The sequence below is a fragment of the Acidithiobacillus sp. IBUN Pt1247-S3 genome (assembly GCF_041146875.1).
In the GTDB taxonomy this organism is placed as follows: Bacteria; Pseudomonadota; Gammaproteobacteria; order Acidithiobacillales; family Acidithiobacillaceae; genus Igneacidithiobacillus.
Genome location: NZ_JBFRXP010000001.1, coordinates 97,152 through 209,553, shown reverse-complemented (window position 1 = coordinate 209,553; position 112,402 = coordinate 97,152). Strand labels below are relative to the sequence as shown.

The window sequence follows — 112,402 nt, the reverse complement described above, 5'->3', positions numbered from 1 at the left end:
TAGACAAGCGCCGGGGGTATTCGCTCTCTATCGGCGCGGTATCGGGAGCGCGAAATGAAACTACCTGCCTTGCAACGGCGTACGCTGGCGCTGCTTGCGGTCATCGTTCTACTGCTGTTGCTGCTCGGGTATGTGGCGCTGCGCTCGGGGCCGCTGGCGCCGGTGACGGTGACCGTAGCGACCGTTCAGAAACAGGCTCTTAAACCTTCACTATTCGGCATTGGCACAATACAGGCGCGCTACACCTATCAGATCGGCCCCACCGCGGCCGGACGGCTCAAGCACCTGGACGTGCATGTGGGCGACACGGTGAAGGCCGGACAGGTAATCGGCGAGATGGACCCGGTGGATCTGGACCAGCGCATCACCGCGCAGCAGGCCACCATCCAAGCCGGCACGGCGAGCGTACGCCAGGCCGAGGCCAAGCGCGTCTATGCGCAGACACAGGCGCAGCGATACGCGCAGCTGCTGGCCGTGCACAGTACCAGTGAGGAAACGCTGGCCAGCAAACGGCAGGATCTGGCGGTGGCTGACGGGGCGCTCGCGGCGGCACGCGACGATCTCGCGCGTCAGCGTGCCGACTTGCAAGCATTGCGCGCACAGAACACCAACCTGCACTTGATCGCGCCGGTGGACGGTCTAGTTGCTGCACGCTACATCGATCCCGGCAGTACCGTGCTGGCCGGTGAGGCCGTGGTGGAGGTAATTAATCCGAACAGCCTTTGGGTCGATACCCGCTTCGACCAGATTTCCGCCACCGGCCTGGCGGCCGGGCTACCGGCGCATATCGTGTTGCGTTCGCGCCAGGATCAGACCCTACCGGGTCGGGTGTTGCGCGTCGATCCGCTGGCCGACGCGGTGACCGAAGAGACCCTGGCCAAGATGGTGTTCGACAAACTGCCCACGCCGCTGCCGCCGGTCGGTGAACTGGCCGAGGTGACGGTCGAACTGCCCGCACTGCCCGCCGCGCCGGTGATCCCCAATGCCGCGCTGCGCGAAGTGGACAGCCAGCGCGGGGTGTGGACGCTGAACGCCGACAAGCTGGCTTTCGTTTCCGTAGTGCTGGGGCGCTCCGACCTGCACGGCCATGTGCAAGTGCTGCAGGGCCTGAAGGCTGGTGACCACGTCGTGGTCTACAGCGAAAAGGCCTTGCACCGTGGCAGCAACATCCATGTCGTCGACCACATCCCCGGAGTGGCGCAATGATCAGCCTGGCCGGGCGCGATATCCTGCATGCCTGGGGCAAGTTCATTTTCACCGGCATCGGGCTGGGCCTGCTCATCGGCGTGACCCTGACCATGGCCGGCGTGTATCGCGGCATGGTGGCCGATGGCAAGGCGCTGCTGGACAACAGCGGCGCCGACCTCTGGGTGGTGCAGAAAAACACCCTCGGCCCCTACGCCGAATCGTCCAGCGTGTACGACGACCTCTGGCGCAGCATCCGCGCCATGCCGGGCGTGGCCGCGGCGGCCAACGTCACGTACCTGACCATGCAGGTCGGCCGCGGCAGCGAAGACGTGCGCGCCACGGTAGTGGGCATCACCGCGGGCGAACCGGGCACCCCGGGCTGGCCGCCGTATCTGGTGGCGGGGCGGCAGATCACCCGCGGCCACTACGAAGCGGTGGCCGATCTCGCCAGCGGCTTCAAGCTCGGCGATCACATCAAGATCCGCCGCAACCTCTACACCGTGGTCGGGCTGACGCGGCGCATGGTGTCCTCCAGCGGCGACCCGATGATCTACATCCCGCTCAAGGACGCGCAGGAAGCCCAGTTCCTCAAGGACAACGACGCCATCCTGATGCAGCGCCGGCGCACCGAGGCCAACCCGATGTTCAACCGCCCCGGCGTGCCCGGCCTGCTCGACGCCGTGATCGCCTCGCAGACCAGCAACAGCTACGTCAACGCCATCCTGGTGCGCATCCAGCCCGGCTACACGGCAGACGAGGTGGCCGCGCCGATCCGCCGCTGGCAACGGCTGACCGTCTACACCCGCGCGCAGATGGAGGGCATTCTGATCGGCAAGGTCATCTCCACCTCGGCCAAGCAGATCGGCCTGTTCCTGCTGATCCTCGCCGTGGTCAGCGCGGCCATCGTCGCCTTCATCATCTACACCCTCACGCTGGACAAGATCCGCGAAATCGCCGTGCTCAAACTCATCGGCACGCGCAACCGCACCATTGCCGCCATGATCCTGCAGCAGGCGCTGGCGCTGGGGCTGATCGGCTTCGCGGTGGGCAAGATCACCGCCACCTTTGCTGCGCCGCTGTTTCCCAAATACGTGCTGCTGATGCCGCAGGATTCGGTGGCTGGCTTTGGCGCCCTGATGCTGATCTGCGCGCTGGCCAGCCTGGTCGCCATTCGCATGGCACTCAAGGTCGATCCGGCCGAAGCCATCGGAGGTTGATCATGGCCGGCAAAGGTATCCGCATCGAAGGATTGAAAAAGCGTTACGGCAGCGGCGACACCGCCGTCGATGCGCTCAAGGGCGTGGATATGCGCGTGGACCCGGGCGAGGTGGTCGGGCTGATCGGGCCCTCCGGCTCGGGTAAAAGCACGCTGCTCAAGTGCCTGGGTGCGGTGATCGACCCGAGTGCCGGACGCATGACCTTGGGCGACGAGCTGATCTACGACCAAGCCTGGAAGGTGCGCGACCTGCGCGCCCTGCGCCGCGACAAGATCGGCTTCGTGTTCCAGGCGCCGTATCTGATTCCGTTCCTCGACGTGACCGACAACGTCGCTCTGCTGCCCATGCTCGCCGGCCGGGCCAACGCCGAGGCCCGCCAGCGCGCACTCGATCTGCTCACCGCGCTGGACGTGCAGCACCGCGCGCGGGCCATGCCTTCGCAGTTGTCGGGCGGCGAACAGCAGCGTGTGGCTATCGCCCGCGGCCTGGTCAACCACCCGCCGGTGATCCTTGCCGACGAACCCACCGCGCCGCTGGACTCCGAGCGCGCGCTGGCCGTCATCCGCATCCTCAACGACATGGCAAAGAAATACCAGACCGCGATCATCGTCGTCACCCACGACGAAAAAATCATCCCGACTTTCAAGCGCATCTATCACATCCGCGATGGTGTGACCCACGAAGAAGCGGGCGAAGGCCGCGGCTTTGCCTGAATCCACAGAGGAAATCCGATGAACAAGCTGCTCCAGGCTGGCGCTCCCGATCACGAAGGTGCATGACCATGCAAACCCGCACGCAGAATTTCGCTCATCGTCTGCTTGGGGCCAGCGGTGCCCTGCTGCTGGTCGCCTTGGCTGGCTGTGCCGGCGGGCCAGACTTCAAGGCCCCGGCCGCCCCCAGGGTGACGGCATACACCGCTACACCGCTTGTTGCGCAAAGCGCCTCGGCACCCGTCAGCCAAGGCGAGACGCAGCGTATCGTCGCTGGGACGAATATCGATGCGCAGTGGTGGCGATCTTTCGAATCGCCCAAGCTCGACGCGCTGATCGACCAGGCACTGCAAGACAACCCCACCCTCACCGCCGCTCGTGCCACGTTGAACCAGGCGCAGGAACTCTATGCCGCACAGGCCGGTTCGACACGCTATCCCCAAGTGGATGCCGGGCTTACCGGCGAACGACAGCGCTTCAACCCCGGGGTTTTGGGACAAACGGCGGCCGCACGTGCCTTCACACTCTACAACGCCAGCGTGGGCGTGCGTTACAACCTGGACCTCGCCGGCGGCAACCGTCGCGCGTTGGAGGCCTTGGCCGCCCGGGCCGACTACCGCCGCTACGAACTGGAAGCCGCGCGCTTGACCCTGATTGGCAATATCGCTACCGCCGTGATTACGCAGGCAAAGCTCGCGGCGCAGATCGAGGCCAGCACCGCTATTCTGCGTGCCCAGGAGAAACAGCTCGAACTCGCCCGCAGCCGCGTACGCCTCGGCCAGGCATCGCCAGACGAAGTGCTGTCCCTCACCACCCAGGCCGAGCAAACGCGCGCCGAGTTACCGGCGTACCGAAAACAGTTACAGCAGATCGAGCACCTGCTCGCCACCCTCGCCGGACGCGCGCCGGGAGCGGGTGGCATCCCCGCATTCACCTTGGCGGACTTCACCCTACCCAAGGACTTGCCGCTGGTGGTGCCCTCACAGCTGGTGCGCCGTCGTCCAGATATCCGGGCCTCCGAGGCCCTGTTACAAGCTGCCAATGCTGATTATGGTGTGGCCGTGGCCAAGCTCTATCCGCAACTCAACCTCAGCGCCAACCTCGGCAGCCAAGCCCTCAGTAATGCTGCACTGTTCAGTCCTGCTTCGCTAGTATGGAGCCTAATTGGACAACTGACACAACCGCTATTCAATCCGGGCCTGCCCGCGGAAAAGCGTGCGGCATTGGCAGCTTTCGACGCTGCCGCTGCCAACTATCATGGCGTAGTGCTGGATGCCTTGCGCAACGTCGCCGATGCGCTGCGCGCGGTAGATGAGGACGCACAAACCTTATCCGCACTCGCCACCGCCGATGCCGCCGCGCAGGGGTCCCTGCGCTCTGTTGAGCGACAATACCAGTTTGGTGCAGCCAGCTACCTGCAAGTGCTGATTGCCCAGCAGCAGGCACAACGGACCCGTTTGGCACTGGCCGCCGCGCAGGCGCAACGACTAGTAGACAGTGTCGCGCTGATGCAAGCGATCGGCGGATAAGATGGTTTCTGTGCTAGGGTAACTTTGCCATGCCGATATCTACCCCCTCCCTCGAACTGTTGGAAACCTTTTGGGCCGTGGCCGAAAGCGGCAGCGTCAGCGCGGCTGCCCGTCTGCTACATCGTAGTCAACCGGCCATCAGCGAGCGTCTGCAACGCCTGAACGACATCGTCGGTGAGGCGCTGTACGTTCCCAATGGTCGTGGCATACGTCTGACGGCAGCCGGAGAGGCATATTTGACTCCCGCACGGCGCCTGCTGGAGCTCAAAAACGAGGTCTCCGACATGCTCTATCGGCGCTCCCATTTGCAAGAGGGTGTGCTGAAAATCGCCGCCACCAATACGATTGCCAACTATTTTCTGCCCCAACACCTGGTCGAATTTCGCCAGGTCTATCCCGAGGTGGAGATCATCATGAAGGGTGGGGTCAGTGACTGGTCGCAAACTGCGCTGCTCGATTGGGATCTGCTTTTCATCGAGGAAGGCAGCGAGGATGTCAGCCTCCCCCGCTATTATCGTAAGTACCCGTGGTTACAGGATGAAATACTCACCATCTTTCCCAACGATCACCCCCTGGCGAGCCAACCCGATATCACGATTGCCGATTTGTTGGCCTTTCCCATGGTGTGGCGCGAGTCGCAATCGGGGGTGCGGGCACGGGTATTACAGGAGTTTACGCGGCAGGGGCTGAGTGTACCCATTCGCATTGAGGTCAATGGCGTCGAGGCCATGGGCAACGCGGTAGCTGCGGGGCTCGGTATTGGTTTCATTGCGAGTACTGCCTTGCGGTACCGCTCGGATTGGGAGTTCTGTACGCGCCGCCTCCCCGCCCCGCAAGGGATTCATTGGACGCTATATCTCGCGGTTCCCGAGGCTCCTTACCGCTCCTATACCCTGACGAGATTTTTACAGCACATTGGCCTAGAACAGGTTGCGGATGTCTGATCGCGACCAGACTTTTTTAGACCTGTTGGCGGAATTGCGTACCTGCCAAGTATGCGCCGAAAAGCTGCCGCAGGCACCACGGCCGGTCTTGCAGATCCACCCCCAAGCGAAAATCCTGATTGCGGCGCAGGCGCCTGGGCGTCGCGCCCATGCCAGTGGCCTGCCTTTTGATGACCTGAGTGGCGATCGCCTACGCGATTGGCTCGGTGTCAGTCGGGCACAATTTTACGATCCGCAGATCTTTGCGCTGGTACCGATGGGCTTTTGTTATCCCGGCAAGGGACGATCTGGCGATCTTCCGCCGCGGTCAGAGTGCGCCCCACGCTGGCGCAACTCTTTGCTCAGTCATCTGCTGCAGGTGGAGCTAACCCTGGTGATCGGCCAATACGCGCGCCAGTATCATTTGCCGACAAGTCAGGGTTCCTTGCAGGAACTGGTACGTAATTGGCGTGACTATGCTCCCGCACTCATTCCCCTGCCGCATCCCAGCCCCCGCAACACCCTCTGGTTACGCCGCAATCCCTGGTTTGTGGAAGAAGTGCTCCCAGCCCTGCGCGAGCGTGTGGCAGCGATTCTGCCTTCTGATTTTTCTTGACCAAGATCAAGGAAAATCTCACCGAGTAGGCCTATGGTTGCCTCGTGGTTTTCTTACTGAGCCAAGGAGCAGCAGATGAGCATCGACATGGACTTGATCAAGAGTAGCGGCAAGGCGGTACAAGATCTGGGAGTGCAGGTTGCCGCACATTTCTATGACACAATGTTTCAGCATTTTCCCGAAGTGCGCAAAATGTTTCCCGGCGATATGAGTGAGCAACGAGTGCGCCTCTTCAATTCCGTCATCCTGATTGCCTCGAATATCGACAACACGGATATGCTAGTCCCCTATTTGCAGGAACTGGGGGTTGGGCACATCAAATACGACACCCGTCCAGAACACTATCCCATTGTCGGCAAAAGCCTGCTGCTGACCCTGAAGCACTTTCTCGGACCGGCATGGACCGCGGAAATGGCCGAGTCCTGGATCGAAGCCTACAACCTTGCCTCGACGGTATGTATCCAGGCGGCCTGTGATGCCATGGCAGTAGATCGCTACAAGCCTCTGACCCTCGACGACGTACCCCCGGTGGCGGCCTAAACCCTGCGGCCCTGGTGCTTCGCCGGGGCCATCTGCCCGGAGGACGAAATGGATTATCAAATTACGCTGGAACCGTCCGGCCAGAGCTTGCGAGTGCGCAGCAATCAAAGCATTGTCGAGGCCGCTCTCGAACAAGGAATTGCTATCCATCATGGTTGTGGTAACGGCTCCTGTGGTGACTGCAAGGGTACGGTGCTGGCAGGAGATTTCGAGCAACTGCCGTTTATGCCGCTATTACTTACCCCGGACGAGCGTAGCGCAGGCAAAGTGATTTTGTGCAAACTGCAACCGCGCAGCGATATGCAGATTCGGGCACAGATTGACACACCAGAACTGTGGGAAGGGCAAATCCATGCCTTGACCCAGCTGGCACCCTCGGTGATGGAAATCCGCCTGCAAATGGATCGAGACTATCCTTATCGCAGTGGTCAATATGCGCGTATTGTCGTTCCTGAACACGCAGATACCTGGCGCTCCTACTCCATGGCGCGTCCGCCGCAACATGATCACAGTGTGATTTTCCACGTCCGTGCGGTTCCCGGCGGCAGTTTCAGCGATTGGTTGTTTCACCGCGCAAAGATCGGCGACAAACTACAACTCTCTGCCGCACAAGGCGATTTTCGCCTGCGCCAAGACAATGAGCGCCCCATTCTTTGTGTTGCCGCCGGCACTGGCCTAGCGCCCATCGAGGCCATCGTGCAGGAAAGTCTGGATCTAGGCTGGCAGCGGCCCATTACCATATTTTTTGGGGCGCGCAAACGGCAGGATTTTTATCATCTGGAATTATTGCAGGAGTGGGGACAGCGCTACCCACATTTTCGTGTCATACCGACCCTGTCCGATGTGGAAGACCACGAATGGGACGGCGCACGTCGTCTGTTGCCCACTGTTGCGCAAATGGGCAATTGGCAAGGCCATGAGGCCTACCTCTGTGGTAGTCCCGGCATGATCGAGGCGGCCATTGATTTGCTTTTATCCCATGGGCTGCCGAGTTCGCAAATCCATTTCGACAGCTTTACACCCAATGGCTGAGGAGATTCCCCATGAAAGTACAACTGTTGGTTTCCAAATGGTGCCCCACCTGTCCGCAAGCCGAAACCATCTGGCAAGAGGCCGTAGAAAAGCGATCAGCAGAATTGGCGATTCTCGATGTGGCGGACAAGGCTGGGCGGGAAATCGTCAGTCGCCTGCGCATTCGTACCGTACCCGCTATCGTCATTGACGGCGGGTTAAAAACCGTTGGCGTACAACCGTTAAGCGATGTCTTGAAGCTGCTTGACAGTGTTTCGGGAGGAGAAAAATGACGCATGCCATACAGGACATCATGCAGCATGATCACGAACGCTTGGATAAGCTATTGGCAGAAACAGAAATAGCCGTAGAAAAAGGTCATTGGCAGGAAGCAGAAACCCTGTTCCAAGGCTTTCGCAAAGGTATCGTTGGCGCCCATATGACGATAGAAGAATATCTGTTGTTTCCCGCCTTTGAACGTTGGTCTCAAGACGAACAGCATCCGTTAACCGCCCTGTTACGCAAGGGACACCAGGATCTGCGGGTATTTTTCGCGGAAATAGAAGACAGTTTACAGCAACACGATACAGAAGAATTCGCCGACCTTCTCAGCACGGTACAAATCATTCTGAAACAACATGACGCCAAAGAAGAGAGCGAACTCTATCCCTATCTTGACGAAGCGCTACCGGGACAAGGCGATTTCGTTCGTCAGAAAATCGCAGCAGCACAGGAGTAAACACAAATGAGTGAATATCGCGGCTGTGAGCTTCCCGAGGATTTGTTTTATGACCTGGACTATATATGGGTTCGCCCTGAGGATGACGGGCTTTTCACCATTGGTGTGACCGACCCTGCACAAACCATGTCGGGCCGGCTACAAAAAGCGCGCATCAAAAAAGTGGGAACGCACCTGGAGGCCGGCCGTCATGTGGCAACATTGGAAAGTGGAAAATGGGCGGGAGGGGTCCCGGTGCCGTTCGCTGGTGAGGTCGTGGCGCGCAATGAGTTGCTTCTGGACGATCCGCACCTGATCAATATTGATCCCTACGGGGATGCCTGGATTACCCGCTTGCGTGCCGACAATCTCGGCGAGGCTTTGGCAAACTTACATACCGGAGACGAGGCGCTTACGGCGCTGCGCGCCTGGATCGAGCGCTATGATGTACAATGTATGAGGTGTTCCGAATAAGAGGGATAGCAAATGCTGCGTTTACTTCGTGAGCCTGCCCCTTCCTTTGCCAATCCCATAGCGCTCTTGCAAGCCTGTCATGAGCGTATTCTCCAACATTGCCAACTACTCGAACGGTTGAACACTCGTCTGAAAGATCAGGGCGTGGACTCCGACTTGCAACAAGCCGCAGAAAGGGTATATCGCTATTTCACCCTCTCCGGGCCAGCACACCACGCCGACGAGGAAAAACAATTATTTCCTTGGCTCCTGGCACACAAAGATCTTCCAACTGCCACGCGCGCGATTATTGCGGAACTCATGCAACAGCATTCATTACTGGATGCCTTTTGGGAGCCATTGGCAAGCGATTTAATCCAAATCCGCCAAGATATTTTTGCCGAAAATACTCTGCACATGCAGCCTTTTATTGATCTCAGCAGACGGCATGTACGGCTGGAAAACGAGAAAGTATTTTCCGTTGCGGCAGAACTGCTAGACACTGTGACGGCAACGGCATTAGGTGCGGCCATGGCCGAGCGGCGGCGTACAGAAAACAGATAAGGAGAGGGAAAAAGCATGCAAATCATAACCTGGCGCGTCTATGAGCACCCTTTCCCTGATGGTTATCGCGTTTTGGCAGAGCGCCTGTGGCCGCGCGGGGTTCGCAAAAGCGACCTAGGCCTGGATGCCTGGCCCAAGGAGCTCGCGCCATCTACCAAACTGCGCCAATGGTTTGGGCATGACCCCGCACGCTGGGGGGAATTTCAGGAACGCTACCGAAAAGAGTTGCAGGTGCACGAGGCAGTAGCTCGCAGTCTACTGGAGTCCGCTGGCAAGCGCGATCTGCTACTTCTCTACGCCGCGCATGACACGGAACACAACGCCGCCTTAGTATTGCAAGGATTCTTGGTCGCGCTGCAGAATTCCTCATCTGGTACCATTTGACTCTGTAGGCTCGACCGCATGTCTTTGACCCTACCAATCTCTTTAGCCGCCCGGAACCAGCCCGATTTTTGCGCTGTTCTCGCCGACGAATTGCGTGCTCAGGACGCCCTCTTCTGGCCGCTGCAACGCGCTATGGAACATGGCAGTCATGCCCTGGTGGAAAGCGCCAGCATCATGTTGTTGCGCGAGTGGGAAAACGATGGAAGTCTGCATCTTGTGCTTGGCGTAAGCTGCGCAAGCATCATTCCCGGCTGTGCCTGCGAGGCCGATCCCACCCCCATGAGTGAGGTAGCGGAATATGCCTGGCTGCAGCTTTGTATTGACTGTGCTTCGGCAAGCGCGGTGATAAGCGAGTGCGAGGAAGCGATCTAATCACGCTGCAGCAGTCAGCCGCGAGTAACGCATGAATCTTGCTTGTAACGAACTGACAATGACGTCCTCGCTTCGGCTCTGCGGAAGCGAGGTTTTCTTTTTCAGGATTTCGAGGACCGTGGAATGAAAACCGATGCCGAACTCTCGCTGGGCTATGTCGCCCTTGTCGATAGCGCTCCCCTGATCGTAGCGCAGGAACTGGGCTTTTTCGCCCGCGAAGGATTGCAGGTACGCTTGCAGCGCGAGCCATCCTGGGCCAGTTTGCGCGATCATCTGCTTTTTGGTGACCTGGTTGCCGCTCACGCGCTGGCACCACTGCCGATGGCGGCCACTCTCGGCATCGCCTCGCCAAAAATCCCGGTCATTACAGGTCTGGTCCTCTCGCTCAATGGAAATACGATTACCGTCAGCAGACGCCTGTATGAATTGCTGCTGGAGGCGGGTAGCAGCGTGCAGGATGGCCCGATGGCCATGGGCAACGCGTTGTGCAAACTCGTGCGCGGCAACCCTTCTCTATTGCCACTACGATTTGCAGTGGTATCGCCGGTATCCAACCACCACTATCAGTTGCGCCACTGGCTGCAGGCGGCAGGACTGGACCTGCACAGCGAAGTGGAAATTGGTGTGGTACCTCCGCGCTACATGGTTGATGCCTTGCGCAAGGACGAAATCGATGCCTTTTGCGTGGGCGAACCCTGGGGCAGCCTGGCTGCCATGGAGGGAGTCGGACAACCCATCGTTAGCAGTTATTCATTGTGGAACAACGTAATGGAGAAAGTTCTTGCGGTTCGCGAGGATTGGGCAACGCGCGAACCGGAGCCGCATCAGGCCTTGCTCCGCGCCTTGATTGCCGCTGGCCGCTGGCTGGATGTCCCAGCGCAGCGCCAGCATGCCGCCCCGTGGATTGCGAAGGCCATCGAGGTCCCCGAAACCGCCGTTGCCGCAGCCTTGCGGGGTGCCGTACCTGGCATGGCAGAGCAGCCGGATGGGCACGTCTTCCATCGCTATGCAGCGCAATATCCCTGGCAGGAACACGGACTCTGGCTGGCGGAGCAAATGCAGCTTTCTGGCCAATGGCCAGCAACGATATCGGCTAAATCCGTGGTGGCGCGCGTATATCGCGGCGACTTGTATCGTCAGGCCGCAGCAGCGATGGATGCCCCCATTCCCGTCGATGAACAGTCCGGTTTGGGGGCACATACGGCTCCCTGGAAAATGACGGGAGAGCTACGCGATATCCCGATGGGCGCGACGCAAATATTTGATGCCAGCCAACCGCAGCCGGGTAGCTGAAACAAGGCAATGACCCATAATGAGGCCCCAAAACAGAGCGTGCGCACTATTGTTGTGCATTTCTTGCGTTTCTGTTTTCACTGCAAAAGTCTGACCCTGTGCGTTACAACTCATTATTTTTTAATAGACTTGTTGCTAAGTTATCGGGAACATTCATGATGGCATGAGTTCTGCTTTACATCATTCGAGCATCACTCAACGCTGAGTGATGACACGGAACGATGGCGTTCCTGGCCGGCAACGGTCAGGAACGCCTTTTTGTTTTTCGACTGCCTGAGGACTTTGTCATGCAATCCCTGCTCTCCCAACTGCGTGCAGGAAATTGGCGCGCCTTGCTCGCCAGCTTCCTCTATTTTGATACCGGCTTTACGGTGTGGTTGCTGTACGGCCCCTTGGCGCCCTATATGATTCATAGCCTGCATATCTCGGCCATGCAGCAAGGGTATTTGGTAGCCGTTCCTGTGCTCGCGGCCGCGATCTTGCGTATTGGCTTCGGCAATCTGTATCAAGCCGTTAACGGTCGCTGGCTAGCTTTGATTGGTGTGGCACTGTCAGCGATTCCGCCTCTGGTTTTATCCCTCTACCCCGGCGTACTCAGTTATGACGCCTTGATCTTCCTGGGCGTGCTGCTGGGCGTTGGTGGTGCCAGCTTTGCCGTAGCCTTGCCCATGGCAGGCAGTAATTACCCGCCCAAAATCCAGGGTACGGTTCTGGGCATTGCGGCAGCTGGCAACATTGGTGCTGTGCTCGACGGATTCCTCTTTCCACCATTGGCCGGCCAGTTCGGCTGGACACACGCCACGGCTGCGGTTCTTCCCCTGCTGGGCTTGGCGGCCGTTACCCTGTGGTTCTGGGGCAAGGATTGTGCTCCAAAAACGGGAAAAGTGGCTCCGGCGGCCTGGGGTTGGGGACTGACCCTCGTCGGCTTGGCCTTTTTGGCGGTTGCTACTCCGCGCGGCTGGCTGGGCCTGCACGGCAAGGCGGCACTGTTACTGTTGCCAATCTACGGGGTCATCCTGTCGCTGGTATTTCTGCCGCGCCGGTACTTTCCGGTTTTCCGTGAGCGTGATACCTGGGCATTGATTTTGGTCTATGCCATAACCTTTGGTGGCTTTGTCGGGATGTCTGCCTTTGTCAGCCTGCTACTGGTAACCCTCTATCATCTACCGAAAGTAGATGCCGGCATGTTGATGGGCCTTTTTGCCTTTACTGGCGCGATTCTTCGGCCGTTTGGTGGGCTCATCGCCGATCGAATTTCTGGTGCGATCGCTTTGCGCTATTTCCTTGCGGGAATCTGCCTCATCGATGCCAGCTTTGCCCTGTGGACACCCACCTTAGCAGTCAGTATTGCATTGTTGTTAATACTCTACGCATCCTTTGGCCTGGGCAACGGCGCCACCTTTCAGCTCGTTCCCCTGCGTTGGGCAGAAAAGACGGGGTTGATGACCGGCATTATTGGTGCAGCCGGTGGCGTGGGTGGATTCTATCTGCCGGTGATTCTGGGCATCGCTAAAGAACAGACGGGAAGTTACCACTGGGGCTTTGGCATCTTTGCTGGGCTCAGCGCTACCGCCTTGCTGATGGTTTTCGCCCTGCGCCGCCAGTGGCTAACCTGGTCTAAAGCCAGCCCCGCCCACAGTCATACGCTTCATTCTCAAGACCTCAAGGCGTCCGCCGTTACGGATTGAAACTCCCTTACCGTCCTCTCGCAGCGGCGCATGCGCCGCTGTCAGGCCCTTCTTGTCTCTGGAGTCATTATGACCACTTTTCGCCGCTCCATTATTACTGCCGCTATTTTATCCACCATTGCCCTACCGCAAAGCAGTGCCTGGGCCGACCCCATCGCCAATGCCATCAGTGGTGGCAACGTCAGCCTGAACTTTCGTCCGCGCTATGAATTCATGTCGCAAAATGGTAAACGCGACGCCAACGCCTTCACCGTGCAAACTTTATTGGGGTTGGCGAGCAAGCCTATCGCGGGCTTTAGCGCCAATCTGCAATTCATCGACGTGGCGGGTATCCTCAATAATTACAACAGTCTGAGGAATAGCAAAACGTCGTATTCGGTGATTCCCGACCCGGAAGAAGCCAACATCAATCAAGCCTACCTGCAATACCAAGGCTTGAGCGGGTTGCAGGTACGCGCCGGACGCCAAGAGATCAATCTCGATGATGAACGCTTTGTCGGTGCTGTCGGTTTTCGTCAAACACCGCAGAGCTTTGATGCTATCTCCATCCAGGAAAACCCTAGCGCCACCCTCGGCGCCTACGCTGCATACATTTGGCGCATCAAAAACATCCTCAATGAAAATGTGCCCAGCAAGACCTTCTTGGGTGAAGTCCATTGGCAGCCCTCGCCGATGTTCCATGCCCAAGCCTTTGGCTACTGGTACGGAAATCAGGCCAAAAGCGCAATTCCCGGAGCGGCTGCCTGTTTTCTGGCCGGCAACGCCCAGGTCTGTAATAGCCAAACCCTTGGGTTACGCATGCAGGGGGCCATTCCCGTCGCTGACAAAATTCAGGTTCCTTATGATTTCACCTATGCGAAACAGCTCCCCTATGATGCGGGTAGCTCCCTCATCAACGCCCAGTATTATCACCTGAGCAGTGGTGTGCGTTGGTCTGGGGTTGGCTTATTGGCCAACTACATGGTGATGAGCAGCAACCGGAATGGCAGTTATGGATTTCAGACGCCACTGGCCACCAAACATGCCTTCAATGGTTGGGCGGAGCTGTTTCTGACTACGCCGGTATATGGCTTGCGTAGTCTCTATTTCACTCTGGAAGGCAAGCTGTATGGGACTGCCTTGCAGGCGACTTACTACGATTTTCATAGCGCCTACCAAAGCGAGAGCTATGGCCACGAAGTGGACCTCTCCGCCATTCATCATTTCTCGCGACACTGGACCGCAGGGGTGCAATACGCCGATTACGTGCACAGTCACTATGGCGTAAACACCGAAGGCGCCTGGATTTTTGTGAATGCGGCGTTTTGAGGCTTAAGGGTCTGAAATCCCGCGACAGTATGGGCTGACCCGGACTTGCACCGGAACTGAACGACGAGTTTTTCGAGAGGGCTGGAGAGTATGTCGGCGATAGGCTTGTCCGCCGTAGCCGTCCAGCGGGCGGCCGCAAAACGGCTACAACCATTCGCTTCGACGACGAAATAATCCATCGGCGGGGGCAGCGTTCCAGCGCTCAGCATGGCGCGTATGGCGTCGGCGGTCTGCACGACGAGTTCGCGCAGTGCGGGCGTGATGACTTCGCGCCGCCGGTGGCTGCTGGCGTGGTAGATGGCGCCAAGCGGCACAGGACGCCCGAGCATGTCTTCCAGGCACATGGCCTGGGCGGCGAGCTGGATGTCGTCATGTGTTTTCTGGCGTTTGCGGCCATGCTTGAATTCCACCGGGAAGACCGTGCCATCGGGATGGAACTCCACCAGGTCGGCCTTGCCTATTAAACCCCATCGCTCTGACCATAGCGGAAGCGCACGCTCCACGCGTACCCCAGACCGAATTTCATATCCTGGTTGGTCAACCAGACGATACACCGCTTGCCCGCGTGCAGTGTGAAGGTTGTCAGCGAAGAATTGTTCTAGATGAATCAAGCCACATTGGCGGGGGCAATAGGCCCAGTGTTGGAGAGCCGAGAGAGGGATAGGATCACTCTGGCTCTCGCCCATTTTTAACCTAACAATTGCTTGAGCAAAGCATCTCGGGTTATGCCGTGATGTGCGGCGACACTGTCGAGGATGGAAGCCAAAGTTCCAATCCGCAGTGGGTCGTGTTTGGGAATGGTAACATGATGTTCCCCTCTAACTTGACTAGTGAGCCTAATATGGCTGCCCGTCTGCCTGTTGGCAGTATACTCGAACAGTCCTAACCGCTTAATCAACTCGTTTCCAGATAAATCACGTGGAATCCTCATGCCGCGATGACATCCTCGCGAGTAATGTGCAAGCGGATGAGGCTGGGCCTGTCATCTGGATCAAAGTGGCAATGTACGGCGTCGCGTACTTGCGCATGTAAGGCTTCCATGTCGTCGGCCTCCGTAAAAATGTCTACCCCCATGGCACGGGCAATAAAGCCGCCCTCAGGAGCTTCTTCCACGACAAAGTGAATCTCGCTCATTTAGTGCACCTCCTTATTCCAGTCTCATTACTGTAACACCCACCGGCAGGTTTTCCTCATTCAGGAACACTTCGTAGTCTGCAAAGGAGCGAGGAGCACCAACATTCTGTTTGCATGTTACTTTTATACACTCGAACAATGAATGCGCTGGCGCATTGCCCAGCTCGGAGTCGTACTTGAACACGTAGAGACCGCGGGTGGCCATTTCGCCGCGCGAAGCCGAGCGGTCGTGTTCGAACATCTGGCCGCGCACCTGGCCGCAGTTCACGCCAGTGGACATCACGGCACCGAAGGTGCGCACGTCGAAGAAGTTCTGGCACATCCAGTCGCGTGCCTTGTTGACGTCGTCACCGCTGCCCTTGCGTTTTTTGCCTTTGGCAGACTTCTTTTCGTCTGTGGCTTCAGTGGCTTCGTCGTCTGCGGGCGCATCAAGTTTCAGCGCGCTGTAGGCGCGCTGGTGTTGCAGGTTGAGGATGGCTTTCTCGCGCACATAGATTTCACGACGCTTCTCGCCGGGCTGCGGGTCGCGTGGCTCCTGGTCCTGCGTCATCGCGACGAAGTTGCGCACCTTGCGCTTGAGCGCCACATCGGTGACGAGACCGTGGCCGGTTTCGGCGTCCAGACGCGGCAGGTTGCCGGCATCGGGGTCGCCATTGGGGTTGCCGTCCTTCACGTCGAAGAGCAGCACGAAATCGTAACGGTGGTTCAAGCTCATTGGGATTGCTCCTCGTTGTTGGGTTCGGACTTGGTGAAAAACGCCTGACGCTGCTGGTAGTAGCCGAGGGCGAATCGGGCTTGGTCGGGCAGATTTATCTGTATCTCAATTGAGATGCATAGTAAATGACCATACATACTCTAAGTATCGAAAAGCGCACCAAAATAGCGCGTCATGCACCATCCCATGCACCACCACCTAGCAGAATAAAACGGGAGAAAACTCTAACTATCTGTTTTCTCTATACTGACTCATTGGCATGTCAATTGCTTATATAATCTCGAGGCAATCTCCCTGATTGTTGGTGTGTGAAACGGCAAAGGCGTCGTCAGCATTTATGGCTGGCTGCGCCTTTTTTCTTTGGAGAAACGGTACAATGAGCAACAAGGCACGAAAAGCGCGCTTGGTGGTGATCGGCAACGGCATGGCGGGTATCCGCACGGTCGAAGAATTGCTGAAAATGGCTCCGGATCTCTATGAGATCGCGGTCTTTGGCGACGAGCCGCACCCGAATTATAACCGCATTTTGCTCACTCCGGTGCTGGCCGGCGAAATGCGCCTGGAAGAAACCATCCTCAATGATCACGACTGGTATGCCGAACATGGCATTACCCTGCGTACCGGCAGCCCGGTCGTGCAAATCGACCGCGTGCGGCGCCAGGTTATTACGGAGCAGGGTGAGGTAGTGCCCTACGATCGCATCCTGATTGCGACGGGAGCGGCGGCGGCGATAGCGCCGATCCCCGGCAATGATCTTTCTGGGGTCTACAGTTATCGCGACATGCGCGATGTGGAGGCACTGACCCAAGTGAGCGCCAGTGGTGGCGAGGCGGTGATCATCGGTGCCGGCCTGCTGGGGTTAGAGGTGGCGCATGGCCTGAATGCCCGCGGCATGCAGGTGACGGTAGTGCATCGCCGCGCCTGGCCTTTGGACAAGCAATTGGATGCCCGCGGCGGTTCCATGTTGCAGCAGGCGATGGAGGCACGCGGAATCCATTTCCTCATGGAGCGCGAAAGTGCCGCCGTGCTCGGCACGGAGCAAGTCGAGGGCTTGCAGTTTCAGGATGGTAGCAGCGTTCCAGCCCGCATCGTGGTGATGACCATAGGCATTCGCCCACGTACGGCTCTCGCCCAGGCCGCTGGCCTGGCGTGCGAACAAGGCATCTTGGTAAGCGACACCTTACAGACCTACGATCCACGCATCTACGCCGTGGGCGAGTGCGTGCAACATCGCGGCATGACCTATGGGCTGGTAGCACCGCTGTTTGAGCAGGCCAAGGTCGCCGCCAATCATCTAGCCGAGTATGGGCGGATGCGCTACGAGGGTTCGATCACCAGCACCAAATTGAAAGTGACCGGAATCGAATTGTTCTCTGCTGGCGATTTTCAGGGCGGCGCGGATATGGAAGAACTTACCCTGCTCGATGCACACCAGGGCATCTACAAAAAGGTCGTGTTGCAGAATGACAAGATCAAGGGCATTTTGCTGTACGGCGATACCAGCATCGGACCCTGGCTCTTCGAGCATCTGCGCGATGAAAACGATATCAGCTCTGTGCGCGATCACCTGCTCTTTGGCGAAACCCATCTTGGCGATTCCGGACATTCCGGTGCCAATCAAGCCTCGCGTTTGCCGGATAGCGCCGAAATCTGCGGTTGTAACGGCGTAAGCAAGGGGCAAATTGTGCATGCCATTCGCGAAGGGCTCTTTACCCTGGAGGAGGTTCGCAAATGTACCAAGGCGAGCGCCTCTTGTGGCTCCTGCACGGGCCTCGTCGAACAACTCCTGGTCAGCACCCTCGGCGGCGTTTACGACGGGAGCACACGCAAAAAAGCGTTGTGCGGCTGCACGGATTACAGTCATCAAGAAGTACGCGACGCCATTCGCAAAGAAAAACTGCTCTCGGTGCGCGATGCGTTTCGTGCCCTGAGCTGGCGCAATCCCGGTGGCTGTGCCAGTTGTCGGCCTGCGGTCAACTACTATGTGCGCACCGCCTGGCCTGCGGAGGGCAAGGATGACGCCTCCGCACGCTTCATCAACGAGCGCGCGCATGCCAACATCCAAAAGGATGGCACTTATTCCGTCATCCCCCGTATCTACGGCGGCGTAACGACACCAGCGGAGCTGAAGCGCATTGCCGAAGTCGCTGAGCGCCATGCAGTGCCCATGGTCAAGTTCACTGGTGGGCAGCGCCTTGATTTACTCGGCATTCCGAAAGAGAAATTGCCAGCGATATGGGCCGAGCTCGACATGCCCTCCGGGCACGCCTATGGCAAGGCCCTGCGCACGGTAAAGTCCTGTGTGGGACAGGAATTCTGTCGCTTTGGCGTGCAAAACAGCACCCAGCTCGCCATTGATCTGGAAAAAAACCTGGAACGGATGTGGGCGCCACACAAGGTCAAACTCGCTGCCTCTGGCTGCCCACGCAATTGCGCCGAAAGCACCATCAAGGATGTGGGAGTGATCGGCGTCGATTCCGGCTGGGAGATTTACGTAGGCGGTAACGGCGGCATGAAGGTGCGTGCTGCCGATCTGCTGGCCAAGGTACAGACCGACAGCGAAGTCATGCAGATCAGCAAGGCCTTCCTGCAAATGTATCGGGAAGATGCGCAATATCTGGAGCGCACTGCCCCGTGGGTGGAGCGGGTGGGTCTGGAGAAAATCAAGGCACGTGTCATCGACGATTTGGCACAACGGAAGGAACTGGCAGAGCGCCTGGATTTTGCCATCGCGCAGGAAAAAGATCCTTGGGCCGAGGCGGTTTCCGGTCGTCTGGACATCCATGCTGCACCGCTGCGGCGGGTATCGGCCTGAGGAGGACGAAAAATGGAATGGTTTCCTTTGGGTAAGCTGAGCGAAGTGCCCTTGGGTGGTGGCCGTTATGTAGAGACGCCGGCGGGTGAAATCGCCGTACTCTGCAACGAAGAGGGCGAGCTGTTTGCAGTGCGTAATCGCTGTCCACATCGCGGTGGCCCTCTCTCGGAAGGTTTTGTGTCCGGCAAGACCGTGTTCTGCCCGCTGCACAACTGGCAGATCGATCTGGAAAGCGGCGAGGCATTAGCGCCGGACCAAGGCTGCGTGAAGACCTTTCCCCTCAAAACCGAGGGCGAGGAAATCTGGTTGGGACTGCCGGAGACGCAGCCGTGAACGCGGGTACAGCAACCCGGCTGAGCAGGTCGGTCTGCCCCTACTGCGGCACCGGCTGTGGCGTGCTGATCGAGCACGATGGCAAGCAGATTCTGGGGGTGCGCGGCGACCCGGAGCACCCCGCCAATTTTGGCCAATTGTGCAGCAAAGGCATGACGCTGGCACAGACGGTACATGGTCCGGGGCGCGCCGTGGTGCCGCTGCACCGAGTAGCAGATGATGATTGGCTAGAGGCCAGCTGGGACCAAAGCCTGGGGCAGATTGCTACGCGCTGGGCGGAAATCTACCGCGATCGCGGGCCGCAGGCCCTGGCATTTTATGTATCGGGACAATTACCTACCGAAGACTATTATGTTGCCAACAAGCTGGCCAAGGGCTTCCTCGGCACCAATCATATCGACACCAATTCCCGTCTGTGCATGGCCTCGGCCGTAACCGGCTACAAACGCAGCCTGGGCATGGACTCGGTGCCCTGTAGCTACGAAGACCTGGAGTTGACCGACTGCCTGTTCATCGTGGGCGCGAATGTCGCCTATGCCCACCCCATTATTTTTCGCCGCATCGAAGCGGCTAGGGCCAAACGCCCCGACTTGCGCATCATCGTCGTCGATCCCCGGCGCACGGCCACCGCCAGTATTGCCGACCTCTTTTTGCCCATCCTGCCCGGTACAGATGTCGCACTCTTTCATGGCATCTTGCATCTCTTGATTTGGAATGACCGGCTGGATGCCGAATTTATTCAGCAGCACACCCAGGGTTGGCAGGAACTGAAACAGCGGGTGCAGGAATATACCCCCCAGCGCGTGGCAGAGATCTGCCAGATCGCCGAAGCGGATTTGCAACAGGCAGCGGAAATGTTCGCTTCCTCGCCCAGCGTCCTGTCGCTGTGGTGCCAAGGCTTGAACCAGTCGGCACATGGCACGGACAACAACGTAACCCTGATTAACCTGCACTTGGCCACTGGGCAAATTGGCCGTCCGGGTGCCGGTCCTTTCAGCCTTACCGGCCAGCCCAATGCCATGGGCGGGCGCGAAACCGGCGGCATGCCTGCCCTGCTACCCGGCCATCGTGAGGTGGCCAATGCCGAGCACCGCGCGGATATTGCTGACATCTGGGGCATTGATGCCCTGTATCCCCAACCGGGGCTTACCGCTGTACCCATGTACCAGGCCCTGGAGCGTGGCGACCTGGCGGCGATCTGGATCACCTGCACCAATCCGGTGCTGTCCCTGCCCGATCGCCAGCAGATAGAGCGCGCGTTACACAATGCCGAACAGGTCGTTTTGCAGGAGAGCTATCTGGATGGCGAGACGATGCCCTTTGCCGACTGGGTTTTGCCCGCCGCCAGTTGGGGCGAGCGCGAGGCCCTGGTCACCAATTCCGAGCGCCGTGTTTCCCATCTGCAAGCTGCCATTCCCGCACCCGGCTGTGCCCGCCCCGACTGGCAGATTTTTTGTGACTTTGCCCAGGCCCTGGGCGCAGCCCTGGATCGTCTGCAAGTAGCCCTCCCCGACCAACGGGATGTCTCTTGGCAACGGCGCGCGGCGCGGATGTTTTCGTTTGCTGATACCGCGAGTATCTATGCGGAATATCAACGCTGTACCGTCGGGCGCGATCTCGACATCAGCGGTCTGCAACTCGCCACGCTCATCACTCAGGGTCCACAGCAATGGCCCTTTCCTGCCGGGGCAAAAACTGGACAGAAGCGGCTCTATGCCGACGGCGTATTCCCTACCTCCAGTGGTCGTGCCCAATTCCATGCCCCTGCCCACGTTGGGGTGGCAGAGGAAATCGACGCCCGTTACCCCCTGCGCCTGACCACCGGGCGCCTGCGCGACCAGTGGCACAGCATGGCGCGTACCGGCCGTGCGGCGAGCCTTTTTGCCAGTGCCGAAGAGGCCTTCCTACACATTCACCCGCGGGATGCCCGGCAATTTTCGGTAGAAGACGGGGAATTGATACGGGTTGAAAGCCGGCGCGGCGCATCCATATACCGCACGCGCATCGATGACACGTTGCAACGCGGCCTGCTCTTTGCGCCCATGCATTTTGGCCGGCGCCATGCCCCAGCGGCCCTATGTAACACGGTGACCCTGCCGGCAATCGATCCCTATTCCGGCGAACCGGAATTCAAACACGCGGCGGTACGCATCCACGCGATTGCATTACCCTGGGAGGCCGCCGTGCTGCTGGAGGATAGCGCAGGAGAGGCAAGCCGGTTATTGCGCGAACTGGCGCAGGACTTTGCCTATGCCAGCATCACCCCGCTGGTGTCCGCACAACACCCCGCCACGCTTTTGCGCGTAGCAGCCAAACAGGCGCCGGACCCCAGCGTGGCCCAGCGTTGGGACGCAGCACTTTCCCTGCTTGGAGCGGATACCTTGCTCTACGAAGACCCACGCAATGGCTTCAGCAAGCGCCTGCGTATTCATGACGGACGCTTAAACGCATTGCGCCTCTGGGGTGGCCTGCAGACCCTGGACTGGCTGCGCCAGTTAGTCCTGGATGGCACAGAAGTTGAGCCCTTCCGCTTGGCCCTGCTGGCACCACGCGTACCCGCCAATCTGGCGTCCTGGGAACGCTCGCGCGGCATTTGTGCCTGCAAGGGAGTCGATGAAAAGACTATTTTGCACGCCATCGCCAATGGCGCGAGCTCCCTGGAAGGGATCATGCAGGCCTGTGGCGCGGGAACAGAATGTGGCTCTTGCAAGCCAGAAATTCAACAACTACTCCAACACCGATTTGCGGAGGCATCATGAAGCCGTGGAGCCATTACCTTAGCCGCGTCGCCCGCGGTCGTGAGCATGCCGAAGATCTGCATCAGGACGAGGCGAAAGAACTCTTTTCCGCCTGGCTGGCTGGCGAATTGCCAGAACTCTATGCCGGAGCCTTCTGGGTGGCCTATCGCATCAAGGGCGAGAGCCTCGCGGAATTGGAAGGCTTTCACCAAGCTGCTCGCGCGCACATGACACCCATGGCACGGCACAGTCGTGTGCGGCCCGTGGTTTTTGCCAGCTACAACGGCACGCGGCGCCGCGCCAACCTCTTGCCATTGTTAGCGCTGACCCTTACCCGTTGTGGGGTTCCCGTGCTTGTGCATGGACCAGACCTGGATGCTCTCCCCGCGTCGCCCTCGCCAGACCACTCGCCGGAAGACCGCGTGCATAGTGCACAGGTTCTGGAACAATTGGGTCTAGCAACAGCAGCGAGCCTTGCACAAGCGGAGACGCTGTTACAGATGCAAGGCTTGGTCTACCTGCCGTTATCTGCCTGGCAACCGGGATTGGCGCGCATCTTTGCCCTGCGTGGTGTCATGGGAATTCGCTCCAGTGTCCATACCTTGCTGAAAGTATTGCACCCCTTTGCGCTGCAAGAAGCCATCGTCTGTGCGGCCGTTACCCATCCGCCCTATTTACAACGACTACAGGAATTCTTTGTGCACAACGACATCGCGGCGCTGTGCTTTCGCGCGACCGAGGGGGAGCCGTTCGCCAACCCACAACGTCGTCCCGATCTCTTTCAGTGTACCCAGGGCCGCGCAGAGTTATTGCTGGCCAAAGACAGTACGCCGCTGGCACAACTGCCGGAGTTACCGGAAAACACTATCGCCGCCACCAGCGAATTTACTGTCGCTGTGCTCAATGGTCAGCGCGCCCTTCCCCTGCCCATTGCCGAGCAGGCCGCTGCTTTGCTGTGCCTCAGCGGTCGCTGTCCTGACCTTGCCCGTGCCCGCGCACTCTTGCGGCACTCCTTCTCGCGCATTGCTGCCTAAAGGAAAGTCATCATGATTACCCGCCTCTCTGCTCCCCTGGTTTCCCTGGTAGGCGCCGGCCCCGGCGATCCTGATCTGCTGACCCTGCGTGCGGCGCGACGCCTGGATGCCGCAGAGGTCATTTTTTATGATGCCCTGGCCAATCCAGAAATCCTGTCTTTGGCGCCCGCCAGTTGCCAACGCATAGACGTGGGCAAACGTGGCGGCCAGCCCTCCACCTCGCAATTACGCATCCACGAACAGATGATTCGCGCAGCGCAGCGGGGGCTACGGGTAGTCCGACTGAAGGGGGGTGATCCCTTCCTTTTTGGACGCGGCAGTGAGGAATGTCTAGCCCTGCGCGCGGCTGGCATCGATTATGAAATCGTCCCAGGAATCACCAGCGGCATGGGCGCAGCCGCCTATGCGGGCATCCCTCTCACCCATCGGCAGATGAGCCGCTCGGTGCTGTTCTGCACCGGGCAACAGGCGCGCAACTCTGCACCTATCGATTGGATGCGCTATGCCGGGGCAGCCGATACCTTGGTCATTTATATGGGCATAGCCCAGATCGAACAGATTTGTGCCGGCTTACTGGCCGGTGGCATGTCTGCCAGCACCCCCGCAGCCGCTATCCAATGGGCGACCTTAGAGCAGCGCCAGCTACGCAGTACCGTACAGGATTTGCCTGCGGCAATCGCCCAGACGGGTATCGGTAGCCCCGCAATATTGATCATTGGTGCGGTGGTGGAATTGGGAGACATACTCGCTTGGTTACCGACAGCGCCACAAAACAGCCCGGTGATGCAAGCCAGTTGCCCATGACAAGCCCGATGCAGTTACTCCTAGCCCACGGATCGCGTGACCCCGAATGGCGCCAGCCCTTCGAATGGATCGCAGAAGATCTGGGGGCCGCTCATCCCGAGCGCAGCATCGTCCTCTGCTACCTGGAGATGTGGTCACCGAGTCTGCCGGAAGCGATTCGCACGGCCTATGCAGGAGGGGTAAGCAATTTTCAGATCACCCCCCTGTTTTGGAGCCGTGGTCGTCATCTGCGCGATGACGTGCCCAGGATCGTTGAGGAATTATTGAAGGAACTGCCGGCTTGTGCGATCGTCGTCGACCCGCCGGTAGGTGAGTCCGAAATTGTGCATGCTGCTGTGTTACGTCTCCTGGCCTAATCGACGTGTACCGTATCGTTCTCATTGATGACGATGACGCACGTGTAGCCATTCTGCGCGATGCGCTGATTGTCGAGGGGCATAGCGTCCCTGCCATTTTGTCGTGGAAGGCATTGTCCTGGCAACGGGTAGAGGAATGCCGGGCCGAGGTGATCATAGCCGATGCCAGTTCCCCGGAGCGCGACGTTCTGGAACACATCGTCTTTTTGAGCGAGACTCTTGAGCTGCCGGTGGTGGTGCTGGGCGCACCCGAGGACGAAGACACCATGCGCCGTGCCATCCGCGCCGGCGTGGCCGCGTATGTAGCACATGGTATTGCCGCGCGCGACATTGCGCCCATTCTGAAGGTGGCGGCCCTACGCTATGCGGAGTATCGCCAGCTGCGTCAGGAGCTGAGCAGCACCCGCACCGCCCTCAATGAGCGCAAAATCATCGAGCAAGCCAAAGGTATCCTCATGCGCGACTTCCAGATCGATGAGGCCGAGGCGTACAAGCGTTTGCGGCGGCTGGCAATGAATCACGGGAAAAAACTGATTGAACTTGCCCTGATGATTACCCAAATGGAAGATCTCTAATCAGCCATCTCGCGTTAGTAACCCAGAAAAAATCTCCTCATCCAACACCGCAATCCCTAGTTTTTCTGCCTGCGCCAACTTACTACCAGGATTTTCGCCCAGCAACAAATAGTCTGTCTTTTTGGAAACCGACGACATGACCTTGCCGCCGCGTTTCTCGATTTCTGCCTTGGCTTCGTCGCGAGTCCAGTTTTGTAATGTTCCGGTAAGAACAAATTGTTTGCCCGACCAAATTCCCGCTTTCTTTGGCACAGGCTGCGGCCAGTGGATAGCGGCGGCCAGCAAATCGCGGATGACTTCCTGGTTGTGCGCCTGCGCAAAAAAATGCGCCACGGCTTGGGCAACAATTGGCCCAACGTCCGGTACCTGTTGCAATGCTTCTTCATCGGCAGCCATCAGGGCGGTGAGGTCGACAAAATGTTCGGCGAGAGCCTTGGCCGTCGTTTCGCCTACCTGCGGAATACCCAGGGCATAGAGAAAGCGCGGCATCGTCGTATCCTTGGATGCTACCAGTTGCGCCAGCAAATTTTCCGCCGAACGGCGCCCCATGCGCTCCATCTGCGTGAGCGTTTCCCTATCCAAGCGATAGAGATCAGCCACACTCTGGACCAACCCGGAATCGACCAACTGCTGCGCCAGTTTCTCGCCTAGACCCTGAATATCCATGGCCTTGCGCGCGACAAAATGCAGGAGTGCACCCACCCGTTGGGCGGGGCAAAAAAGCCCGCCGGTACAGCGATAGGCGACTTCATCGCCCAAACGTAGCACCTCGGAACCGCAAACCGGACATTGCGTCGGCATTTGCCACTCTGCCGCCTCCGCCGGCCGACGTTCGACTAAAACTTGCACCAGTTCGGGGATCACGTCGCCAGCACGGCGAATAAGCACCGTATCGCCAATGCGTATGTCCTTGCGCCGTACTTCATCCAGGTTATGTAAAGACGCCCGACTGACGACAACGCCGGCCACCCGCACCGGTTCCAGCACCGCCACGGGCGTAACCACCCCAGTGCGGCCCACCGAGGCGAGAATATCGCGTAACACGGTCGTTTCTTCATGTGCCGGGAATTTATAGGCAATAGCCCAGCGCGGCGCGCGCGCGGTAAAGCCCAAGCGTTCGCGCGCAGCGAGATCATCAAGCTTAAAAACCAGCCCATCGATCTCAAAGGCCAACTGCTCGCGCCGGGCGGCCATCTCTTGCTGGTATTCCTCTGCCGCTTGCAGGCTATCTACCGGGCGCAACAAATCCGTCAGCAGGGGAAACCCCCAGTCGTGCAGACGTTGCAGCACGCCAAGGTGGCTATTGCCGAGGCTCTGATTAGCCTCACCCCATCCCCAGGGGAAAAACGCCAGGGGTCGGCGTGCGGTAATACGCGAGTCAAGCTGACGGAGACTGCCAGCCGCAGCATTGCGCGGGTTGGCAAAAGGCGCTTGTCCAGCTTCTTCCCGCTCTTGATTAAGGCGCGCAAACGCCGCCGTCGGGATCACCGCCTCACCGCGAACCTCCAGCAATGCGGGCCAGCCCTCCCCCTGCAAACGCAAGGGCAGATTGCGAATGGTGCGCACATTATGGGTCACGTCTTCACCATGCACGCCGTCACCACGGGTACCAGCTTGCACCAATTCGCCGTCTTCATAGCGCAAATTGAGGGAAAGCCCGTCAAACTTCGGTTCGGCGCTGAGCACGATCTGCTGCTCCTCTCCCAGGCTCTTTTGCAGACGCGTCCACCAGTCGGCAAAACCACCAGCATCAAAAACGTTATCGAGTGACAACATAGGAATACGGTATTCAGTATTGGCAAAAGAAGAGATGGGGGTGGCGCCCACCCGCTGGGTGGGGGAATCCGGGCTTCGCCATTGCGGGTACTGCTCCTCCAATGCACCAAGTTCGCGCAGAAAACTGTCGTACTCGGCATCACTCAGAAAGGGGGCATCATCCTGATAGTAAGCCTGATTAGCGGCGTGCAGACACGCACGCAATTCGTCCATCCGCAAACGGGAAACTTCGTCATCTACCACAGGGGCACTCCCAGGCTAGTTTGTCGCCCTAGTATAGGCGGTGCGTTCCCTCGCGAAAATTCATATGGTCGAAGCCTATACGGAACCTTCCGCCAGGCTTCATAATCCAAGCGTATGAAAAGTTGGGCACTTGTTTTTTCCTTCAGATGCCCACAACATGGAGAGAGCGGTATTTTTCAGGAGTATATTGATGAACTACGACCAAAAGCCCTATCAGTTTCCTGACGGCATGAATCCCTATGGGAATCAGGCGCCCGCCCTCAGTCGTGGCAGCCTCATGGCCAAGACTTACGCCTTACTCGCGGCCACCCTGGGTGTATCGGCCGTTGCTTCCATCTATGGGATGAGCTCGCCCTTTGCCTATCAGCACCCTATCTTGTTGATGATTGGTTCTTTCATCCTGCTCTTTGCCGTGCAATACACTGGCGCACACCGTAGCCCCTTCGCTGTGCCATTGGTTTTTGCCTTTGCCGCAGGCATGGGGATGATGATGGGGCCCGGCATTGCCATGTATCTGCGCATGCCCGACGGCCCATCAATCATTGCCACTGCGCTGGGTACCACGGCGGTGATGTTCGTCGGCCTTTCTGCCTATGCGATGACTACCAAGCGAAATTTCAGCAACATCGGTGGCTTCCTGATGACAGGGCTAATCCTCGCCATTCTGGTGTCGCTACTGAACATGTTCCTGCTGCACATGCCGGCCCTGCAGTTGGCGATTGCCGGGGTAATCGTTATCGTCTTTAGTGGTCTGATCATCTTCGATACCCAGCGCATGGTGCAGGGTGGCATCCAGGAGCCAGTGCTGCTCGTCGTCGGTCTGTACCTCGACATCATCAACCTCTTTATGGCTTTACTCGAGATCTTTGGCGGCACCAGTCGAAGTTAACGCGGTAACACACAACAACGCCCCGATGCTGCGGCTTCGGGGCATTTTTTCGTATCTATCCACACGACGACGAATTTGAAAGACGATTCTGCCCATACCCCAGTCATGCGCCAGTATCTGGCGCTCAAGGCCGAGAACCCCGACGCCCTGCTATTTTTTCGCATGGGCGACTTTTACGAGCTTTTTTATGACGATGCCAGACATGTCGCCGAACTGCTGGGTATTGCCCTTACCACTCGTGGGCAGAGTGCTGGCGAGCCCATCCCAATGGCTGGCGTACCGATCCACAGCGTCGACGGTTACCTAGCTCGCCTGGTGCGTACCGGCCTCAAGGTGGCCATCGCCGAGCAGGTAGGCGATCCCGCGCTCGCCAAGGGGCCAGTGGAACGCTCTATCAGCCGTGTGCTTACTCCGGGTACCTTGGTGGATACCAGCTTGCTGGAACCGGAGCGGGAATCGTTGCTTGCTGCCTTGTGCCCTGGCAGCCAGGATAGCTGGGGATTGGCCCTACTATCTGTCGCCAGCGGCGATCTGCGCGTGCAGGACTTTAGCTCCGTCGCCGCATTAGGCGACCGTCTGCGGCAATTGCAGCCGGCGGAAATCTTGCTGCCCGAAGCGCAAGAGATTCCCGGTGCTCTGCTTTCGGGTCAGTTCCAAAAAATTAGCGCAAAGGCATTCCTGCCCGGCAGTAGCGAGAGGGTCTTGCAACGCTATTTTGGCAATCACCTGGGTAGTTTTGGTGTTGCCGAGCATCCCCTTGGGCTGCGTGCTGCTGCCGCCGTGCTCGACTATGCCGAGTCACGCCTCAAAACATCCCTGGCTCAAGTGCAACGCATTACCCCCGAGCGTCCCACAGAGACCCTGGGGATCAACGCCAGTGCCCTGCGTTCGCTAGAGATTTTGGCAGGCCGCGACAACGATGGACCAAGTCTCTGGAGCCTACTGCAACACTGCCAAACTCCCATGGGCGCACGTCTGTTGCGCCGTTGGCTTTTACGCCCTTTACGCCAGGGAGAAAAATTACTCGCCCGCCATCGGCGGACTACCACGCTGATCGAAGACGCACGCTATCGTGGCATTCAGCAAGCCCTGCACGGCCTTGCCGATGTCGAGCGGGTGCTCACCCGCATTGCCCTGGAACGGGCTAGCCCGCGTGATCTTGGGCAGCTACGAAATTTTCTGCAACGCTTACCGGAGATTCGGGCAGCGATTTACACGGTGGAGGAGCCAGAGAATTCGGAATCTTCCAGCCAGGCAACAGAAGACTTTGCGCAATTGCGGATATTACTGGAGCGCGCCCTGCTGGATGATCTGCCCCTCAGTCAACGCGATGGCGGCTTTCTACGCGATGAATATGACGTGGAACTCGGCTCCCTGCGTCACGCCGAGCAAAATGTCGGCAACGAATTGGCGGCGCTAGAGGCTGCCGAGCGCGAACGCAGCGGTATCCCGCAACTGCGGGTGCAGTTCAATCGCGTGCATGGCTATTTCATCGAAATCCCGCGCAGCTATGACGGCCCAATACCGGACGACTACCACCGCCGACAAAGTACCAAAAGTGCCGAGCGCTACAGCAACGTCACCCTAAAGGAAATTGAAGACCGGGTTTTGTCCGCCGAAAGTCGCGCCCTGGCGCGCGAGAAAGCGCTGTACACCGAGTTGTTGCGCAAGCTAGCGCAAGACATTGCCGGCTTGCAGGAGCTGCTTGCAGAGATCGCTGAGTGGGACCTGCTCGCCAATTTCGCCGAGCGTGCCCAGGCCTTGCGCTGGACTGCACCGAGATTCAGTCACGACGCCGTGCTCGAGATTCAGTCTGGTAGACATCCCATCGTCGAAGCCGAGCTCGGTGCCCACTTCGTCCCCAACAATCTCCGGCTGCACGACGAGCGGCGTATGCTGCTGATTACCGGTCCCAACATGGGGGGTAAATCCACCTACATGCGACAGGTGGCGCTGATCGTCTTGCTTGCGCATATTGGCTGCTGGGTGCCGGCCCAATCGGCGCTGCTCGGCCCGGTAGACCAGATTTTCACGCGCATCGGCGCCGCCGACGACCTTGCGGGCGGGCGCTCGACCTTTATGGTGGAGATGCAAGAGACTGCGGAGATATTGCACCTAGCTACTGCCCAGAGTCTGGTGATTCTCGATGAAATCGGCCGCGGCACCGCCACCTACGACGGTCTAGCCATTGCCTGGGCTACAGCCGAGGAGCTGCTGCGCAAAGGCAGCTATACGCTCTTCGCCACCCACTATTTTGAACTTACCGAGATGCAACACCCGCTGCTCGCCAACGTCCACCTGGATGCCCTGGCGGGCCATGATCAAGTCACCTTTCTCCACCAAATTGAAGAAGGTCCGGCTACCCAAAGCTTTGGGCTGGCCGTCGCCCGCCTGGCCGGCTTGCCCAATCACGTGCTGGCCAGCGCACGGGAACGCTTGTACAGCCTGGAAGATCCAGCACGCTCCAATCCGTTGCCAGAACAAACTCCGACCCAGCAACTCTCCCTCTTTGCCGAGGCACCCCACCCTGCCCTGCGTGCCCTTGCAGAAATTGATCCCGAGGACTGTAGCCCACGTGCCGCGTTGGAGTTACTCTACAAACTTCGTCACCTACTGGATAAGCCTGCGTAAGGCGACAAGCTTGCGGCCTCTTTCGAAACTTTCAGGCTGCGCGTATAGTCTAACGCACAGTAAGGGGGCGACCGGCTTCGACGCAGGTCGCGAAGCCTTCGGTGCATGCAGAGCTGCGATTTGCTCTTAAAACTGGTCGCAGATTCATAATTGCCAACGACAGCAATTACGCCCTCGCTGCTTAAGCAGTGAGCCCTCTGCCCGGGTTTGTTCGTGGACCCGGAGCCGAAAGGCATGCGGAGGGTCATGAAACACGGAATCGCGCTGGATCTGGTCGGTGGGTCCAGTTCTAAAACAAAGCCGAATCGCTGGGAGCGCATCCTGTTTGTCGGAGTCGCTCCGGGTTAAAACCCAATAGACAAACTACGCATGTAGATCCGGTGGTCTAGGTCTTGCGGACGCGGGTTCAATTCCCGCCGCCTCCACCAATACTGAAGCCCCAACTGTTATCAGTTGGGGCTTTTTCTTGTCTGTTTGCGCCAATTCCCGCGTGTTGTTGGGGGCTCCCGGCCATTCCTCGCTCCGACCTCGCTCTCCGAAATTGGGCCTGGCAGGTCGACCCGTTCGCCGAAGGCGTTTCGCGCAATCGACTGTGCGCGACCATGTCCACGGTGTGGTGGTACCACACCAGTGTAAATGGGTGTACTTTTGGTTGCGGCCCAGCAAGGCCATCCCGTTTCGGATATTGCGAATTTTCGTTTGTTTCGTTTATGCTGCCCCCATGACGCTGTTTGAAGCTTCCAGGAGGCTGCCATAACCACTCTCTCTCCCACCCATCCGTTGCCGACGGCCGAAGAAGTTGCCATCGCCCGCGAGAGCGGACGGGCGCTGTCGGCCTACCTGCAGACCCGTGCGGAAACCCAGCAGATCGAGATCCTCGACGACAAGGGTGCGGCCCACCCGGTTCGCGTTCCGGTGTCGGCGCTGCGCCTGCTCGTGGACGTCCTGACCGAAATCGGTGAAGGCAACGCGGTCAGCATCATCCCGATCCACGCCGAACTGACGACTCAGGACGCGGCGGACGTGCTCAACATCTCGCGCCCCTTCCTCGTGCAGTTGCTGGAGCGCGGCGAGATCCCGTTCCACAAGATCGGCACACACCGTCGTGTCCGCTACCAGGATGTGATTGCGTACAAGGAGCGCATCGATGTGGAGCGCAGCAAGGCCCTCGATGCCCTGGCCGAGCAAGGCCAGGCGCTCAAGATGGGGTACGAATGAATGAGCTCGAACTTCACCGTCATCTACGACGCGTGCGTGCTCTACCCGGCCCCGCTGCGCGACTTCCTGATGCGCCTGGCACTGACCGATCTGTACCGGGCGCGCTGGACGGACATGATCCACGACGAGTGGACGCGTAACGTCCTGAAGCAGCGACCAGACCTGAAGGCCGAAGACCTGGAGCGGACGCGGTCGCTGATGAACGCCCACGTCCGCGACAGCCTGGTCACCGGCTTCGAGCACCTGATCCCGGCCGTCGAATTGCCGGATGCCGACGACCGTCATGTAGTGGCCGCTGCCATTCACGGCGGAGCTAGCCTGATCGTGACCTTCAACCTGAAGGATTTCCCGCCGGAGCAGCTCAAACGCTACAACTTGGCTGCCCAGCATCCGGACGACTTCATCTTCGATCTGCTGGATCTGCACGCGGCTCGAGTATGCGAGGCAGCTGCCAACCATCGCCGGTCACTGAAGAACCCGCCCAAGACGGTCGACGAGTACCTGGACACGCTGCTCAAGCAGGGGCTGACGCAGACCGTTGGCCAGCTGCGGGAATGGAAGGTGGCGATCTAACGGACGCGGGTTCAATTCCCGTCGCCTCCACCACACACCAGGGCTCGGATAATCTCCGGGCCCTTTTTTTTCTTGCCCGAAATCTCCGCGTGGCGTGAGTATGGTCAGAGAGATTGATGTGCCGCACCCAGAGTGGTCGGCAGTGCGCCCATCCGGTAGACTTTCAACGATCTTTACCGACTTTGAAATGCACCAACCGAGCGCCAATGCCATGGCTACCGAACCATGGGTTACCGCCGAGGATGTCGCCCAGCACCTGGGCGTGGCTAAGGACACCGTTTACCGCTGGCGCGAGCGCAAGAGCCTGCCCGCACACCGTGTTGGGCGGCTGTGGAAGTTTCAACTGTCCGAGGTGGATGACTGGGTGCGCGCAGGGGGCGCGGATGAAGACAAGATGAATGATTCGACAGGAAAGCAACCATGACCAGCATTCAACAACGCGCCGAACTGCAACGCCGTATTTGGCAAATCGCCAACGATGTACGCGGCGCTGTCGATGGCTGGGACTTCAAGCAATACGTGCTCGGCACCCTGTTCTACCGCTTCATTAGCGAAAACTTTGCGGCCTACATCGCGGGCGGTGACGACAGCATCCGCTATGCCGAACTGTCCGACAGCGTCATCACCCCTGACATCAAAGACGACGCCATCAAAACCAAAGGTTATTTCATCTACCCCAGCCAGGTGTTTTCCAAGGTGGCTGCCAGCGCCAGTACCAACGAAAGCCTGAACACCGATCTGGCTGCCATCTTTGCCGCCATTGAAGCCTCCGCCAACGGCTATGCCTCCGAGCGCGACATCAAAGGCCTGTTTGCCGATTTCGACACCACCAGCAACCGCCTGGGTAACACGGTGAAGGATAAAAACATCCGCCTGGCCGCCGTGCTCAAGGGCGTGGCCGAGCTGAACTTTGCCGACTTTGAAGGCAGCAACATCGACCTGTTTGGCGATGCCTACGAATTCCTCATCTCCAACTACGCCGCCAATGCGGGTAAATCCGGCGGCGAGTTTTTCACCCCGCAGCATGTCTCCAAGCTCATCGCCCAGCTCGCCATGCACAAGCAGACCGGCGTCAACAAGATTTACGACCCCGCCTGCGGCTCCGGCTCGCTGCTGCTACAAGCCAAAAAACACTTCGATGCGCACATCATTGAGGACGGTTTTTTCGGGCAAGAAATCAACCACACCACCTACAACCTGGCGCGGATGAACATGTTCTTGCACAACATCAACTACGACAAGTTCAACGTCCAGCTCGGCAATACGCTGATCGACCCGCATTTTGGCGACGACAAGCCCTTCGATGCCATCGTCTCCAATCCGCCGTACTCGGTGAAGTGGATCGGCTCAGACGACCCCACCCTCATCAACGACGACCGCTTTGCCCCCGCTGGCGTGCTCGCGCCCAAATCCAAGGCCGATTTTGCCTTTGTGCTGCACGCGCTGAGTTACCTCTCCAGCAAGGGCCGCGCCGCCATCGTCTGCTTCCCCGGCATCTTTTATCGCGGCGGTGCCGAACAGAAAATTCGCCAGTATCTGGTGGACAACAACTATGTCGAAAGCGTGATCTCACTCGCCCCCAACCTGTTTTTCGGCACCACCATCGCCGTGAATATACTGGTGCTGTCCAAACACAAAACCGACACCAGCACCCAGTTCATCGACGCCAGCGGCTTGTTCAAGAAAGAAACCAACAACAACGTGCTGCTGGAAGCGCACATCAAAGAGATCATGGCCGTGTTCGACAGCAAGGCCCATATCGAGCACTTTGCCCAGTCCATTGCCTTTGAGAAGGTCGCCGCCAACGACTACAACCTGTCGGTCAGCAGTTACGTCGAAGCCCGCGACACCCGCGAAGTGGTGGACATTGCAAAGCTCAATGCCGAACTGAAAACCTCCGTCGCCAGAATTGACCAGTTGCGTCAAGACATTGATGCCATCGTGGCGGAGATTGAGGGAGGGGATGCATGATTCTGGAAAACAAATTGGGCATCACCGATCAGATCGCATTGGTCAAAACCGAAGAAAAAATCAGCAAAAAAAAGGCCAAGCGGCTTTTTGACTCCGGCGACATTCACCATGTCGCCGTGGGGAAATTCGCTGGCCTCTCCTTTATCCACGCCTATTTGTTTGAAGAAATTTATGGATTCGCTGGACAAATCCGGGAGGTCAATATCGCCAAAAGCGATTTTCGTTTTGCCCCAGTGATGTATCTGGAAGCCTCGCTGAAACATATCGACGCCATGCCGCAAAGCACCTTTGACGAAATCATCGAAAAATATGTCGAGATGAATGTTGCCCACCCCTTTCGTGAAGGCAATGGCCGCGCCACGCGCATCTGGCTGGATGTAATGCTGAAAATAGAAACCCGGCAGGTGGTGGATTGGAACCGCGTCGACAAAGAAGAATACCTGTCCGCCATGCAGCGCAGCACAGTGAAAGACCTGGAAATTAAAGTATTACTAAAGCAAGCCCTCACCGACCAGATTAACAACCGTACCCTGTTCATGAAGGGTATTGATGTCAGCTATTACTTTGAGGGCTATAGCGAATTCAAGACAGAGGAGCTGTAGGCATGAGTAGCGTGAATTTTTTGGAAAAGCTGCTGGATGGGGTTGAGGTGGAGTGGAAGGCGCTGGGGGAAGTTTGTCGCTTTATAAATGGCAGAGCTTATAAGCAGCCAGAGTTACTAAGCCAAGGAAAGTACCCCGTTTTAAGAGTTGACAACTTCTTCACAAACGACAATTGGTATTACTCAAGTCTGGAACTTGACGAAGATAAATACTGCGATAAGGGCGATCTCCTATATGCATGGTCTGCATCATTTGGCCCGCGAATCTGGGGCGGAGATAAAGTCATTTATCACTACCACATTTGGAAGGTGGTTCCTAATGCGGATTTGATTCACAAAAAGTTTCTTTACTATTTGTTGGAGTGGGATACCAAAGCTCTCAAAGAAGAACACGGCACCGGCTCAACAATGATGCATGTCGGTAAAGGCTCAATTGAGAAAAGATTAATCCCCATCCCCTGCCCAGACAACCCCAAAAAATCGCTGGCAATCCAGGCCGAAATCGTCCGCATACTGGACACCTTCACCGAGCTGACCGCCGAGCTGACCGCCCGCAAAAAACAATACAACTACTACCGCGACCAGTTGTTGAGTTTTGATGACGGGGAAGTGGAGTGGAAGGCGCTGGGGGAGGTTGGCGAATTTATTCGCGGAAAGCGCTTTACCAAGGCTGATTATGTGGAGGATGGAATCAGCGTTATCCACTACGGTGAAATTTACACACGATACGGAATTTCAACCTCACATGCGCTATCACAAGTTCGCTCTGAAATGGCTACCTCATTACGCTATGCCGAACCAGGCGACGTTGTAATAACCGATGTCGGTGAAACTGTTGAGGATGTTGGTAAGGCTGTGGCATGGATTGGAAACGAAAAAGTGGCAATTCACGACCACTGCTATGCCTTCCGTCATTCGATGAATCCGAAGTTCGTTTCCTATTGCATGCAAACAGCTTCATTCATTGACGAGAAAGCAAAATATGTCGCCCGAACCAAAGTCAACACGCTGTTGATTAAAGGGTTTTCAAAAATCCGTGTTCCGATACCACCACTTCCAGAACAGGAACGCATCGTCGCTATTCTCGACAAGTTCGACGCGCTCACCCATTCCATTACCGAAGGTTTGCCGCGTGAGATTGAGTTGCGGCAGAGGCAGTATGCTTATTACCGTGATTTGCTGCTGAGTTTCCCAAAACCGGAAGAGATGGCTGCATAGCATGAGCTACAAACCGCCCTTTACGATTACCGCCGACATACTCAATCTTGTCGCTGACATTAGCGAGCAGGTCGCTAGGCTCAATGCCAGTGCGTTAAATGCTTCGCCGCAGTTGCGCAAGCAAAACCGCATCAAAACCATTACCGGTACGCTGGCGATTGAGGGCAATACCTTAACCGAGGAACAGATTACCGCGATTGTGGATGGCAAGCCGGTAATGGGCAGTGTGCGCGAGCTGGCCGAGGTAACAGGCGCGATTGCCGCGTATGAGGCGCTGCCGGATTATCAACCCGCCAACCTTGAGCATTTACTCTCCGCCCACGCTTTGATGATGGCGGATATTTTGGTCAACGCAGGCGAGTTTCGCAGTAAAGCGGTGGGTATTCATAAGGCGGGCGTGGTGCATCATGTCGCGCCACCGGCACACCAGGTCTCGGGCTTGATGGCCAATTTGGCGGATTGGCTGCAACAGGCAAAAGACCATCCGCTGATAAGCAGCAGCGTGTTTCATTATGAGTTTGAGTTTATCCACCCTTTCAGCGATGGCAATGGCCGCATGGGGCGCTTGTGGCAAACATTAATTTTGTCTAAATGGCACCCGTTGTTTCTGTCCCTGCCGCTGGAAAGCGTGATCAAAGATAACCAGCCGCAGTACTATGAAGCGCTGGAGCAGGCCGACCAGCAAGCCGATAGCACGCCATTTATTCACTTCATGTTAGCGGTGATTGCCCAGACGCTGGCACAAAACGCCCCTGTAAGCGCCCTTGCAAACGCCCCTGCAAATCAGATTGTAGACGTGCGTGGGCTTAAAACCCCCGACGCCATTGTGGCGCTGCTCTCAGCCAACCCCGCGCTGACAAGGCAGCAACTGGCCGATGCCATCGGCAAAGACTTGCGCACCATTGGCCGCGCTATGGCCCAGTTACAACAAGCAGGCAAGCTGCAACGAATAGGCTCGGATAAAACCGGACACTGGGAGGTTCGCTCGTGACTGACTACAAAACTATCGCCGAATCCAATAACTTCATCGTTCTCGATAAATACACCCAGGAATGGAAGGTCAGCGAAAGCTATCAGAGCGAATACGACCTGGAGCGAGAATTCATTCAGGATTTGCAAAATCAGGGTTATGAATACCTTCCCAGCCTAAACACGCCGGATGCCTTGCTCGCCAATGTGCGTGTGCAGCTGCAAACGCTCAATGCGGTGCAGTTTCTTGATGGCGAGTGGCTGCGTTTCGTCGAGAATTTTCTCGATAAGCCCAGTGATGGCATCGTCGATAAAACCCGCAAGATTCACGATGACTATATCCACGACTTTGTCTTCGACGACGGGCGCATCCAGAACATCACCCTGCTGGACAAGAAAAACATCGCCCGCAACAAGGTGCAGGTGATCAAGCAGTTTGAGCAAACGGGCAGCCACGCCAATCGTTATGACGTGACGATATTGGTCAATGGCCTGCCGCTGGTGCAGGTGGAGTTGAAAAAGCGCGGGGTGGCGATTCGCGAGGCCTTTAACCAGGTCCACCGTTACAGCAAGGAAAGCTTCAACAGCGAGCATTCTTTGTTCAAGTATTTGCAGCTATTCGTGATCTCCAACGGCACCGATAGCCGCTACTTCGCCAACACCACGCAGCGCAACAAGCACAGCTTCGACTTCACCATGAACTGGGCGAAGGCGGACAACAGCCTAATCAAAGACCTGAAGGACTTCACGGCTACGTTCTTCCAGAAGCACACCCTGCTCAGTGTGCTGTTGCACTACTCGGTGTTTGACATCAGCAACACGCTGCTGGTGATGCGCCCGTACCAGATTGCCGCCACGGAGCGCATTCTGTGGAAGCTCAATAGCGCATACCAGGCCAAGAACTGGAGTGCTACGGAAAGTGGTGGCTTCATCTGGCACACCACCGGCTCGGGCAAGACGCTGACCAGTTTCAAGGCGGCGCGGCTGGCCACCGAACTGGACTTTATCGACAAGGTGTTCTTCGTGGTGGACCGCAAGGATCTGGACTACCAGACCATGAAGGAATACCAGCGCTTTTCACCGGACAGCGTGAATGGTTCAGACAGCACCGCGGGCCTGAAGCGCAATATGGAGAAGGACGACAACAAGATCGTCGTCACCACCATCCAGAAGCTCAACAACCTGATGAAGGGCGAAGCCGACTTGCCGATCTACGGCAAGCAGGTCGTGTTCATTTTTGATGAGTGCCACCGCAGCCAGTTTGGCGAGGCGCAGAAGAACCTGAAGAAGAAGTTCAAGAAGTTCTACCAGTTTGGCTTTACCGGCACGCCGATCTTCCCCGAGAACGCGCTGGGCGCGGACACCACGGCTAGCGTGTTTGGCCGCGAGCTGCATTCGTATGTGATTACCGATGCCATTCGCGATGAAAAAGTGCTGAAGTTCAAGGTGGATTACAACGATGTGCGCCCGCAGTTCAAGGCCATCGAGACGGAGCAGGATGAGAAAAAACTGAGCGCGGCGGAGAACAGGCAGGCTTTGTTGCACCCCGACCGCATCCGCGAGATCACCCAATACATCCTGAACAACTTCCGGCAGAAAACCCATCGCCTGCACGCGGGCAACAAAGGGTTCAACGCCATGTTTGCGGTCAGCAGCGTGGATGCCGCCAAGCTGTATTACGAGTCTTTCCGGGAACTGCAGAAGGGCAGCGACAAGCCGCTGAGGGTGGCCACCATTTTCTCGTTCGCCGCCAACGAAGAGCAGGAGGCTGTCGGCGACATTCAGGACGAAAGTTTTGATGTGTCGGCCATGAACAGCAGCGCCAAAGAGTTTTTGAGCGCGGCCATCACGGACTACAACGCGCTGTTCAAAACCAACTTCAGCGTGGACAGCAATGGCTTCCAGAACTATTACCGCGATCTGGCCAAGCAGGTCAAAGCCAAGGAAATCGACCTGCTGATTGTGGTCGGCATGTTCCTGACCGGCTTTGATGCGCCCACGCTGAACACCTTGTTCGTGGACAAGAATCTGCGTTACCACGGGCTGATGCAGGCCTACTCGCGCACCAACCGCATTTTTGACGCCACCAAAACCTTCGGCAACATCGTCACCTTCCGCGATCTGGAGCAGGCAACCATCGACGCCATCACTCTGTTCGGTGACAAAAACACCAAGAACGTGGTGCTGGAGAAGAGCTACCAGGAGTACATGGAAGGCTTTACCGATGCGGCCACCGGTGAAGCGCGGCGCGGCTTTGTGGAGGTGGTGCGCGAGCTGGAAACACGCTTTCCCGACCCCGCCACGATTGAAAAAGAAACGGATAAAAAAGCCTTCGCCAAGCTGTTTGGCGAATATTTGCGCGTGGAAAACATCCTGCAAAACTATGACGAATTTGCCAGCCTGAAAGCCTTGCAAGCTCTCGATATGGACGACGCTGCAGCGGTAGAGGCGTTCAAGGCCAAGCACTACCTGAGTGATGAAGATCTGACTGCACTGGAAGCCATCACGCTCCCCACCGAGCGAAAAATTCAGGACTATCGTTCCACCTATAACGATGTGCGCGACTGGCTGCGCATTCTGTTGATCGTGGGCGGTCATTCTGCTGATCGTGGGCACCCCCCGAAGAGCGAACTTTCTAGCCGGTGATATTGTACGCCTGAGTGCCCACGATGGGTCAAATTTGGGTGGTCGTGGCGCCCAGGGGTGTAAGTTACCGTTACCGTGTAAATGGTGTAATAGTTACGACGATTCGGATGGCTGGTTTTCGTGACGGTCACGGTGACGGCGCAAAGACTCTCCCTTGAGCTCCAGCCGGTGTGCACTTTGCAGGAGACGGTCGAGGACGGCATCGGCGACGGTGGGCTCGCCGAGATATTCGTGCCAGTGGGACACGGGCAGCTGACTGGTGATCAAGGTGGCGCGCTGGCCGACGCGATCATCGATGATTTCCAACAGATCACGAGCATCTTCCCCACTCATGGGGGCGAGGCCCCAATCGTCGAGCAGTAAGAGATCGACCTTGGCCAGGGTGTTCAGATAGCGGCCGAAGCTCCCGTCACCGTGACGGATACGCAGATCTTCCAGCAGGCGTGGCAAGCGCAGGTAGCGCACACTTAAGCCCTGCCGACAGGCTTGATGACCGAAGGCACAAGCAAGCCAGGTCTTGCCGGTTCCGGTGGCCCCGGTGAGGAGGAGGTTCTGCCCCTGTCGTATCCAAGTATTCTGGATCAGGGCGGCGATGCGCGATCGATCCAGTCCCCGAGAACTGCGGTAGTCGATATCCTCGGCGCAGGCATCGTGCTTGAGGTGGGCAAGTTTCAACAACCGCGTCAGGCGGCGTTGATCCCGGGCACAGAGTTCGCGGTCGAGGAGCAGGCCGAGGCGTTCTTCGAAGGAGAGCTCCTGGTATTGCGGCAGCCGGGTTTGCTCGTCGAGGGCATCGGCCATAGCCTCAAGGTGTAACTGCCGCAGGGTGTTCAGGGTCGGTGATAAGAACATGAGAAACTCCTGGATATTCAATGGTAGTACTGGGAACCACGGATGTTGTCGTGCGCGGGCAGAGAAGCCCTTTTTGCGGTCGATTCCGGGACGTGATCCATGCCCTTTTGTAGAATCGACCGGACACTGCGGGTGGTCGGGGCACCAAGGTGCAAGGCCCGACGACAGGCCGCTTCCAGACGGGGCTTGTCATAGCGACGGGCGAGGTGGAGTAAGCCCAGACAGGAGCGATAGCCCTGCTCGGGGTGCGGCTTGCTCTCCAGCTGCCAGCGCACGACGTCGCGGGTTGCCGGGCCAATGGACAGTGCCCAACTCAGCAGACGCCCCGGGCTCCATTCCCGGTGGCGCTGATGGGCCTTGGGCAGGTGTTCCGTGCAGGTACTGAAGCGGCCCGGCTGCAACCCGCGCAGATGACTGGCCACCCGTTGTTGCTGGTGGAAGATCTCTACCGTTTCTGTACTTATCCGCAAGTCCACCCGTTGCCCGATCAGCCGGTAGGGGACCGAGTAATAGTGCCCCTCGCAGGCGACGTGGTAGTCGATGCTGACCTTGGCCGTCTTCCACGTCGCAAAGACATAGGGTTGTGCTGGCAAGGGCTGCAGTGCCGGTCGGTCCAGCGCCTCGAAGAGGCTCCTGCGGCTGCCAGGCAGACGCTTGAAGGGACGCTGGTTCAGGTCTTCGAGCAGACGATGAATCTCGCGGTTGAGCTCCCGCAGAGAGAAGAACTGGAAGTGCCGCAGGCGCGCGAGAATCCAACGCTCCACCACTTGCACCCCCACCTCGACCTTGGCCTTGTCTTTGGGCTTGTAGGGCCGGGTAGGGAGCACGACCGAGCCATAGTGGGTCGCGAGATCCTGATAGCTGCGGTTGATCTCCGGCTCGTAGCGAGATGCCTTGGTCACGGCCGCCTTGAGGTTGTCGGGGACGAGCAGAACCGGTGCCCCGCCCAGGTAGTTCAGGGCACGAACGTGGGCGCCCAGGAAGTCACCCAGGCTCTGGCTCCAGGTCGCCTCGCAGTAGGTATAGCTGGAAGCCCCCAGCACCGCCACAAAGATCTGTGTCTGACGGATCTCCCCGGTACTCGGATTGATGACCGGCACGGTAGGGCCCGCATAGTCCACGAAGAGCTTCTCCCCGGCGACATGGGTCTGGCGCATGCTGTGTTGGAGACGCTCTCGCCAGCGCCGGTACAGGGTGCAGAACTGCGCATATTGATACACCGGTTGCCCGGCATGCCCCGCGACGTATTCCTCCCAGAGCAGCTGCAGGGTCATGCCCTTGCGCCGCAGCTCCGTGTGCATCTGGGCAAAATCCGGCAAGGCCTTGCCCGATGCCACTGCGGGTTTCCGCTCGGGAAAGAGCCGTCCTTCCAAAGCCGCCTCGCCCTGATCCGCAGGCAGTGGCCAGGACACAGCGGCCTGTTCCGCCCGCTGCAGATATTTGCCGACAGCCCCTTTGGAGAGCCCACAGGCGCGGGCAATTTGCCGCTGACTCAGGCCAGCCGCGTGTAAACGAAGTACCTCCATGATTGCTGTCATCGTCATCCTCGGTGTCGGCATCCTCAATCTCCCGTAAAAAGAGCGCAGGATGCTCGCTAAGCCAATGAATGACCAAAAAGTTCTAAAATCGCCAAGGGAAAAACACGACACCATTCTGGCATCGTGGGCACCCATTCTGAAAACACCGCAAAACTGCCCACGATCAAAACAGAATCAGTGCCCACGATGGCCCAGAATACGCAACTGGCTGCGCCGGGAAAAATCTTCCACCGAGAAGGAAAAATCCACCATCGACTGGGATGACGTGGTCTTTGAGGTGGATCTGCTCAAATCACAGGAAATCAATCTGGATTACATCCTGGAGCTGATCTTTGAGCACAACAAGAAGGTCAAGAGCAAGTCGGAACTGGTGGACGAAGTGCGCCGCGTGATTCGCGGTAGCCTGGGCAACCGCGCCAAAGAGAGCTTGCTGGTGGACTTCATTAATCAGACCGATCTGGACCAGATTGGCGACAAGGCCAGTGTAATTGACGCCTTCTTCACCTTTGCCCAAGCGGAACAGCAGCGCGAGGCGCAAGAGTTGATCAGCGCCGAAAACCTGAATGCAGAGGCCGCGCGGCGCTATATCAGCACCTCACTGAAGCGGGAATTTGCCAGTGATAGTGGTACGGAGCTGAATGCCGTTTTGCCCAAGATGAGCCCGCTGAATCCGCAATACCTGAGCAAAAAGCAAAGCGTGTTCCAGAAAATTGCGGCTTTTGTGGAGAAATTCAAAGGCGTGGGCGGCGTAATATGAGCCAGCGCAAACCACCCCGGCCGCCAAAGAAAGCCGAGGTTTCCCTCGTCCGATCCTCGGCGGCGGAGTACCTGACCTTCATCGCCGCCAGCGGCCAGGGCGGTGTGGAAGCGGTGTACGCCGAAGAGAACGTCTGGATCACCCAGAAGATGATGGGTGTGCTTTACGACGTGAATGTCCGCACGGTGAATGAGTATCTGAAAAAATCTTTGCCGACAGCGAGTTGCAGGAAGATTCAGTTATCCGGAAATTCCGGATAACTGCCTCCGACGGTAACAACTACAACACCCAACACTACAAGCCTGCCAGCCATCATTGCGGTGGGCTACAAGGTCAATTCCGAGCGTGCGGTGCAGTTCCGCAAGTGGGCCACGGGCATCATCGACTTCGTCGACACGGGGCATCCGGCCTTGCTGCGGATGTGGGACAAGCGCCAGCGTGGCTATCGGGCGATGGGGTATCGCGTCGAATCGGGTGCGCCGTCTGTCGGCCGTTTCGAAGGGTGATGTCGGCTGGGCAGGGAGCCGGAACAGGCGGGAGTAGACAATCTATGCCACCCAGTGGCACAATGAAGTTGATGACGCGCGTATTCAAAACTCGCCACTTTCAGCGATGGATGCGCAAGACGGAGCTCACCGATGCCGCCCTGTGCAAGGCCGTTCAGGAGATGGCGGCCGGCCTGATCGACGCTGACCTCGGCGGCAGCGTGGTGAAGAAACGCGTCGGGTTGGCGGGGCGCGGCAAGCGTGGCGGCGTGCGCACGCTGGTCGCCACCAACAAGGGCAACCGTTGGTTCTTCGTGTTCGGCTTTGAGAAGAGCGAGCGGGCGAACGTCAGCGCCGAGGAGCTCGAAGGCTTGCAGAGCCTCGCCGCCGACCTGCTGGCTCGAACAGACCCGCAACTGGATGAAGCCGTTGCCGACGGCGCTTTACAGGAGATTTGCCAATGACCACCAAGACCAAGAGCCGCATCCTCCAAGCCGTTCACGAATCGGCCAGCGATCTGCATCGGCTGGGATTCATCGACAAGCGCAAGATGCAGAAATACGACGCGCTGTGCCTGGAGCCGGTACAGGACTACGACGCCGAAAAGGTCAAGGCACTGCGCGAGCGATTGCACTTGAGTCAGGCCGTGCTGGCCAGCGTGCTGAACACCAGCACGTCCACTGTCCGTAAGTGGGAGGTGGGCGACAAGCGCCCCAGCGGGCCGTCGCAGAAGCTGCTGGACATCCTCGAGCGCAAGGGACTGGAAGCGGTTCTTTGATCCCCCCATTGCCGCTCACGCCCGCTGCATTGCTATTTAAGCGACGGAGACGGAATTGAACCGGCGTCCGTCCGCCACCAATACGGAAGCCCCAACTGTTATCAGTTGAGACTTTTTCTTGCCCGATCGCGCCGTTTCCCGCGTATTTTTGGGGGCTCCCAAGGAGGCCCGAGGACTTCGCGAGCCGCCCGAAGTGGTCATGATCCTGGCCCAGCTCGCGGTGGACATGGCGCGTCAGCGCAAAGGTCTGGGCTAGGCCTTGCTCAAGGATGCGCTGCTGCGCACCGCTCAGGCCGCCGACATCGCCGGCATTCGCCGCCTGCTGGCCCATGCCAAGGATGATGTGGCACGGCAGTGGTACGAATCGTGGGAATTCGAGCCCAGCCCGACTGACCCATACCATCTGTTCCTGATGCTCCAGGACCTCCAGGGCATGTTGCGCTGAGGGTGTTTCAACTTCTCAGAGTCAGAATCGCTCCGGCTGCCCATCCCACAGAGCAGGCGGATCAGATGATGCAAATGGTCGAGACTGGAACCTTCGACATTGCCCACCTTGATCTCTGGCTGCGGCTTTTCGCTACCCCTGCACAGTGATCTTTGCGTCTTACGCGTCCGCCTGTAAACACGATTTTTCGTAGCTGTTGTTGGCAACCGCCAACCAAAGAACCTCATCACCCCGCGAAACCATGTTGCGCTGGTAGAAACCGGGAATCCACAGGATTTCTTCGGCTTCTGTCCATAGGATAGGTACCGTGTCACGCAAAAATGGCGGTACGCCGGCCTCCAGCAGCAATTTTTTCAGCGGACGGTGCTGCCCCGTTGGCGTCCGGTAACGCGCACCGGGCTGGCGCCAGGACCAGCACAAGGTTTGCCCTTGCAGTTCGCCGCCGCCGGCGATGACAGCGCTCTCGTCCAGCCCCTCGGGACGCTGATCTGCACGACCCCAGCGCCAGAGGAAGCCATCGCCATGCCCACCCGGAGGATGCGGCTGCCAGTCCTGACTGGAAATAACGGTATTGGGCAATTCCCCCCAGACCTGCAACTGATCGCCCTGCCGCCAGGCGTAAAGCCCTGGCATTTCCAGGCGTTTCCCCCCCTGCTCTGACGCACAAAGCTGGCGCAGACGCTCCAGGTGATAGCGATCGGGGACATCGATACCTAGAACACGCAACCAACGGCGCAAAAATACCCTCTGTAGCGGGGGATGCAACGCCTGCAGATAACCCACCGATAATCTGCTACCTACCCTGCCTTCTGGCCAGATCTGCCTGAGCTGCTGTGCATACCAGGCATCTTCCACTGCCAACTGATCCGCCACATTGCCCGCACTGCGGGCGATGCTTGCCGATGCCTGCGGCCAGCCGAGTTCATGCAACAGCGGCCAAATGTGCTGGCGCACGCGTGTGCGGGCGTAGCGCATGTCAGCATTAGCCGGATCCTCCAGCCAGACGATGCCGCGTTGCCGCAGATACTCGCGCAACTGCTCCCGCGCCAAGCCCAGAAAAGGCCGCGCCAGGATACCTGCACCCAGAGGCCGCCTTTCCTGCATGGCGGCCAGACCGTCTATTCCCGCCCCACGCAGGAGCTGCAGGATCAACGTTTCTGCTTGGTCATCCTGATGCTGGGCGCTCAGTAGCCAGTCGCCGTCACGCATCTCCGCTGCAAACAGAGCGTAACGGCCCCGCCGGGCGCGATCCTCGGGCCCCTCTCCGCTTTGCTCCGCGGGCAAATCGAGGATCCGACAGGGGTAGCCGTAGCCCGTGGCAAGGGCCACGACCTGTTCCGCCCAGCGCTCACTATCTGGATGCCAGTGATGGTTTACATGGAGAACCTGCACGCGCAGGCCAAGGGTGTACGCGGCGTGCAGCAAGGCAGTGGAGTCGGCGCCACCGCTACAAGCAAGAAAAAAGGTCTGTTCTGGCGACCGTTTCCAGTCGGAAAAAAGCCTTTGCCGTAAGCATGCCTCCGGCTCAGGCAGCGCCCACGACACCATAGTGCATCAGACGCTCATAGCGGTGGCTTAACAGACGTGCGGTTTCCATACCACGCAGTTCCTGCAGATGACGCGCCAGACTCGCAGCCACGTTCTCGTACACGAGCTCTACGTTACGATGGGCACCACCCAGGGGCTCGTCGATCACCTCATCCACCAAGCCCAGTGACTGCAGGCGGCGTGCGGTAATCCCCAGGGTCTCTGCTGCCTCGGAGGCCTTGCCAGCATCTTTCCACAAGATCGAAGCGCAGCCTTCGGGGGAAATGACCGAGTAGACGCTATTTTCCAGCATCAAAAGACGATCCCCCACGCCAATGGCCAGGGCGCCGCCGGACCCGCCCTCGCCAATCACCAAAGAGATGATCGGCACCGCAAGATCGGACATGACCGCAAGATTGCGGGCGATGGCCTCGCTCTGGCCGCGCTCTTCGGCGCCAATGCCAGGATAGGCACCCGGGGTATCGATAAAGGTGAAAACCGGTAGACGAAAGCGTTCTGCCAGACGCAGCAGGCGCAGGGCTTTGCGGTAACCCTCAGGGCGCGGCATACCAAAATTACGCAGAATCTTTTCTTTGGTATCACGCCCTTTTTGTTGGCCGATCCAGAGGATGGCTTGCCCCTGAAAGCGCGCCAGCCCTCCAACGATAGCGGCATCATCAGCATAGGCGCGGTCGCCGGCAAGAACTTCCACGTCGGTGAAGAGTGCGTTGGCATAATCCAGGGTATACGGACGCTGCGGATGACGCGCTACCTGCACCGTCTGCCAGGCACTGAGCTTGCTATAGACCTTTTGCAATTCCTTGCGCGCCTTATTTTCCAAGCGCTTGATGTCATCCTGAATGCCCGGCTGGTTGAGCGCTTTGAGCTCTTCTACCTTGCCCTCCAGCTCGGCAATGGGTTGTTCAAAGTCGAGGTACTGTAGCTTCACTCGTTCTCCTTCTCATGCTGAGCGCTGTCGCCGCTGCCGTTCGTCTTTTAACGAAACCACATTAGCGAGCAGATTCATTGGGGGCGCATATTGCCACTCTTGTTGGCTGGGGTCGAGCAGGGTATCGAGGGCAGCGCGGCATGCGGTACTGGCGGCAATCCCTTGCGGGCAATCCAGAATGGCCCGCGCCTGACCATTGGCAACGCCTAGCTGAATACGTAACAAACAGTCGCCAGGATGCGCTGCCAGCAACTCTTGCAGGTCCTTGGCGCTAGGCTGGGCAGCGCCAATCTGCAGCACGAGTAATCGTGCCAACGCGACCCGCGCCTCCTCCCAACTCAACAAGCGTTGGGCGGTGAGGCGCAAGCCTCCCGAGTAGCTGTCCTCACTTGCATCCGCCAAAATCAGTAGCGGTTGATCGTCCTGGATCTGTCCGGTAAATTGCCGCCAGGTTTCGGCAAAAACCACCGCTTCCGCGCGCCCGGTTTCATCTTCCAGGGTCAAAAACAGCATGCGATCGCCACGCTTGGTGCGCATACTGCGGCGGGCGACAACCATGCCCGCCACAAAAACCTGCTCACCAATGGCAATTTTCGCGATCTCCTGCACGCCCAGCGACTGCAGCTCGGCGCGCGCCACGCGCAAGGGATGGTCACTGAGATAGAAGCCCAGGGTTTCGCGCTCACCGCCCAAATCGTTGTCGCCATCCTCACGAATCGGGCTGAGCGCCGGTGCCGCTCGTTCCTCCGGGCTCTCGTCACCAAAAAGGCTAGATTGTGCACTGGCCGCTTGGCGTTGCTGTTGTTGTGCGGCCTCCAGAAAACTCTCCAACGAAGCGAGCAATTGCGCTCGCGGCACCTGCAAGGCATCCAGCGCACCGGCCTTGATCAAGGCCTCGAGACTACGGCGGTTGACCCGCTGCCCGTCAATGCGACACAAAAAGTCGAAAAAGTCGCGGAATGGGCCATCTGCGGCGCGAGCATCGAGGATCGCCTGTACCGCCGCCCGCCCCAGCCCCTTGATGGCCCCCAGCCCAAAGCGCAATCCCTCTTCTCCCTCCGGCTGAAAAGCAAGCTCACTACGCTGAATACAGGGTGGCAGGATCGCCATCTCCATGCGTCGACATTCGCTGATCATCGCCACTACTTTGTCGGTATGGTCCATGTCGGCAGTGAGCACGGCGGCCATGAAATGACGCGGATAATGAGCTTTCAGGTAGGCGGTCTGGTAGGAAACCAAGGCATAGGCGGCCGAATGCGACTTATTGAAGCCGTATTCCGCAAATTTTTCCATAAGATCGAAGATCGACGTAGCCTGATGCATCTCGATGCCATTTTTGGCCGCCCCAGCAAGGAAAATCTCCCGTTGCTTGGCCATTTCTTCTGGCTTTTTCTTGCCCATGGCGCGACGCAGCAAGTCTGCACCACCGAGGGAGTAGTTAGCCAAGACCTGGGCGCACTGCATGACCTGCTCCTGGTAGACAATTACGCCATAGGTATCTTTCAGGATCGATTCCAGCAAGGGATGCGGATAGACGACCTTCGCCTTGCCATGTTTGCGGGCGATGAAGTCATCGACCATGCCGGACTGCAGCGGACCTGGCCGAAACAGGGCCACCAAGGCGACAATGTCCTCAAAATTATCGGGCTGCAGGCGACGAATGAGATCGCGCATACCCGAAGATTCGAGCTGGAACACCGCCACCGTATCGGTGGACTTGAGCTGTGCGAAAGTGGGGGCGTCGTCGAGGGGTAGTTTGGCAATATCCAACGGCTCTTGCCCCAGCGCCTCGCGCTCGACATTGATGCCGCGCAGGGCAATATCGATGATGGTCAGGGTGCGCAGGCCAAGGAAGTCGAACTTCACCAACCCCATTTTCTCGACATCATCCTTGTCGAGCTGGGTGACATTGCCGCTGCCCTCGGAACCGTCCGTAAAGAGCGGCAAGCGGTCGGCCAGCGGTTCCGGCGAGATCACCACGCCACCAGCGTGGGTAGAGGCATGTCGGGGCAGACCTTCCAGGCGCAGAGCGATGTCGAGCAACTCGCGCACATCGTCTTCTTCCTGCTGCCGTCGTCGCAACTCCTCGGATTCTTCCAGGGCCTTGGCGAGAGTCATACCCAAATCCCCCGGCACCAGCTTGGCCAGTTGGTCGACAAAGCCATAGGGCAGATTGAGCACACGACCCACATCGCGCACTACCGCGCGCGCCTTCATGGTGCCGAAGGTGATGATCTGCCCGACCCGCTCGCGGCCATACTTTTCCGCCACGTATTGAATGACACGGTCACGTTGATCCATGCAGAAATCGACATCGAAGTCGGGCATAGAGACGCGCTCGGGGTTGAGAAAGCGCTCAAAGAGCAGCGCATTGGCGATGGGATCGAGATCAGTAATGCGCAAGGCGTAGGCGACCAGCGAACCAGCGCCGGACCCCCGCCCCGGACCGACAGGTACGCCGTGATCCTTGGCCCACTGGATGAAGTCGGCAACGATGAGAAAATAGCCGGGGAAACCCATCTGCAGGATGACGTCTACTTCGCGCAGTAGTCGCTCACGATAGGGCAAGGTCTTGCTCTCGGAAATCGCCAGGGCCTGGAGACGCTCCGCCAGGCCCTGCTCCGCCGCCTTGCGGAAATAGACCGCAATGGGGCTGCCATCCGGGGTAGGAAAATCGGGCAGGGTGTACTGACCGAGGGTGAGCGCCAAATTGCAGCGTTTGGCAATCTCGACGGTATTCGCACAGGCCTCGGGCAGATCGGCGAAGCGTTCCAGCATTTCCTCTGCCGAAGGCAGACGATGCTCGGGCGTAAAACGCCGAGGTCGGCGCTCATCGTTCAGGGTATAACCAGCGGCGATGCACTGCCGGGCATCAAAGGCGGCGAAGTCATCGGCATCCAAAAAATGGGCATTATTGGTGGCAAGCAACGGCAGCCCGAGCTCTAGCGCCAGGGCAATACTGGCCTCATTCAGTGCGTCTTGCTCGGCCTCGCCGTTGCGTTGGATCTCAATGTAGTAGCTATCGGGAAAGAGCTTCTGGTAGAGCCGGGCCAGCTCGTGCGCGCGTCGTGGGTCGCGCAGAAGGCACTGTCCAATTTCCCCCTGCCCGGCCGCCGAGAGCGCAATCAGACCGTTGCGATCTTCTTCTTCCAGCCAGGCGCGCTGAATCCGTGCCTTGCCATCCTGCAGCCCTTCCAGAAAGGCGCGACTAAGCAAGTGGCTGAGCGCCCGAAAACCTTCACTATTACGACAGAGCAGGATCAGGCTGCTGCCGGCATCAGCGCCCTCCCCCTGCATCCAAAGTTCTGCACCGATGATGGGTTTGATGCCCTGGGCACGCGCCGCATTGTAAAACTTGACCAGGGCGAAGAGATTACCGTGGTCGGTGATGGCCACCGCCGGCATACCCTGCTCGGCGCAGCGCTGCACCAGTTTTTTAACCGGAATGATCCCGTCTTCTAGGGAATATTCCGAGTGTACGTGCAAATGGACAAAGCCCGGCGTCATCTTCCTTCTTCCAGTATCCGTGCCACCGGCGCGAACGTGCGCCGATGCAGCGGCGTCACGCCAAAGCGGCGCAGCGCCGCCAGGTGCGCGGCCGTACCATAGGCCTGATGGCGGGCAAATCCGTAGAGCGGATAGTGCTGATCGAGCAAAGCCATCTCCCGGTCGCGCGCCACCTTGGCGAGGATGCTTGCCGCGGCAATGGCATCCACGCGGTCATCACCCCCTACCATAGCCTCCGCCTGCCACTGCGGCAAGACACGGTTGCCATCCACCACAATGCGCTGGGGGCGCAGCGGTAAGGCGCGAATAGCACGATCCATGGCCTGCAGGGTGGCAGCGAGGATGTTATCGCGTTCGATCTCCCAGGTACTGGCGGAAACCACAACCCAGGCACGTGCTTCGGCGCGAATTCGTGCCGCCAACACTTGCCGCTGCTGCGGCCGCAGTTTTTTCGAATCGCGCAAGCCAGGAATCGGTCGCGCGAGGATCACCGCCGCTACCATCACTGGCCCGGCCAAAGGCCCGCGACCCGCTTCATCTACCCCGGCGACTTCGGGCCCCAGATGTTCGATCATCCCATTGCGCCCAGGAGGGTGCGGCGCAGCGCGCTGGCAATGCTCTCTACATCATCACCTTGCAACAGACCACGCAGAGGCTGCAGTGCCAATTTCTGGTCGGCTACTGGCAAATTTTCCAGCTCCAGCACAAGACGCTCGGGCGTAATTTCTGTCTGCAGCAATTCGGGATAGACGCGCCGCTGCAAGAGGATATTGGGCAGGGCAATGTGCGGTACGCGCACCAGGCGCCTAGCAATGGCAAAGGTGAGCCCCTGCATCGCATAGAGAACGATGGCGGGGCGACCGAGCAAGGCGGTTTCCAGCGTAGCCGTGCCAGACGCGACTAGAACCCGATCGGCGGCGGCGAGCAACTCGGTACTCTGGCCACAGATTTCCTGGATCTGCTCCACCGCCGCACCGACCTCTTCCCGCCACAAGGGGCGCAGCTCCTCGCGCGCCAGGGCGACGGCGATCTGCCACTGTGGATGCGCCTGTTGCCAGAGCAAGGCTGCCTGCGCCATGGGCTTGGCCAAACGCTGTATTTCGCTGCGGCGGCTACCCGGCAGCAGGGCAAGCACCGGTCCCTCTGGCAAAGCCAAGCGCTTGCGGGCTTCGCCCTGCGCTGGTGCTGCTGCCGTCTGGGCGAGCAGTGGATGTGGCAATAGCTGAGCGGGAATCCCTGCCTCTTCATACAAGGGGCGCTCAAAGGGAAAAAGCAAAAATATCTCGTCGATACGCTCGCGAATCTGACGAATGCGTCCCTGCCGCCAGGCCCAGATTTGTGGGCCCACCACGTAGAGAACGCGAATACCGAGACGCCTGGCCTCCCGCGCAACACGCAGATTGAAGGCCGGATGATCGATCAGCAAAACGGCGTCCGGGCGTTCGCGTTGCAGATAGTCGCGGATTTGATGAAACAGGCGGCGCAGACTGCCGTAGTGGCGCAGCACTTCCACCAACCCCATCACCCCCAGCACCTCACCTTCGGCAATATTGCGCACCCCCGCAGCCTGCAGACGACTACTAACCACGCCTTCCCATTGCATCTCGATTCCGGCAGCGCGACAACGCGCTAGAATATCGAGGCCCAGATTTTCCCCTGAGCGCTCGATGGCAATGACAAAGGTTTTGTTCATCCGCCCTGCAGATGCGCGCGAATCACTCCGGCGATACGCTCCACCTGAGCGGAACTCAGCTCGGGGAACATCGGCAGCGACAGCACTCTCTCCTTCAGTCGCTCCGCCACCGGGCAATGGCTGGGTGCGAGGTCGGCAAAGGCCCGCTGCTGGTGACAGGGGATCGGGTAATACACACCGCAGCCAATTTTCTCAGCATGCAAACGCGCACGCAGGGCATCACGCTCATCAATCTGAATCGTGTATTGATGGAAGACATGCTCGGCCCCCGCACGTCGCATCGGGACTTGCAGTGACAAATCCTGCAGGGCGGCATCGTAGAGACCGGCAGCACGTCGTCGACCGGCGTTGTATTCATCCATCTGGCGAAACAGTTTGCGCAGAATCAGCGCCTGAATTTCATCGAGGCGGCTGTTGTAACCCAGCACCTCATGCTCATAGGTCTGCCAGGAACCGTGGTTGCGCAAACCACGCAGGCGCGTGGCCAGCGCTTCATCCTGGGTAAAGACCATACCACCATCCCCTGCACCGCCCAGGTTTTTACTGGGGAAGAAGGAAACACAAGCAAGGCGTCCAAAACTGCCAACACGCTGATCATTGAAGCGAGCGCCGATGGCTTGTGCCATGTCTTCGATCAATGGAATGCCGTGCTGCTCTGCGAGCTGCAGTAGCTCGGGCATGGGCGCGGGCTGGCCATAGAGATGCACTGGGATGATGGCGCGGGTGCGCTTGCTGATCAAAGGCGCGACACTTTCTGCGGTTACGCAGAAGTATTCTGCATCAACATCCGCAAAAACCGGCGTCGCACCAACGTAGCGCACAGCCTCGGCCGTGGCAATAAAAGTAAAAGTGGGGACGATGACCTCATCCCCCGGACCGATATCCAAAGCACGCAACGCCAAGAGCAGGGCATCAGTACCCGAAGCACAGCCCACGCCATGCGCCACCCCAAGATATTCGGAAAGTTCCGCCTCCAGGCTTCGCCCGTGAGCACCAAGAATAAATCCTGCCTGATCAAGGATTTCTCCAACTCCTTCCAAAATCTCCGCACGCAATGGCGCGAAATGGGCGCGTAAATCGACCATGGGGATCTGTTGTTCCATTGCTTATGCTCCCGAGGAGTGCGGATAGTTGGATTCTGACAAAAATGCGCCAACGGACTGGCGTACGGCAAGGGCAGCGGCCAAGGCAGCGCGCCCTTCCTCACCACTACAGAGCACCCTCCCCTGACCGGCAACCGCGGCGAGGAAGGCGGAGATTTCTGCCTCTAGGGCATCACTGGGTTGCAGATCAACTACCTCTTCCTGAACGCCAGGGATTCCCGGCACCTGCCCTGATCCACGCCGATAAAAGGTCAAGCGATTTTGCATGAAATCGACCGAAGCATAACGATCCGGCCAAAAGATCCGCATGCGCCGCACCGCTTCACGTACCACCCGCGAGGCGGCAAGATTCGCCACACTGCCATTGGCCAAGGTGACCCAGGCATTGGCCATGTCCGCTTGGTCCGTCACCGCTGCCACACCCACGGCACGCACTTCTTGCAGCGGCGAGGCACCCAGCATCAGCACCAAATCAAGATCATGGATCATCAAGTCCATGATCACGTCCACATCCAGGGAACGCGGCTTGAATGGCGCAAGGCGCTCGGCCTCGATGTAGCGCGGCGCGGGGAACCCCTGTTCGCGCAGGTGTTGCATGACTACCTGGGCGCGCTCGATCTGCCCCACTGCCAACACTACCCCGTTTGCAATCGCCTGACTTAGCAGGTCGTCAGCCTCCGCCAAAGTAAAGGTAAAAGGCTTTTCCACCAGACAATGTACGCCAAGGGCGATCGCCGCACGCGCTACCGCATGATGGTGCAGCGTTGGCGTGACGATGGAAATTGCATCAACAGTAGTTAGTAATTCTTGCAAATCGTCATAGGCGCGACAGCCAAGCTCCTGTGCCACGCTGCGTGCCCGCTCAGCATTAGCATCATAGACGCCTTGCAATTGCGAAATTCGGGCGTATTTTTGCGCATGAAAGCGCCCCAGATGGCCCACCCCCACAACCCCAGTCCGCAATGCTGTCATGGCCGGGTAATCCCGCGTTTACTGCTGCGAATGAAATCGAGTAGACGTTGTGCTTCGGGCTCGTTGAGGCCCTCGTGCAGCACTTCCTGCATCGCTTCCTCCAGTAATTTCCCGGAGCGGAAGAGCAGGCGGTATACCCGCTTCAGGGTATGGATCTGGTCTTTGGAAAAGCCGCGCCGACTGAGGCCGCGCACATTGATACCGTGCAGTTGGGCATGGTTACCCGCCGCCATCATGTACGGAGGAATATCCAATGGCGCCATGGTGCCACCACCAAGAATGGCGTGGGCGCCCACGCGCGCGAACTGGTGTACCGCCGAAAGCCCGCCGAGTATGGCATCGTCTTCGACGATGACGTGCCCCGCCAACGTGGCGGCATTCGCCATCACCACCCGGTCACCAATCTGGCAATCGTGCGCCACGTGGCAGTAGGCCATGAACAGGTTGTGCGAGCCGATGCGTGTAACTCCGCCGCCCTTCACCGTGCCGCGATTGATGGTAACGAATTCGCGAAAGGTGTTGTCCGCGCCAATCTCGAGGCGGGTATTCTCACCACGATAACCAAGATCTTGTGGAGCAGTACCAATGGAGGCGAACGGAAAAATCTGGCTGCGAGGACCAATCTGCGTTGGCCCCTCCAGTAGGGCATGGGCGCCTACCTGACAGCCCTCGCCGAGTTCTACACCAGCGCCAATAACCGCGAAGGGTCCAATGACACAACCGTCGCCGATCGCCGCTGCGGGGTCGACTGCAGCCCGCGCGTCAATCTGGGCGCTCATGCCTCACGCTCGCGCAAGGTGGCCAACAACAAAGCTGAGGCAACCACCGCGCCGTCTACCGTCGCCGTGGTTTCCATCTGCCACATACCGGCCTTGCGGCGAGTGACCTCGGCGGCCAGAATCAGTTGATCGCCCGGGATCACCGGCTTGCGAAAACGCGCCTTGTCGATACCAGCGAAGTACACCGCTGCGTTTTCGCCGTACTTATCCTCGGATACGAAGGCAAGAATCGCCGCGGCCTGGGCCAGCGACTCGATGATCAAGACCCCCGGCATCACGGGAAAGTCAGGGAAATGACCCTGAAAATGGGGTTCGTTCATGGTCACATTTTTAATCGCGCGCAGACGCTTCCCAGGCTCCATGTCGAGAATACGATCAACTAAAAGGAACGGGTAACGATGCGGTAAACGACGCAGGATCTGATGAATATCAAAACCTTCCATGAACACTCCTAAGTGGAAGAGGAATCGGATGTATTGCCTGTCGTGCCGCGCAAGCGGCGCAGGATACCGTCCAGACGATTGAGTTGTGCAACCGTACGTCGCCAGCGTCGTACTTCTTGTGCGGGAATAACACCAGAATAAACGCCAGCTTGGCGAATGTCATGAGTTATCGCACTTTGACCGGCAATCATAGTGCCATCGGCGATGGTAATATGTCCCGCAAAGCCTACCTGACCACCAATGCGGCAACGTCGACCGATTTTGGTACTGCCGGCAATTCCAGTCTGCCCGGCAATCACGGTATCCGCACCAATTTCAACGTTGTGGCCAATCTGAACCAAGTTGTCAATTTTCACCCCAGCGCCAATGATCGTATCCGCGAGAGCTCCACGGTCGATACAGGTATTGGCGCCAATCTCTACTCCTGTACCGAGGATCACCCGCCCAACCTGCGGGATCTTTTCATATCCTACCCCGGTTTGTGCGAAACCAAAGCCATCGGCACCAATAACGGCGTTACTATGGATAATGCATTGCTCGCCGAGGATCGACCCTGCGAGAATCTTGACCCCCGGATAGAGATGGGAATTGGCGCCAATCTCCACACCCGGACCGATGACCACACCGCTTTCCAACCAAACACCAGCGTGAATCTTCGCCCCGGCACCGATCTGCACAAAGTCCTCGATGCGTGCGCTCGGGTCGACCTGGGCATCTGCGGCGATGCGTGCATCCGGCGAACGCCAGGGCGCCGCCGCTACTTCGGGATACAGCAACTGCATAGCCCGAGCAAAGCTTGCGTAGGGATTGTCTGTCCAAATGGCTGGGCCGCTATACTGCTCCACGTAAGTGGAAGAAATGATTAACGCACCCGCGTGCGTTTGCGACAAGAGCGGCAGATATTTCGCGTCCTGTAAAAAGCTGAGTTCATCCTCTTGCGCAGTCAGCAAAGGCGCAATGGCACGAAACACCAGCGCCGCGTCGCCGCGGAAAGGCAACTGCAGAGCAGCGGCTAACTCCCCCAGCGTGTACTGCACCAATGCCAAAGCACTCATTTTGGCGCCCCGGGCTTCGGCTTCTCCATGGCGGCAACCACCTGTTGGGTGAGATCAATAGCACCATTCACATAGAGCACCGATTTGTCATTTAATATCAGTGTGTAATGCCCTTGTTTGCCAATTCTCGTCACGACCCGAACCAGTCGCGCTTGAATATTTTCAAGCACCTGATTGCGCTCCAAATTGACTTGATCCTGGGCAGATTGCCGCAGTTTTTGCAAATCCATGACCATGCCTTGCAACTGCGCTTCGCGTTTTTGCCGCTCCGCATTATTCAGCTTCGGAAAATCTTCCTCCAGGCTCTTTTGCGCGCCAACAATCTGTTGCTGTTTCTGCTCAATCGCCTTTTCTTTCTCGGCAATCAACTGATTGAGGTTTTTCGCCCCAATCTGGGCTTCGGGCAGCTCCCGCAACGCCTTGTCGAGGTCCACAAAGCCGATTTTTGGGGTATCTGCGAGCGCCCAAGGTACGGTCAGAACACCACAACCGAGGACGAAAATCCACGTTGCCCACCAATGCCGCATCAGAAGGCGTTACCCACGGTAAACTGCAGTGGCTGGGTCAGATCCCCCGGCTTTTTGTCCAACGGTATGGCCAAGGACAGCCGTAGCGGCCCGAGCGGGCTGATCCAGAGCAGGCCAATACCTGCTGTTGTGCGCATCTCGCCAAAACTCGGAAAGTAGTTGTTCGAATAGGTGTAATTTGTGGTACTGCCGGCCACCGGATTGACGCCATACACCCAGCCGCTGGCAACAAAAGCGTTCATGCGGAAGTTCTGGTTATCTTCCAAGCCGGGCAAGGGAAAATACAGATTGGCGTCGAGGAGAAGCTCGCGCGTACCCCCCACTGGATATCCATCTATTTGTGGGCCCAGGGCATAGGTCTGATAGCCCGGCAAGGTCAAGGGACCACCCAGGTAAAAGTTGTTAAAGAAGGGGACAGGCTTACCCGAGAAACTATTGATGAAGCCATAACGTAGCCCCAGGCCGCCCGTCAGCCAGGAAGTGAACGGATGATAGTAATTGCTTTTCACCTCCGCCTTGTACCAGCGCAGGTTGCCGGGCGGCACTGCCGCCTTCAGCGACAAGCTGCTATAAATTCCTTTCGTTGGGAAAATTGGCGAGTTGGTGGTGTTATAAACCAAATCATTGCCGATAGTAACGGAATTCGTCGTGTTCCCGTAATTATTGATATAATTTTGATACAGCGGGATCGGATTACTGGTGTCTAAAGTAATCCGGGTATTCGTGTATCCCAACGACATGTAATCATACACATACTCCATAACCGGAATACCCAGGGTAACGGCTCCGCCCAGATCTACCTCTTGATAGGGTGCCACTGCCAAGGTAGAGAGATTGGTATCATTACGGAAGACGTTGAAGCCGAGGCTGATGCCATCGGGAGTAAAATACGGATCCGTGTAAGACAGGTTAAACGCACTACCCAAACCACCAACATTGGCAGAAAAAGATAGGGCATTACCGGTACCCATAAAATTCTTCTGGGTGATGGAACCGTTAAAGAGAAAGCCCTGGGCATTGGAGTAGCCCACGCCAACACTGAACGAGCCAGTTGGACGTTCGTCTACGGCCACATCCAGATCTAGTTGATCGGGATGCCCCGGCACCGGCACGGTCTTGGTGGTAACATTCTGGTAGAACCCTGTCTGTTCCAAACGCAGTTTCGATCGATCGATCAAGCTGCGATTGTAGAGCGAGCCCTCCATCTGCCGAAATTGGCGTCGTACCACATAATCCATACTACGATTATTGTTACTGATCTCAATGCGGCGAATATAGACCCGATGCTGCGGATCCACCTGAAAATTCAAGGCCACTTCATGGGTCTTGGGGTCGACGGTGGGCACCGGTGTGGTACTCGCGAAGGCGTAGCCATAGTTACCTAATTCATCGGCAATGGCCTTATTCGTTGCCAAAATTTTTGCCTTGGAAAAACGCTCACCGGGATGTATCTCAATGAGTTTTTCCAGCTTTTCTCGTGGCAGAATCAGATCTCCGGTCAGATCCACCTTGCTAACATGATACACATCGCCTTCATGAACATTTACCGTAAGATAAACAAAACGACGGTTTGGGGTGACCTGCACCTGTGTCGATTCTATGGCAAAGTTCAAATAGCCATGATCGAGATAGAAATTAGTGATCTTCTCCAAACTCTTGGAAAATTTTTCCTGCGAGTAACGATCATTTTTGCTGAAGAACGAGAAGGCATCCGGCGCACCAATGGAGAATAGTCCGCGCAGACGCTCTTCGCTGAAGGCATGGTTACCGATGATGTTGACCTGTTTGATGGTCGCCTGCTGTCCCTGCTCCACGTCGATGCGGATAGCAACACGATTGCGCGGCAGTGTCTCGACATGGGGGGTAATTTTGGCATCGTAGTAGCCCATGCCCTCGTACTGCTGTTGCAAACCCTGCACCACTTGGTCGAGGGTCGCCTTGTTGAAGATATGGCGCACCTCCAGCCCAATCCCTTTGAGGGTGGACGCCACCTCATCCTTGGAAAAGGCCTTGATGCCCTTGGTTTCGATACTGGCGATAATGGGACGCTCTTTCACCACCACGACGAGGTCATTTCCAGAGCGGGCGACACTCACATCCTGGAAAAAGCCCGTGGAATAGAGATCCTGCACGGCCTTCTGCGCCATGGCGTCGTCAACCGACTCGCCAATGTGTATCGGCAGATAGTTGTATACCGTACCTGGGGTGATGTGCTGCAACCCCTTGATCTCGATATTCTGCACAGTAAAAGGAGTAAAGGCACATGCCGAGACGAAGCTGGAAGCACAAAACACTGCTGCTGACAGGGTAATAGCCCGGGTGGATCGGGAAGGAAGGCGCATTTTCTTCACGGTTTCAACATTCTCACTGTGTCGTTGTACAAGGCGAGGAATAGAAGCATCAGGATCAGCACTATACCGATCATCTGCGCTTTTTGCATCCACTCGGGAGGCAGCGGGCGCCCACGCAAGAGTTCGGCGATGGCAAAAGCGATGTGACCGCCATCAAAGACCGGGAGTGGGAAGAGATTGATCACCCCCAAGCTCACGCTCAAGAGTGCAAGAAAGCTCAGATAGGGGGCGAAGCCAGCAGCGAAGCTTTGCCCTGCCACTTCGGCAATGCCGATCGGACCACTGATATTGCTTGTCGACACGGTGCCCTGAATCATCCGCCAGATCATCTCCAAAGAGAGGCTGGTGACGGTCCAGGTCTGCTGCGCACCATAGCCCAGCGCGGCAAAAAACCCCCGGCGATGCAGCACAATGAGAGATTTGGGCAAGGGCGCAAGGGTAATCCCCAGATAGCCTTCCGTCTTGCCGTGGGAAAGCACCGTCTGCAAGGCGACCTCGCCACTGCGCACCGTGCCCTGCGGGTCCTGCCACCGGATCGTCACCGGTTTTGCGGGTTCCGCCTCAATGCCCTGCACTACCTCTTGCCAGCTGAAGGTCTTGCGGCCCGCTACCGCAATGATTTTGTCACCCTTTTGCAAACCCAGTCTGGCGGCCGGGCTATGCGGCAAGACCGACCCGACTACCGGCGGCAAATACGGTCCAACCCCCAGAATTTCAGACAAGAATCCTGCGCCCACACTATCTGCAGGCAATTTTTGTAAGGGCAGATTAATATCTCGTGTGTGCCCTGCCAAGTCTTGCACGGTTAGGCGGGCGGCCTGCTCATTCACTGCCGCAGCGAGCAAATGCACGCGCAGATCCTGCCAGTTGTGAACCGCGGCGCCGTTGACCTGGGCAATGCGGTCACCCGTCTGCAGGCGACTGTTCTGCGCGACAAAGGCATGCGGGTCGATACTACCGATGATCGGCGCAATACCGGGAATACCGATGATGCCGACTGCGGCATAAACCAGAATAGCGAGGAGAAAATTTGCTCCCGGTCCGGCCACAGCAATCAGCATCCGTCTGCCTGGCGCGAGAGTATTGAAGGCGCGTCCCCGATCTACCTGCGGCAGGGGTTCTTCGGGGTTTTCTTCCAACATCTTTACATAACCGCCGAAAGGAATTGCCGCCAAGCGAAATTCCGTGGCGTCCTTGCCAAAGCTACGCTGCCAGATTGCGGGCCCGAAACCTACGCTGAAGCGCAGGATGCGTACACCGAGCGCGCGCGCGACAAAGAAATGCCCAGCTTCGTGAAAGGTCACCAATATGCTGATGGCGACGAGAAAGGCGACCAGGGTCGTCAGAATGCCCACAAAATTCCCTTAATTTAGGCTGCACCTGCCAACGGAATTTGCTGCCGCGCCTGCACCCGCGCCTCGGCATCGATGGCCATGACGGCATCGAGGTCTGCGGGTGCAGCCGGCTGGTAGGCGTCAAGGGTAGCGGCTACCACCCGTGCAATATCGGGGAAAGACAACTGCCCATCGAGGAAGGCCTGCACGGCAATCTCGTTGGCGGCATTGAGCACGGCAGTGGCTGCCGAACCACCGGCAATTGCCTGAAAGGCCAAGGCAAGGCAAGGAAAGCGCTGCAAATCCGGTTCTTCAAACTGCAGTGCCGGGCCACGCGCCAGGTCGAGAGAAGAAACACCGCTATCGATACGCTCGGGGTAGGCCAGCGCATGAGCAATCGGCGTGCGCATATCGGGATTACCCAGCTGGGCGAGCACCGATCCATCCAGATACTCGACCATGGAATGAATGATGCTCTGCGGGTGAATGAGTACGCTAATGCGATCGACGCTCAGATCAAACAACCAGCGCGCTTCGATGACCTCCAGGCCCTTATTCATCATGGTCGCAGAGTCTACGGATATTTTGCGCCCCATGACCCAATTGGGATGCGCGCAGGCCTGATCGGGGGTGACCCGTTGCAACTCTTCCACCGGTGTTTGCCGAAACGGGCCACCAGAGGCAGTAAGAATAATACGGCGCACTCCCCGCTCATCACCAAAGCATTGAAAGATGGCGTTGTGCTCACTATCAATAGGGAGCAGCGTCACCTGATGGCGACGTACCTCGCGCATGAACAGCTCGCCCGCCATCACCAGACATTCTTTGTTGGCAAGATAGATCTTTTTGCCGGCACGCACCGCTGCCAAGGTGGGTAATAGTCCTGCCGCGCCGACAATAGCAGCCATCACATCGTCGACACCAGGATAGGTAACGGCTGCCTGCAAGGCCTCGTCACCGCCACTGACCTCGATATCAGGCAGGTCTGCGAGCTTCTCTCGCAGGCTGCGTGCGCTGGCGGAATCGCGCATGACCGCGAGTTTTGGGCGATACTGGCGACACAAAGTGGCCATTTCATCCACACGCTGGTTAGCGGTGAGAACCAACACGTGAAAGCGATCTGGATGCCTGGCCAGTACGTCGAGGGTGCTCTTGCCAATAGAGCCCGTCGCTCCGAGGATGCATATTCCGCGTGTCATAATTTCCCCCAGCAAACCAACAAACTGACAAATATCGGCAGCCCCGCTGTCATCGCATCAATACGATCGAGGATGCCACCATGGCCGGGCAGGAGCTGGCCACTATCTTTTTTTCCGGCAGAGCGCTTGAGCAGGCTCTCGAAGAGATCCCCAAGCACGCCAAAAGCTGCCACCACTAGACCTAAGGCAGCCCCCAGCAATACCGTGCCGAACTGCCAAGACCACAACCATCCGCCCCCCAGTGTGCCTACCAGGACGCCGCCGAGCAAGCCACCCCATAGTCCGGCCCAGGTCTTGCCCGGGCTAAGCTTGGGCACCAAGCGTGCCTTACCAAAGCGTTTTCCTGCCATCATCGCCGCTACGTCGGTCATCACGATGATGGACAGGCCCCAAAGTAACAGGAGCGGATGCCGATTCTGCAAGTAGAAAGCGAACCAAAAAGCGGGCAGAAGCACCGGCCAGGCGCTGCCTTGCAGGAGCCGCCGAGACAACGTAGCGCGTGCCTGCACAAACAGGATCAACATCAGCACGAACAGCCAGAAAGCGATGCAGGCAAACGCAAGATAGGCCGGCCAGAGTCCCGCCGTGGGCCAGAAAATTACTGCAATCAGGTAGGCAGCGACCGAAAGGATGGCCCAAGAGAAGGGCCAGCGCAGGCCCAGCAAATGTGCCCACTCATTGGCTGCAATCGCCAGCAGCAAGACCAGAATGGCCAGAAAAAGCCAAGAATTGCCATAGAATACAAGCGGCACAAAAAATGCCAAGAGGAAAAATGCCGTAATTAGTCGCTGGCGCAAGCATCTTCCTGTACTTGATCACCGGTTCGGCCAAAACGCCGCTGCCGATGGGCAAAAGACTTGAGCGCCAATTCCAGGGCATTGCCATCAAAGTCGGGCCAGAGCGTATCGGTAAAGTAAAACTCGGTGTAGGCCAATTGCCAAACGAGGAAATTGCTGATGCGTTCTTCGCCGCCGGTACGGATCAGTAAATCTGGTGCTGGACTATCGGCCAAACAGAGCTCGGCGCTGATGTCCTCCTCACTGAGAGAATCCAGATCGCGCCCCGCCGCCAGACATTTTGCAATGGCTCGTTTCGCCGCACTGGTGATGTCCCAGCGCCCGCCGTAATTCACCGCCAGATTCAGGGTCAGACGACGATTTTCCGCGGTAAGACTTTCCGCATCCCGAATCAAGGCCTGCAGATCTGGCGCCAAATTGCTCTGGTCACCGATGATGCGTAGACGCACCCCATTTTCATGCAGTTTTTTCGCCTCTCGCCGCAACAGCAGGCGAAAGAGGTTCATCAGCAGACGAACTTCGAGGGGCGGGCGTCGCCAATTTTCGGTGCTGAAGGCAAAGAGGGTGAGGTGGGGAATCTCCCAATCGACACAGCGTTGTACCATCTCGCGCACCACTTCGGCGCCACGGCGATGCCCGGCAACGCGTGGGAGGTGGCGACGATAGGCCCAGCGGCCATTACCGTCCATGATAATGGCAATATGCTGTGGCCGCTTGTTGGCCAAATCTGCTGCTAGGCTTAGGCTCAACTCAGACCTCCATCAGGTCCGATTCTTTCGCCTCGATCACGCCCTCCACCTCATCGATGAAACGGTCGGTGAGCTTCTGAAATTCCTCTTCGGCGCGCCGCTCTTCGTCCTCGGAAACCGCTTTATCTTTCAATAGGTTTTTGATCTGCGTGATCGCGTCACGGCGGATGTTGCGAATGGCAACACGCGCACCCTCGCCCTCCGAGCGCACGATCTTGGCCATCTCCTTGCGTCGCTCCTCGGAAAGAGGTGGCAAGGGCACGCGTACGTTGTCCGACCCGGCGACTGGGTTCAGCCCCAGCCCAGCATCACGAATGGCCTTGTCGATTTTGGGTATCAGATGCTTTTCCCAGGGGGTGACAACGAGGGAACGCGCGTCCGCTACGCTCACCGAGGAAACCTGCGACAAAGGCGTAGGGCTGCCGTAATAATCGACTTCTACTGGGTCTAAGAGACCAGTGTTCGCCCGACCGGTGCGCAAACGCGACAATTCAGACTTGAGCGATTCAATGCTCTTCTTCATCCGCGTTTCGGCGTCTTTCTTGGTTTCGGCAATACTCATGCTACCGCACTCCGTACTGTGGTTCCTTCTTCCTCGCCCTGCAGGACGCGAAGCAAGGCCCCAGCCTTGTTCATGGAAAAGACCACTATGGGCATATCGTTGTCCCGACACAAGGTAATCGCTGTGGCATCCATCACTTGCAGGCCCTGCTCCAGGACTTGATCGAAGCTCAATTCACGATAGCGCATGGCGTCAGGGTTATTTACCGGATCATCGGTATAAATACCATCAACCTTAGTGCCCTTGAGCACCAATTCGGCATTAATCTCGACGGCGCGTAAACTGGCAGCGGTATCGGTAGTGAAGAAGGGATTGCCCGTACCCGCGCCAAAGATCACCACCCGCCCTTTTTCCAGGTGGCGAATGGCCCGCCGGCGAATGTACGGCTCTGCCACCTGTTCGATGTGCAGGGCCGATTGCACACGGGTCGGCAGACCGAGATGCTCAAGGGCGTCTTGCACGGCTAAGGCATTCATCACGGTGGCAAGCATACCCATGTAATCGGCGGTGGCTCGATCCATTCCCTCGGCGGCCTTCGCCATACCGCGGAAGATGTTGCCGCCACCAATGACTACCGCCACCTGTACTCCGGCGTCAGCCACCTCTTTAATTTCGGCAGCCATCCGCTGCACCACCGCACGATCGACACCATACTGCTCATCGCCCATCAGGGCTTCACCACTCAATTTGAGCAGAACCCTTTGGTAACGCAGCGGGGCCTCCATTAGCTGCCCCGGACTTGGGCCATGACCTCGCTGGCAAAATCTGCCGTGGGAGCCTTCTCAATGCCTTCGCCGACTTCGTATCGGACAAATTCCAGCACCGTCGCGTTGCCCGATGCCTTGAGCAGGTCGCCTACGGTCTGGTCGGGATTCTTGACGAAAGGCTGGCCGGTAAAGGCAATTTCGTTGAGGAATTTACTCATCCGCCCGGAAATCATCTTTTCGATGATGTCTCGCGGCTTGCCAGAATCGGCTGCTTGCGCGATGAGAATTTCCTTCTCCTTCTCCACCCGATCTGCAGAAACGTCTTGCGGATTCACTACCTCGGGGCGGGACGCCGCTACGTGCATGGCAAGGTCGCGTCCGAGATCTTCCGAAACCTCACCTCGGACCGCAACGAGCACACCAATGCGGCTGCCGTGCAGGTAAGTTCCCACACGCCCGGCATCGGCGCCCAGGTGCCGCACGCGGCGCAAGGCAATGTTCTCGCCCAGCTTGCTGACCAAGCCCTTGCGAGTCTCTTCGATATCACCGGTAGCCAGATCCTGCAGCGTTGCGGCGTTGGCCAACGCGGCCTCGGCACAGCGCTTGGCGAACGCAACAAAGTCGTCGTTCTTCGCTACGAAATCCGTCTCGCAGTTGAGTTCAACGATCACTGCCTTACGCTGATCGGCGCTGCTCGCGACCATAACCACACCCTCAGCCGCAACCCGGCCCGCCTTTTTGTCGGCCTTGGCCAAACCACGCTTGCGCAAGAGGTCGATAGCACCATCCATATCGCCATTCGCTTCACTGAGCACGGTTTTGCACTCCATCATGCCTGCGCCCGTACGCTCCCGCAGTTCCTTGACTTGCTGCGCCGTAATTGCCATTTCTAACTCCTCAATTCTGCGTAGAAAACCAAATCAGTCGGCATCGATCTCAATAACGTCTTCATCTACTTCGACAAATTCGTCGAGCAGATCTGCCTCAACACCTTGACGCCCAGCCAGGATGGCATCAGCGGCAAGACTGGCATACAGGCGAATGGCACGCCCGGCGTCGTCATTTCCAGGAATCGGGTAGTCGATCAGGCCGGGGTTACAGTTGCTGTCTACTACACCGATCACCGGCACGCCCAGCTTCTTCGCTTCCGCAACCGCGATATTCTCGTGGCCTACGTCGATGACAAAGATCGCATCAGGAACCCCGGTCATGTCTTTGATACCGCCTAAGCTGCGCTCCAACTTGTCGAGTTCGCGCTGCAGATCGAGGGCTTCTTTTTTGGTAAGCTTGTCGATGGTGCCATCATTGCGCATCTGCTCAAGCTCTTCCATGCGCCGCAGGGACTGGCGAATCGTCTTGAAATTGGTGAGGGTACCGCCCAGCCAACGCTGGTTGACGTAGAAGGCGCCGCAGCGTTTTGCTTCTTCGGCAATCACATCACGCGCCTGGCGCTTGGTACCTACGAACAGCACCCGTCCGTGCTTGCGCGACAACTGCTCGAGAAAGCCCAGGGCAGTACGGAGCATCGGTAGAGTATGTTCGAGGTTGATGATGTGAATCCGGTTGCGCTCACCAAAGATGTAAGGGGCCATCTTGGGATGCCAATAACGGGACTGGTGTCCGAAATGTACGCCGGCTTCGAGAAGAGCACGCATGCTCACGTTAGGACTGGTCATAAAATACTCCATAGATTCGGGTTGATAGCCGCCACCGACCCCCTGTTTGCCATCCCGCAGGACACCCGGCAGCAGGTGCGGATCGATGTGTGAATTGGCCCAACATGGGCCTGCGGCGCGTTATAGCAAAAAAGCCGCCGCGCGGCAATGCGAAAGTAAAGAAACTCTGGCTTTATTGCTCACTCATCGCGATTCCTGCGGCGCTGCCGCCAAACGAGATAGGCAATAACGACGGCCAAAAGAGCAAGAAAGGCCATCTGTACGTAGCGAAGTTCGCGCAGGAGAAGGGGTAGCGAGGCGGCAAGCAGGTAGCCAGCAGTACTGATGAGCATGGCCCAAAGCAGCGCGGCAATGGGATTCATCCACAGATACCGGCGCGGATGATAACGATGCATGCCGAGGAGAATGGGGGTGATGGTGCGGGTACCGTAGATAAAGCGAAACAACAACGTAATCCAATCACCAAAGCGGCGAATCAGGGTCTCGGCACGGGCAATGTGACGACGTAGAAAATTTGGCAGCCAGGAAATCAGGCGCTCACCATAGCGATAGCCGAGCAGGTAGAGGATCTGATCATTGAGGGTACTACCCGCCCAGGCAGCAACGATTACGCCCGCCCAGGAAAGAATTCCGGCGTGCGCCAGGGCACCAGCGATAACCACGACCGCTTCCCCTTCGAACAGGGTCCCTAAAAATAGAATGCCATAGCCATAGCGCCGCAGAAATTCACTAACATCGGTGAGGGTTACGGGGGCATAGCCAAGATGCGCAAAGAGCCAGTTGAGGAGTTCCAAGAAATTTACGACAAATCAAAAAAGAAGTTGAAATTCAGGAGACAACAAATCGCGCTCATTCTCTAGCTCGGCGTACAACAGTGGCGCTGTTCGCTGCCAACCACTGGCAAACTGCAATTGCAAGGTCTTACCCATTACGAGAATCTGCGGCTTCGTGTCGAGCTCTCCGGCACCGCGTTGCAGGAGAATAGCTAGGCGCAGAATAACGGCAAGCTTTTGCAAGGTGGCAAGATCATCGACTCCCACGCCAAGCGCCTGTATCTGTGTCACGCTCAGAAGTTTTTTTCTCTGCGAGCGTAGTAAGGTAGCGATGAGATTTTGTTCGCGGCGGGAGAACCCAGCGATGTCACCATTGCGCCAGATATACTCGCTATGTTTATGGAAGCCGGAATGGGCAATGTCCAGACCGATATCGTGGGTCATGACCGCCCAGCGCAGCCAGCCTCGATGGGCCTCTGCAAGCTCCCATTCCGAAGCCGTAGCCGCAAAAATGCGCTCGGCCCAAAGCGCAACCTCGGCGTTACGCTCCCGCTGACTGTGAAAGCGTTCTTGCAGACCACGCACACTGACTTCGCGACTATCCTCATGTTGAATACGTCCGAGCAAGTCATAGATCGCACCTTCCCTCAGGGCCCCCTCGGAAAAGCGCATTTCTTGTAGCTGGAAGGAATCAAAAATCGCTGCAAGAATGGCGAGCCCGCCCGGGAAAACCGGCGCCCGGTCACTCTTCAGACCAGCCAAGCGCGCAAGGGCGCGGAAATTTCCCAGAGAAAGAAGCTCTTCCTGCAACCAGCGCAAGCCCACGGCAGTGATGCGTTGGCCACGGCCATTTTCTTGGAGAATACGGGCAATAGCCTTGATCGTTCCCGAGGAGCCAACCGCCTGATCCCAACCAAAACGGCGATAATCTCCCAGGGCTGGCTCTATGGCTAGCCGCACCCGGCGTTGCAACGCCGCATAGGCGTCACGACTGATGATCTTGCCATCGGAAAAATACTCTTGCGTAGAACGCACACAGCCAAAATGCAGACTCTCGCGAATGCCTGGGCTAAAACCACGCCCGGCAATAATTTCCGTGCTGCCGCCGCCAATATCGACTACCAGGCGCCGCTCTTCCGGCGCTACCGCCAAGCTGTGCGCCACGCCCAGATAGATGAGCCGTGCCTCTTCACGCCCAGCAACGATCTCCACAGGCACGCCAAGCGCCGCCTCGATCTCGGCGAGGAAGGGCTCGGCATCGCGCAGCATACGCAGGGTGTTCGTACCGATGACGCGAATGCGCTCCTTGGGTACAGAGCGCAAGCGTTGACCAAAGCGTTGCAGACAGTCTACCGCACGACGCGCGACCTCCGGCGCCAAGCCGCCCTCGGGACGCAGTCCTTCGGCCAAGCGCACACCTTCGCGCAGACGATCGAGCAGGCGTAACTCGCTGCCCACCTCTTCCGCGATAACCATATGAAAGGAGTTGGAGCCCAGATCGACGGCGGCCAGAAGATTTTGCTGCGGCAGACTGTCATCACTGGACATGAGATTCAATCCTGTAGCTGGTGGCTGACTTCCTCCAGGGGAATATGACGGACGTTGACGCCTTTGACAAGGTAGATCACATATTCACAGAGGTTGCGCGCGTGATCACCGACCCGCTCCAGGGCCTTGGCCACGAAGAGGGCATCGATGGCAGGGGTAATGGTGCGCGGATCTTCCATCATATAGGTGATCAGACGGCGCATCGCCGCGCGATATTCCTGATTCAGCTCTTCGTCGCCCTTCGCAACCTCAATGGCGGCCTCGGCGTCGCCATTGGCCAAGGCATCCATGGCCCGGCGGAACATATCCAGGGCATAGTCACCCATCGTCTTGATGTCACGCAGGAAACGACTGTTGACGCTAGTGCTGCTGCGTTGCATCGAAAGGGCCATACTCGCGATCTTTACCGCCTTGTCGCCAATACGCTCAAGGTCGGCGATGGATTTGATGAGGGTCATCACCAGGCGTAGATCCCCTGCTGCTGGTTGGCGCCGCACCAGAATACTGATGCATTCCTCTTCGATGCGCAGCTCATAGTCATTGACAATACTGTCGCGACCAATGATTTCATTGGCCAGTGCCTCATCCTGATGCAGCAGCGCGGTCAAGGCATTGCGCATCTGTTCCTCGACGACGCCCGCCATCCGGTGCACCAGCTCATGTACCGCATGAAGTTCATCGTCAAAGCGTTGGGAAACATGGGGGTCAGCATTCATCATAAGGTTGCTCCTCAGCCGTAACGACCAGTAATGTAGTCTTCCGTTTGTTTTTTCTGCGGGTTGGTGAAGAGTTGCTGGGTCGGCCCGTACTCCACCATTTCCCCCAGGTACATGAAAGCGGTGTAGTCAGACACACGAGCTGCCTGCTGCATATTGTGGGTAACGATGAGCAGCGTAAATTGCTCGCGCAGCTCGGCTACCAGTTCCTCGATCTTCAGTGTGGCGATCGGGTCCAGGGCCGACGTAGGTTCGTCCAACAGAATCACATCCGGGCGCACCGCCACGGCGCGCGCAATACAGAGGCGCTGCTGTTGCCCACCGGAGAGGCTGAGGCCACTCTTTTTGAGGTTATCCTTGACCTCATCCCAAAGCGCTGCCTGGCGCAAGGCTTGCTCTACGCGCTCATCCATTTCCACTTTACGAAGTTTTTCATAAAGCTTGATGCCGAAGGAAATATTGTCGTAAATCGACATGGGAAAGGGGGTCGGCTTCTGAAACACCATACCCACGCGAGCGCGCAACAAGTTAACATTGTAACTTCGCGCCAAGATGTCTTCGCCATCGAGCAGCACCTGTCCAGTGGCGCGCTGACCGGGATAGAGCGAATACATCCGATTGAAGACCCGCAACAAAGTAGACTTACCACAGCCAGACGGGCCGATGAACGCCGTCACCTGATTGCCGAGCATCTCCAGATTGATGCCTTTCAGCGACTTGTGTTCGCCGTAGTAAAAATCCAGATTCCGCACCGAAATTTTGGCGTTTTCCGTCACAAACAATCTCCCAATGCTCAGCTTTTCAGGCAGTATACCTGAGGATTATGACACTTTAATGACATCTTCTACCCGACCATCCTGCCAATAATTGCCACGACGGGCCAGATCAGCAGGAAAAAAAACCACAAACTCCGAACCCTTGCCGACTTCGCTGTTCACCCGCAGGCTGCCAGCGTAGCGTTCTGCCGTGTGGCGAACAATGGAGAGTCCCAGACCGGTACCTCCAACCCGCCGCGAACGGCCCTTGTCCACCCGGTAAAACCTTTCCGTAATGCGCTGCAGGTGTTCCCGCGGTATCCCTTCCCCCGTGTCGCGCACGCGCAACGTCAGACGCTCATCCTCGCTCGACCAGCTAACGTAAACGTCCCGCCCGCGCGGGCTATACTTGACGGCATTTTCGAGCAAATTCTGGACGATGCTGTGGATGTCGATAGGCTCGGCGAATAACGCTAGGCCAAAGTCCAGATCAAGGTGCAAGGACAGCTTTTTCTCCAGAATAGAAGCCATCAGGCTCTCTCGCGCGCGTTCCACCATCTGCGCCACGAACACTGTTTCGCAACGGCGGGGGTCTGGCTCCGCGCTTTCGATCCGGGCAAGGGAGAGAAGATCTTCCACCAGAGACTGCATACGTTTGCCCTGCTCTTCCATGAGGCGGAGCTGCGGGCTCACCTCCTCATCTTGCCCCAAGGGCCCATCCAGAAGATTTTCGAGGAAACCCTGAATTACCGTCAGCGGACTACGTAGCTCATGCGATACATTAGCAACGAAATCCTGGCGTACCTGTTCCAGTTTTCGCAAGCGAGTGACGTCGCGAAACAAGACCAAGGCCCCTGCCCCACCCAAGGGATAGCGCAAGACCTCAAAAGCGGCATCGGGACGATCCGGGAGACTCATCGCCAGGGTGCCAGGTCCAGCGCCGGCAAGAAAATCCTGCATCTGTGGCAGCCGCAACCAAAAAGACAGAGGCTTTCCTAAATCTTCCGGCCAATGCAAATGCAGGAGCTCCACCGCGGCCGGATTCATCCACAGCAGACGTCCCTCGTCATCCATAAGCAGCAAGGCGTCTGGCAGCGCCTGCAGCGCGTCGCGCAGTTGCATGACCTGATGGTTGAGCTGCTGCTGCCGTATTTCCTGATGCCGCCGCCAATGGTATCCCTCGGCAAAAGTCTCTTCCCAAATGCCGCTACTCAAAGGTGGCATCCGCGTGGTTTTTTCGCGAAACCAAGCACGAAAACGCAGAGCCTCCTGGCGATGCCAGCCCACCCATAACGCATAAAAAACAATCGCCAACCAGAAAAATGACACCAGGGAGCTACTGGGAGCACCGAGAAAATTCCATGCGAGAAGCAGCGCTAGGGGCAGCAGCGCCGGCACCCAGGCGCGCAGATGATTCATGAAGTTTCGCTGGCCAGTTCCGGGCTCTGCGGCAGGGGATTACAACGGTAGCCTTCCCCACGCACGGTCTCGATGATGTGGGCATAGGAAACCTTCTCGAGGCAGCGGCGCAAGCGACGGATGTGCACATCAACAGTGCGCTCCTCGACGTACGTCTGCCGTCCCCAGATGATGTCGAGCAAGGCATCGCGGCTGTAGACACGATCAGGATTGGTAACAAAGAGGCGGAGCAGGCGAAATTCTGTTGGGCCCATCGTTACTAGCTGGTCATGAAGGGTGACGCGGTGCGCCTTGACGTCGATATTGAGTTCGCCGATGCGCACCCGATTGGGGGTCAGGCCGCCATAACTGCGGCGCAACAGGGCTTGTACTCGGGCCACCAGCTCGCGCGGCGAGAACGGCTTGGCGAGATAATCATCGGCACCAGATTCTAGCCCATGCACACGGTCGCCCTCTTCTCCGCGTGCAGTCAGCAGGATGATGGGAATGCTTTGCAGGCTATCACGCCGCCGCAGATTACGACACCAGGCAATACCACTCTCACCGGGAAGCATCCAGTCGAGAATGATCAAATGCGGTGTTGGATCGTGCAACAGGTCTTCCGCAGCTTCGGTACTCGACGCGCAATAGACCTGAAAACCATGCTTTTGCAGACTCAGGCGTAATAGTTCCTGAATACCCTCCTCGTCCTCGACCACCAGGATTCGGAAAATTTGCTGCTCGCTCGTTTCTTCAGCCATGCGCTACGCTCCCGAAAGAGCGCTCATTCTGACGCAGAGTTGGCAGAATTGCCAAGCTCGGCAATGATGCCACCACCCAATAACTGCTCGTTCTGGTAGCACACCGCTGCTTGTCCGGGGGTGATGGCGCGCTGCGCAGTATCCAGATGCAAACTCGCGCAAGCATTCGTTTGCACACGCAGGGTGGCAGGTACTGCTGACGCGGCATAACGCAGCTTTACGACGACGTGTTCCTCGCGCCCCGCCTGCCAATCCACAAGCCAGTTGCAGTCGCGTATTTGCAATTGATCCTGAAACAGTTGCTCCGCTGGCCCGACGCGTATCTGGTCGTGTTCGGCATCTACTGCGACGACGTACAGGGGCACCGAACTACCACCTCCTATGCCACGCCGCTGGCCAACCGTGAAGTTGATAATGCCGTCGTGCGTGCCCAAGACTTCGCCTTGCATATCGACGATTTCTCCAGGCCGCCCAGCCACACCCTGCTCGCGCAGAAAGCTGCGATAATCGCCAGCAACAAAGCAGATGTCTTGCGATTCCTGCTTGCCAGCGATCGGCAGGCCACGCTCTTGCGCAATCGCACGCACCTCCTCCTTGCGCAGATCGCCAAGAGGAAAAAGCAGACGCGGGAGTAATTCCCGCTCGATCGCGTAGAGAAAATAGGACTGGTCTTTGCGCTCATCGACGCCGCGCCAGATTTGTGGCTCTGCCGCACCGATCTGACGCACGTAGTGACCCGTAGCCAGATATTCTGCACCCAGAGTCTGGGCCTCCTGCCAGAGAGCAGAAAACTTCAAGACCTGGTTGCAGCGCGTACAGGGATTGGGCGTGCGCCCCTCTTCATAAGCGGCAATAAAAGGATCGACGATCTCAGTACGAAAGCGCTCACGGTAGTCGAGCACCTGGTAGGGGATGCCCAGTTGGGCACAGAGTTCTGCTGCGTCCTCGATGTCTTTCTCGTCACAACAGCGGCTTTTAGGCCACAGACGCATGGTGACGCCGATCAGATCATAACCGGCGTCCTGCATCAATACAGCGGCGACAGCGGAATCAACCCCGCCCGACAGGGCGATTACGGCCCGGCGCATGGCATAACCTCAATCGCGTTCGGCGAGCCAGGCCATCTGAACGGCCTCGAGGATACGCTCGTTAGAGGCCTCTGGGTCGTCTTCAAAGTCTGGCAAATCGACAATCCAGCGATGCAGGTCGGTATAGCGTAAATGCTGCACATCACAGTCGGGATAGGCCTCATCCAGCGAGATGGCGATTTCTTGCGTATCGGTCCAGCGCATCAGTGCCGCTCCTTTTCGAGGTTGATCGTGTACTTAGGAATCTCGACCACGAGCTCGGTATCGGCAACCTTGGCCTGACAGCTCAGGCGTGAACAGGGTTCCAGGCCCCAGGCGCGATCAAGGAGATCTTCTTCTTTTTCCTCGGCGGGCTCCAAGCTATCGAAGCCTTCGCGCAAAATCACGTGGCAGGTGGTGCAGGCACAGGACATCTCGCAGGCATGCTCGATATGCACATCATTGCGCAGGGCCGCGTCGATGATGCTCTCACCCGGCTCCGCTTCAATCTCGACGCCTGCAGGGCAGATCTCCGCATGCGGTAAAAAACGAATTTTTGTCATTTCTCGCTCCATTCTTCGATGGAATGTCCGGCCATCGCCTTATGTACTGCCTGATTCATGCGCCGTTCGACCAGCACCTCGGCTGCCTTTTCTACCCCCTCGGCGGCCCGGTTCAGGGCCGCCACGGAGTTTCCGCCCAGGGCGTGCAATAACGCCGAGCGGGCAAGATTGATGCGCTCGCGTTCGGCCACATCCAAAAGCTGCGCATCCTTGGCAAGGGCAGAATCCAGCGCCTCGCGCACCCGCTCTGCCTCGACCCGTGCCTCGGCGAGGCGCCGTTGCTCGACATCTTCCTTGGCGTGGTCCATGGACTCGCGCAGCATGCGGGTAATGGCCTCGTCATCAAGACCGTAGGAAGGTTTGACCTGCACCTCGGCGCGCACGCCGGTGCCCACTTCTTCCGCGCTCACTTCCAATAGACCGTCAGCATCCACCTGAAAGGTGACGCGTATGCGTGCGGCGCCAGCAACCAGCGGCGGAATGCCGCGCAGACTGAAACGTGCGAGAGAACGATTGTCCTCCACTTTGTCCCGCTCGCCCTGCAGGACGTGGATGCTCATCGCCGTCTGGCCATCCTTGAAGGTGGTAAATTCCTGTGCCTTGGCGACAGGGATAGGCGTGTTGCGCGGGATAATCTTCTCTACCAAGCCACCCATGGTCTCCAGCCCCAAAGACAGGGGCAGCACATCCATGAGCAGAAGATCGTCGCGCTGATTGCCCGCCAGGGCATCGGCCTGGATGGCGGCGCCGAGCGCAACCACCTGATCAGGATCGATATCGGCCAGCGGCTCGCGCCCAAAAAGTTCTGCCACCAGTTTTCGCAGCAGGGGAACGCGGGTCGCGCCCCCCACCAACACCACGCCATCAATTTCCTCAGGACGGATACCCGCATCGCGCAGGGCACGGCGGCAGGGTGCAAAGGTCCGGCGAATGACTGGCTCGATCCAGCTTTCGAGTTGCTTGCGTTGCAGATACCAGTGCGCGGCTTCACCCGAAGGCAGAACGAGTTCGACAGACGCCTCCTCCAACTCGCTCAGTCGTTCCTTGATGGCGCGCGCAGCCAACAGCACTTGTCGTTGCCAGGCAGGACTGTTGTCTGCTTGCTCGGCAAAATGCGAAAGGATCTGCTCGGCAATGAGATGATCCATGTCGTCACCGCCCAAGGCGGCATCCCCGGCCGTCGCCAGGACTTCAAACACGCCTTTCTGCAATCGTAATAAGGAAAGATCAAAGGTGCCGCCGCCCAAGTCGTAAATAGCGAAGAGGCCTTCGGCGCCTTTATCGAGGCCATAGGCCAGCGCTGCTGCTGTAGGCTCGGCCAACAAACGTAAGACGGAGAGCCCCGCGAGGTGAGCAGCATCTTTGGTGGCCTGACGCTGGGCATCATCAAAATATGCGGGAACGGTAATGACAGCACCGGTCAGATCGCCGCCCAGACTCTCTTCGGCGCGTTGGCGCAGAACCCGCAGAATCTCGGCCGAGACTTCGACGGGGGTTTTTTCTCCATGCGCTGTCTGCAAACGGACCAAACCCTCGCCAGCTACAACGCGATACGGCAAGACCCCGGCTAGGCCTTGCAGTTCCTCCGCACCGCGCCCCATCAGGCGCTTTACTGAGGCAATGGTATTGTGTGGGTCCGCCGCAGCCTCGGCCCGCGCTTCTTCGCCAACGCGCAGGCTACTATCGGCGCGATACTGCACTACCGAAGGCAGGAGATAGCGCCCCTGCGCGTCACGCAGCACTTCCGGCTGCGCCGAACGCACGGTAGCTACCAAAGAATGGGTGGTGCCGAGATCAATGCCCACCGCCAGGCGGTGTTCATGGGGGGCAGTCGACTGCCCCGGCTCGGCTATCTGTAACAACGCCATGCAAGCTCCTCAACGCGAACCGTGGGGCTTCAGGCGAAATCCCACTGCTCTTCGTTCTGATCGATTTCTGCAAGAAATTTGCGCAGATACTGCCACTCCTGCAAGAGCGGGGCAATGCGCTCGGCCCTGGGCTGGGCAACGGCTGCCGCGACCTGCTCCTGGATCTGCCTTTCCTCGGCATGCGCCTGGGCACGCAACATGTCCAACGCCGACTGATCGCGAATGCCTGCCGCTTCTTCCAGTGCCTCGCGCCGCTCCATCTGCCGCATCAGCAGCTCGGGATCACGCAGGCTGCCCATCTCCTCGCCCAGAGCGGAATGACCAAAGTGACGGGTAAAAAGATAATCCGCACGGCGCAGAGGATCACCCAGAACGGCCTGCGCCTCGTTGATACGCGTGCTCCACTCCAACGATTGTCGCTGCGTCGCCGCATCTGCTTGGGCAAAACGATCGGGGTGCAGAGCACGCAAGCGATCCAGTGATTGGCGCCGCAGCGCTGCTGGATCGATGGCAAAACCCTCTTCCAGCCCCAGCACGGCAAAGAGCGACAAGGAAGGATCAAACGGCTGCAGAACCCCACACTGCGTACAAATCGCCGATCCCGGCGCAAGTTCCGCCTGACAGGCTCGACACTCGGGCATGTCAGACGGTAAAGCTTTCGCCGCAGCCGCAGGTATCCTTAACGTTGGGATTATTGAAACGAAACCCCTCGTTCAGGCCCTCACGGGTAAAATCCAGTTCGGTACCATCGAGATATAACATGCTCTTGGGATCGACAAATACCTTCACGTCGTCTTGCGTACAGACGATATCTTCGGGCTGTGGCTCGTCTACAAACTCCATGACATAGGACAAACCCGAACAACCACTGGTCTTCACGCCAATGCGGATTCCTTGCCCCTTGCCACGCTTCTCGATGCTTTTGTACACCTGCCGCGCTGCCGCTGAAGTCATGGTCAGTGCCATTTGCGTGCCCTTAGTGCGTCTCTGCCGCAGACACAGCGCCAGACTTACTGCGGTAATCCTCAATGGCCGCCTTGATGGCATCCTCTGCCAATACGGAGCAGTGGATCTTTACCGGCGGCAGTTCCAGCTCTTCCGCAATCTGGCTGTTCTTGATGGTCATCGCCTCGTCCAGGGTCTTGCCCTTCACCCATTCGGTGACCAGGGAACTGGAGGCAATGGCCGAACCACAGCCATAGGTCTTGAACCTGGCATCTTCGATAATGCCCTGCTCGTTGACCTTGATCTGCAAACGCATCACGTCGCCACATGCTGGTGCACCGACCATGCCGGTACCTACGCCAGCATCTTCTTTGCCAAAGCCGCCCACATTACGCGGGTTTTCATAATGATCGAGTACTTTTTGACTGTATGCCATGATTTGTCTCCCATTCTCTCAGAATCAGTGTGCCGCCCACTGCACGGAATTTAGATCGATGCCTTCCAGGTGCATCTCCCATAGGGGCGAAAGCTCACGCAATTTTCCCACCTTGGAGGCGACCAATTCGATGGTCTCGTCGATCTCCTCTTCGGTGCTGTACCGCCCGATGCCGAAACGGATAGAACTGTGCGCCAGTTCGTCGGACTTACCCAAGGCACGCAGCACATAGGATGGCTCGAGACTTGCCGAGGTACAGGCCGAGCCACTCGATACCGCAATACCCTTGAGCGCCATGATCAGCGATTCGCCTTCCACAAAGGCAAAGCTCAGATTGAGGTTGTGGGGTACACGGTGCTCCATATCACCATTAATATAGACTTCGTCCACCCGACTCATGATGCCTTCGAGCAGGCGATCACGGAGTTGGCGAATACGCCGGCCATCGCTCTCCATGCTGCGCACCGCAAGTTCTGCGGCGGCGCCCATTCCGACGATTTGATGCGTAGGCAGGGTACCCGAACGCATACCGCGCTCATGACCACCACCATGGATCTGTGCCTCGATTCGCACCCGCGGCTTACGCCGCACGTAGAGGGCACCAATGCCCTTGGGTCCATAAATCTTATGCGCCGAAAGACTCATTAAATCAGCCTGAATGGCCTCGACATCTACCGGCACTTTGCCGAGCGCCTGCACGGCATCGACGTGGAAGACGATTTTATGCTCGCGCAGGATCTTGCCGATCTCTTCCATAGGCTGAATCACGCCGATCTCGTTGTTCACGAAGAGCACAGAGGCCAGCACCGTATCCGGGCGCAGAGCGGCACGGAAGGCATCGAGATCCACCAGGCCATTTTCCTGCACGTCGAGATAGGTCACCTCGAAACCTTCGCGCTCCAATTGCCTACAGGTATCCAGCGTTGCCTTGTGCTCAGTACGCAAAGTAATTACGTGCTTACCCTTGCCTGAGTAAAAGTGCGCAGCACCTTTGATGGCCAAGTTGCTGGCTTCCGTGGCGCCGGAGGTCCAGACAATCTCCTTAGGATCGGCATGAATGGCCGCGGCTACCTGCCCACGCGCCTTCTCCACCGCCTCTTCAGCGGACCAACCATAGCTATGGGAGCGACTGGCCGCATTGCCGAAATTCTGCGTCAGATACGGCAACATCGCCTCGACGACCAACGGGTCGACCGGGGTCGTTGCCTGATAGTCCAGATAAATGGGCCGTTCCCGTACCGCGGGACTGCGCACCTTGTCTGCCTGCACTGCACTCATATCCACCTCGCTTACCCATGGGCCGGACGTTGTTGACGCCCGCGCTCCGTCATTCGTAACGGCAAAGAAACTTGTTGCTGCAGCTTAGTCTGCTGTTCGCGTACCAACTGGGCGAGAGTAATACCGCTCAAAAAGCGATTGATCTCCTGCCCAAGGGCCTCCCAGAGATCATGGGTCAGACATTGCTGCCCCTCACCTTTGCAGCATTGCACTGGATCGCCACCGCATTGGGTGGTGTTGATCGATTCGTTGACCGCGCGAATGATTTCATCCACCGGCACATTCGCACCCGCCTGCCCTAGACGATATCCACCGCCTGGGCCGCGCACGCTCTCGACCAAGCCATGCTTGCGTAACCGCCCGAAAAGCTGCTCCAGATAGGCCACAGAAATTTGCTGACGCCGCGAAATATCCGCCACCGTCACCACCTCGTCCTCCGCGTGCAATGCGAGGTCGAGCATAGCCGTAACGGCATAGCGACCCTTGGTCGTCAACTTCATTTCTGTCCCCTCCTGCTTCGAGGCCTATCCTACTATCCCTACTGAATTAGTCAACTATTCCGCCCAGACGTTCCCGACCCAAGATCATCGAGCGCGCAGTCTGGGCTTTCTTCAATTTTGATGCTGCTCGCCTGGGGACGGAGTGCCGCCAGCTGCTCGCGCAATTCCGCCAGCTCTTTGTCTTGGTGTTGCATGTGTTCGAGCATGCATTCCACCGCTCTGGCCACCGGGTCTGGCATCTGCCCGGTCAGACCATAGGCATCGAAATGGGTGTCAGCAGTTCCCTTGTTCACCACGCGGCCGGGTATACCCACTACCGTCGCAGCATTGGGCACATCTTTCACCACCACCGCATTGGAGCCGATGCGGGCATTGTCGCCCACACGAATCGGCCCGAGCACTTTGGCGCCCGCGCCAACGATCACACCGTTGCCCAGGGTGGGATGGCGCTTGCCCGGTTGCCAAGAGGTGCCCCCCAGAGTCACGCCGTGGTAGAGGGTACAGTCATCGCCAATTTCCGCAGTTTCGCCAATCACCACCCCCATGCCGTGATCGATAAAGAAGCGGGCGCCAATTTGGGCGCCGGGGTGGATTTCAATGCCCGTCGCCCAACGGCCAATGCCAGAGAGAATGCGGGCAAAAAGGCGCCAGCCATGGCACCAGGCCCAGTGCGAGACGCGGTAGATCAACAGCGCGTGCACGCCAGGGTAGGTAAGTACTACCTCAAAACGATTACGGGCCGCAGGGTCGCGGGCGAAGATGGCATCGAGGTCATCACGCAAGGACATCAGCGTCCCTCGCGCGACGCGCGTGTCGCCCAGCGGGTGATTTCTGTAAGAATCCCACGCAGGATGTCGATCTCATTACGGCTGGGATGGGCGCGGTCGAAGAGGCGACGCAGGCGACGCATCATGTGTTCTTCGCGCGGGGCCTGCAGGAAACCGCTGGCGAGCAAGACCGCACGCATCTGCTCGTAAAAGCCCTCGCGATCGTCAACCTGAGCCTCCTGCTCGGGCAACCCGTCCTGCCTTGGAACGGGCAAGCGGCTGGCCATCTGTAACTCATAGGCAATGATCTGAACCGCTTGGGCGAGATTCAAAGAATGGTAGAGATCGCCCGTCGGTATCTGAATCAGGGTTTGGCAGAGATCCAACTCGCTATTGCTCAGGCCGCTGCTCTCTCGCCCAAAGAGCAACGCTACGGGTGCTTGCATAGCTTGTGCCACTATCTCCGATGCCGCCTGGCGGGCGTCCAACTGCGGCCACTGGATGTGGCGATCACGCGCAGTGGTGCCATAGACCCGCTGGCAGTCACCAATGGCGCTCAATAAATCATCGTGCAGCTCCGCTTGCTGCAGCAAATCTTCGGCGCCCGACGCCAATGCCGTGGCATCTAGGTGGGGAAAAAATCTTGGCCGCACGAGAACCAGGCGCGTGAGGCCCATCACCTTCATCGCCCGCGCTGTCGAGCCAATATTACCTGGGTGGCTGGGTTCAACCAGCACCACGCGGATGCGCGACAACAGATCGTCGGCCCCGTGCAGGAGAGACTGCTTTTCTCTATACTCGCTCATGTCTTGAATCCCGAGCCAAGGTTGTCATGCAACATCCTATTCTTGTAACCGCGATCCGCGCTGCCCGCAAGGCAGGCGACATCATTAACCGCAGCATCGACCGCGTCAACGAAATTCGCGTTGCCAGCAAGGGCCCGCACGATTTTGTTACGGAAATCGATCAGCGCGCCGAGGCTGCCATTGTCGAAATCATTCAGCGTGCGTACCCAGACCATGGCATCCTCGCCGAGGAAGGCACGCGCATTGAGGATCGGGAATTTGAATGGATCATTGACCCCCTAGATGGCACCACCAATTTCATTCATGCGGTACCCAGCCTTGCGGTCTCCATTGGTGTGCGACGGAATAATCGTATGGAACACGCCGTCGTCTACGACCCGCTGCGCAACGAACTTTTTACCGCCAGCCGTGGCGGCGGCGCGCACCTCAATGACCGGCGCTTGCGCGTGAGTCAGCGCCGCGAACTCGACGATAGTCTTATTGCCACCGGTTTTCCCTTCCGCGATTTCAGCTATCTCGATGAATACATAGCGATCTTCAAGAACTTGATGCAGAAAACCGCCGGCCTGCGTCGCGCCGGTTCTGCCGCCCTCGACCTCGCCTACGTTGCGGCGGGACGCTACGATGGCTTTTGGGAGTTTCATTTAAAACCCTGGGACATTGCCGCGGGAACACTGCTCATTCAGGAGGCCGGCGGTTTAGCTACCGACTTCCATGGCGAACAGGATTTTTTTCAGTCCGGCAATATCGTCGGTGGCAACCTACGCATTCACGCGCAGCTCTTGCAGCAGATCCAAAAGGAACTTCCCGCGCGCTGAGCCTCAGCCGGGGCCTTGTAGGCCACGGCTACCGACCCAATGGCGGGCAAAGTGCTGGGCGACGCGGCCGCTGCGCGAGCCACGCTGTAGCGCCCAGCGCAGGGCTTCCTCCCGCCATTCGCCTTCGGCATCGGCATTGCCCAACAGCTGTAGATGTTGCCCAACAATGGCCAAATATTGCTTCTGGTCGAAGGGATAGAAGCCGAGCCAGAGGCCGAAGCGCTCGGATAGACTGATCTTTTCTTCCGCCGTCTCGCCGGCAATGATCTCCTCGCCATGGCGGTGGTACTCTTCATTTTCAGAAAAATGCCGGGGTAAGAGATGGCGTCGATTGCTGGTGGCATACAGCAAAACATTCGCGGGGCGTGCCTCGACACCGCCATCCAGCAGTGACTTTAACGAGCGATAGGCAGGGTCATCCGAACCAAAGGAAAGGTCATCACAGAACAGCATAAAGCGGTATTTTTCCTCGGGATCAGCACGGGTGATGGCCGAGAGGACTTCCGGCAAGTCCAGTACCGCCTGGCTATCGATCTCGACCAGGCGCAAACCCTGCTCGGCATAGGCGTGCAGTAACGCCTTTACCAGCGATGACTTGCCGGTACCGCGTCCACCCCAGAGCAACGCATCGTTGGCCGGCAAACCAGCAACGAACTGGCGCGTATTGGTCTCCAGGGTGTGCTTAATTTCCTCAATACCAAGCAGGCTATCGAGATGCGGTAGATCCAGGCGCTCCAGCCCCTCCAGGCGCCCGCCCAGGCGCTGACGACGCCAGCGCGCCGCGCGCTGCCGGCTAAAGTCGGGTAACTCGGCATCCGCTCGCTGCCCCAAGGCGTGCAACAACGGCAACAACCACTCTTCTGGTTCCACTAGGCAAAGTCTCCCACAGATCGCTACACTGAGCCCGTCACCCTACCCGCTTTGGCCTTTTCATGAAACTCTTAATCGATTTTTTGCCCGTCATCCTCTTTTTTGTAGCCTATAAGATCCATGGCATCTATTTCGCCACCGAGGTGCTCATCGTCGCCTCCGTACTGCTTATGCTCTGGCAGTGGTGGCGCCAAGGAAAGATAGAAAGCATGACCTGGATTTCTACCCTGCTGATTCTGATCTTTGGCGGCCTGACCATCTATTTCCATAACGCCACCTTCATTAAATGGAAGCCGAGCATTCTCTACTTCCTCTTTGCCCTCGCCCTGCTGTGGACCCATTGGCGTGAAACGCCCTTATTGCAGCGCCTCATGGGCGCCCAGCTACCGGTAGCCCTACCCAATAGTTTCTGGCGCCGGCTGAATCGCTACTGGATCGTTTTTTTTGTCGTACTGGCGGCCTTGAACCTACTGGTTGCCTATACGGTTCCCACGTCTATCTGGGTGGACTTCAAGCTCTTCGGGTTGTTGATCCTTACCGTGCTCTTCGTCATTTATCAGGCCGTCCTCATCAGCCGCGCCCTCCCCGCTGATGCACTGCACGGCAAGGATTCGCAGTAGGGGCGCCTGTGCTAGACTGAGGCCATTCGTTTATGGGGGCTTGCATGTATTACTGCATCATCGGCATCGATAATCCAAACTCGCTGGAACTGCGCAAACAGGTACGCACTGAACACCTGGCGCGTTTGCATCAACTGCAATCCGAAGGGCGTTTGCTCAGCGCGGGACCATTCCCGGCTATCGATAGCGAGGAACCGGGCGACGCTGGCTTTACCGGCAGCTTGATCATTGCGCGCTTCGATTCGCTGGCCGATGCCCAGCATTGGGCGGCCGCAGAACCCTATCTCAGTCACGGTGTTTATGCAGACGTCAGCGTGCGTCCCTACAAGGTGGTGTTTTGATGAACAAGGAAGCCATTGAAGGCGCCGTGCGCGCTGCTCTGCAACCACAGGAACTGGAAATTCGCGATCGCAGCGAGGCGCATGCGGGCCACGCCGCCGGCGGCGAGGGTGGACATTTCGAGCTACGCATCGTCAGCGACAAGTTTTCCGGTCTGAACCCTCTTGCCCGCCACCGTCTGGTCTATGCCGCGGTAGATGGCATCGGCGAGAGTATCCATGCCTTTGCCCTGCAGACGCTGACGCCAGAAGAGGCCGAGGCACGCGCACAGAAACGTCCGCAACAGCGCACAATTCCCCTCAGCTCCTGACGCACTGCATGCCCAAGAACGCCTTCGTTCGCCACTTTCGCGAATCGTCGCCCTACATCCATCGTTTCCGTGGGCAGACCTTCGTCATCAATTTTGGTGGCGATGTCATTGCCGATGGTCATTTCTGGAATATCGCCCAGGACATCGCCCTGCTGAATAGTTTGGGGATCAATGTAGTGCTGGTGCATGGCGCCGGTCCACAAATCGACGCGGCCCTGGCGCGCGACGGCTTGACCTCGGAGCGCGTGGATGGCCGGCGCATCACCGCAGAGGCGATCATGGAGCGCTTGATCCCGGCGGTTGGCGGTGCCCGTTTGCAGGTAGAAGCCATGCTTTCTGAGGGACGACTGGACTCGCCCATGGCCCATGCCGGCCTGCAGGTAAGCAGTGGCAACTTCGTCATCGCCCAGCCGATTGGCATTCTCGCCGGGGTCGACTATCAATACACCGGTGAGGTACGGCGCGTCGCCGTCGAGGCCATCAATCGTCATCTCGCCGCCGATGAGGTGGTATTGCTCTCCCCCATCGGCGTCTCGCCTACCGGCACCCTGTTCAACATCCGCGCCGAGGACATCGCCGTGGCTACGGCCATCGCCCTGAAAGCAGCCAAGTTGATCTTTTATGCCGATTTTACCGGGGTATTCAACAGCAAGGGCGAGCTATTGCGCCAGGTCGTGCTTTCCGAGATCCCAACGCTTTTGCAAGACCCTCTCCCGGAGGCGATCCGCGAGCATCTACTCAGTGCTGAAAGGGCCTGTCGTGCCGGCATCGAGCGGGTACACGTGATCCCTCGTCAAGAGGATGGCGCCCTACTCCGCGAGCTCTTTACCCGCGACGGCCTGGGCACGATGATCTCGCGCGACCCCTTCGAACACCTGCGCGTGGCAACCCGTGCCGATATTCCGGGAATCATGGCCCTGATCCGTCCACTGGAGGAAGCGGGAATTCTCGTACGCCGTGGACGTGAGCGCCTGGAGCGCGAAGTGGAGCAATTTACCGTTATGGAGCGCGACGGCAAAGTAATTGGCTGCGTGGCCGTCTACCCCTATCCCGAGCACGGGATGGCGGAAATTGCTTGCCTGGCGGTGGATGAGCAGTATCGCGAGGAGGGCCGGGGCGAACAGCTTCTGGATTATGGGATTGCCAGCGCGCGCAAACTAGGCTTGCAAGACGTCTTTGTACTCAGCACTCAAAGCAGTCATTGGTTTCTTGAGCGCGCGTTCCGCCGTGGCACCTTGAAGGAACTGCCCATGCCGAAACAAGCGCTGTATAACCTGCAGCGGCGCAGTGGGATCTTTCTGCGCCGTCTGCCGGAAAACTGAGCTACGACTACTCAGCCGCCTCTTCCACCGAGGTGATTTCTTCTGCTTCTTCCGTGGCCGCGCTACTGGCTGCCGGTAGCAACTCCATTTCGCGATGATCAAGGCGCGGGGCAGCGTTGTACTTGCCGTCGTAGCGATAGACTACCATGCAGCGCTTGGCGACAAAGCCGCCGCGTTCCATTTCACTGGGCTCGAGGTCGAATTCGAGCACGATGTCGCGACTCGGGAGGTCGCCCACGTCGAGTTCGCGCGGTAGGTCAGAGATATGCACAAAGGCCGAACTATAGGGGGAATCATCCTGACGGGTATCTGTCACCCACAGGTGCCCGCTGACCTCCCGCTGAAAACGGATAAAACCGAAGCCGCGATCCGCCTCCCAGCGACTGCAAATGCCACGCACCCGCGAGCCAAATTCGCCCCAGGCGACCTTGCCATCGCCCCGCGCCGGCAAAAGTCCGGGGATGAGATAACCGGAGTAAAAGGCATCAGCCTCATGTTGCAGGTCCAAAGAGACATTGCGAAAACCCAGCACCTCTACCCGACAGCCGCGATTTTGCAGGGCCCGCACCACCTGCAGAAAATCTCCATCGCCGGTCACCAGAAGCACTTGGTCGAGGCGTTCCGACTGCAGCATGACATCCACCGCCAAATCCAAATCGGCATTGGCCTTCGCCACCGCATTGCCCTCGTCATCGGTAAACCAGCGCACCGGTTTTTCGATGATCTTCCAACCTAAATCGCGCACCGCTTGCTGATACGCGCGAATGCGATCGCGATAATCACTATCCACACGATTGCGCTGTCCATCTACTGCCATATAGGTATTGAGGCGAATGATCTGACCGACCATATGACCGTCACCGCGCGCAGCAAAGCGGCGCAGGACGTCGTAGCGCATGGAATAGCCGCCGTTGTAACGCACGTTCTCGGCGTCGACATAGACACCGATACGCAAAGAAGATTCAGCCAAATCAGGACTCCAGAATGGCGCCCATGGCGGCATTGGTCACCAGCTTGCGGTAGCGGCGCAACCACGGCGATTTCAGCGGCTTCTCAATGGGAACCCAACTCTCACGGCGCCTGGCCAACTCTTCGTCGCTGAGGCGTACATGGAGACCGCCAGCATCCAGGTCCAGCTCGATGATGTCCCCATCCCGAAGCAGGGCAATCGGCCCGCCTTCTGCCGCCTCGGGCGAGATATGACCAATACAGGCACCACGGGTGGCCCCACTGAAGCGCCCGTCGGTGATAAGCGCGACGCTCTCCCCCAGGCCCATGCCCATGATGTTAGCGGTCGGCGTAAGCATTTCCGGCATACCGGGACCGCCCTTGGGGCCTTCGTAGCGAATCACCACCACCTGCCCAGCCTCGACCTCACCTGCCAAAATCCCTTCCGCGGCCGTTTCCATGCTCTCAAAGATCTTGGCCGGTCCAGCAAACTTGCGCATTGCCGGTATCACCGCACCAATTTTCACAATGCCACCCTGCGGCGCAAGATTGCCAAATACGGCGCGCAAGCCGCCCGTCGGCGAGATAGGATCGCTGGCCAAGTGAATGATCTTGCTATCGCGCACCTCCGCACTCTCGACAATGTCGCGCAAGCTCCGCCCGCTGACCGTGGGTTTATCCAGATGCAGCACTTCGCCATTGCGCTTGTGTACCTCGTGCAAAATTGCAGGAATACCACCCGCGCGCCCAATGTCCTCAATATGTACGGTAGAGAGCGCTGGAGAGACCTTGGCGAGATAGGCCACCCTTTGTGCCAACTCGTTGACGCGCGCCAGGGGGTAATCGACACCAGACTCGCGGGCGATGGCCAAAGTATGCAACACGGTATTGGTCGATCCGCCCATGGCCATATCGAGGATGAAGGCATTGTCGATGGCCTCGAAATCGACCAATTGGCGCATGGTTGGGCCACCCGCCTGAACGATGGCCATGATGCGTACCGCTGCCTCGCGCACCAAATCCCGACGTTCCTTAGCGGTCGCCAGAACCGTGCCATTGCCAGGCAAGGCAATCCCGAGGACTTCCATCAGACAATTCATGCTGTTGGCAGTAAACATACCAGAACAAGAACCACAGGTTGGACAAGCCTTGTCTTCGATCTCTTTCAGACGCAGCTCGGTGATTTGCCCACGCTTGAACTGTCCCACGGCTTCAAAGGCGGTGACCAGGTCCACCGGCGTACCGTCGTCGAGCTTACCCGCCTCCATCGGTCCGCCAGAGACAAAGACCGTAGGGATGTCGCAGCGCAGCGCACCCATGATCATGCCAGGAACGATCTTGTCGCAGTTGGGGATGCAAACCAGGCCATCGAGGTGATGGGCTTGCACCACGGTTTCGATAGAGTCCGCGATCAGTTCGCGACTGGGCAGTGAATAGCGCATGCCATCGTGCCCCATAATGATTCCATCATCGACGCCAATAGTATTGAATTCAAAAGGAATTCCGCCAGCCGCACGAATCGCTTCCTTAACGATCTTGCCAAATTCCTGCAAATGCACGTGGCCGGGAATGATGTCGATATAGGAATTGGCCACACCAATGAACGGCTTGTTCATGTCGGCGTCGGTCACACCACAGGCCTTGAGCAAAGAGCGATGAGGGGCTCGTTCAAAGCCCTTCTTGATCATGTCGGAACGCATTGGTCACCTCGAAAGTTGGGCCCCGCAGAGCCTTGCTATATTGATCTATGTAGTATAGGGCCCAGCACCAGAAAGACCAAGGCACGGCCCACAATTATCGGCCAACCCTAGGCGCTGGGCGCCGTGGCGGACAGGCTCAGCACGTAGCGCTGCCAGAGGTTGAGCGCCACGGCGAGCAGTACCGGGCCGAGAAAAATCCCCAGGAAGCCAAAGGCAAGAATACCGCCCAGCACGCCAAACATAACCAGCAAAAATGGCAGATTCACGGCGGCCGATATCACCCAGGGGCGGATCAGATTGTCGACCCAGCTGACCACTAAGGCGCCCCAGAGCAAGAGCCCCACCCCGGCATAATAATGCCCCTGCCAGAGCAACCAGAGGCCAGCGGCACCCCAAACCAGCGGGGTACCAAAGGGGATCAGGGAAAAAATCATGGTGAGAAAGGTAAGCAGAACCGGTGCTGGCATGCCGCTGACCCAGTAACCCAAGCCGGCCAGCAGGCCCTGGGCAATTGCCGTCGCGAAGATGCCGTAGACCACCGCGCGCAAAGTATTACCCGCCGTATGCAGATATTGCGGAAACTGCGGTCCCAAAAGGCTCCCCAGCACCGCTTGCCCTTGCTGCAGGAAGGTCTCGCCATGCCGGTAAAAAACCAGGCTGCTCACCCAAATCAAGCCCAAGGTGCCCAGCACTTTTCCCAGCCCGCCGGCGAAGACTCCCACCCGCGCCGCCCAGGCATTCAAATCTGGGCTCAGGGCACCCACATGGAAATTGGCACGCCAGCTCGCCGGAATCTCACCCAAAAACTTGGCAAACCAGGCACTTTTCTGCAGCTCTACAAACGGCTGCCAGTGCGCATCGGCGGCACTCCAGCTTTGTAGCACAGCTTGAATCTCATGAAAAAGATGAAAACTCAAAAACAGAAAGGGCAGCAGGAATACGAGCGAGAAAAAGAGGGTCATCAGCACAGCGCTGGGCCAGGGTGGCAGACGACGACAAAGCCAGCGCCGTAAGGGCCAGGTGACATAGACAATGATCGAGGTCCAGGCGAGGACGCCAAAAAACGGCACCATCACCTGCCAAAGCAGGAAGACAAAGATCCCGAGAAGAAAGGCAACGGAGCCAATGCGCAGCAGATCGCAAACCGCAAGATCCGCGATGCGCATAGGGTTATTTACGTGCGACGCCGCTATCCCGTGCCGCTTGCGCCACGGCACCAGCCACCACGCTACGCAAACGCGGGTCAAAAGGCTTGGGGATGATGTATTCTGGCCCGAACTGCAGGCTACCTGGGGTCAAACCATAGGCCGTATACAGCTCGTCTGGCGCCTCGGCGCGCGCCAGGCCGGCCAACGCCTCCACGGCGGCGACCAGCATCTCGCCGTTGATCGCCTTCGCCCGCACATCCAGGGCGCCGCGGAAGAGGAAGGGAAAACCTAACGCATTATTGACCTGATTGGGCAAATCCGAGCGCCCGGTGGCGATAATGGCATCCGGACGCAGTTCGCGCGCACGCCAGGGATCGACCTCAGGGTCAGGATTCGCCAAGGCGAAGATCACCGGACGCGGGGCGAGGGAAGTGAGTAAATCGACGGGAATCGCACCGCGAACGGAAACGCCAATGACCACATCCGCATCCGCCAACATCTCTGCCAGTGTCCAGCCTTCCGGAGCGGTAGCGTGCGGACGATGCCACTCGCTCAAATCCTGCCGCCCTTGATGCAATACCCCGTGCACATCGCTGAGGTAGCAGTGCTGGGCGCCAAACTTCTTCAGGATACCAGCAATGGCGAGGCCCGCAGCCCCAGCACCGACAATGGCGACTTTCGCCGTGGCGAGATCTTTGTCCTGCAATTCCAGCGCATTGCGCAATGCCGCCGCGACGATGACCGCGGTGCCATGCTGATCGTCGTGGAAGACCGGAATGTCGAGGCGTTCCTGAAGCGCGCGCTCCACCTGAAAACAGTCTGGTGCGGCAATATCTTCCAGGTTGATACCACCAAAGCCGGGCGCAATGGCCGCGATTACGTCGATCAAATGCTCGGCATCACGTGCCTCGACCTCGATGTCGAAGGCATCGATATCAGCAAAGCGCTTAAAGAGCACCGCCTTGCCTTCCATCACGGGTTTCCCCGCCAGCGGCCCCACCTTGCCCAAGCCGAGCACCGCCGTGCCATTACTGATTACCGCCACCAGGTTGCCCTTGGCGGTATAGTCATAGGCCTTGTCAGGGTCGGCAGCGATTTCGCGCACCGGCTCGGCAACCCCTGGCGTATAGGCTAGCGTAAGGTCCGCCTGGGTGGCGCAAGGCTTGGACGCAACGACCGTCACCTTCCCCGCTGGCGCCGCGGCGTGGTAGGCCAAGGCGCGATCGCGCAGGCTCTCAGTTGCCATCGACGCCGCTTACTTACCGTAGCGTTTGCGGAACTTCTCTACCTGGCCAGCAGCGGAAACATTGCGCTGCTTACCGGTGTAGAAGGGATGGCACTCGGAGCACAGATCGACGTGCAAATCGCGTCCCGCCGTAGAACGGGTTTTGAAGCTCGCGCCGCAACTGCAGGTTACGGTGACTTCTTCATATTTCGGCTGAATTTCGAGATTCATGGCAAGCACTCTGGGTTTTTCAGAAAGTGGCGGATTATAAGCAGAGAAACACCTGGGGTCCAGGGCAACTCAGCGATTCATGGAATCAAAGAACTCGGCATTGGTTTTGGTGGCACGCACCTTGTCGAGCAGAAACTCCATCGACTCCATCGGATCCATCGGTGCCAAGAGCTTGCGCAACACCCAAATCTTGTTGAGCAGATCCTGGGGTATCAGCAGTTCTTCGCGCCGGGTACCGGATTTATTGAGGTTGATGGAAGGATAAACACGCTTCTCGGCCAGGCGGCGATCCAAGTGCACTTCCATATTGCCCGTGCCCTTGAATTCTTCAAAGATCACTTCATCCATCTTCGAGCCAGTTTCCACCAAAGAGGTCGCGATAATCGTCAGACTACCGCCCTCTTCGATATTGCGCGCCGCACCAAAGAAGCGCTTGGGCTTCTGCAAGGCATTGGCATCGACACCACCGGTGAGCACCTTGCCCGAGGAAGGGACGACGGTATTGTAGGCGCGCGCCAAACGGGTGATGGAGTCGAGTAGAATGACGACATCGTGTTTGTGCTCGACCAGGCGTTTGGCCTTCTCCAGAACGATCTCTGCAACCTGCACATGGCGCGTGGCCGGCTCATCAAAGGTCGAGGAAACCACCTCCCCCTTCACCGAACGCTGCATCTCGGTGACCTCTTCCGGCCGTTCGTCGATCAAGAGCACAATCAGGTAACACTCCGGATGATTACCGGTGATCGCGTGGGCAATTTGCTGCAGCAAAACCGTTTTACCGGTCTTCGGCGGCGCCACGATCAAACCGCGTTGCCCCTTACCAATGGGCGAGATCAGATCGATGATGCGCGCCGAAGGCTCACCATAGACCATTTGATCAGACTCCAAACGCAGGGCCTCATCGGGAAAAAGCGGGGTCAAATCGTCAAAATTGACCTTGTTGCGCGTCGCCTCCGGCCCCTCGAAGTTGATGCTCTCTACTTTGAGTAAGGCAAAATAGCGCTCGCCTTCCTTGGGTGGGCGAATCTGGCCCGAAACCGTATCACCGGTCTGCAGATTGAAACGCCGGATCTGCGAGGGAGAGACATAGATGTCATCCGGCCCCGCCATATAAGAACCCGATGCCGCGCGCAGAAACCCAAAACCATCCTGCAAAATTTCCAGCACTCCATCGCCATAAATGGCATCGCCATTACGCGCGTGGGCCTTGAGAATATTGAAGATCAGCTCTTGTTTCTTTTGCCGTGCGGCGCCGTCGATCCCCAGCTCCTGACAAAGGAGCGCAAGTTCGGTAGCCGTCTTTCTCTTTAACTCACTGAGGTTAACCGAGGGCGCACCCGGGGTGGGGCTAAAGGACTCCTCTTCTTCGAGAAGAAGGTCTTCGTTGGGAAAGGATTTCGGGGATCTTTGCGGTTTGCGGCGGGGTCTTGGGGTATTCAAAGTTGGCTATCCAGGAAGGCGGTGAGCTGAGCTTTGCTAAGGGCACCCACTTTACTGGCCTCGAGTTTACCAGCTTTGAACAGCAGCAGCGTGGGGATACCGCGAATACCATATTGTGGTGGCGTAGCAGGGTTTTCGTCGATATTGAACTTGGTCACCTTCATGCGGTCGGCATACTCGCCTGCCACCTCTTCGAGAATGGGGGCAATCATTTTGCACGGGCCACACCACTCCGCCCAAAAATCGACCAGAACGGGTTTATCCGCCTGCAAGACTTCGGCGTCGAAGGTTTCATCGGATATATGAGAAATAGCGTCACTCATTGGGAGAGAACTCCTCTGCACAAGATACAGATCAGGAATTTGCCCTGGAACCAGGGATCACGAGACTGGGAAAATTGTTGATGTTGGTTGAGCCTATACCGCTTACGCGGCTTGATCAAGACTGTACATCCTCCAAAAAACGGGCGGAAAATTATTTGAATTGACCTGCCCCACTGAAAAATCAACTGGTTAGCAAACGACAAGGATCTTGCGCCATGATTTTGTTTCAGACAATACGGGTATCATAGCGGCTGCGACGCTGGAGTCAAATTTCAGCGCTGTATTACCAGCGGCTGCCTTTTTTCTGCTCCCAGGCCCACGCGTGTTGGAGAATGACGTCGAGTTCGGCATATTCGGGCTGCCAACCTAGACGCGCGCGGGCCTGGGTACTGTCGGCAACGAGGATGGCAGGATCGCCGGCGCGGCGGGGTTCGTGGCGTACGGCAATGTCGCGACCGGTAACGCGGCGGGCGCCATCAATGACCTCCTGCACCGAAAAGCCCTGGCCATTGCCCAGATTGAGCGCCAAGCTTTGGCCACCGTTTAGCAAGTGCTGCAAGGCAAGCAGGTGCGCCTGACAGAGATCCCAAACGTGGATGTAGTCGCGGATGCAGGTGCCATCGCGGGTGGCGTAATCGTTACCAAAGACGGCAATGTGGCCCCGCCGTCCGCTGGCTGCCTGCAAGATGAGAGGAATAAGATGGCTCTCAGGGTCGTGGCGCTCACCCAACTCGCCCGCCGGGTCGGCACCCGCTGCATTGAAATAGCGTAGCGCGACAGAGCGCAGACCAAAGCTTTTGCCATAATCTGCGAGGATCTCTTCCACCATGCGTTTGCTGCGCCCGTAGGGGTTGATGGGGCGCTGCGGATGATCTTCGGTGAGCTTGTCGCTTTCTGGTTCGCCAAAAATCGCGGCAGTAGACGAGAAGATAAAGTGCTGTACCTGATGCTGGCGCATGGTATCGAGCAAGTTCAGGGTATTCGCAACATTGTTGCGGTAATAGCGATCCGGCGCCTGCATCGACTCGCCCACTTGACTCAAGGCGGCAAAGTGCAGCACGGCAGCGAAGTCGTGTTCAGCAAAGAGGCGTTCCAGAACGACGGGATCGGCTAGGTCACCAATAACCAAAGTTCCAAAACGAGCGGCATCGGCAAAACCAGTGCAGAGATTGTCCAGCACGACAACCGCATAGCCCGCCTGTGCCAGTAGTTTGACCATGTGCGAGCCAATGTAGCCGGCGCCACCAACAACCAGCAATTTTTTCGTAACGGATTTCGTCAATGGGGTCATTTCACAGAGGTTAATTGGCGGAGAGAGAGGGATTCGAACCCTCGATGGAGTGTTTAGCCCCATACTCCCTTAGCAGGGGAGCGCCTTCAGCCTCTCGGCCATCTCTCCGTGGGGCGGAGTGTAGCGCGGACTCGCCTGACACGTCAAAAACAAAATCGACAAATTTTCGTAACGTCTAGCGAGGCGGGGCTTGCATGCCCTACAATAACCGCAATTGCGCCCATAGCTCAATCGGATAGAGCAACGGCCTTCTAAGCCGTAGGTTGGGGGTTCGATTCCCTCTGGGCGCACCAATCAAAACATAGTGTTAGGCGATTCCATCCGGCCCCTGATTTCGGAAAACCGGCCAGTAGTCCCCATACAGTCCCCACTTGGCGGAATTTGCCGCCGGGCTGACGCTGAGGCGTCCCCCATAGCCGGGCAATCGGTCGGGATTTCCGACCAGTTCACCGGATGGCGACGGCCAGCCGCCTATGCCGCGTCCATGATGCGCTCACCATGGGCGCGCAAGCCTTGCGGATTCTGGGATCTGGCGCTCACCATGAGGCGGTCACAGTGACGGTCATCATGGGGGCGCAAGCCTTGCCGTTGCGGCATTACCGCGTCCATTATGAACGGTGTTTAACACGCTGTTCACAATGGCCGTGCAAGCTATGCGGGCGCTGACTTTCAGTGTTCACAATGGCCCATTCATGGGGTTATTTCGCAAAACGCCCAGCAAGGGCGTTTCCTTGGCCTCTGTGCCGTGGGAACTGCTCAGGTGATGCTAGGGTAGCGCCCGGAGGCTTGCGTGCGCTGTGGGGGTGTTTCCGGGCCATTCATGAGGTCAGTTTTGCAAAAACGGTCTATCGGTATCGTTACCGCCGCCATGTGAATAAAATTCATGGGGACGATTCTTGCTAGTAGTAGTGCAAGTCCTGTGCCTGTGAATTTCATTCATGAGGCGTCGGTCACAGTGACAGCGCGGCCACAAAAAAACCCGGCACAACTGGCCGGGCTGGTGGTGGCAAGGCGTCCATAATGCGTCCACAATGCGCCTGCAAGCCCCGCCGTTGCAGCGTTACCGCGTCCACAATGGGAGCGGTCACCATGGGCGTGCAGGGCTTGCTGATACTGGATTCCGGCGGTCACAATGAGGGCGTTCACAATGCGTTCACAATGGACTTGCAAGCATTGCAAGTATTGGCTTTCCGCGTTCACATTGGCCGCTTTTTTTATAGTGCCGCTCAAATCGACGCCTAAGCCGTTTTGAGCTGGTGAGTGGGGCACAGTAGCACCCCTGCCCATTGCGTGCGTTCTAGGGCCGTTTCCGGCGCTTTCATGGGGTGGTTTTGCAAATCGCGCTAAACGTTGATTTTTACCCTGGCGATAATCCGGCCTTCCCCGTCCTCAAACTCGACGGAGCAAGTGACCGGGTCGAACAAGGCGCTTAGTGTCAGCCCCCCACAGGTCCGCAACTCGACGGCCTCAACGTGCGGCAAGGCTTCCATGAGTTTTGCCACCAGGTGCGCGGCCTTTTTAGGATTCCATGTTTCGGTCTTCATAGTTTCGTCTCCTTCAGTTGAAAATCAGAACAGCGCCGCAATGCTCGCGGGTATGGTGCGCTGGTGCCTCGGGTCGGGTGCGGTCGGCTTCCTGCAGGCGGCAGGCCGCCCAGCGTCAGCGTGCAGGCGCCAAGGCCGAATGCAGGGTCCCCGACCTCTGGCGGCATTGGCTCGAACCGCTGGCAGTCGCAGCACGCGATATAGGCCGTTGCTGAGTCCAAAAGTTTGCGCAAACTATTGCCATTTGTGCCAGCACCCTCAAGGCCACCGGACGCCAAAACAGCGGATTTAACGCCAAGTGATTGATTATCAGCAGGAATACTTGGGTTTTCGGTGGTTACTGTTGCGGGTACCACGGGCGCGTAGGGCGCGTTTTCCCCATTGCGCCTTATATGTGCCTTATGTATGTACAAACTCGCTGTAGTAGCGTTGCAGCAGCTTGCATCCGCCCTACGCGCCCGTGCGCCCGTGCCGCCAGACAAAATATCAGCCCAAAAAGTGTCCATTAGATGCCTCCTTTTTGGCGTATCAACCGCGTGCCACCTGCGCCCCTGACGGTTTCAAAGCCCATGAGCACCAGACGCCGCGTAAGAGCGCGGTGACATAGGAGACGCGTAGCCTTGGCGTTGTGTGCCCATGTCAGGTATTGCCTGTACACATCCGAACTGTGCATGACGTCCCACGATTCCAGACTGAGCGATTCACTAATGAAACGCCTCACCTGGGCCATCGCGTAATCGTTTTCCTTGCTCATGGCATGTCCCCCATTTGGCGCTCCCGAATCCCCCAGATGACACGCTGCCCCTGGGATCCGGCCTTGCCCGGTGTGCCCCATCCCAAGGCTTCGATCCGCTGAGTGAGTGCCTTCCGACTGACGGGCCGCTGAATGCCTGCGCCTATCGCCCATTGCTGGTATTTGGCGTAGGCATCGGCGCTGCTGATTTTTGCGCCGGGTTCCTTGAGCATTTCCTCTTCCAGAAAAGTCAGCACCTGATCCGCGTCGCGTTTCCAATCCTGCACGGCTTCATGTGAACTCGGCGGTATGGTCAACTCGCCGCGATCAAATACGCTTCCGAGTGCCCCCAGGCACGCATTCAAAATGCCGGATATTTCCGCCCGTAACTTTTCAGATAGCCGGGTGTCCTTGGTTTTGTCGTTAAATACATTTTGGAACTTCAATATCAGGAAGCGGCGGAATAACGCCGGGCTAAAGTCTCGTGTACCCGGCATGTGGTTTGTGCCGATCCAGATTTTCACCCTTGGCGTCATCAAAAACGGGTTTTTGTGCTTATGCTCGACGGTGCATGCTTCGCCGCTGATAATGGCTTTAATCGCGCCATCGGGAAGCGTTGTTCCTTCCGGTAATTCGGTGACGATATTAGCCAGCTTTCCATCAAGGCTTGCTCGCTGGAAGCGATTATCCATTTCTTGCGGATTCACGCCAGAAACATAATCGCCAAGCATATCGCCCAATAACCGGAGTGTGACTGATTTGCCATTAGCCCCGCTGCCAACCAAAAGCGCGGCCTTCTCAAATTCCGTTGTTGCGGTCAAGGTAAGTCCGATCATCTCCACCAAGGCGCGGATTCGTTCCTTGGCGTCATCGGCACCAGCGAACACTTCCTGCACAAATTGCGTGAACCGTGGGCAAGTGGCCTTTTGATCATAAACAACGGGTAGCCTGATGCGCCGGTAATCCTCCTTGCGATAAGGCGTCAGGCGCCATTCGCCGCCCTGATAAGTCAGCACGCCATTGCTGGCGCAGACTGCACGCTGGTCGGATTTGTCCCATTCAACATCTCGGTAATAAACGCCTTTTGCCATGCTCGCCGCGCCATTTATGTCTCCGGCTTTTGCACCGATGTGCAGGTTTCTGTGGATTAACTGTAGGTCGCGCTTTACTTGCTCGTCGTGGTATGGCTTCCAAATTCCAACGGGGTCGAACCGCCAGAATTGGTCCTGAGCATAGATCAGATCGCCATCAGGGCTGAGGTATTCCGCGATCTGCACATGATCCGGCTTTGCGGGTTTTTTTGGTTCGCTGGTTGGGAAATTAACGACTGCCATTTGCCACCTCCATGACAAAAATGTCGTTCCAATCCGCGCCAGGTATCGAGGGGATCATTAACCGGCCTTGAATGTCCCATGCTGCTTTATTGGCGAACCGCACGCCGGTCGGGTCATTGTCGCCAGCCAAGACGATCTCGCGTTCAGGGAACTGCTCTCGCGCCGCTTTTGCCACGGGTGGCATGTTTCCGGCATCAATCGCAGCGATTACTCCATCTTCGGGAAACATCAGGGCCAATGACGCGCCAGTGGCGAAGCCCTCGCAGACCAGCAATCGACCATCGCCGCTGTCACGAATCGGGATATGAAAACCACGTTTTGCGCCACCCTTGAGCAGCATTTTCCGGCCATTTGCGGCTATCGTTTGCAGGCTGTGAATCTGACCGTCGAAGTCCTGAATTGGCAAAACCAGCAAACCTTTCTCTTGGCGTGCCGTAAATGCCGGAATCCTCTTGCGCGCCAAATAACCATGATCCGGCGATGCCTCTTGGAGGCCCCTAAATCGCTCTGTAGCGACTTCTGACGTTTGCTGGTGCTGCCGTACCTGCTCGGCCTCCCGCTCGCGTTTGACGGCCTCCAGGCGGGCATGAATCGCCGCCGCATCAGCGGCGGTCAGATCGGCTTGCTTTTTGGCACACCAAACATGCTGCGAGCCGGTTTTCCAGCTTCCGAACGCGCCAGCCGGCAGGCCATCACTGAACAATCGACAAAATCCATTCAGAGTGCCCGGCTTGTCGCCCGCGACGCGAAAGCGAATCATGGTTGCCGTGTCGAACTGGATGACGCTAGGGTCAGACGGCACGATGCCGCAACTTGCCATGTCACCGAGCACTTCGCGGATATAGTCAGTCATGACGCGCACCCCGCTCCCGTAAAGCTTCAAGCGCCAGTCGTAAGTCGGTGGCCACAAGGCCAATGAGCGCGAGAGTTTCGGCGGTCGGGTTATCTACTCGGCGCAGGGCTGCGATTCCGGCCAGTAGGTGCCGTGCGGCGCGGATTGCAGTATAATTTATTGGCTGATTGTAACGGGCGTTTTCTTTCGGGAGGGCGTCCATTTTTTATACCCCCTCGCCAATACGGCTAAGAATCCATGCGTCGACCTCAGCCGCCACCCATACACTTCGGTTTTCCGTGATCTTTCGCGGCGCGGGAAAATTGTCACCATTCTTTATTCGCTTGTAGATTTCGGATTTGCACAGGGTAGTCCGTTCCTGTACCGCTTTCAGATTCAATACTAAGGGTTCCATGACGTGCTCCTTTGGTTAATGCACGTCACATACCGTCTTTATGACTATTTCAGCTTGTCAAGTCCTTTGCATACAGATACGGAAACACAATAAAAAACCGGCACTTGGCCGGTTCTCTTTGTGTCTGTACGGGGCATTTATGGTTTATGATCTAAATCATTTACGAATAGCCTATTTATTTCATAAATGCAGACTTCGCGGGTTTTGGAGAAGGTGCGACAATGGCTGTGCGGATTTGCTTGATGCCGCCAGCGTTGGCGATTTCATTCTTCCATGTCTCGTCCGAAGTTCCGGGATAGCGCCGCACCAGTTCCGCCGCCAAGTGGTTTATGTCTACCGTTGTTCCTGCATTGTGCATCTCCCTGGCGATTACCCGGATCTTGTTTCTGCCGTCTTTATATTGCTGGCGCTTGATCGGGTCCGCCTGCCTGCCGCGCTGACGCTGTGGTGCCTCGCCGGGTGCAATCCGCGCCAGCACAAGCCGCTGCTCTTCTTGAGGATAGTTCTCTGCCGTCATCCACTTCTGAACGTCCGCAACATCTACCGCGAATGGGGTTGCAGGCCCGTCAAGCCTGCTCGATATGCGTATCCCGTTGTAGTTCCTGACGATCAGATCGCCACGCTCCATCGCCCCTTTTATCTGGCTCTCCACGCTCGGCTGCACCCAACGATCCCGCTGGTGCCGCACGGCATCGTCCGGGTTGTACTTTTCCTTCATGGGCGACAAAGACCACGCCTGACGAATACGCGCTTCTGCGTCAACCATCTGCACGTCGATCATGGCAAGCATTAAGTCCGGTAATGGTATGATTCTGTTCATGTTCGCGCCCCCTATGCGCCCCTTTGGAATAGGTGCCATGCTCAGGGTCGGAAGGGTGCCGACCTTTTCGGGGATCAGCCTAGGGCATGGCGTAAACTGGTTACACGCTGACGCGCTCTTTCACCTTCGGCGGATGCTGGCGAACCTTCCAAAGGTCATACTGTGCTTGCTGAGTAAGCCAGGACTCCGCGCTTGCGCCGAACACTGCCGCCAGACGGAAAGCCATTGTCGGGCTGATCGCCACATGCCCATTCAGCAGTTCAGAAACCGCCTTGCGCGTAACACCCAGGGCATCCGCCGCAGCAGTGACCGACATGCCCAAGGGTTCCAGGCATAACTCCCGGATGGTTTCGCCTGGGTGTGGGGGATTGTGCATCATGGTGTTGATCTCCTAGTGATAATCCAGATAGTCCACGGCTACGGCATCCGATCCTACGAAACGGAAGATCAAGCGCCAGTTGCCAGATACGGACACCGCCCAGAACTCCGCCATATCGCCCTTGAGCGCATGCAACCGGGTTCCCGGTAGGTCCATGTCAGCAGGCTCTTTCGCTGCGTCCAGACGGGCCAGCAGCACCCGCAATCGCTTCTCGTGCTCGGCCATGATCCCGGCCTTGCTACCCGTTTCGTAAAACTTCTGTAATCCCTTGTGTCGAAAGCCCTGGATCATGCCCGTAACCTGTTGGGTGTCATTATAACCCTATGGGTTACGTTTGCAAGGTGAATGTTGTGAATGTTGTGAATGTTGTTTCCCACTATCCCCCCGCCAAAAAAGAACTCCGTACCGATGGCGCGACATTCACGCCCCCCGTCGCAGTGTGACCACATTCCCGCGCTCGATACCGTCCAGGTGCCGCGCCCATTTCTCCAGGGCGTCGGTTTTCTCTGGCAAGTAACTGTGTCGGTCGTAGTGCCGTGCCTGAATCCCGCCGAGTTCATGGCTCAATATTTGCGCTCGAATATCTTTGCTAACACCAATGGCGGCAAGTTCGGTTTCCGCCGTGCGCCGCACGTCCTTGAGCTGATAGGCGCGTTTCCCGATCTCCAGCACCAGCTTTGAAAGCGTCGTGGTGTGGGGAATGCTTTGCCCGTCTGAACTGAACAGACTTGGCGCGTCGGCATTGATGGCGCATAACTGCTCGATGACGGGCCTTATCGCGTCGGTGATAGGCAATACGTGCAGACGCGGATGGGTGCGCCTGCCCTTGCCGTCATGCAATGTGATGATGCCGCGCTCAAGATCGACGTCGCTGGCGGTCACACGCGCAAGCTGTGCAGGACGTTGCCCGCCAAGGTACAAACCGATCAGCAGTGTCTTGACGCTCATGCGCTCGTCTGCTTTTAGCGCAAGCAATAACGTCCGCAGCTCCGCATGGGATAAGACGCGGTCGCCTGGTTTGGATAACTGACTGTAGGTGGGCAATGACGCCACTGGATTAGTGAGCACCTTGAAAGATCGGAACGATAAGGGGATGGTGCTATCAAACTCCGATTTTGCCGCCAGATTAAAAGCTGAATGCATCGCGGCGCGGGTCTTACCCAGGGCGCGTCGTAGTCCCATTTGTTGCTGCCGGTCGAAGATGGCCCGCAGATCGTGAGGCGTGATCTCATTGGCCCGTTTCTGCACCAGGCCGGGAAGGATGCGGACGTGCAGGTTGAAGATGCTTTCCACGTCTTTTGCGCTGGGTGCATTTTTGTCTTTGAGATAGCCCACGTAGGCATCCAGTAGCGCGTCCAAATTGCCAGCAGCAAGGCGCTGTGATTCTTCGCCCCGCTCCCGTAGCTGTGCAGCTTCCGCCGCTACCTTGGCATCCAGATAGGCGCGTAGATCGTGATGGCCTTCGCGGTACAGGCTGGCATATTGCGCCGCTTGCGTTCTGGCCTGTTCCAGCGAGAGACACCCTGCCTTGGTGCCGTATCCGCCAATAGGTAAGTCGTCGCGCTTCCCGTCGCTGGTGGTGTACCGATAAATCCACAATGCTGTGCCGCCGGGTGACAGACGGAGACGGAGACTGCCGATCCCGCGCATGGTGGCGTCGGTAATGGTGATGGCGCGCTTTTCCTTGGCGGCACGTTTTGCAGTGGCGTCTATCAGTTTCGCGGTCAGCATGGCGTTATCCCTCGTTTATCAGCGTTTGCTTAAGCGTCCCCACACAGTCCCCACTTTTCGGAAGCTAGGGACGGACGCGATAGGACGCCATAAAACAATGATACGCAGGTAAACAATGGGTTGCAATATGCCTACGGATTCAGGCGGACGGCAAAAAACACGATAATATCAGACTTCTAAGCCGTAGGTTGGGGGTTCGATTCCCTCTGGGCGCACCAATTAAATCAAGGATCTAGCGTCACCGCTGGGGCCTTTTTCTTTGTCCGTGGGGCACTCATGGGACACCAACCCGCAAGCATGGGGCACAAACTCGAACACTTGGGAAGCGACTAGAGCGCCGCGCGCCTGGCGATCCCGAAAATAGGCTTCCGTTTTGAGGGTGGGTACATTCTCAGTGGGCGACATGGTTTTCAGGATGTAGGCCATGGTTCAGTTCGCGCAACAAATCCGGGTGATTGTCCAGCAGACGAAGGAGATTCATGACTGCCGCCACAGGCTCCGCTTCGCCGCGTTCGTATCGGGAGAAGGCATTCTTGCCGCCGCCGGTGAGCCGTGCCGCTTCGGCCTGTGTGAGCCGAAGTTTCTTACGAATCCGGCGGATATCTTCCCGCTGCATGGATCGAACGCGCTGGATCAGCGCATCATGCGCGCTCGCGTATCTTTCGCTACTTTCCGCATCCAGTTCACCCTCTCCGCAAGTGGGACAGAACCAGCCCTTCAGCCCTGTCAGGGTCATGGATTCACTGCCAAAGGTCAACTTCTCCTGATAATCTTCATTGCGTACCATCCCGCGATGCCCGCAACTTCTGCATTGTCGTATCATGGTCATTTCTCCTTGAACTGAATCACCGGCGGATGTTCGTCCGTAAATCCGGTTATCTTAATGTACGCCACTTTCCCCGCGCGAACCGTGGCGTGGTACACATCCTGCCAAAGCCTGGGATCCTCAATGGTAGTCATGCTCTTGTAGAAGCTTACGCGAGTGAGTCCGCACACCACATCCACCATCTCTCCGGTCGTCAATCCCATTGCCAGCCCGTTTCTCTGCGCGGTTAGAGTGAATGCCGCAACACCTCGTTTGCGCACATCGTTCTGAATCTCCGTAAGGCGATAGTGTGGTCTGCGCTTCTCCATTGGGGAACAATACCCTTTAAGGGTTGTTTCATCAACCATCCGGTGGTATCTGGCAGCAGGAAAAAAGAAGGACGCGATGCCTTCGCGCCGCGCAGATCCAACGGTTTCTAGCTTTCTTCGTTCATGACAGTAGATTCCTGTCACCTATGGGTGCTCTAGGTGGGCGTTACGATCCTGTACTTGAGGGTAAGGGGGATATAATATTGGAACCAATGAAATGTCGCTCCACTGACTTGGTGTTTGGCCGTGTTTGAGCGGGTATGGGCGTCTATGAAAGTGCAATGATTTTAATAGCTTATGATGTAACTCATTGATTAGCAAATGGTCTTTTTTGACCTTCTAAGCCGTAGGTTGGGGGTTCGATTCCCTCTGGGCGCACCAATGCGGGGGTTTTCCGTCGAAGCGAAGACCTGAAAATGTGGTAAAGCAAGGAGCAAGCTGTGAATAGTTACACTGCGTATCCCCGCCAGGGTGACAAAGCCAATTCGGCCTTTTTTGAAGAGTGGCTACCCCGCCTTCTCGAGGAACGAGACCAATTGGGTCTGACAGAGAATATTCGTCGTATCGACGCATTGATGATGACCCTGGAACCCGGACACTCCGCCGCCTACATCCGCGAACTCTGTTTGATGACACCCTACAACTATCTGGTCACCCTCGACACGGACCAGCATCTGACCCACATCTTGCGCATCAATATGGACGTCCCCGACATTCTCGTGCGCGAGGTAAAAGATCCTGACCTTCGCGGAATTTTTCGCAGCTTGAATGAGGTCTACCCGATTGGCGCGAAAAGACCAAATTCGCGTTACATGGGGGAGATTTTTCAGGTTAGCAATCTTCACGAGGTTGTAGAAATCCAGAAGACGAGAGAAATACGCTTTTTCAACCAAGAGCAGATCCGGCAAATGGAGCTGCCGGGCAATATGGCCATCGTCAAACCTTCTCCCTATACGCACAACATTGTGGGATATTGTGAACGTCCAGATAACGATATCCGTGTATACGCCCTGGGCAACTCCAGAATCGATCCGGAAATGCAAGCGGCCTTTGAAGAAGCTCAGGAACTGCGGGAGCAACTCAAAATCAGTGAGCTCTTACTCCCTATTGATCACCTGGCAACGCGGGTGTATAGCCAGAACCGAGAAGTTGCGATACTCGAATACCTCAGTTTATCCAGCTACTACTATTGGGGCTCGTACGACATCCCAGATCAAAACTCCTCGACCAACGTCACCAAAAGTCTGCATTATGAAGACGTGCTCCATACCCCAGCCAAAGTCTTTACCGCAGCCAACCATCCGTATTTTTGCAACCACCTGTTGCAAATCCCCTCCCCTACGGAATCTTTTGTGCGCAATTTTGGCCCTCGCCTGCATCACATTGCTGTCGCGGTACGCGATGGAGAAACGCAGGGCAAGACCAATATTGACTACGTAGTGTCCAGCCTAGCGGAATGTGGGCAGGAATTTCTTTTGCAGGTTATCGGCTCTGAACAAGAGGGCTTAAAACAGATATTTTCGCGCGCATCGACCCACACCTCACTCATCATTGAGTACGTGCAGCGCTTTCGTGGATTTCAAGGATTTTTCACCAAGGAAAATGTTGCGGACCTGACCGCTGCGGCTGGGGCGGACGAAAGCTTACGCAGCTTGGAATCCGAGGCAAGAAAATAAGGTTATCCCAAAACCGTGTTCATGGAACTGAATGGCATGGAGCCGTAATCCTGCAAGGGATTACGCCGAACCGAAGCCTATGATTTCAATCACGGAAATCGGATACCCAGATTTTTCCCCTGCCAGGCTGCCCGCGCAGCCTATTTTTGCGAGCGTGTCGCGGCGACGATCTCGCGCAGCAACTGTATAGAGGGCGCAAAATCCGGGTTTGCACGCAAGCTGCGGATCAGGGTCTGCTCGGCGGCGTGCGGGTCGTGGGCCATGCGCCACTCGTTGCTGGCAATCACCCACTGCAGCAGCGCCCGTGGTTCGGGAAAGAGTGGTCGTTGCAGGCCATCCTTAAGGAAGTTCAAACCACCATGCACATGACCCTCGGCAAAAAACGCGTTGCTGGCAATCTCGCTGCGCAGGTTGACGCTGCTCGGGTCGATGGCCAAGCCTCGGCGCCACGCCAGTAGCGCCTTGTTTAGGGCCTCTTTGTGGTCCATGCCGAGCACCTGCCACTGGCTGACGTACACATTACCGATGGCATTGTAGACCCCCGACTGGCGGGGAATGCCAACCAGGGACATGCGATATTGCTGCAAGGCCGCATCCAGCAGCACCTTACGCTGGGCCGTGGGCATCGTCTTCGCCTCTGCCGCCAGGTTTTGATAGGCATTCCCCATATACACCCAGGGCTGAGTCGCCTGCGGCCGGGCCACCTCCAGAAAACGTGCCGCGCGCATCAAGAATACCGCGCGGGCATTGGGCTGGGTGATCACGCTACTCAGCCAGGCATTATCACTAAACAAGAGATACACGCCGGCATCGAGGAGCAGAAACCACCCCGCCGCCACAAATGCCAGCACCATCAGCAACTGCGCCACACCATAATGGCGAAAGCCCAGGCGCGGCAAAATGGGCGCCGTCTCTGCTGGCTGCTGGTACAGGCGCCAGGCCTGCGCCAAAAAGAGCCCAGCCAGAATGCTCAGGGGTAGATTGTAAAAGATAAAGTTACCCAGGGCATGGCCGGTAATGGCAAAGACCCCGAGTACCAGGCCCAAGGCCCAGTAGCGATTCTCCTCGCTGATCCCCAATCGCGCGGCGCGAAAGATCAGACGATACAAGGCGTACATCAAGGTACCGGCAAAAGCGAGCAGGAAACCGAGATTGATCAGCCCGCCCTCGGCCAAGAACTCGATATAGTCGTTATGGGCGTAGGTCCCCGCCGAGGCGAGTTCTGCGGGCAAGCGGTATTCCGGGTAGAAGAGAAAGTAACTGCCAAGACCAGTGCCTATGTACGGATGGGCGAGGAAAATATGCCAGGTCGCAATCCACATCAGGCCGCGGGAGACGGTGGCGATATTATTCCCGATATAACCGGGACGTAGCTGACCAACGATATCGAAACCTTTGGGATAGTTCATCAACAGGAACGCGATGACCACTAAAAGTAAAATTACTGCCCAACGCTTCCCATTCCCCCGCCCCAAACCCCAAAGAGCAAATGGCAAAGTACACAACCAAGCCAACAACCCACCCCGGCTACCGGTACCGAAGTCAGCCAACAAGACGACGGCAATCGTCAGCAGATAACCCAAGGCGACCCAATCCATCTGGCGATCGAAAAGTCCCACCTTGCGCTGCCTCTCGCGTAGAAACCACACGGCTACCAAGGGAAAAAACAATAGGTTCATCCACGCCGCATAACTGTTGCAGTCCAGCAGCGGCCCCTGCGGCCGCAACCCTTGCCATCCGGCCCCTGCTCCCAATAGCTGGTAGTATTGCCAAAGCCCAATGCTCGCCAGTATCCAAGCACTAGCCAGCACCCCCCGCCAGAACCAGGGCCACGCACAGCGTGCTTCCTCAGGTTGCATAAGAGCGCCAATCAGAAACGCCAAGGGCAAAGACCCGAGAGTCCAAAAGTAGAACCAACTACTATAAGGGACATGGCTCCAAAAGAGCGTGAGCCAAAACCAGACTAACCACACCAACATGAACACCGGCAGAAACCCCCGCGGCCAGGGAAATCCCGCACGGGTGCGCGGCCACAGCCCGATGCCTCCCCACAACAACAGCGTAACCATACTTGCCGCCAGCAATGGGATGTACTGGCCGTTGTAATACCAGGAAAACCCGTAGGCAACGAAGGGAAGCAGCGCGAGCAGCAGGGCCCGCGATGGAGAAACAGGGCGACAACGCATGGGTAACAATCCAGACCAGCAGTGCCCGAAGTCTAGCAGAGGCACCGGGTATCAAAAAGCAGGCATGCACGCAGGTCAGGATCCCATCTGCTTGACCATTGGTATCAGAGTTGTAAACTAGCACCATTGATTGCAAGTGGCTAAGGTAACACCATATGGCAAATGTGAACGTCAGAAACCTGCCCGATGAGGTACATCGGGCCATCAGAATCCAAGCCGCCCATCACGGCCGAAGCACCGAGGCGGAAATCCGGGCCATTTTGGAACGGGCTGCGAAGCCCGAGGGTCGCGTCAAACTGGGCTCGCGCTTGGCTGCCATCGCCCGTGAGACTGGCGGCCTGACCGATGCAGAACACGCCCTATTTGCGCGTGCGCGCATCCAATCACCCGCCCCTGCGGTGGACTTTGAATGATCCTGCTGGATACCAACGTTATTTCCGAGCCCCAACGCCAAGCGCCCAATGCCCGCGTTATTGATTGGATCGACGCGCAATCGCTGGAAACGCTGTATCTTTCAACCATCACGGTAGCCGAGCTGCGGGCGGGCATCGCGCTCATGCCGTCTGGAAAGCGCCGCGACAGCCTGCAGAAGAGTCTGGAAAAGGAACTGCTGCCAATGTTTGCCAATCGGGTGCTATCGTTCGACATGGCATGCACCAGGGCTTACGCCGAGCTGCTGGCCAAGTCCCGCGCGGCCGGTTTGGCCATTGATACGGCCGACGCCTTCATTGCCGCCATTGCCTTTGCCAATGGCTTTGTGGTCGCCACGCGCGACACCAGCCCTTTCGCGGCAGCAGGCCTTGAGGTGATCAACCCGTGGGAGGCTACCTGTTTTTGAGCTGCGCCCGCCTAGATCAGGCCGCCGTATTTGACCAGAGTGGGGATGTTCCTGTTCCGCCGCAAGGCCCGCCACCTCGTGGAAGACCTCTAACAAAGGCCAGACCACCATTCCACGAAATGTGCGCGCCGTCTTGCCGGTGTCACCGACTGCTCGAACCCCAAAGATAGGCTGCGCGTTTTGTAGCTTGCTTTCGTGTATACAATAAAAATGATATAACAAGTGCGTGGAACGATACTTCGAGTGGGACGACAAGAAGGCGGAAAGCAACTTCCATAAGCACGGCATCCGGTTCGAGGAAGCTGCGATGGTCTTCGGTGACCCGTTCGCTGTGTCGGAACAAGACCGTATCGAGAGTGGTGAGCAGCGCTGGCAAACCGTCGGCATGGCCAGCGGTTACTTACTGCTGCTGGTGGCACACACCGCGCGCTTTGAAAGTGAGGGCGTTGAGGTGGTACGGATCATCAGTGCCCGTCGCGTGGACCGAAAGGAACGGAGGCGTTATGAGCAGGGTTAGGTACAAGCAAAGCGAGCTACCGCCGCTGACTGAAGAACGGAAGGCGGAACTCAAAGCGCTGGCTGAAATGCCGGATAATGACATCGACTACAGTGACATTCCCCCTCTGGATGAAGCGTTTTGGGCGCGCGCGGTGCCTAACCCATTCTTCAAGCCCGTTAAGACACACGCTTCGGTACGTATTGATACGGACGTGCTGGCTTGGCTCAAGAGCCAGGGCAAGGGTTATCAGACTCGTATGAATGCCATCTTGCGCGAGGCTATGATTCGTTCGCTGCATCATAAGGGTTGATCAGTTGACCGTATCCCCGAGACCCGGTACCGTTCCCCCACTCAAGGACCTGAGACCGCGATGAATGCCCCCCTCGGCTACCTTCTAAGTGAAAACTGGTCACCTGGGCTTTAGAGCGGGAGGCAACATGGAATGGGATGTGGTAGAGGTTCAAATGGAGTCACCCTTGGCATTGCGCGTGCGTTTTGCCGATGGAACACAGGGGCAGGTCCGCTTTGAACCCGAACATCTGACTGGGGTGTTTGCAGCGCTCAAAGACCCCGAACTGTTTGGGCAGGTCCATGTGGAGCACGGCGCTGTCACCTGGCCCGGTAACGTGGACCTTGCCCCCGATGCCATGTATGACGCCATCAGGGCCCATGGCGAATGGGTACTACGTTAAATATGACCATCCTCGTGGAATATCTCTAAGCCATGCCTCCCGTCGTTGTCGTCGAACACGTCCGTAAAGAGTTCATCCTGCGCCGCACCGCAAAGGTGATCGCGGAATTTGGTTTTTTTTGAAATTGACACTCGCCAAACTTTGCTAGTAGGCTATCGCGGTTTCAAACGGGCTGGATCATGGCCATTGCTCGATAATGCGATGATTGTAAGGTACCACTTGAAACGTGCATGGAGATTCAGTTGCGCCCCCTTGAGAATCAAGTAGCATGAATGCTATTGCGGTAGGCATTAGCGATTTATTACAAAGCACCCGCGCCTGGCGTCTGTGGGCATTGTTGGGTTGGGTAGAAATTCGCCAACGCTATGCTCGATCAAAACTTGGACCTTTTTGGCTCACCATCAGCATGGGCGTGATGGCCACGACACTGGGTTTACTGTACGGGGTTCTTTTCGGACAAAATCTATCTACTTATTTACCAATGATCTCTATCGGCATTGTCATGTGGGGATTATTTTCCGGGATAGTAAACGATGGTTGCAATGCCTTTATTGCCGGCGCTGGCTATATTAAACAAATTCGCTCCCCAAAGTACGTTTTCATCCTGCAAGTAACCTGGAGGAATGGCGTAATTTGGCTGCACAATTTTATTATTGTGCTGATAGTATTAGTCATTTTTGGCGTCAAAAGCTGGGTTACCATCTGGTTATTCATCCCCGGCGTCATTCTTTTTGTGTTAAATGCAATGTGGATGGCATCATTTGTAGGCGTAGTTGCCGCACGCTTCCGCGACTTTCCTCAAATTGTCGCTTCACTATTGCAAGTTGCCTTTTATGTTTCTCCCATTTTATTTCATGGCGAGATGCTAAGCAAAGATCACAAATGGGTTATTGAGGTCAATCCATTGGCCTATCTTATTGATATCGTGCGAGAACCCCTGTTGGGAGAATACCCCCCCGCCTCAGCGTGGATCATTGCGTCCGCAATGGTTGTCTTTGGATGGACGCTCGCACTGTTGTTTACCGGAAAATATGCTAAACGTATCCCCTATTGGATTTAACTTTTTGATGTCGGCACAATGACAAGGACAGGGATCTAACGGTGACAGCAAGCATAGTGTTACGAGGGGTTTCCTTAGATTTGCCAATTTACGATGTCAAAGGCCAGTCCCTCAAGAAACGGGTCATGCGCATGGGGCGGCGCAATCGGATTGCGGAAGACAATGAGGGTGTAGTCGTTGTTCGCGCCATCGATGGCCTAGATCTGGATCTAAGAAGTGGCGATCGACTGGGTTTGATTGGCCATAATGGCGCGGGAAAGAGCACGTTGCTACGAGTGTTGGCTGGAATCTACCCTCCTACGGCTGGCACTCTGGAGATTATCGGCAAAACGGTGCCGTTATTAGACATTTCCTTAGGGATGGACGACCAGTCTACAGGACGCCAAAATATCCGCTTACGCGGCTTACTACTGGGCATGTCGCACGACGAAATCAAAAGAAAAACAGACGAAATCGCTGCATTTACGGGTTTAGATGACTACCTCGACTTACCTTTGCGCACCTATTCTAGCGGCATGCGGGTGCGGCTAGCGTTTGCCATCTCTACTGCTGTGGATGCAGACATATTGTTGCTTGACGAAGTCCTTGGGGTGGGAGACGCCAGCTTCCAGGATAAAGCGGCCAAGCGCCTGGAAGAGTTGCACAAGCGAGCGGAAATTGTGGTTCTCGCCATCCACTCCAGTGATACTATTCGCAAGTCCTGCAATAAGGTACTCTGGCTCGAAAGAGGAAGGCTCAAAATGTTCGGTCCAGTGGATGAGGTAGTGGAGGTCTACGATCGGGTGATGAACCCCGCGCAGCCATATGAATCATTTCGCAAGCGGATGCAAAAGACTGCCAACACTAGGTGGTCTCCACGCGCAAACATGAGATTTGGGGGTTAGATGACGAATAGCTCGCCCAAGCTTCTGCCTGTCATTCTTTCTGGCGGTGCGGGTACCCGATTATGGCCCGTGTCGCGTGAGCAGCACCCCAAACCGTTCATGCAACTGGCCGATGGGCAAAGCCTGCTGCAAAAGACTTTTTTGCGTGCAGCAGCGCTGCCCGGAGTAGTACAAATTCTCACAGTCACCAATCGTGACCTAGTCTTTAAAACTAAAGATGAGTACGCGGAGGTCAATGCCGCAGCACAGGCGACCGCTTTCATCCTCGAGCCCTTTGGCCGTAACACGGCTCCCGCACTAGCCGCTGCCGCTCTCTGGGCCGAGGAGCATCTCGGGCCCGAAGCCACCTTGCTTGTGCTCGCCGCCGACCATCTTATTACCAAGCAAGCAGAATTCACCGCTGCTGTGAGCCAGGCCAGTGCCCTAGCGGCGCAGGGCAAGATGGTGACCTTCGGCATTCAGCCAACCGCACCCGATACTGGCTTTGGTTACATCGAAGCGGAAGGCAATACCGTGCTGCGCTTTGTGGAAAAGCCTACCTTAGACAAAGCAACTGAATATCTCCAAAGCGAGCGTTACTTGTGGAACAGCGGCATATTCTGTTTGCGGGTGGATACTGCGCTGCGTCAACTGGCAGAACACGCACCCGTTGTACTGGAAAGTGTGCGAGACTGTTACCGCGCCTCGGCAGAGATGCAAGGAGAGAATTTCGCGCAAGTCGAACTTCCTGCCGAAAGTTTCGAAGCTGTACCCGACATCTCTATTGACTATGCGCTGATGGAGAAATCTGCCCAAGTGGCCGTAGTACCCTGCGATATCGGTTGGAGTGACATCGGGTCGTGGAACGCACTGAGCGACTTGCAAGCAGCGGACTCGCAAGGCAATCGCATCCTTGGTGAAGCACTGATCCACGATGCGCGCAACTGCTATGTGCAAAGCCCTGAACGCATCGTGGGACTTGTTGGTGTGCACGACCTCATCGTAGTGGACACCCCAGATGCGGTATTGGTAGCCGACCGCAAACGCGCCCAAGACGTCAAACAGATCGCGGCCCAACTCAAAGCCAGCGGCCACGATGCCTACAAAATACACCGCGAAGTACACCGTCCCTGGGGCACCTACACCGTGCTGGAAGAGGGAGAACGTTTTAAAATCAAAAGAATTGAGGTAAAACCGGGAGCCACTCTATCTCTACAGATGCACCACCACCGTAGCGAACATTGGATTGTGGTATCCGGCATAGCTCGGGTGATCAACGGGGACAACGCGTTTTTATTGAATACCAACGAATCTACGTTTATTCCCGCCGGGCACATGCATCGACTCGAAAATCCTGGCGTTATCAACCTTGTCATGATTGAGGTGCAAAGCGGCGATTATCTTGGCGAGGATGACATCGTTCGTTTCGACGATGTCTATGGCCGTGCCTAATCACATTGACATGTCATTCACTTCATATGCGCAAAACTTCGAAGACGTCATGTTGTGGCGCGCACTCAAGCATGTCGAGAAGGGCTTTTATATTGATGTTGGTGCAGCGTGGCCAGATGAACATTCAGTTACCAAGGCTTTTTACGAGCGTGGCTGGCACGGCGTCAATATCGAGCCCAACCCAGAATTCAATCGCCAGTTGGAGGAGTGTCGGGTACTCGATAAAAACTTGCGAGTGGCTGTGGGTGACCGCGAAGGTGCTGCTTCGATGAATTTTCTGGGCAAAACCGGGTTGTCCACGCTTGATGACGCAATAGCCGAACAGCACCAAAGGGAAGGCTGGAGCCTGAGCCGGCAGGAAGTGCAAGTCACCACTTTGGCGGACATTTGGCGACAGCATGTGTCTGCGGATCAGGAAGTGCACTTTCTCAAGATTGATGTCGAGGGTTTCGAGGAGGCGGCTCTGCAGGGGAATGACTGGGGCAAGAACCGTCCCTGGATTGTGGTCGTCGAGGCAACCCTGCCCTCGTCGCAAGTCGAGTCTCATGAAACATGGGAACCCATTCTGCTGGCGGCCGGTTATCTCTTTTCTTATGCCGATGGCCTGAACCGCTTTTACGTTGTCAACGAACATGCAGAGTTACTCCCTGCTTTCAAATACCCGCCCAACGTTTTTGATGGCTTCATGCTGAACAGTCAGGCACAGGCCGAAGATCAAGCAAACCAAGCCAATGAACGCGCTAGCCTCGCCGAAGCACAAGCTACTCAAGCCAATGAACGCGCCAGCCTCGCCGAAGATCAAGCAAACCAAGCCAATGAACGCGCTAGCCTCGCCGAAGCACAAGCTACTCAAGCCAACGAACGCGCTAGCCTCGCCGAAGCACAAGCTACTCAAGCCAATGAACGCGCT

At 57.5% G+C, this 112,402-nt stretch carries 124 protein-coding genes, 2 tRNA genes and 1 other RNA gene (1 of these 127 running past the window's edge); 59 read left to right on the top strand and 68 right to left on the bottom strand.

Annotated elements, in window-relative coordinates:
• From AB4090_RS01140 to AB4090_RS01055, 18 genes are all read left to right on the top strand, one after another.
• Positions 1-58, top strand: partial view of a TetR/AcrR family transcriptional regulator gene (locus tag AB4090_RS01140; protein WP_369572012.1) — the 3' portion only. Its footprint begins 551 nt before the window's first position; 58 of the gene's 609 nt are visible here — the last part of the coding sequence; its start codon lies beyond the left edge, outside the window; its stop codon occupies positions 56-58.
• On the top strand, positions 55-1,206 hold the full coding sequence (locus AB4090_RS01135; protein ID WP_369572011.1) for an efflux RND transporter periplasmic adaptor subunit: 1,152 nt from the start codon (positions 55-57) through the stop codon (positions 1,204-1,206). Before AB4090_RS01140 ends, AB4090_RS01135 begins: the two co-directional genes overlap by 4 nt.
• A complete protein-coding gene (locus tag AB4090_RS01130; RefSeq protein ID WP_369572010.1) occupies positions 1,203-2,405 on the top strand; it encodes an ABC transporter permease in 1,203 nt (400 codons plus the stop codon). Before AB4090_RS01135 ends, AB4090_RS01130 begins: the two co-directional genes overlap by 4 nt.
• A gap of 2 nt (positions 2,406-2,407) precedes the next feature.
• On the top strand, positions 2,408-3,118 hold the full coding sequence (locus AB4090_RS01125) for an ABC transporter ATP-binding protein (RefSeq protein ID WP_369572009.1): 711 nt from the start codon (positions 2,408-2,410) through the stop codon (positions 3,116-3,118).
• Between the two features lie 68 nt (positions 3,119-3,186).
• Entirely contained in the window at positions 3,187-4,644 is a 1,458-nt protein-coding gene (locus tag AB4090_RS01120; RefSeq protein ID WP_369572008.1) for an efflux transporter outer membrane subunit, read from the top strand.
• 29 nt (positions 4,645-4,673) lie between these two features.
• Positions 4,674-5,588, top strand: coding sequence for a LysR family transcriptional regulator (locus tag AB4090_RS01115; RefSeq protein WP_369572007.1), 915 nt, complete (start codon positions 4,674-4,676; stop codon positions 5,586-5,588).
• Positions 5,581-6,183, top strand: coding sequence for a uracil-DNA glycosylase family protein (locus AB4090_RS01110; RefSeq protein WP_369572006.1), 603 nt, complete (start codon positions 5,581-5,583; stop codon positions 6,181-6,183). The genes AB4090_RS01115 and AB4090_RS01110 overlap by 8 nt, the downstream gene beginning before the upstream one ends.
• A 75-nt stretch (positions 6,184-6,258) precedes the next feature.
• Positions 6,259-6,723, top strand: a complete 465-nt coding sequence (locus tag AB4090_RS01105; RefSeq protein ID WP_369572005.1) for a globin domain-containing protein — start codon at positions 6,259-6,261, stop codon at positions 6,721-6,723.
• 48 nt (positions 6,724-6,771) lie between these two features.
• Positions 6,772-7,755, top strand: a complete 984-nt coding sequence (locus AB4090_RS01100) for a 2Fe-2S iron-sulfur cluster-binding protein (protein WP_369572004.1) — start codon at positions 6,772-6,774, stop codon at positions 7,753-7,755.
• Positions 7,756-7,766: 11 nt separating this feature from the next.
• Complete coding sequence (locus AB4090_RS01095) at positions 7,767-8,027, top strand: thioredoxin family protein (RefSeq protein WP_369572003.1); 261 nt, start codon at positions 7,767-7,769, stop codon at positions 8,025-8,027.
• Positions 8,024-8,473: a hemerythrin domain-containing protein gene (locus AB4090_RS01090; protein WP_369572002.1), complete on the top strand. Its 450-nt coding sequence runs from the start codon at positions 8,024-8,026 to the stop codon at positions 8,471-8,473. The genes AB4090_RS01095 and AB4090_RS01090 overlap by 4 nt, the downstream gene beginning before the upstream one ends.
• A 6-nt stretch (positions 8,474-8,479) precedes the next feature.
• Positions 8,480-8,926, top strand: coding sequence for a glycine cleavage system protein H (locus AB4090_RS01085; protein WP_369572001.1), 447 nt, complete (start codon positions 8,480-8,482; stop codon positions 8,924-8,926).
• 12 nt (positions 8,927-8,938) lie between these two features.
• Positions 8,939-9,469 (top strand): hemerythrin domain-containing protein, encoded by a 531-nt coding sequence (locus AB4090_RS01080; RefSeq protein WP_369572000.1) that lies wholly within the window; start codon positions 8,939-8,941, stop codon positions 9,467-9,469.
• A 15-nt stretch (positions 9,470-9,484) separates the two neighbouring features.
• Positions 9,485-9,853 (top strand): DUF488 domain-containing protein, encoded by a 369-nt coding sequence (locus tag AB4090_RS01075; RefSeq protein ID WP_369571999.1) that lies wholly within the window; start codon positions 9,485-9,487, stop codon positions 9,851-9,853.
• An 18-nt stretch (positions 9,854-9,871) separates the two neighbouring features.
• Positions 9,872-10,225, top strand: coding sequence for a hypothetical protein (locus AB4090_RS01070; RefSeq protein ID WP_369571998.1), 354 nt, complete (start codon positions 9,872-9,874; stop codon positions 10,223-10,225).
• Between the two features lie 123 nt (positions 10,226-10,348).
• Positions 10,349-11,518, top strand: a complete 1,170-nt coding sequence (locus AB4090_RS01065; RefSeq protein WP_369571997.1) for a CmpA/NrtA family ABC transporter substrate-binding protein — start codon at positions 10,349-10,351, stop codon at positions 11,516-11,518.
• 221 nt (positions 11,519-11,739) lie between these two features.
• On the top strand, positions 11,740-13,206 hold the full coding sequence (locus tag AB4090_RS01060) for an MFS transporter (RefSeq protein WP_369571996.1): 1,467 nt from the start codon (positions 11,740-11,742) through the stop codon (positions 13,204-13,206).
• Positions 13,207-13,275: 69 nt separating this feature from the next.
• Entirely contained in the window at positions 13,276-14,514 is a 1,239-nt protein-coding gene (locus AB4090_RS01055) for an alginate export family protein (protein ID WP_369571995.1), read from the top strand.
• Here AB4090_RS01055 and cas4 read toward each other — a convergent pair.
• The 4 genes from cas4 to AB4090_RS01035 are packed head-to-tail and all read right to left on the bottom strand — an operon-like array spanning position 14,463 to position 16,363.
• Positions 14,463-15,200 (bottom strand): CRISPR-associated protein Cas4, encoded by a 738-nt coding sequence (gene cas4 / locus AB4090_RS01050; RefSeq protein WP_369571994.1) that lies wholly within the window; start codon positions 15,198-15,200, stop codon positions 14,463-14,465. The genes AB4090_RS01055 and cas4 overlap by 52 nt on opposite strands.
• Positions 15,201-15,202: 2 nt before the next feature.
• Positions 15,203-15,445 (bottom strand): type II toxin-antitoxin system HicA family toxin, encoded by a 243-nt coding sequence (locus tag AB4090_RS01045; RefSeq protein ID WP_369571993.1) that lies wholly within the window; start codon positions 15,443-15,445, stop codon positions 15,203-15,205.
• Positions 15,442-15,648: a 2-oxoisovalerate dehydrogenase E1 subunit beta gene (locus AB4090_RS01040; protein WP_369571992.1), complete on the bottom strand. Its 207-nt coding sequence runs from the start codon at positions 15,646-15,648 to the stop codon at positions 15,442-15,444. Before AB4090_RS01040 ends, AB4090_RS01045 begins: the two co-directional genes overlap by 4 nt.
• A 13-nt stretch (positions 15,649-15,661) precedes the next feature.
• Positions 15,662-16,363 (bottom strand): type I CRISPR-associated protein Cas7, encoded by a 702-nt coding sequence (locus tag AB4090_RS01035; RefSeq protein WP_369571991.1) that lies wholly within the window; start codon positions 16,361-16,363, stop codon positions 15,662-15,664.
• 376 nt (positions 16,364-16,739) lie between these two features.
• On the opposite strand from AB4090_RS01035, the gene nirB reads away from it, so the two are divergent.
• Genes nirB through AB4090_RS01000 form a run of 7 tightly spaced genes read left to right on the top strand, consistent with a single transcriptional unit; the run spans position 16,740 to position 25,018 of the window.
• A complete protein-coding gene (nirB, locus tag AB4090_RS01030) occupies positions 16,740-19,178 on the top strand; it encodes a nitrite reductase large subunit NirB (RefSeq protein WP_369571990.1) in 2,439 nt (812 codons plus the stop codon).
• Positions 19,179-19,190: 12 nt separating this feature from the next.
• A complete protein-coding gene (gene nirD, locus AB4090_RS01025) occupies positions 19,191-19,511 on the top strand; it encodes a nitrite reductase small subunit NirD (protein WP_369571989.1) in 321 nt (106 codons plus the stop codon).
• A complete protein-coding gene (locus AB4090_RS01020; protein ID WP_369571988.1) occupies positions 19,508-22,270 on the top strand; it encodes a molybdopterin-dependent oxidoreductase in 2,763 nt (920 codons plus the stop codon). Before nirD ends, AB4090_RS01020 begins: the two co-directional genes overlap by 4 nt.
• Positions 22,267-23,283 carry a DNA-binding protein YbiB gene (gene ybiB, locus AB4090_RS01015; RefSeq protein WP_369571987.1) on the top strand — a complete coding sequence of 339 codons (1,017 nt, stop codon included), beginning with the start codon at positions 22,267-22,269 and terminating at the stop codon, positions 23,281-23,283. The genes AB4090_RS01020 and ybiB overlap by 4 nt, the downstream gene beginning before the upstream one ends.
• Positions 23,284-23,295: 12 nt before the next feature.
• Positions 23,296-24,087, top strand: a complete 792-nt coding sequence (cobA, locus tag AB4090_RS01010) for a uroporphyrinogen-III C-methyltransferase (RefSeq protein WP_369571986.1) — start codon at positions 23,296-23,298, stop codon at positions 24,085-24,087.
• The gene (locus AB4090_RS01005; protein ID WP_369571985.1) at positions 24,084-24,443 is read left to right on the top strand and encodes a sirohydrochlorin chelatase; all 360 of its coding nucleotides are present in this window, start codon (positions 24,084-24,086) and stop codon (positions 24,441-24,443) included. The genes cobA and AB4090_RS01005 overlap by 4 nt, the downstream gene beginning before the upstream one ends.
• 5 nt (positions 24,444-24,448) lie before the next feature.
• A complete protein-coding gene (locus tag AB4090_RS01000; RefSeq protein WP_369571984.1) occupies positions 24,449-25,018 on the top strand; it encodes an ANTAR domain-containing response regulator in 570 nt (189 codons plus the stop codon).
• On the opposite strand, the gene ligA is transcribed toward AB4090_RS01000, so the two are convergent.
• A complete protein-coding gene (gene ligA, locus AB4090_RS00995) occupies positions 25,019-27,007 on the bottom strand; it encodes an NAD-dependent DNA ligase LigA (protein ID WP_369572166.1) in 1,989 nt (662 codons plus the stop codon).
• 220 nt (positions 27,008-27,227) lie between these two features.
• Here ligA and AB4090_RS00990 point away from each other — a divergent pair, with 220 nt between their 5' ends.
• The 11 genes from AB4090_RS00990 to AB4090_RS00940 all read left to right on the top strand — a co-directional run bounded on the left by AB4090_RS00990 (position 27,228) and on the right by AB4090_RS00940 (position 39,753).
• Positions 27,228-27,926 carry a Bax inhibitor-1 family protein gene (locus tag AB4090_RS00990; RefSeq protein ID WP_369571983.1) on the top strand — a complete coding sequence of 233 codons (699 nt, stop codon included), beginning with the start codon at positions 27,228-27,230 and terminating at the stop codon, positions 27,924-27,926.
• A 75-nt stretch (positions 27,927-28,001) separates the two neighbouring features.
• Positions 28,002-30,557, top strand: a complete 2,556-nt coding sequence (gene mutS, locus AB4090_RS00985; protein WP_369571982.1) for a DNA mismatch repair protein MutS — start codon at positions 28,002-28,004, stop codon at positions 30,555-30,557.
• A 63-nt stretch (positions 30,558-30,620) separates the two neighbouring features.
• Positions 30,621-30,985, top strand: a transfer-messenger RNA (tmRNA) gene (gene ssrA, locus AB4090_RS00980).
• Between the two features lie 325 nt (positions 30,986-31,310).
• Positions 31,311-31,775, top strand: a complete 465-nt coding sequence (locus AB4090_RS00975; protein WP_369572165.1) for a helix-turn-helix domain-containing protein — start codon at positions 31,311-31,313, stop codon at positions 31,773-31,775.
• Positions 31,776-32,348, top strand: coding sequence for a PIN domain-containing protein (locus AB4090_RS00970; protein ID WP_369571981.1), 573 nt, complete (start codon positions 31,776-31,778; stop codon positions 32,346-32,348).
• A gap of 211 nt (positions 32,349-32,559) precedes the next feature.
• Entirely contained in the window at positions 32,560-32,772 is a 213-nt protein-coding gene (locus AB4090_RS00965; RefSeq protein WP_369572164.1) for a helix-turn-helix domain-containing protein, read from the top strand.
• Complete coding sequence (locus tag AB4090_RS00960; RefSeq protein WP_369571980.1) at positions 32,769-34,319, top strand: type I restriction-modification system subunit M; 1,551 nt, start codon at positions 32,769-32,771, stop codon at positions 34,317-34,319. The genes AB4090_RS00965 and AB4090_RS00960 overlap by 4 nt, the downstream gene beginning before the upstream one ends.
• Positions 34,316-34,921, top strand: a complete 606-nt coding sequence (fic, locus tag AB4090_RS00955) for a protein adenylyltransferase Fic (RefSeq protein ID WP_369571979.1) — start codon at positions 34,316-34,318, stop codon at positions 34,919-34,921. Before AB4090_RS00960 ends, fic begins: the two co-directional genes overlap by 4 nt.
• Positions 34,922-34,923: 2 nt before the next feature.
• The gene (locus tag AB4090_RS00950; protein ID WP_369571978.1) at positions 34,924-36,138 is read left to right on the top strand and encodes a restriction endonuclease subunit S; all 1,215 of its coding nucleotides are present in this window, start codon (positions 34,924-34,926) and stop codon (positions 36,136-36,138) included.
• A gap of 1 nt (position 36,139) precedes the next feature.
• Entirely contained in the window at positions 36,140-37,129 is a 990-nt protein-coding gene (locus AB4090_RS00945; protein WP_369571977.1) for a Fic family protein, read from the top strand.
• A complete protein-coding gene (locus AB4090_RS00940; RefSeq protein WP_369571976.1) occupies positions 37,126-39,753 on the top strand; it encodes an HsdR family type I site-specific deoxyribonuclease in 2,628 nt (875 codons plus the stop codon). Before AB4090_RS00945 ends, AB4090_RS00940 begins: the two co-directional genes overlap by 4 nt.
• Positions 39,754-39,846: 93 nt before the next feature.
• On the opposite strand, the gene istB is transcribed toward AB4090_RS00940, so the two are convergent.
• Both istB and istA read right to left on the bottom strand, forming a co-directional pair.
• A complete protein-coding gene (gene istB, locus AB4090_RS00935; protein ID WP_369571975.1) occupies positions 39,847-40,605 on the bottom strand; it encodes an IS21-like element helper ATPase IstB in 759 nt (252 codons plus the stop codon).
• Between the two features lie 17 nt (positions 40,606-40,622).
• Complete coding sequence (istA, locus tag AB4090_RS00930) at positions 40,623-42,143, bottom strand: IS21 family transposase (protein WP_369572163.1); 1,521 nt, start codon at positions 42,141-42,143, stop codon at positions 40,623-40,625.
• A gap of 64 nt (positions 42,144-42,207) precedes the next feature.
• On the opposite strand from istA, the gene AB4090_RS00925 reads away from it, so the two are divergent.
• The 6 genes from AB4090_RS00925 to AB4090_RS00900 all read left to right on the top strand — a co-directional run bounded on the left by AB4090_RS00925 (position 42,208) and on the right by AB4090_RS00900 (position 44,608).
• A complete protein-coding gene (locus tag AB4090_RS00925) occupies positions 42,208-42,900 on the top strand; it encodes a hypothetical protein (RefSeq protein ID WP_369571974.1) in 693 nt (230 codons plus the stop codon).
• Positions 42,897-43,160, top strand: coding sequence for a hypothetical protein (locus AB4090_RS00920; protein ID WP_369571973.1), 264 nt, complete (start codon positions 42,897-42,899; stop codon positions 43,158-43,160). The genes AB4090_RS00925 and AB4090_RS00920 overlap by 4 nt, the downstream gene beginning before the upstream one ends.
• Positions 43,161-43,406: a RhuM family protein gene (gene rhuM, locus AB4090_RS00915; RefSeq protein WP_369572162.1), complete on the top strand. Its 246-nt coding sequence runs from the start codon at positions 43,161-43,163 to the stop codon at positions 43,404-43,406.
• Between the two features lie 62 nt (positions 43,407-43,468).
• Positions 43,469-43,849, top strand: coding sequence for a type II toxin-antitoxin system RelE/ParE family toxin (locus AB4090_RS00910; protein WP_369571972.1), 381 nt, complete (start codon positions 43,469-43,471; stop codon positions 43,847-43,849).
• On the top strand, positions 43,846-44,163 hold the full coding sequence (locus tag AB4090_RS00905) for a helix-turn-helix domain-containing protein (RefSeq protein WP_369571971.1): 318 nt from the start codon (positions 43,846-43,848) through the stop codon (positions 44,161-44,163). Before AB4090_RS00910 ends, AB4090_RS00905 begins: the two co-directional genes overlap by 4 nt.
• A gap of 259 nt (positions 44,164-44,422) precedes the next feature.
• Entirely contained in the window at positions 44,423-44,608 is a 186-nt protein-coding gene (locus AB4090_RS00900; RefSeq protein ID WP_369571970.1) for a hypothetical protein, read from the top strand.
• Positions 44,609-44,767: 159 nt separating this feature from the next.
• On the opposite strand, the gene tilS is transcribed toward AB4090_RS00900, so the two are convergent.
• From tilS to AB4090_RS00715, 37 genes are all read right to left on the bottom strand, one after another.
• A complete protein-coding gene (gene tilS / locus AB4090_RS00895; protein WP_369571969.1) occupies positions 44,768-46,156 on the bottom strand; it encodes a tRNA lysidine(34) synthetase TilS in 1,389 nt (462 codons plus the stop codon).
• On the bottom strand, positions 46,134-47,084 hold the full coding sequence (locus AB4090_RS00890) for an acetyl-CoA carboxylase carboxyltransferase subunit alpha (RefSeq protein ID WP_369571968.1): 951 nt from the start codon (positions 47,082-47,084) through the stop codon (positions 46,134-46,136). The genes tilS and AB4090_RS00890 overlap by 23 nt, the downstream gene beginning before the upstream one ends.
• A 12-nt stretch (positions 47,085-47,096) precedes the next feature.
• A complete protein-coding gene (dnaE, locus tag AB4090_RS00885; protein ID WP_369571967.1) occupies positions 47,097-50,591 on the bottom strand; it encodes a DNA polymerase III subunit alpha in 3,495 nt (1,164 codons plus the stop codon).
• Positions 50,588-51,166: a ribonuclease HII gene (locus tag AB4090_RS00880; RefSeq protein WP_369571966.1), complete on the bottom strand. Its 579-nt coding sequence runs from the start codon at positions 51,164-51,166 to the stop codon at positions 50,588-50,590. The genes dnaE and AB4090_RS00880 overlap by 4 nt, the downstream gene beginning before the upstream one ends.
• Positions 51,163-52,284, bottom strand: a complete 1,122-nt coding sequence (lpxB, locus tag AB4090_RS00875; protein WP_369571965.1) for a lipid-A-disaccharide synthase — start codon at positions 52,282-52,284, stop codon at positions 51,163-51,165. Before lpxB ends, AB4090_RS00880 begins: the two co-directional genes overlap by 4 nt.
• A complete protein-coding gene (locus AB4090_RS00870) occupies positions 52,281-53,387 on the bottom strand; it encodes a DegT/DnrJ/EryC1/StrS family aminotransferase (protein ID WP_369571964.1) in 1,107 nt (368 codons plus the stop codon). The genes lpxB and AB4090_RS00870 overlap by 4 nt, the downstream gene beginning before the upstream one ends.
• 3 nt (positions 53,388-53,390) lie before the next feature.
• Positions 53,391-54,359, bottom strand: coding sequence for a Gfo/Idh/MocA family protein (locus AB4090_RS00865; RefSeq protein ID WP_369571963.1), 969 nt, complete (start codon positions 54,357-54,359; stop codon positions 53,391-53,393).
• A complete protein-coding gene (gene lpxA, locus AB4090_RS00860; RefSeq protein WP_369571962.1) occupies positions 54,356-55,138 on the bottom strand; it encodes an acyl-ACP--UDP-N-acetylglucosamine O-acyltransferase in 783 nt (260 codons plus the stop codon). Before lpxA ends, AB4090_RS00865 begins: the two co-directional genes overlap by 4 nt.
• Positions 55,135-55,581, bottom strand: a complete 447-nt coding sequence (gene fabZ / locus AB4090_RS00855; protein WP_369571961.1) for a 3-hydroxyacyl-ACP dehydratase FabZ — start codon at positions 55,579-55,581, stop codon at positions 55,135-55,137. Before fabZ ends, lpxA begins: the two co-directional genes overlap by 4 nt.
• Before the next feature lie 8 nt (positions 55,582-55,589).
• Positions 55,590-56,636 (bottom strand): UDP-3-O-(3-hydroxymyristoyl)glucosamine N-acyltransferase, encoded by a 1,047-nt coding sequence (gene lpxD / locus AB4090_RS00850; protein ID WP_369571960.1) that lies wholly within the window; start codon positions 56,634-56,636, stop codon positions 55,590-55,592.
• Positions 56,633-57,163 carry an OmpH family outer membrane protein gene (locus tag AB4090_RS00845; protein ID WP_369571959.1) on the bottom strand — a complete coding sequence of 177 codons (531 nt, stop codon included), beginning with the start codon at positions 57,161-57,163 and terminating at the stop codon, positions 56,633-56,635. The genes lpxD and AB4090_RS00845 overlap by 4 nt, the downstream gene beginning before the upstream one ends.
• Positions 57,163-59,505 (bottom strand): outer membrane protein assembly factor BamA, encoded by a 2,343-nt coding sequence (bamA, locus tag AB4090_RS00840; protein ID WP_369572161.1) that lies wholly within the window; start codon positions 59,503-59,505, stop codon positions 57,163-57,165. The genes AB4090_RS00845 and bamA overlap by 1 nt, the downstream gene beginning before the upstream one ends.
• Before the next feature lie 5 nt (positions 59,506-59,510).
• On the bottom strand, positions 59,511-60,869 hold the full coding sequence (gene rseP, locus AB4090_RS00835) for an RIP metalloprotease RseP (protein WP_369571958.1): 1,359 nt from the start codon (positions 60,867-60,869) through the stop codon (positions 59,511-59,513).
• Between the two features lie 14 nt (positions 60,870-60,883).
• Positions 60,884-62,047 carry a 1-deoxy-D-xylulose-5-phosphate reductoisomerase gene (gene ispC, locus AB4090_RS00830; RefSeq protein ID WP_369571957.1) on the bottom strand — a complete coding sequence of 388 codons (1,164 nt, stop codon included), beginning with the start codon at positions 62,045-62,047 and terminating at the stop codon, positions 60,884-60,886.
• A complete protein-coding gene (locus AB4090_RS00825; protein WP_369571956.1) occupies positions 62,044-62,844 on the bottom strand; it encodes a phosphatidate cytidylyltransferase in 801 nt (266 codons plus the stop codon). The genes ispC and AB4090_RS00825 overlap by 4 nt, the downstream gene beginning before the upstream one ends.
• On the bottom strand, positions 62,829-63,593 hold the full coding sequence (gene uppS, locus AB4090_RS00820; protein ID WP_369571955.1) for a polyprenyl diphosphate synthase: 765 nt from the start codon (positions 63,591-63,593) through the stop codon (positions 62,829-62,831). Before uppS ends, AB4090_RS00825 begins: the two co-directional genes overlap by 16 nt.
• A gap of 1 nt (position 63,594) precedes the next feature.
• The gene (gene frr, locus AB4090_RS00815; protein WP_369571954.1) at positions 63,595-64,155 is read right to left on the bottom strand and encodes a ribosome recycling factor; all 561 of its coding nucleotides are present in this window, start codon (positions 64,153-64,155) and stop codon (positions 63,595-63,597) included.
• Entirely contained in the window at positions 64,152-64,880 is a 729-nt protein-coding gene (gene pyrH / locus AB4090_RS00810) for a UMP kinase (RefSeq protein WP_369571953.1), read from the bottom strand. Before pyrH ends, frr begins: the two co-directional genes overlap by 4 nt.
• Positions 64,880-65,749: a translation elongation factor Ts gene (gene tsf, locus AB4090_RS00805; RefSeq protein WP_369571952.1), complete on the bottom strand. Its 870-nt coding sequence runs from the start codon at positions 65,747-65,749 to the stop codon at positions 64,880-64,882. The genes pyrH and tsf overlap by 1 nt, the downstream gene beginning before the upstream one ends.
• A gap of 33 nt (positions 65,750-65,782) precedes the next feature.
• Entirely contained in the window at positions 65,783-66,538 is a 756-nt protein-coding gene (gene rpsB / locus AB4090_RS00800) for a 30S ribosomal protein S2 (protein WP_369571951.1), read from the bottom strand.
• A gap of 179 nt (positions 66,539-66,717) precedes the next feature.
• Complete coding sequence (locus tag AB4090_RS00795) at positions 66,718-67,332, bottom strand: DedA family protein (RefSeq protein ID WP_369571950.1); 615 nt, start codon at positions 67,330-67,332, stop codon at positions 66,718-66,720.
• A gap of 15 nt (positions 67,333-67,347) precedes the next feature.
• A complete protein-coding gene (locus AB4090_RS00790; RefSeq protein WP_369571949.1) occupies positions 67,348-68,859 on the bottom strand; it encodes a Ppx/GppA family phosphatase in 1,512 nt (503 codons plus the stop codon).
• A gap of 5 nt (positions 68,860-68,864) precedes the next feature.
• On the bottom strand, positions 68,865-69,578 hold the full coding sequence (gene phoU / locus AB4090_RS00785) for a phosphate signaling complex protein PhoU (protein ID WP_369571948.1): 714 nt from the start codon (positions 69,576-69,578) through the stop codon (positions 68,865-68,867).
• A gap of 11 nt (positions 69,579-69,589) precedes the next feature.
• Positions 69,590-70,351, bottom strand: coding sequence for a phosphate ABC transporter ATP-binding protein PstB (pstB, locus tag AB4090_RS00780; RefSeq protein WP_369571947.1), 762 nt, complete (start codon positions 70,349-70,351; stop codon positions 69,590-69,592).
• 45 nt (positions 70,352-70,396) lie between these two features.
• On the bottom strand, positions 70,397-71,749 hold the full coding sequence (phoR, locus tag AB4090_RS00775; RefSeq protein ID WP_369571946.1) for a phosphate regulon sensor histidine kinase PhoR: 1,353 nt from the start codon (positions 71,747-71,749) through the stop codon (positions 70,397-70,399).
• Entirely contained in the window at positions 71,746-72,489 is a 744-nt protein-coding gene (gene phoB / locus AB4090_RS00770; RefSeq protein WP_369571945.1) for a phosphate regulon transcriptional regulator PhoB, read from the bottom strand. Before phoB ends, phoR begins: the two co-directional genes overlap by 4 nt.
• A gap of 23 nt (positions 72,490-72,512) precedes the next feature.
• Positions 72,513-73,577, bottom strand: coding sequence for a tRNA 2-thiouridine(34) synthase MnmA (gene mnmA / locus AB4090_RS00765; RefSeq protein WP_369571944.1), 1,065 nt, complete (start codon positions 73,575-73,577; stop codon positions 72,513-72,515).
• Positions 73,578-73,586: 9 nt separating this feature from the next.
• Complete coding sequence (iscX, locus tag AB4090_RS00760; protein ID WP_369571943.1) at positions 73,587-73,781, bottom strand: Fe-S cluster assembly protein IscX; 195 nt, start codon at positions 73,779-73,781, stop codon at positions 73,587-73,589.
• Positions 73,781-74,119, bottom strand: a complete 339-nt coding sequence (fdx, locus tag AB4090_RS00755; protein ID WP_369571942.1) for an ISC system 2Fe-2S type ferredoxin — start codon at positions 74,117-74,119, stop codon at positions 73,781-73,783. The genes iscX and fdx overlap by 1 nt, the downstream gene beginning before the upstream one ends.
• Entirely contained in the window at positions 74,116-75,987 is a 1,872-nt protein-coding gene (gene hscA, locus AB4090_RS00750; protein WP_369571941.1) for a Fe-S protein assembly chaperone HscA, read from the bottom strand. The genes fdx and hscA overlap by 4 nt, the downstream gene beginning before the upstream one ends.
• Before the next feature lie 29 nt (positions 75,988-76,016).
• The gene (hscB, locus tag AB4090_RS00745) at positions 76,017-76,628 is read right to left on the bottom strand and encodes a Fe-S protein assembly co-chaperone HscB (protein WP_369571940.1); all 612 of its coding nucleotides are present in this window, start codon (positions 76,626-76,628) and stop codon (positions 76,017-76,019) included.
• Between the two features lies 1 nt (position 76,629).
• Positions 76,630-76,953, bottom strand: coding sequence for an iron-sulfur cluster assembly protein IscA (gene iscA / locus AB4090_RS00740; protein WP_369571939.1), 324 nt, complete (start codon positions 76,951-76,953; stop codon positions 76,630-76,632).
• 10 nt (positions 76,954-76,963) lie between these two features.
• Positions 76,964-77,368, bottom strand: a complete 405-nt coding sequence (gene iscU / locus AB4090_RS00735; RefSeq protein ID WP_369571938.1) for a Fe-S cluster assembly scaffold IscU — start codon at positions 77,366-77,368, stop codon at positions 76,964-76,966.
• A gap of 24 nt (positions 77,369-77,392) precedes the next feature.
• Positions 77,393-78,646: an IscS subfamily cysteine desulfurase gene (locus tag AB4090_RS00730; protein WP_369571937.1), complete on the bottom strand. Its 1,254-nt coding sequence runs from the start codon at positions 78,644-78,646 to the stop codon at positions 77,393-77,395.
• Between the two features lie 11 nt (positions 78,647-78,657).
• Positions 78,658-79,146: an Rrf2 family transcriptional regulator gene (locus tag AB4090_RS00725; protein ID WP_369571936.1), complete on the bottom strand. Its 489-nt coding sequence runs from the start codon at positions 79,144-79,146 to the stop codon at positions 78,658-78,660.
• Between the two features lie 50 nt (positions 79,147-79,196).
• Positions 79,197-79,934: a serine O-acetyltransferase gene (gene cysE / locus AB4090_RS00720; RefSeq protein ID WP_369571935.1), complete on the bottom strand. Its 738-nt coding sequence runs from the start codon at positions 79,932-79,934 to the stop codon at positions 79,197-79,199.
• Positions 79,934-80,719, bottom strand: a complete 786-nt coding sequence (locus tag AB4090_RS00715; protein WP_369571934.1) for an RNA methyltransferase — start codon at positions 80,717-80,719, stop codon at positions 79,934-79,936. Before AB4090_RS00715 ends, cysE begins: the two co-directional genes overlap by 1 nt.
• Positions 80,720-80,745: 26 nt before the next feature.
• On the opposite strand from AB4090_RS00715, the gene AB4090_RS00710 reads away from it, so the two are divergent.
• Positions 80,746-81,537, top strand: a complete 792-nt coding sequence (locus tag AB4090_RS00710; RefSeq protein WP_369571933.1) for an inositol monophosphatase family protein — start codon at positions 80,746-80,748, stop codon at positions 81,535-81,537.
• Positions 81,538-81,540: 3 nt separating this feature from the next.
• On the opposite strand, the gene AB4090_RS00705 is transcribed toward AB4090_RS00710, so the two are convergent.
• Entirely contained in the window at positions 81,541-82,407 is an 867-nt protein-coding gene (locus tag AB4090_RS00705; RefSeq protein WP_369571932.1) for an ATP-binding protein, read from the bottom strand.
• A gap of 62 nt (positions 82,408-82,469) precedes the next feature.
• Between AB4090_RS00705 and AB4090_RS00700 the strand changes: the two genes are divergently transcribed.
• The 4 genes from AB4090_RS00700 to argA are packed head-to-tail and all read left to right on the top strand — an operon-like array spanning position 82,470 to position 84,998.
• Positions 82,470-83,027, top strand: a complete 558-nt coding sequence (locus tag AB4090_RS00700) for a septation protein A (RefSeq protein WP_369571931.1) — start codon at positions 82,470-82,472, stop codon at positions 83,025-83,027.
• A gap of 44 nt (positions 83,028-83,071) precedes the next feature.
• Positions 83,072-83,368 carry a YciI family protein gene (locus AB4090_RS00695; RefSeq protein ID WP_369571930.1) on the top strand — a complete coding sequence of 99 codons (297 nt, stop codon included), beginning with the start codon at positions 83,072-83,074 and terminating at the stop codon, positions 83,366-83,368.
• A complete protein-coding gene (locus AB4090_RS00690) occupies positions 83,368-83,676 on the top strand; it encodes a BolA family protein (protein WP_369571929.1) in 309 nt (102 codons plus the stop codon). The genes AB4090_RS00695 and AB4090_RS00690 overlap by 1 nt, the downstream gene beginning before the upstream one ends.
• Positions 83,677-83,684: 8 nt before the next feature.
• Entirely contained in the window at positions 83,685-84,998 is a 1,314-nt protein-coding gene (argA, locus tag AB4090_RS00685) for an amino-acid N-acetyltransferase (RefSeq protein ID WP_369571928.1), read from the top strand.
• Positions 84,999-85,005: 7 nt separating this feature from the next.
• Here argA and AB4090_RS00680 read toward each other — a convergent pair whose 3' ends face one another.
• From AB4090_RS00680 to AB4090_RS00640, 9 genes are all read right to left on the bottom strand, one after another.
• Positions 85,006-85,968 carry an NYN domain-containing protein gene (locus AB4090_RS00680; protein WP_369571927.1) on the bottom strand — a complete coding sequence of 321 codons (963 nt, stop codon included), beginning with the start codon at positions 85,966-85,968 and terminating at the stop codon, positions 85,006-85,008.
• A 1-nt stretch (position 85,969) separates the two neighbouring features.
• A complete protein-coding gene (ilvD, locus tag AB4090_RS00675; RefSeq protein ID WP_369571926.1) occupies positions 85,970-87,646 on the bottom strand; it encodes a dihydroxy-acid dehydratase in 1,677 nt (558 codons plus the stop codon).
• A gap of 107 nt (positions 87,647-87,753) precedes the next feature.
• On the bottom strand, positions 87,754-88,812 hold the full coding sequence (locus tag AB4090_RS00670; protein WP_369571925.1) for an AI-2E family transporter: 1,059 nt from the start codon (positions 88,810-88,812) through the stop codon (positions 87,754-87,756).
• 4 nt (positions 88,813-88,816) lie between these two features.
• Entirely contained in the window at positions 88,817-90,040 is a 1,224-nt protein-coding gene (locus tag AB4090_RS00665; RefSeq protein ID WP_369571924.1) for a malic enzyme-like NAD(P)-binding protein, read from the bottom strand.
• Positions 90,041-90,049: 9 nt separating this feature from the next.
• Entirely contained in the window at positions 90,050-90,250 is a 201-nt protein-coding gene (gene rpmE / locus AB4090_RS00660) for a 50S ribosomal protein L31 (RefSeq protein WP_369571923.1), read from the bottom strand.
• 69 nt (positions 90,251-90,319) lie between these two features.
• Complete coding sequence (rho, locus tag AB4090_RS00655; protein ID WP_369571922.1) at positions 90,320-91,690, bottom strand: transcription termination factor Rho; 1,371 nt, start codon at positions 91,688-91,690, stop codon at positions 90,320-90,322.
• Positions 91,687-92,013 carry a thioredoxin TrxA gene (gene trxA / locus AB4090_RS00650; protein ID WP_369571921.1) on the bottom strand — a complete coding sequence of 109 codons (327 nt, stop codon included), beginning with the start codon at positions 92,011-92,013 and terminating at the stop codon, positions 91,687-91,689. The genes rho and trxA overlap by 4 nt, the downstream gene beginning before the upstream one ends.
• Before the next feature lie 283 nt (positions 92,014-92,296).
• A complete protein-coding gene (gene galE / locus AB4090_RS00645) occupies positions 92,297-93,295 on the bottom strand; it encodes a UDP-glucose 4-epimerase GalE (protein WP_369571920.1) in 999 nt (332 codons plus the stop codon).
• A gap of 24 nt (positions 93,296-93,319) precedes the next feature.
• Positions 93,320-93,412: transfer RNA gene (locus AB4090_RS00640), tRNA-Ser, on the bottom strand.
• A 108-nt stretch (positions 93,413-93,520) separates the two neighbouring features.
• Here AB4090_RS00640 and AB4090_RS00635 point away from each other — a divergent pair.
• Positions 93,521-93,597 (top strand) — tRNA-Arg (locus AB4090_RS00635).
• 178 nt (positions 93,598-93,775) lie between these two features.
• Here AB4090_RS00635 and AB4090_RS00630 read toward each other — a convergent pair.
• Together AB4090_RS00630 and AB4090_RS00625 are read right to left on the bottom strand one after the other, a co-directional pair.
• On the bottom strand, positions 93,776-93,901 hold the full coding sequence (locus AB4090_RS00630) for a hypothetical protein (protein WP_369571919.1): 126 nt from the start codon (positions 93,899-93,901) through the stop codon (positions 93,776-93,778).
• A gap of 353 nt (positions 93,902-94,254) precedes the next feature.
• On the bottom strand, positions 94,255-94,392 hold the full coding sequence (locus AB4090_RS00625; protein WP_369571918.1) for a hypothetical protein: 138 nt from the start codon (positions 94,390-94,392) through the stop codon (positions 94,255-94,257).
• A 1-nt stretch (position 94,393) separates the two neighbouring features.
• Between AB4090_RS00625 and AB4090_RS00620 the strand changes: the two genes are divergently transcribed.
• Positions 94,394-94,546, top strand: coding sequence for a hypothetical protein (locus tag AB4090_RS00620; protein ID WP_369571917.1), 153 nt, complete (start codon positions 94,394-94,396; stop codon positions 94,544-94,546).
• 101 nt (positions 94,547-94,647) lie between these two features.
• On the opposite strand, the gene AB4090_RS00615 is transcribed toward AB4090_RS00620, so the two are convergent.
• The 11 genes from AB4090_RS00615 to AB4090_RS00565 form a co-directional block, all read right to left on the bottom strand.
• The gene (locus AB4090_RS00615; protein WP_369571916.1) at positions 94,648-94,848 is read right to left on the bottom strand and encodes a hypothetical protein; all 201 of its coding nucleotides are present in this window, start codon (positions 94,846-94,848) and stop codon (positions 94,648-94,650) included.
• Between the two features lie 750 nt (positions 94,849-95,598).
• Positions 95,599-96,915, bottom strand: coding sequence for a phage/plasmid primase, P4 family (locus AB4090_RS00610; RefSeq protein ID WP_369571915.1), 1,317 nt, complete (start codon positions 96,913-96,915; stop codon positions 95,599-95,601).
• On the bottom strand, positions 96,902-97,768 hold the full coding sequence (locus AB4090_RS00605) for a toprim domain-containing protein (protein ID WP_369571914.1): 867 nt from the start codon (positions 97,766-97,768) through the stop codon (positions 96,902-96,904). The genes AB4090_RS00610 and AB4090_RS00605 overlap by 14 nt, the downstream gene beginning before the upstream one ends.
• Complete coding sequence (locus tag AB4090_RS00600) at positions 97,761-97,970, bottom strand: hypothetical protein (RefSeq protein WP_369571913.1); 210 nt, start codon at positions 97,968-97,970, stop codon at positions 97,761-97,763. The genes AB4090_RS00605 and AB4090_RS00600 overlap by 8 nt, the downstream gene beginning before the upstream one ends.
• Before the next feature lie 3 nt (positions 97,971-97,973).
• Positions 97,974-98,162 (bottom strand): helix-turn-helix transcriptional regulator, encoded by a 189-nt coding sequence (locus tag AB4090_RS00595; RefSeq protein ID WP_369571912.1) that lies wholly within the window; start codon positions 98,160-98,162, stop codon positions 97,974-97,976.
• A 175-nt stretch (positions 98,163-98,337) separates the two neighbouring features.
• Positions 98,338-98,943, bottom strand: a complete 606-nt coding sequence (locus AB4090_RS00590) for a hypothetical protein (protein ID WP_369571911.1) — start codon at positions 98,941-98,943, stop codon at positions 98,338-98,340.
• A gap of 139 nt (positions 98,944-99,082) precedes the next feature.
• A complete protein-coding gene (locus AB4090_RS00585) occupies positions 99,083-99,361 on the bottom strand; it encodes a HigA family addiction module antitoxin (protein ID WP_369571910.1) in 279 nt (92 codons plus the stop codon).
• A gap of 12 nt (positions 99,362-99,373) precedes the next feature.
• Positions 99,374-99,652 carry a type II toxin-antitoxin system RelE/ParE family toxin gene (locus AB4090_RS00580; RefSeq protein ID WP_369571909.1) on the bottom strand — a complete coding sequence of 93 codons (279 nt, stop codon included), beginning with the start codon at positions 99,650-99,652 and terminating at the stop codon, positions 99,374-99,376.
• Between the two features lie 129 nt (positions 99,653-99,781).
• Complete coding sequence (locus AB4090_RS00575; protein WP_369571908.1) at positions 99,782-101,092, bottom strand: tyrosine-type recombinase/integrase; 1,311 nt, start codon at positions 101,090-101,092, stop codon at positions 99,782-99,784.
• Between the two features lie 391 nt (positions 101,093-101,483).
• Positions 101,484-101,915: a type II toxin-antitoxin system MqsA family antitoxin gene (locus tag AB4090_RS00570; protein WP_369571907.1), complete on the bottom strand. Its 432-nt coding sequence runs from the start codon at positions 101,913-101,915 to the stop codon at positions 101,484-101,486.
• 2 nt (positions 101,916-101,917) lie between these two features.
• Positions 101,918-102,265 carry a type II toxin-antitoxin system MqsR family toxin gene (locus tag AB4090_RS00565; RefSeq protein WP_369571906.1) on the bottom strand — a complete coding sequence of 116 codons (348 nt, stop codon included), beginning with the start codon at positions 102,263-102,265 and terminating at the stop codon, positions 101,918-101,920.
• A 401-nt stretch (positions 102,266-102,666) separates the two neighbouring features.
• Between AB4090_RS00565 and AB4090_RS00560 the strand changes: the two genes are divergently transcribed.
• Positions 102,667-103,902 (top strand): hypothetical protein, encoded by a 1,236-nt coding sequence (locus AB4090_RS00560; protein ID WP_369571905.1) that lies wholly within the window; start codon positions 102,667-102,669, stop codon positions 103,900-103,902.
• A gap of 140 nt (positions 103,903-104,042) precedes the next feature.
• Here the strand turns inward: AB4090_RS00560 and AB4090_RS00555 are convergent, their stop codons facing one another.
• Entirely contained in the window at positions 104,043-106,088 is a 2,046-nt protein-coding gene (locus AB4090_RS00555; protein ID WP_369571904.1) for an O-antigen ligase family protein, read from the bottom strand.
• 155 nt (positions 106,089-106,243) lie between these two features.
• On the opposite strand from AB4090_RS00555, the gene AB4090_RS00550 reads away from it, so the two are divergent.
• The 9 genes from AB4090_RS00550 to AB4090_RS00510 all read left to right on the top strand — a co-directional run.
• Positions 106,244-106,501, top strand: a complete 258-nt coding sequence (locus AB4090_RS00550; protein ID WP_369571903.1) for an Arc family DNA-binding protein — start codon at positions 106,244-106,246, stop codon at positions 106,499-106,501.
• Complete coding sequence (locus AB4090_RS00545) at positions 106,498-106,926, top strand: type II toxin-antitoxin system VapC family toxin (protein ID WP_369571902.1); 429 nt, start codon at positions 106,498-106,500, stop codon at positions 106,924-106,926. The genes AB4090_RS00550 and AB4090_RS00545 overlap by 4 nt, the downstream gene beginning before the upstream one ends.
• Positions 106,927-107,152: 226 nt before the next feature.
• Entirely contained in the window at positions 107,153-107,443 is a 291-nt protein-coding gene (locus tag AB4090_RS00540; RefSeq protein WP_369571901.1) for a BrnT family toxin, read from the top strand.
• The gene (locus AB4090_RS00535; protein WP_369571900.1) at positions 107,430-107,735 is read left to right on the top strand and encodes a BrnA antitoxin family protein; all 306 of its coding nucleotides are present in this window, start codon (positions 107,430-107,432) and stop codon (positions 107,733-107,735) included. Before AB4090_RS00540 ends, AB4090_RS00535 begins: the two co-directional genes overlap by 14 nt.
• A gap of 127 nt (positions 107,736-107,862) precedes the next feature.
• A complete protein-coding gene (locus tag AB4090_RS00530; RefSeq protein ID WP_369571899.1) occupies positions 107,863-108,117 on the top strand; it encodes a DUF2442 domain-containing protein in 255 nt (84 codons plus the stop codon).
• Between the two features lie 268 nt (positions 108,118-108,385).
• Entirely contained in the window at positions 108,386-109,177 is a 792-nt protein-coding gene (locus tag AB4090_RS00525) for an ABC transporter permease (RefSeq protein WP_369571898.1), read from the top strand.
• 80 nt (positions 109,178-109,257) lie between these two features.
• Positions 109,258-110,061: an ABC transporter ATP-binding protein gene (locus AB4090_RS00520; protein WP_369571897.1), complete on the top strand. Its 804-nt coding sequence runs from the start codon at positions 109,258-109,260 to the stop codon at positions 110,059-110,061.
• Entirely contained in the window at positions 110,062-111,492 is a 1,431-nt protein-coding gene (locus AB4090_RS00515; protein WP_369571896.1) for a mannose-1-phosphate guanylyltransferase/mannose-6-phosphate isomerase, read from the top strand.
• Positions 111,473-112,402: FkbM family methyltransferase (locus AB4090_RS00510; RefSeq protein WP_369571895.1), on the top strand; the 930-nt coding region annotated here is incomplete at its 3' end. The genes AB4090_RS00515 and AB4090_RS00510, both read left to right, overlap by 20 nt.

Excerpts from the sequence above, each read along its gene's own strand:
- AB4090_RS00925 (WP_369571974.1), top strand. The coding sequence starts at position 42,208 with ATGAATGACCAAAAAGTTCTAAAATCGCCAAGGGAAAAACACGACACC.
- hscA (WP_369571941.1), bottom strand. The coding sequence starts at position 75,987 with ATGGCGTTGTTACAGATAGCCGAGCCGGGGCAGTCGACTGCCCCCCAT.
- hscB (WP_369571940.1), bottom strand. The coding sequence starts at position 76,628 with ATGCCCGAGTGTCGAGCCTGTCAGGCGGAACTTGCGCCGGGATCGGCG.
- iscU (WP_369571938.1), bottom strand. The coding sequence starts at position 77,368 with ATGGCATACAGTCAAAAAGTACTCGATCATTATGAAAACCCGCGTAAT.
- AB4090_RS01065 (WP_369571997.1), top strand. The coding sequence starts at position 10,349 with ATGAAAACCGATGCCGAACTCTCGCTGGGCTATGTCGCCCTTGTCGAT.
- cobA (WP_369571986.1), top strand. The coding sequence starts at position 23,296 with ATGATTACCCGCCTCTCTGCTCCCCTGGTTTCCCTGGTAGGCGCCGGC.
- AB4090_RS00545 (WP_369571902.1), top strand. The coding sequence starts at position 106,498 with ATGATCCTGCTGGATACCAACGTTATTTCCGAGCCCCAACGCCAAGCG.
- AB4090_RS00905 (WP_369571971.1), top strand. The coding sequence starts at position 43,846 with ATGACCACCAAGACCAAGAGCCGCATCCTCCAAGCCGTTCACGAATCG.
- lpxA (WP_369571962.1), bottom strand. The coding sequence starts at position 55,138 with ATGAGCGCCCAGATTGACGCGCGGGCTGCAGTCGACCCCGCAGCGGCG.
- AB4090_RS01095 (WP_369572003.1), top strand. The coding sequence starts at position 7,767 with ATGAAAGTACAACTGTTGGTTTCCAAATGGTGCCCCACCTGTCCGCAA.
- iscA (WP_369571939.1), bottom strand. The coding sequence starts at position 76,953 with ATGGCACTGACCATGACTTCAGCGGCAGCGCGGCAGGTGTACAAAAGC.
- AB4090_RS01115 (WP_369572007.1), top strand. The coding sequence starts at position 4,674 with ATGCCGATATCTACCCCCTCCCTCGAACTGTTGGAAACCTTTTGGGCC.
- tilS (WP_369571969.1), bottom strand. The coding sequence starts at position 46,156 with ATGGTGTCGTGGGCGCTGCCTGAGCCGGAGGCATGCTTACGGCAAAGG.
- AB4090_RS00960 (WP_369571980.1), top strand. The coding sequence starts at position 32,769 with ATGACCAGCATTCAACAACGCGCCGAACTGCAACGCCGTATTTGGCAA.
- AB4090_RS00865 (WP_369571963.1), bottom strand. The coding sequence starts at position 54,359 with ATGACAGCATTGCGGACTGGGGTTGTGGGGGTGGGCCATCTGGGGCGC.
- AB4090_RS01105 (WP_369572005.1), top strand. The coding sequence starts at position 6,259 with ATGAGCATCGACATGGACTTGATCAAGAGTAGCGGCAAGGCGGTACAA.
- AB4090_RS00555 (WP_369571904.1), bottom strand. The coding sequence starts at position 106,088 with ATGCGTTGTCGCCCTGTTTCTCCATCGCGGGCCCTGCTGCTCGCGCTG.
- AB4090_RS00965 (WP_369572164.1), top strand. The coding sequence starts at position 32,560 with ATGGCTACCGAACCATGGGTTACCGCCGAGGATGTCGCCCAGCACCTG.
- AB4090_RS01130 (WP_369572010.1), top strand. The coding sequence starts at position 1,203 with ATGATCAGCCTGGCCGGGCGCGATATCCTGCATGCCTGGGGCAAGTTC.
- AB4090_RS00670 (WP_369571925.1), bottom strand. The coding sequence starts at position 88,812 with ATGCGCATCGCGGATCTTGCGGTTTGCGATCTGCTGCGCATTGGCTCC.
- AB4090_RS00845 (WP_369571959.1), bottom strand. The coding sequence starts at position 57,163 with ATGCGGCATTGGTGGGCAACGTGGATTTTCGTCCTCGGTTGTGGTGTT.
- AB4090_RS00590 (WP_369571911.1), bottom strand. The coding sequence starts at position 98,943 with ATGATCGACGTGCAGATGGTTGACGCAGAAGCGCGTATTCGTCAGGCG.
- AB4090_RS00615 (WP_369571916.1), bottom strand. The coding sequence starts at position 94,848 with ATGAAGACCGAAACATGGAATCCTAAAAAGGCCGCGCACCTGGTGGCA.
- fabZ (WP_369571961.1), bottom strand. The coding sequence starts at position 55,581 with ATGGAAGGTTTTGATATTCATCAGATCCTGCGTCGTTTACCGCATCGT.
- AB4090_RS00530 (WP_369571899.1), top strand. The coding sequence starts at position 107,863 with ATGGAATGGGATGTGGTAGAGGTTCAAATGGAGTCACCCTTGGCATTG.
- phoU (WP_369571948.1), bottom strand. The coding sequence starts at position 69,578 with ATGATGAATGCTGACCCCCATGTTTCCCAACGCTTTGACGATGAACTT.
- AB4090_RS01055 (WP_369571995.1), top strand. The coding sequence starts at position 13,276 with ATGACCACTTTTCGCCGCTCCATTATTACTGCCGCTATTTTATCCACC.
- nirD (WP_369571989.1), top strand. The coding sequence starts at position 19,191 with ATGGAATGGTTTCCTTTGGGTAAGCTGAGCGAAGTGCCCTTGGGTGGT.
- rpmE (WP_369571923.1), bottom strand. The coding sequence starts at position 90,250 with ATGAATCTCGAAATTCAGCCGAAATATGAAGAAGTCACCGTAACCTGC.
- AB4090_RS01110 (WP_369572006.1), top strand. The coding sequence starts at position 5,581 with ATGTCTGATCGCGACCAGACTTTTTTAGACCTGTTGGCGGAATTGCGT.
- AB4090_RS00570 (WP_369571907.1), bottom strand. The coding sequence starts at position 101,915 with ATGATACGACAATGCAGAAGTTGCGGGCATCGCGGGATGGTACGCAAT.
- AB4090_RS00550 (WP_369571903.1), top strand. The coding sequence starts at position 106,244 with ATGGCAAATGTGAACGTCAGAAACCTGCCCGATGAGGTACATCGGGCC.
- AB4090_RS01070 (WP_369571998.1), top strand. The coding sequence starts at position 9,872 with ATGTCTTTGACCCTACCAATCTCTTTAGCCGCCCGGAACCAGCCCGAT.
- AB4090_RS00950 (WP_369571978.1), top strand. The coding sequence starts at position 34,924 with ATGAGTAGCGTGAATTTTTTGGAAAAGCTGCTGGATGGGGTTGAGGTG.
- frr (WP_369571954.1), bottom strand. The coding sequence starts at position 64,155 with ATGAGTATTGCCGAAACCAAGAAAGACGCCGAAACGCGGATGAAGAAG.
- AB4090_RS01060 (WP_369571996.1), top strand. The coding sequence starts at position 11,740 with ATGGCGTTCCTGGCCGGCAACGGTCAGGAACGCCTTTTTGTTTTTCGA.
- AB4090_RS01085 (WP_369572001.1), top strand. The coding sequence starts at position 8,480 with ATGAGTGAATATCGCGGCTGTGAGCTTCCCGAGGATTTGTTTTATGAC.
- ilvD (WP_369571926.1), bottom strand. The coding sequence starts at position 87,646 with ATGCGTTCCGACATGATCAAGAAGGGCTTTGAACGAGCCCCTCATCGC.
- AB4090_RS00595 (WP_369571912.1), bottom strand. The coding sequence starts at position 98,162 with ATGGAACCCTTAGTATTGAATCTGAAAGCGGTACAGGAACGGACTACC.
- AB4090_RS00730 (WP_369571937.1), bottom strand. The coding sequence starts at position 78,646 with ATGAGTGCAGTGCAGGCAGACAAGGTGCGCAGTCCCGCGGTACGGGAA.
- AB4090_RS00920 (WP_369571973.1), top strand. The coding sequence starts at position 42,897 with ATGAGCCAGCGCAAACCACCCCGGCCGCCAAAGAAAGCCGAGGTTTCC.
- AB4090_RS00970 (WP_369571981.1), top strand. The coding sequence starts at position 31,776 with ATGAGCTCGAACTTCACCGTCATCTACGACGCGTGCGTGCTCTACCCG.
- AB4090_RS00695 (WP_369571930.1), top strand. The coding sequence starts at position 83,072 with ATGTATTACTGCATCATCGGCATCGATAATCCAAACTCGCTGGAACTG.
- AB4090_RS00715 (WP_369571934.1), bottom strand. The coding sequence starts at position 80,719 with ATGAGCGAGTATAGAGAAAAGCAGTCTCTCCTGCACGGGGCCGACGAT.
- argA (WP_369571928.1), top strand. The coding sequence starts at position 83,685 with ATGCCCAAGAACGCCTTCGTTCGCCACTTTCGCGAATCGTCGCCCTAC.
- cas4 (WP_369571994.1), bottom strand. The coding sequence starts at position 15,200 with ATGGGCGAGAGCCAGAGTGATCCTATCCCTCTCTCGGCTCTCCAACAC.
- AB4090_RS01135 (WP_369572011.1), top strand. The coding sequence starts at position 55 with ATGAAACTACCTGCCTTGCAACGGCGTACGCTGGCGCTGCTTGCGGTC.
- AB4090_RS01075 (WP_369571999.1), top strand. The coding sequence starts at position 9,485 with ATGCAAATCATAACCTGGCGCGTCTATGAGCACCCTTTCCCTGATGGT.
- AB4090_RS00565 (WP_369571906.1), bottom strand. The coding sequence starts at position 102,265 with ATGGTTGATGAAACAACCCTTAAAGGGTATTGTTCCCCAATGGAGAAG.
- fdx (WP_369571942.1), bottom strand. The coding sequence starts at position 74,119 with ATGACAAAAATTCGTTTTTTACCGCATGCGGAGATCTGCCCTGCAGGC.
- AB4090_RS00880 (WP_369571966.1), bottom strand. The coding sequence starts at position 51,166 with ATGATCGAACATCTGGGGCCCGAAGTCGCCGGGGTAGATGAAGCGGGT.
- AB4090_RS01040 (WP_369571992.1), bottom strand. The coding sequence starts at position 15,648 with ATGAGCGAGATTCACTTTGTCGTGGAAGAAGCTCCTGAGGGCGGCTTT.
- istA (WP_369572163.1), bottom strand. The coding sequence starts at position 42,143 with ATGACAGCAATCATGGAGGTACTTCGTTTACACGCGGCTGGCCTGAGT.
- AB4090_RS00630 (WP_369571919.1), bottom strand. The coding sequence starts at position 93,901 with ATGCCGCAACGGCAAGGCTTGCGCCCCCATGATGACCGTCACTGTGAC.
- AB4090_RS01045 (WP_369571993.1), bottom strand. The coding sequence starts at position 15,445 with ATGAGGATTCCACGTGATTTATCTGGAAACGAGTTGATTAAGCGGTTA.
- trxA (WP_369571921.1), bottom strand. The coding sequence starts at position 92,013 with ATGAGTGACGCTATTTCTCATATATCCGATGAAACCTTCGACGCCGAA.
- AB4090_RS01005 (WP_369571985.1), top strand. The coding sequence starts at position 24,084 with ATGACAAGCCCGATGCAGTTACTCCTAGCCCACGGATCGCGTGACCCC.
- pyrH (WP_369571953.1), bottom strand. The coding sequence starts at position 64,880 with ATGGAGGCCCCGCTGCGTTACCAAAGGGTTCTGCTCAAATTGAGTGGT.
- AB4090_RS00580 (WP_369571909.1), bottom strand. The coding sequence starts at position 99,652 with ATGATCCAGGGCTTTCGACACAAGGGATTACAGAAGTTTTACGAAACG.
- AB4090_RS00790 (WP_369571949.1), bottom strand. The coding sequence starts at position 68,859 with ATGTCCAGTGATGACAGTCTGCCGCAGCAAAATCTTCTGGCCGCCGTC.
- ligA (WP_369572166.1), bottom strand. The coding sequence starts at position 27,007 with ATGGACGAATTGCGTGCGTGTCTGCACGCCGCTAATCAGGCTTACTAT.
- AB4090_RS01120 (WP_369572008.1), top strand. The coding sequence starts at position 3,187 with ATGCAAACCCGCACGCAGAATTTCGCTCATCGTCTGCTTGGGGCCAGC.
- AB4090_RS00575 (WP_369571908.1), bottom strand. The coding sequence starts at position 101,092 with ATGCTGACCGCGAAACTGATAGACGCCACTGCAAAACGTGCCGCCAAG.
- AB4090_RS00535 (WP_369571900.1), top strand. The coding sequence starts at position 107,430 with ATGAGCAGGGTTAGGTACAAGCAAAGCGAGCTACCGCCGCTGACTGAA.
- phoB (WP_369571945.1), bottom strand. The coding sequence starts at position 72,489 with ATGGCTGAAGAAACGAGCGAGCAGCAAATTTTCCGAATCCTGGTGGTC.
- AB4090_RS00990 (WP_369571983.1), top strand. The coding sequence starts at position 27,228 with ATGAACTACGACCAAAAGCCCTATCAGTTTCCTGACGGCATGAATCCC.
- nirB (WP_369571990.1), top strand. The coding sequence starts at position 16,740 with ATGAGCAACAAGGCACGAAAAGCGCGCTTGGTGGTGATCGGCAACGGC.
- AB4090_RS00710 (WP_369571933.1), top strand. The coding sequence starts at position 80,746 with ATGCAACATCCTATTCTTGTAACCGCGATCCGCGCTGCCCGCAAGGCA.
- bamA (WP_369572161.1), bottom strand. The coding sequence starts at position 59,505 with ATGCGCCTTCCTTCCCGATCCACCCGGGCTATTACCCTGTCAGCAGCA.
- AB4090_RS00515 (WP_369571896.1), top strand. The coding sequence starts at position 110,062 with ATGACGAATAGCTCGCCCAAGCTTCTGCCTGTCATTCTTTCTGGCGGT.
- AB4090_RS00620 (WP_369571917.1), top strand. The coding sequence starts at position 94,394 with ATGGGCGTGCAGGGCTTGCTGATACTGGATTCCGGCGGTCACAATGAG.
- AB4090_RS00910 (WP_369571972.1), top strand. The coding sequence starts at position 43,469 with ATGAAGTTGATGACGCGCGTATTCAAAACTCGCCACTTTCAGCGATGG.
- AB4090_RS00605 (WP_369571914.1), bottom strand. The coding sequence starts at position 97,768 with ATGACTGACTATATCCGCGAAGTGCTCGGTGACATGGCAAGTTGCGGC.
- phoR (WP_369571946.1), bottom strand. The coding sequence starts at position 71,749 with ATGAATCATCTGCGCGCCTGGGTGCCGGCGCTGCTGCCCCTAGCGCTG.
- istB (WP_369571975.1), bottom strand. The coding sequence starts at position 40,605 with ATGTTCTTATCACCGACCCTGAACACCCTGCGGCAGTTACACCTTGAG.
- ybiB (WP_369571987.1), top strand. The coding sequence starts at position 22,267 with ATGAAGCCGTGGAGCCATTACCTTAGCCGCGTCGCCCGCGGTCGTGAG.
- dnaE (WP_369571967.1), bottom strand. The coding sequence starts at position 50,591 with ATGACGCCGGGCTTTGTCCATTTGCACGTACACTCGGAATATTCCCTA.
- lpxB (WP_369571965.1), bottom strand. The coding sequence starts at position 52,284 with ATGAACAAAACCTTTGTCATTGCCATCGAGCGCTCAGGGGAAAATCTG.
- AB4090_RS00725 (WP_369571936.1), bottom strand. The coding sequence starts at position 79,146 with ATGAAGTTGACGACCAAGGGTCGCTATGCCGTTACGGCTATGCTCGAC.
- AB4090_RS01100 (WP_369572004.1), top strand. The coding sequence starts at position 6,772 with ATGGATTATCAAATTACGCTGGAACCGTCCGGCCAGAGCTTGCGAGTG.
- AB4090_RS00525 (WP_369571898.1), top strand. The coding sequence starts at position 108,386 with ATGAATGCTATTGCGGTAGGCATTAGCGATTTATTACAAAGCACCCGC.
- cysE (WP_369571935.1), bottom strand. The coding sequence starts at position 79,934 with ATGTCCTTGCGTGATGACCTCGATGCCATCTTCGCCCGCGACCCTGCG.
- AB4090_RS00870 (WP_369571964.1), bottom strand. The coding sequence starts at position 53,387 with ATGGAACAACAGATCCCCATGGTCGATTTACGCGCCCATTTCGCGCCA.
- iscX (WP_369571943.1), bottom strand. The coding sequence starts at position 73,781 with ATGCGCTGGACCGATACGCAAGAAATCGCCATCTCGCTGGATGAGGCC.
- AB4090_RS01125 (WP_369572009.1), top strand. The coding sequence starts at position 2,408 with ATGGCCGGCAAAGGTATCCGCATCGAAGGATTGAAAAAGCGTTACGGC.
- AB4090_RS00600 (WP_369571913.1), bottom strand. The coding sequence starts at position 97,970 with ATGGACGCCCTCCCGAAAGAAAACGCCCGTTACAATCAGCCAATAAAT.
- AB4090_RS00665 (WP_369571924.1), bottom strand. The coding sequence starts at position 90,040 with ATGGCAACTGAGAGCCTGCGCGATCGCGCCTTGGCCTACCACGCCGCG.
- AB4090_RS01080 (WP_369572000.1), top strand. The coding sequence starts at position 8,939 with ATGCTGCGTTTACTTCGTGAGCCTGCCCCTTCCTTTGCCAATCCCATA.
- AB4090_RS01090 (WP_369572002.1), top strand. The coding sequence starts at position 8,024 with ATGACGCATGCCATACAGGACATCATGCAGCATGATCACGAACGCTTG.
- mnmA (WP_369571944.1), bottom strand. The coding sequence starts at position 73,577 with ATGCGCCGGGCCGTAATCGCCCTGTCGGGCGGGGTTGATTCCGCTGTC.
- lpxD (WP_369571960.1), bottom strand. The coding sequence starts at position 56,636 with ATGAGTGCTTTGGCATTGGTGCAGTACACGCTGGGGGAGTTAGCCGCT.
- ispC (WP_369571957.1), bottom strand. The coding sequence starts at position 62,047 with ATGACACGCGGAATATGCATCCTCGGAGCGACGGGCTCTATTGGCAAG.
- tsf (WP_369571952.1), bottom strand. The coding sequence starts at position 65,749 with ATGGCAATTACGGCGCAGCAAGTCAAGGAACTGCGGGAGCGTACGGGC.
- AB4090_RS00690 (WP_369571929.1), top strand. The coding sequence starts at position 83,368 with ATGAACAAGGAAGCCATTGAAGGCGCCGTGCGCGCTGCTCTGCAACCA.
- AB4090_RS01035 (WP_369571991.1), bottom strand. The coding sequence starts at position 16,363 with ATGAGCTTGAACCACCGTTACGATTTCGTGCTGCTCTTCGACGTGAAG.
- AB4090_RS00700 (WP_369571931.1), top strand. The coding sequence starts at position 82,470 with ATGAAACTCTTAATCGATTTTTTGCCCGTCATCCTCTTTTTTGTAGCC.
- AB4090_RS00945 (WP_369571977.1), top strand. The coding sequence starts at position 36,140 with ATGAGCTACAAACCGCCCTTTACGATTACCGCCGACATACTCAATCTT.
- fic (WP_369571979.1), top strand. The coding sequence starts at position 34,316 with ATGATTCTGGAAAACAAATTGGGCATCACCGATCAGATCGCATTGGTC.
- rpsB (WP_369571951.1), bottom strand. The coding sequence starts at position 66,538 with ATGACCAGTCCTAACGTGAGCATGCGTGCTCTTCTCGAAGCCGGCGTA.
- AB4090_RS00610 (WP_369571915.1), bottom strand. The coding sequence starts at position 96,915 with ATGGCAGTCGTTAATTTCCCAACCAGCGAACCAAAAAAACCCGCAAAG.
- AB4090_RS00585 (WP_369571910.1), bottom strand. The coding sequence starts at position 99,361 with ATGATGCACAATCCCCCACACCCAGGCGAAACCATCCGGGAGTTATGC.